Origin of the sequence: Microbacterium sp., from assembly GCF_040394595.1 — a bacterium.
Classification (GTDB): Bacteria; Actinomycetota; Actinomycetes; order Actinomycetales; family Microbacteriaceae; genus Microbacterium.
The window spans coordinates 221,534-335,337 of the sequence record NZ_JBEBSA010000003.1 but is presented as its reverse complement, the minus strand read 5'-3'; the positions used below and the strand labels follow the sequence as shown (position 1 = coordinate 335,337).

The 113,804-nt window shown below is 69.5% G+C and carries 108 protein-coding genes and 2 tRNA genes (2 of these 110 running past the window's edge); 31 read left to right on the top strand and 79 right to left on the bottom strand.

Going from position 1 to position 113,804, the window contains the following annotated elements; all coding sequences use genetic code 11:
* A protein-coding gene (locus ABWO84_RS06785) for a GmrSD restriction endonuclease domain-containing protein (protein ID WP_353113750.1) crosses the window boundary here: on the bottom strand, positions 1-1,328 show its 5' portion. Its footprint begins 673 nt before the window's first position; 1,328 of the gene's 2,001 nt are visible here — the first part of the coding sequence; the start codon lies at positions 1,326-1,328; its stop codon lies off the left edge, out of view.
* A 173-nt stretch (positions 1,329-1,501) separates the two neighbouring features.
* On the opposite strand from ABWO84_RS06785, the gene ABWO84_RS06780 reads away from it, so the two are divergent.
* Together ABWO84_RS06780 and ABWO84_RS06775 are read left to right on the top strand one after the other, a co-directional pair.
* Complete coding sequence (locus ABWO84_RS06780; RefSeq protein WP_353113749.1) at positions 1,502-2,275, top strand: hypothetical protein; 774 nt, start codon at positions 1,502-1,504, stop codon at positions 2,273-2,275.
* Positions 2,276-2,441: 166 nt separating this feature from the next.
* Positions 2,442-2,945: a DUF3145 domain-containing protein gene (locus ABWO84_RS06775; protein ID WP_353113748.1), complete on the top strand. Its 504-nt coding sequence runs from the start codon at positions 2,442-2,444 to the stop codon at positions 2,943-2,945.
* A 150-nt stretch (positions 2,946-3,095) separates the two neighbouring features.
* On the opposite strand, the gene ABWO84_RS06770 is transcribed toward ABWO84_RS06775, so the two are convergent.
* The 6 genes from ABWO84_RS06770 to aceE all read right to left on the bottom strand — a co-directional run bounded on the left by ABWO84_RS06770 (position 3,096) and on the right by aceE (position 10,700).
* Positions 3,096-4,331 carry a beta-ketoacyl-[acyl-carrier-protein] synthase family protein gene (locus ABWO84_RS06770; RefSeq protein ID WP_353113747.1) on the bottom strand — a complete coding sequence of 412 codons (1,236 nt, stop codon included), beginning with the start codon at positions 4,329-4,331 and terminating at the stop codon, positions 3,096-3,098.
* 77 nt (positions 4,332-4,408) lie between these two features.
* Entirely contained in the window at positions 4,409-4,657 is a 249-nt protein-coding gene (locus tag ABWO84_RS06765; RefSeq protein WP_353113746.1) for an acyl carrier protein, read from the bottom strand.
* A gap of 64 nt (positions 4,658-4,721) precedes the next feature.
* Positions 4,722-5,723, bottom strand: a complete 1,002-nt coding sequence (locus tag ABWO84_RS06760; protein WP_353113745.1) for a beta-ketoacyl-ACP synthase III — start codon at positions 5,721-5,723, stop codon at positions 4,722-4,724.
* Complete coding sequence (locus ABWO84_RS06755) at positions 5,720-6,640, bottom strand: ACP S-malonyltransferase (RefSeq protein WP_353113744.1); 921 nt, start codon at positions 6,638-6,640, stop codon at positions 5,720-5,722. The genes ABWO84_RS06760 and ABWO84_RS06755 overlap by 4 nt, the downstream gene beginning before the upstream one ends.
* A 99-nt stretch (positions 6,641-6,739) precedes the next feature.
* Complete coding sequence (locus tag ABWO84_RS06750) at positions 6,740-7,966, bottom strand: PucR family transcriptional regulator (protein ID WP_353113743.1); 1,227 nt, start codon at positions 7,964-7,966, stop codon at positions 6,740-6,742.
* A gap of 7 nt (positions 7,967-7,973) precedes the next feature.
* Positions 7,974-10,700: a pyruvate dehydrogenase (acetyl-transferring), homodimeric type gene (gene aceE / locus ABWO84_RS06745; RefSeq protein ID WP_353113742.1), complete on the bottom strand. Its 2,727-nt coding sequence runs from the start codon at positions 10,698-10,700 to the stop codon at positions 7,974-7,976.
* Between the two features lie 165 nt (positions 10,701-10,865).
* Here aceE and ABWO84_RS06740 point away from each other — a divergent pair.
* The 3 genes from ABWO84_RS06740 to ABWO84_RS06730 all read left to right on the top strand — a co-directional run bounded on the left by ABWO84_RS06740 (position 10,866) and on the right by ABWO84_RS06730 (position 12,122).
* A tRNA-Val gene (locus ABWO84_RS06740) sits at positions 10,866-10,939 on the top strand.
* Positions 10,940-10,960: 21 nt separating this feature from the next.
* On the top strand, positions 10,961-11,353 hold the full coding sequence (locus tag ABWO84_RS06735) for a YchJ family protein (protein ID WP_353113741.1): 393 nt from the start codon (positions 10,961-10,963) through the stop codon (positions 11,351-11,353).
* 34 nt (positions 11,354-11,387) lie between these two features.
* Positions 11,388-12,122 carry a zinc ribbon domain-containing protein gene (locus ABWO84_RS06730; protein WP_353113740.1) on the top strand — a complete coding sequence of 245 codons (735 nt, stop codon included), beginning with the start codon at positions 11,388-11,390 and terminating at the stop codon, positions 12,120-12,122.
* 21 nt (positions 12,123-12,143) lie between these two features.
* Here the strand turns inward: ABWO84_RS06730 and ABWO84_RS06725 are convergent, their stop codons facing one another.
* Positions 12,144-12,983 (bottom strand): aldo/keto reductase, encoded by an 840-nt coding sequence (locus ABWO84_RS06725; RefSeq protein ID WP_353113739.1) that lies wholly within the window; start codon positions 12,981-12,983, stop codon positions 12,144-12,146.
* Between the two features lie 77 nt (positions 12,984-13,060).
* On the opposite strand from ABWO84_RS06725, the gene ABWO84_RS06720 reads away from it, so the two are divergent.
* The 9 genes from ABWO84_RS06720 to lnt are packed head-to-tail and all read left to right on the top strand — an operon-like array spanning position 13,061 to position 22,756.
* Positions 13,061-13,747, top strand: coding sequence for an HAD family hydrolase (locus ABWO84_RS06720; protein ID WP_502915394.1), 687 nt, complete (start codon positions 13,061-13,063; stop codon positions 13,745-13,747).
* Positions 13,744-14,754: a tRNA (adenine-N1)-methyltransferase gene (locus ABWO84_RS06715; protein WP_353113737.1), complete on the top strand. Its 1,011-nt coding sequence runs from the start codon at positions 13,744-13,746 to the stop codon at positions 14,752-14,754. The genes ABWO84_RS06720 and ABWO84_RS06715 overlap by 4 nt, the downstream gene beginning before the upstream one ends.
* Before the next feature lie 10 nt (positions 14,755-14,764).
* Positions 14,765-15,676 (top strand): hypothetical protein, encoded by a 912-nt coding sequence (locus ABWO84_RS06710; protein WP_353113736.1) that lies wholly within the window; start codon positions 14,765-14,767, stop codon positions 15,674-15,676.
* The gene (locus tag ABWO84_RS06705) at positions 15,676-16,665 is read left to right on the top strand and encodes a helix-turn-helix transcriptional regulator (RefSeq protein ID WP_353113735.1); all 990 of its coding nucleotides are present in this window, start codon (positions 15,676-15,678) and stop codon (positions 16,663-16,665) included. Before ABWO84_RS06710 ends, ABWO84_RS06705 begins: the two co-directional genes overlap by 1 nt.
* Positions 16,662-17,651 (top strand): helix-turn-helix transcriptional regulator, encoded by a 990-nt coding sequence (locus ABWO84_RS06700; protein ID WP_353113734.1) that lies wholly within the window; start codon positions 16,662-16,664, stop codon positions 17,649-17,651. Before ABWO84_RS06705 ends, ABWO84_RS06700 begins: the two co-directional genes overlap by 4 nt.
* 36 nt (positions 17,652-17,687) lie before the next feature.
* On the top strand, positions 17,688-17,936 hold the full coding sequence (gene tatA / locus ABWO84_RS06695) for a twin-arginine translocase TatA/TatE family subunit (protein WP_353113733.1): 249 nt from the start codon (positions 17,688-17,690) through the stop codon (positions 17,934-17,936).
* A gap of 54 nt (positions 17,937-17,990) precedes the next feature.
* Positions 17,991-18,752 carry a twin-arginine translocase subunit TatC gene (tatC, locus tag ABWO84_RS06690; protein ID WP_353113771.1) on the top strand — a complete coding sequence of 254 codons (762 nt, stop codon included), beginning with the start codon at positions 17,991-17,993 and terminating at the stop codon, positions 18,750-18,752.
* Positions 18,749-21,223 carry a DEAD/DEAH box helicase gene (locus ABWO84_RS06685; protein WP_353113732.1) on the top strand — a complete coding sequence of 825 codons (2,475 nt, stop codon included), beginning with the start codon at positions 18,749-18,751 and terminating at the stop codon, positions 21,221-21,223. The genes tatC and ABWO84_RS06685 overlap by 4 nt, the downstream gene beginning before the upstream one ends.
* Positions 21,224-21,229: 6 nt before the next feature.
* Positions 21,230-22,756: an apolipoprotein N-acyltransferase gene (lnt, locus tag ABWO84_RS06680; protein WP_353113731.1), complete on the top strand. Its 1,527-nt coding sequence runs from the start codon at positions 21,230-21,232 to the stop codon at positions 22,754-22,756.
* On the opposite strand, the gene ABWO84_RS06675 is transcribed toward lnt, so the two are convergent.
* From ABWO84_RS06675 to ABWO84_RS06660, 4 genes are all read right to left on the bottom strand, one after another.
* A complete protein-coding gene (locus tag ABWO84_RS06675; RefSeq protein ID WP_353113730.1) occupies positions 22,757-23,140 on the bottom strand; it encodes an RNA polymerase-binding protein RbpA in 384 nt (127 codons plus the stop codon). It abuts the gene before it with no gap.
* Between the two features lie 104 nt (positions 23,141-23,244).
* Positions 23,245-24,021, bottom strand: coding sequence for a glycerophosphodiester phosphodiesterase family protein (locus ABWO84_RS06670; RefSeq protein WP_353113729.1), 777 nt, complete (start codon positions 24,019-24,021; stop codon positions 23,245-23,247).
* Positions 24,018-24,947, bottom strand: a complete 930-nt coding sequence (locus tag ABWO84_RS06665) for an SPFH domain-containing protein (RefSeq protein ID WP_353113728.1) — start codon at positions 24,945-24,947, stop codon at positions 24,018-24,020. The genes ABWO84_RS06670 and ABWO84_RS06665 overlap by 4 nt, the downstream gene beginning before the upstream one ends.
* 10 nt (positions 24,948-24,957) lie before the next feature.
* The gene (locus tag ABWO84_RS06660) at positions 24,958-25,431 is read right to left on the bottom strand and encodes an NfeD family protein (protein WP_353113727.1); all 474 of its coding nucleotides are present in this window, start codon (positions 25,429-25,431) and stop codon (positions 24,958-24,960) included.
* A gap of 112 nt (positions 25,432-25,543) precedes the next feature.
* Here ABWO84_RS06660 and ABWO84_RS06655 point away from each other — a divergent pair, with 112 nt between their 5' ends.
* Positions 25,544-26,308 (top strand): SDR family oxidoreductase, encoded by a 765-nt coding sequence (locus tag ABWO84_RS06655; RefSeq protein WP_353113726.1) that lies wholly within the window; start codon positions 25,544-25,546, stop codon positions 26,306-26,308.
* Between the two features lie 68 nt (positions 26,309-26,376).
* Here ABWO84_RS06655 and ABWO84_RS06650 read toward each other — a convergent pair whose 3' ends face one another.
* Positions 26,377-26,967, bottom strand: a complete 591-nt coding sequence (locus ABWO84_RS06650) for an HdeD family acid-resistance protein (RefSeq protein ID WP_353113725.1) — start codon at positions 26,965-26,967, stop codon at positions 26,377-26,379.
* Between the two features lie 111 nt (positions 26,968-27,078).
* Here ABWO84_RS06650 and ABWO84_RS06645 point away from each other — a divergent pair, with 111 nt between their 5' ends.
* The 9 genes from ABWO84_RS06645 to ABWO84_RS06605 all read left to right on the top strand — a co-directional run bounded on the left by ABWO84_RS06645 (position 27,079) and on the right by ABWO84_RS06605 (position 37,635).
* Entirely contained in the window at positions 27,079-27,525 is a 447-nt protein-coding gene (locus ABWO84_RS06645; protein WP_353113724.1) for a helix-turn-helix transcriptional regulator, read from the top strand.
* 4 nt (positions 27,526-27,529) lie between these two features.
* Positions 27,530-27,940: a VOC family protein gene (locus ABWO84_RS06640; protein ID WP_353113723.1), complete on the top strand. Its 411-nt coding sequence runs from the start codon at positions 27,530-27,532 to the stop codon at positions 27,938-27,940.
* A 36-nt stretch (positions 27,941-27,976) separates the two neighbouring features.
* Entirely contained in the window at positions 27,977-30,331 is a 2,355-nt protein-coding gene (locus ABWO84_RS06635; RefSeq protein WP_353113722.1) for an ATP-binding cassette domain-containing protein, read from the top strand.
* A 6-nt stretch (positions 30,332-30,337) separates the two neighbouring features.
* Complete coding sequence (locus ABWO84_RS06630) at positions 30,338-31,165, top strand: TrmH family RNA methyltransferase (RefSeq protein WP_353113721.1); 828 nt, start codon at positions 30,338-30,340, stop codon at positions 31,163-31,165.
* 9 nt (positions 31,166-31,174) lie between these two features.
* The gene (locus tag ABWO84_RS06625) at positions 31,175-31,975 is read left to right on the top strand and encodes a class I SAM-dependent methyltransferase (protein ID WP_353113720.1); all 801 of its coding nucleotides are present in this window, start codon (positions 31,175-31,177) and stop codon (positions 31,973-31,975) included.
* An 889-nt stretch (positions 31,976-32,864) separates the two neighbouring features.
* Positions 32,865-33,785, top strand: a complete 921-nt coding sequence (locus ABWO84_RS06620; RefSeq protein WP_353113719.1) for an efflux RND transporter permease subunit — start codon at positions 32,865-32,867, stop codon at positions 33,783-33,785.
* Positions 33,697-36,513, top strand: coding sequence for an efflux RND transporter permease subunit (locus ABWO84_RS06615; protein WP_353113718.1), 2,817 nt, complete (start codon positions 33,697-33,699; stop codon positions 36,511-36,513). Before ABWO84_RS06620 ends, ABWO84_RS06615 begins: the two co-directional genes overlap by 89 nt.
* A gap of 45 nt (positions 36,514-36,558) precedes the next feature.
* Positions 36,559-37,113: a GNAT family N-acetyltransferase gene (locus tag ABWO84_RS06610; RefSeq protein ID WP_353113717.1), complete on the top strand. Its 555-nt coding sequence runs from the start codon at positions 36,559-36,561 to the stop codon at positions 37,111-37,113.
* 99 nt (positions 37,114-37,212) lie between these two features.
* The gene (locus ABWO84_RS06605) at positions 37,213-37,635 is read left to right on the top strand and encodes a hypothetical protein (RefSeq protein ID WP_353113716.1); all 423 of its coding nucleotides are present in this window, start codon (positions 37,213-37,215) and stop codon (positions 37,633-37,635) included.
* 3 nt (positions 37,636-37,638) lie between these two features.
* On the opposite strand, the gene ABWO84_RS06600 is transcribed toward ABWO84_RS06605, so the two are convergent.
* The 4 genes from ABWO84_RS06600 to ABWO84_RS06585 are packed head-to-tail and all read right to left on the bottom strand — an operon-like array spanning position 37,639 to position 39,570.
* Positions 37,639-38,256 (bottom strand): DEAD/DEAH box helicase family protein, encoded by a 618-nt coding sequence (locus ABWO84_RS06600; protein ID WP_353113715.1) that lies wholly within the window; start codon positions 38,254-38,256, stop codon positions 37,639-37,641.
* A gap of 9 nt (positions 38,257-38,265) precedes the next feature.
* Positions 38,266-38,808: a GrpB family protein gene (locus ABWO84_RS06595; RefSeq protein WP_353113714.1), complete on the bottom strand. Its 543-nt coding sequence runs from the start codon at positions 38,806-38,808 to the stop codon at positions 38,266-38,268.
* Complete coding sequence (locus ABWO84_RS06590) at positions 38,805-39,299, bottom strand: GNAT family N-acetyltransferase (protein WP_353113713.1); 495 nt, start codon at positions 39,297-39,299, stop codon at positions 38,805-38,807. Before ABWO84_RS06590 ends, ABWO84_RS06595 begins: the two co-directional genes overlap by 4 nt.
* Positions 39,286-39,570, bottom strand: a complete 285-nt coding sequence (locus tag ABWO84_RS06585) for a hypothetical protein (protein WP_353113712.1) — start codon at positions 39,568-39,570, stop codon at positions 39,286-39,288. The genes ABWO84_RS06590 and ABWO84_RS06585 overlap by 14 nt, the downstream gene beginning before the upstream one ends.
* 52 nt (positions 39,571-39,622) lie before the next feature.
* Here ABWO84_RS06585 and ABWO84_RS06580 point away from each other — a divergent pair, with 52 nt between their 5' ends.
* The gene (locus tag ABWO84_RS06580) at positions 39,623-40,948 is read left to right on the top strand and encodes an MFS transporter (protein ID WP_353113711.1); all 1,326 of its coding nucleotides are present in this window, start codon (positions 39,623-39,625) and stop codon (positions 40,946-40,948) included.
* A gap of 8 nt (positions 40,949-40,956) precedes the next feature.
* Here the strand turns inward: ABWO84_RS06580 and ABWO84_RS06575 are convergent, their stop codons facing one another.
* Genes ABWO84_RS06575 through polA form a run of 6 tightly spaced genes read right to left on the bottom strand, consistent with a single transcriptional unit; the run spans position 40,957 to position 48,892 of the window.
* Positions 40,957-41,700, bottom strand: a complete 744-nt coding sequence (locus ABWO84_RS06575) for a formylglycine-generating enzyme family protein (RefSeq protein ID WP_353113770.1) — start codon at positions 41,698-41,700, stop codon at positions 40,957-40,959.
* Between the two features lie 2 nt (positions 41,701-41,702).
* Complete coding sequence (yczE, locus tag ABWO84_RS06570; protein ID WP_353113710.1) at positions 41,703-42,359, bottom strand: membrane protein YczE; 657 nt, start codon at positions 42,357-42,359, stop codon at positions 41,703-41,705.
* Positions 42,356-43,108, bottom strand: a complete 753-nt coding sequence (locus ABWO84_RS06565; protein ID WP_353113709.1) for an SGNH/GDSL hydrolase family protein — start codon at positions 43,106-43,108, stop codon at positions 42,356-42,358. Before ABWO84_RS06565 ends, yczE begins: the two co-directional genes overlap by 4 nt.
* A gap of 33 nt (positions 43,109-43,141) precedes the next feature.
* On the bottom strand, positions 43,142-44,494 hold the full coding sequence (locus ABWO84_RS06560) for an MFS transporter (protein ID WP_353113708.1): 1,353 nt from the start codon (positions 44,492-44,494) through the stop codon (positions 43,142-43,144).
* A 60-nt stretch (positions 44,495-44,554) separates the two neighbouring features.
* Positions 44,555-46,231 carry a DUF885 domain-containing protein gene (locus ABWO84_RS06555; RefSeq protein WP_353113707.1) on the bottom strand — a complete coding sequence of 559 codons (1,677 nt, stop codon included), beginning with the start codon at positions 46,229-46,231 and terminating at the stop codon, positions 44,555-44,557.
* Positions 46,232-46,261: 30 nt separating this feature from the next.
* Positions 46,262-48,892 carry a DNA polymerase I gene (gene polA / locus ABWO84_RS06550; RefSeq protein ID WP_353113706.1) on the bottom strand — a complete coding sequence of 877 codons (2,631 nt, stop codon included), beginning with the start codon at positions 48,890-48,892 and terminating at the stop codon, positions 46,262-46,264.
* A gap of 58 nt (positions 48,893-48,950) precedes the next feature.
* Between polA and ABWO84_RS06545 the strand changes: the two genes are divergently transcribed.
* Positions 48,951-49,391 carry a hotdog fold thioesterase gene (locus ABWO84_RS06545; RefSeq protein WP_353113705.1) on the top strand — a complete coding sequence of 147 codons (441 nt, stop codon included), beginning with the start codon at positions 48,951-48,953 and terminating at the stop codon, positions 49,389-49,391.
* Positions 49,392-49,413: 22 nt separating this feature from the next.
* Here ABWO84_RS06545 and ABWO84_RS06540 read toward each other — a convergent pair whose 3' ends face one another.
* From ABWO84_RS06540 to ABWO84_RS06385, 32 genes are all read right to left on the bottom strand, one after another.
* Positions 49,414-50,034 (bottom strand): ANTAR domain-containing response regulator, encoded by a 621-nt coding sequence (locus tag ABWO84_RS06540; RefSeq protein ID WP_353113704.1) that lies wholly within the window; start codon positions 50,032-50,034, stop codon positions 49,414-49,416.
* A 57-nt stretch (positions 50,035-50,091) separates the two neighbouring features.
* Positions 50,092-50,174, bottom strand: a tRNA-Leu gene (locus ABWO84_RS06535).
* Between the two features lie 62 nt (positions 50,175-50,236).
* Positions 50,237-51,685: a pyruvate kinase gene (gene pyk / locus ABWO84_RS06530; RefSeq protein WP_353113703.1), complete on the bottom strand. Its 1,449-nt coding sequence runs from the start codon at positions 51,683-51,685 to the stop codon at positions 50,237-50,239.
* Between the two features lie 55 nt (positions 51,686-51,740).
* Complete coding sequence (locus ABWO84_RS06525; protein WP_353113702.1) at positions 51,741-53,207, bottom strand: glutamate synthase subunit beta; 1,467 nt, start codon at positions 53,205-53,207, stop codon at positions 51,741-51,743.
* Positions 53,200-57,720, bottom strand: coding sequence for a glutamate synthase large subunit (gltB, locus tag ABWO84_RS06520; RefSeq protein WP_353113769.1), 4,521 nt, complete (start codon positions 57,718-57,720; stop codon positions 53,200-53,202). The genes ABWO84_RS06525 and gltB overlap by 8 nt, the downstream gene beginning before the upstream one ends.
* 151 nt (positions 57,721-57,871) lie before the next feature.
* Positions 57,872-58,870, bottom strand: a complete 999-nt coding sequence (lgt, locus tag ABWO84_RS06515) for a prolipoprotein diacylglyceryl transferase (protein WP_353113701.1) — start codon at positions 58,868-58,870, stop codon at positions 57,872-57,874.
* Between the two features lie 10 nt (positions 58,871-58,880).
* Positions 58,881-59,684, bottom strand: a complete 804-nt coding sequence (gene trpA / locus ABWO84_RS06510; RefSeq protein WP_353113700.1) for a tryptophan synthase subunit alpha — start codon at positions 59,682-59,684, stop codon at positions 58,881-58,883.
* The gene (gene trpB / locus ABWO84_RS06505) at positions 59,681-60,889 is read right to left on the bottom strand and encodes a tryptophan synthase subunit beta (protein ID WP_353113699.1); all 1,209 of its coding nucleotides are present in this window, start codon (positions 60,887-60,889) and stop codon (positions 59,681-59,683) included. The genes trpA and trpB overlap by 4 nt, the downstream gene beginning before the upstream one ends.
* Entirely contained in the window at positions 60,886-61,662 is a 777-nt protein-coding gene (gene trpC / locus ABWO84_RS06500) for an indole-3-glycerol phosphate synthase TrpC (RefSeq protein ID WP_353113698.1), read from the bottom strand. Before trpC ends, trpB begins: the two co-directional genes overlap by 4 nt.
* Entirely contained in the window at positions 61,662-61,892 is a 231-nt protein-coding gene (locus ABWO84_RS06495) for a DUF6704 family protein (RefSeq protein WP_353113697.1), read from the bottom strand. Before ABWO84_RS06495 ends, trpC begins: the two co-directional genes overlap by 1 nt.
* A 42-nt stretch (positions 61,893-61,934) precedes the next feature.
* Positions 61,935-62,525: a Trp biosynthesis-associated membrane protein gene (locus tag ABWO84_RS06490; RefSeq protein ID WP_353113696.1), complete on the bottom strand. Its 591-nt coding sequence runs from the start codon at positions 62,523-62,525 to the stop codon at positions 61,935-61,937.
* On the bottom strand, positions 62,522-62,878 hold the full coding sequence (gene hisI, locus ABWO84_RS06485; RefSeq protein ID WP_353113695.1) for a phosphoribosyl-AMP cyclohydrolase: 357 nt from the start codon (positions 62,876-62,878) through the stop codon (positions 62,522-62,524). The genes ABWO84_RS06490 and hisI overlap by 4 nt, the downstream gene beginning before the upstream one ends.
* Complete coding sequence (hisF, locus tag ABWO84_RS06480; protein WP_353113694.1) at positions 62,875-63,666, bottom strand: imidazole glycerol phosphate synthase subunit HisF; 792 nt, start codon at positions 63,664-63,666, stop codon at positions 62,875-62,877. Before hisF ends, hisI begins: the two co-directional genes overlap by 4 nt.
* Positions 63,666-64,505 carry an ATP phosphoribosyltransferase gene (hisG, locus tag ABWO84_RS06475; RefSeq protein WP_353113693.1) on the bottom strand — a complete coding sequence of 280 codons (840 nt, stop codon included), beginning with the start codon at positions 64,503-64,505 and terminating at the stop codon, positions 63,666-63,668. The genes hisF and hisG overlap by 1 nt, the downstream gene beginning before the upstream one ends.
* A 37-nt stretch (positions 64,506-64,542) precedes the next feature.
* Positions 64,543-64,806, bottom strand: coding sequence for a phosphoribosyl-ATP diphosphatase (locus ABWO84_RS06470; RefSeq protein WP_353113692.1), 264 nt, complete (start codon positions 64,804-64,806; stop codon positions 64,543-64,545).
* Positions 64,803-65,483 carry a ribulose-phosphate 3-epimerase gene (rpe, locus tag ABWO84_RS06465; protein ID WP_353113691.1) on the bottom strand — a complete coding sequence of 227 codons (681 nt, stop codon included), beginning with the start codon at positions 65,481-65,483 and terminating at the stop codon, positions 64,803-64,805. Before rpe ends, ABWO84_RS06470 begins: the two co-directional genes overlap by 4 nt.
* A 12-nt stretch (positions 65,484-65,495) precedes the next feature.
* Positions 65,496-66,845, bottom strand: a complete 1,350-nt coding sequence (locus ABWO84_RS06460; protein WP_353113690.1) for an RsmB/NOP family class I SAM-dependent RNA methyltransferase — start codon at positions 66,843-66,845, stop codon at positions 65,496-65,498.
* A gap of 86 nt (positions 66,846-66,931) precedes the next feature.
* Positions 66,932-67,849, bottom strand: coding sequence for a methionyl-tRNA formyltransferase (gene fmt / locus ABWO84_RS06455; protein WP_353113689.1), 918 nt, complete (start codon positions 67,847-67,849; stop codon positions 66,932-66,934).
* A gap of 34 nt (positions 67,850-67,883) precedes the next feature.
* Positions 67,884-69,824, bottom strand: a complete 1,941-nt coding sequence (locus ABWO84_RS06450; RefSeq protein ID WP_353113688.1) for a primosomal protein N' family DNA-binding protein — start codon at positions 69,822-69,824, stop codon at positions 67,884-67,886.
* The gene (metK, locus tag ABWO84_RS06445; protein WP_353113687.1) at positions 69,824-71,020 is read right to left on the bottom strand and encodes a methionine adenosyltransferase; all 1,197 of its coding nucleotides are present in this window, start codon (positions 71,018-71,020) and stop codon (positions 69,824-69,826) included. Before metK ends, ABWO84_RS06450 begins: the two co-directional genes overlap by 1 nt.
* Before the next feature lie 134 nt (positions 71,021-71,154).
* Positions 71,155-71,409, bottom strand: coding sequence for a DNA-directed RNA polymerase subunit omega (gene rpoZ, locus ABWO84_RS06440; protein WP_353113686.1), 255 nt, complete (start codon positions 71,407-71,409; stop codon positions 71,155-71,157).
* A 63-nt stretch (positions 71,410-71,472) separates the two neighbouring features.
* Entirely contained in the window at positions 71,473-72,381 is a 909-nt protein-coding gene (gene gmk / locus ABWO84_RS06435; protein ID WP_353113685.1) for a guanylate kinase, read from the bottom strand.
* The gene (gene pyrF, locus ABWO84_RS06430) at positions 72,374-73,237 is read right to left on the bottom strand and encodes an orotidine-5'-phosphate decarboxylase (protein ID WP_353113684.1); all 864 of its coding nucleotides are present in this window, start codon (positions 73,235-73,237) and stop codon (positions 72,374-72,376) included. The genes gmk and pyrF overlap by 8 nt, the downstream gene beginning before the upstream one ends.
* Positions 73,234-76,521 (bottom strand): carbamoyl-phosphate synthase large subunit, encoded by a 3,288-nt coding sequence (gene carB, locus ABWO84_RS06425; RefSeq protein WP_353113683.1) that lies wholly within the window; start codon positions 76,519-76,521, stop codon positions 73,234-73,236. Before carB ends, pyrF begins: the two co-directional genes overlap by 4 nt.
* Complete coding sequence (gene carA / locus ABWO84_RS06420) at positions 76,521-77,720, bottom strand: glutamine-hydrolyzing carbamoyl-phosphate synthase small subunit (RefSeq protein ID WP_353113682.1); 1,200 nt, start codon at positions 77,718-77,720, stop codon at positions 76,521-76,523. The genes carB and carA overlap by 1 nt, the downstream gene beginning before the upstream one ends.
* Complete coding sequence (locus ABWO84_RS06415; RefSeq protein WP_353113681.1) at positions 77,717-78,223, bottom strand: PH-like domain-containing protein; 507 nt, start codon at positions 78,221-78,223, stop codon at positions 77,717-77,719. The genes carA and ABWO84_RS06415 overlap by 4 nt, the downstream gene beginning before the upstream one ends.
* The gene (locus tag ABWO84_RS06410; protein WP_353113680.1) at positions 78,220-79,539 is read right to left on the bottom strand and encodes a dihydroorotase; all 1,320 of its coding nucleotides are present in this window, start codon (positions 79,537-79,539) and stop codon (positions 78,220-78,222) included. Before ABWO84_RS06410 ends, ABWO84_RS06415 begins: the two co-directional genes overlap by 4 nt.
* A complete protein-coding gene (locus tag ABWO84_RS06405) occupies positions 79,536-80,501 on the bottom strand; it encodes an aspartate carbamoyltransferase catalytic subunit (protein ID WP_353113679.1) in 966 nt (321 codons plus the stop codon). The genes ABWO84_RS06410 and ABWO84_RS06405 overlap by 4 nt, the downstream gene beginning before the upstream one ends.
* Positions 80,498-81,028, bottom strand: coding sequence for a bifunctional pyr operon transcriptional regulator/uracil phosphoribosyltransferase PyrR (gene pyrR / locus ABWO84_RS06400; RefSeq protein WP_353113678.1), 531 nt, complete (start codon positions 81,026-81,028; stop codon positions 80,498-80,500). The genes ABWO84_RS06405 and pyrR overlap by 4 nt, the downstream gene beginning before the upstream one ends.
* Positions 81,029-81,125: 97 nt before the next feature.
* Positions 81,126-81,656, bottom strand: a complete 531-nt coding sequence (locus tag ABWO84_RS06395) for a GNAT family N-acetyltransferase (protein WP_353113677.1) — start codon at positions 81,654-81,656, stop codon at positions 81,126-81,128.
* Complete coding sequence (locus ABWO84_RS06390; RefSeq protein WP_353113676.1) at positions 81,656-83,224, bottom strand: Rieske 2Fe-2S domain-containing protein; 1,569 nt, start codon at positions 83,222-83,224, stop codon at positions 81,656-81,658. The genes ABWO84_RS06395 and ABWO84_RS06390 overlap by 1 nt, the downstream gene beginning before the upstream one ends.
* Before the next feature lie 70 nt (positions 83,225-83,294).
* Positions 83,295-86,231, bottom strand: a complete 2,937-nt coding sequence (locus ABWO84_RS06385) for a DEAD/DEAH box helicase (RefSeq protein ID WP_353113675.1) — start codon at positions 86,229-86,231, stop codon at positions 83,295-83,297.
* 175 nt (positions 86,232-86,406) lie between these two features.
* Between ABWO84_RS06385 and ABWO84_RS06380 the strand changes: the two genes are divergently transcribed.
* A complete protein-coding gene (locus tag ABWO84_RS06380; protein ID WP_353113674.1) occupies positions 86,407-87,399 on the top strand; it encodes a DUF4349 domain-containing protein in 993 nt (330 codons plus the stop codon).
* 19 nt (positions 87,400-87,418) lie between these two features.
* Here ABWO84_RS06380 and nusB read toward each other — a convergent pair whose 3' ends face one another.
* Together nusB and efp are read right to left on the bottom strand one after the other, a co-directional pair.
* The gene (gene nusB / locus ABWO84_RS06375; protein ID WP_353113673.1) at positions 87,419-87,829 is read right to left on the bottom strand and encodes a transcription antitermination factor NusB; all 411 of its coding nucleotides are present in this window, start codon (positions 87,827-87,829) and stop codon (positions 87,419-87,421) included.
* A 2-nt stretch (positions 87,830-87,831) separates the two neighbouring features.
* Entirely contained in the window at positions 87,832-88,395 is a 564-nt protein-coding gene (gene efp, locus ABWO84_RS06370) for an elongation factor P (RefSeq protein ID WP_353113672.1), read from the bottom strand.
* Between the two features lie 100 nt (positions 88,396-88,495).
* Between efp and ABWO84_RS06365 the strand changes: the two genes are divergently transcribed.
* A complete protein-coding gene (locus tag ABWO84_RS06365) occupies positions 88,496-89,104 on the top strand; it encodes a GrpB family protein (protein WP_353113671.1) in 609 nt (202 codons plus the stop codon).
* A gap of 16 nt (positions 89,105-89,120) precedes the next feature.
* Here ABWO84_RS06365 and aroQ read toward each other — a convergent pair whose 3' ends face one another.
* The 13 genes from aroQ to ABWO84_RS06300 form a co-directional block, all read right to left on the bottom strand.
* A complete protein-coding gene (gene aroQ / locus ABWO84_RS06360) occupies positions 89,121-89,564 on the bottom strand; it encodes a type II 3-dehydroquinate dehydratase (RefSeq protein WP_353113670.1) in 444 nt (147 codons plus the stop codon).
* 12 nt (positions 89,565-89,576) lie between these two features.
* A complete protein-coding gene (locus tag ABWO84_RS06355) occupies positions 89,577-90,032 on the bottom strand; it encodes a hypothetical protein (protein ID WP_353113669.1) in 456 nt (151 codons plus the stop codon).
* 56 nt (positions 90,033-90,088) lie between these two features.
* Positions 90,089-91,168 carry a 3-dehydroquinate synthase gene (gene aroB / locus ABWO84_RS06350; RefSeq protein ID WP_353113668.1) on the bottom strand — a complete coding sequence of 360 codons (1,080 nt, stop codon included), beginning with the start codon at positions 91,166-91,168 and terminating at the stop codon, positions 90,089-90,091.
* Positions 91,165-91,686, bottom strand: a complete 522-nt coding sequence (locus tag ABWO84_RS06345) for a shikimate kinase (protein WP_353113667.1) — start codon at positions 91,684-91,686, stop codon at positions 91,165-91,167. The genes aroB and ABWO84_RS06345 overlap by 4 nt, the downstream gene beginning before the upstream one ends.
* Positions 91,670-92,899 carry a chorismate synthase gene (gene aroC / locus ABWO84_RS06340; RefSeq protein WP_353113665.1) on the bottom strand — a complete coding sequence of 410 codons (1,230 nt, stop codon included), beginning with the start codon at positions 92,897-92,899 and terminating at the stop codon, positions 91,670-91,672. Before aroC ends, ABWO84_RS06345 begins: the two co-directional genes overlap by 17 nt.
* 4 nt (positions 92,900-92,903) lie before the next feature.
* Entirely contained in the window at positions 92,904-93,773 is an 870-nt protein-coding gene (locus ABWO84_RS06335; protein WP_353113663.1) for a shikimate dehydrogenase family protein, read from the bottom strand.
* Positions 93,728-95,170 carry an endolytic transglycosylase MltG gene (gene mltG, locus ABWO84_RS06330; protein WP_353113661.1) on the bottom strand — a complete coding sequence of 481 codons (1,443 nt, stop codon included), beginning with the start codon at positions 95,168-95,170 and terminating at the stop codon, positions 93,728-93,730. Before mltG ends, ABWO84_RS06335 begins: the two co-directional genes overlap by 46 nt.
* A complete protein-coding gene (gene ruvX / locus ABWO84_RS06325; protein WP_353113659.1) occupies positions 95,163-95,645 on the bottom strand; it encodes a Holliday junction resolvase RuvX in 483 nt (160 codons plus the stop codon). Before ruvX ends, mltG begins: the two co-directional genes overlap by 8 nt.
* Positions 95,642-98,302: an alanine--tRNA ligase gene (gene alaS, locus ABWO84_RS06320; protein WP_353113657.1), complete on the bottom strand. Its 2,661-nt coding sequence runs from the start codon at positions 98,300-98,302 to the stop codon at positions 95,642-95,644. Before alaS ends, ruvX begins: the two co-directional genes overlap by 4 nt.
* A 64-nt stretch (positions 98,303-98,366) precedes the next feature.
* Complete coding sequence (locus ABWO84_RS06315) at positions 98,367-98,558, bottom strand: hypothetical protein (RefSeq protein ID WP_353113655.1); 192 nt, start codon at positions 98,556-98,558, stop codon at positions 98,367-98,369.
* A 120-nt stretch (positions 98,559-98,678) separates the two neighbouring features.
* Positions 98,679-99,308, bottom strand: coding sequence for a 30S ribosomal protein S4 (gene rpsD, locus ABWO84_RS06310; RefSeq protein WP_353113653.1), 630 nt, complete (start codon positions 99,306-99,308; stop codon positions 98,679-98,681).
* Between the two features lie 171 nt (positions 99,309-99,479).
* A complete protein-coding gene (locus tag ABWO84_RS06305; protein WP_353113651.1) occupies positions 99,480-100,778 on the bottom strand; it encodes an acyltransferase family protein in 1,299 nt (432 codons plus the stop codon).
* A 63-nt stretch (positions 100,779-100,841) separates the two neighbouring features.
* Entirely contained in the window at positions 100,842-102,173 is a 1,332-nt protein-coding gene (locus ABWO84_RS06300; protein WP_353113650.1) for a replication-associated recombination protein A, read from the bottom strand.
* An 80-nt stretch (positions 102,174-102,253) separates the two neighbouring features.
* Here ABWO84_RS06300 and ABWO84_RS06295 point away from each other — a divergent pair, with 80 nt between their 5' ends.
* The 3 genes from ABWO84_RS06295 to ABWO84_RS06285 all read left to right on the top strand — a co-directional run bounded on the left by ABWO84_RS06295 (position 102,254) and on the right by ABWO84_RS06285 (position 104,682).
* Complete coding sequence (locus ABWO84_RS06295) at positions 102,254-102,550, top strand: hypothetical protein (protein WP_353113648.1); 297 nt, start codon at positions 102,254-102,256, stop codon at positions 102,548-102,550.
* Positions 102,551-102,753: 203 nt separating this feature from the next.
* Positions 102,754-104,046, top strand: coding sequence for a DUF349 domain-containing protein (locus ABWO84_RS06290; protein WP_353113768.1), 1,293 nt, complete (start codon positions 102,754-102,756; stop codon positions 104,044-104,046).
* A 75-nt stretch (positions 104,047-104,121) separates the two neighbouring features.
* Entirely contained in the window at positions 104,122-104,682 is a 561-nt protein-coding gene (locus ABWO84_RS06285) for a type IV toxin-antitoxin system AbiEi family antitoxin (RefSeq protein WP_353113646.1), read from the top strand.
* Here ABWO84_RS06285 and ABWO84_RS06280 read toward each other — a convergent pair.
* From ABWO84_RS06280 to ABWO84_RS06240, 9 genes are all read right to left on the bottom strand, one after another.
* On the bottom strand, positions 104,661-106,910 hold the full coding sequence (locus ABWO84_RS06280) for a RelA/SpoT family protein (protein ID WP_353113645.1): 2,250 nt from the start codon (positions 106,908-106,910) through the stop codon (positions 104,661-104,663). The two genes, ABWO84_RS06285 and ABWO84_RS06280, sit on opposite strands and share 22 nt — an antisense overlap.
* A 69-nt stretch (positions 106,911-106,979) precedes the next feature.
* A complete protein-coding gene (gene secF, locus ABWO84_RS06275; protein WP_353113643.1) occupies positions 106,980-107,975 on the bottom strand; it encodes a protein translocase subunit SecF in 996 nt (331 codons plus the stop codon).
* Positions 107,975-109,714 carry a protein translocase subunit SecD gene (secD, locus tag ABWO84_RS06270; RefSeq protein WP_353113641.1) on the bottom strand — a complete coding sequence of 580 codons (1,740 nt, stop codon included), beginning with the start codon at positions 109,712-109,714 and terminating at the stop codon, positions 107,975-107,977. Before secD ends, secF begins: the two co-directional genes overlap by 1 nt.
* Positions 109,715-109,743: 29 nt before the next feature.
* Complete coding sequence (gene yajC / locus ABWO84_RS06265) at positions 109,744-110,163, bottom strand: preprotein translocase subunit YajC (protein WP_353113639.1); 420 nt, start codon at positions 110,161-110,163, stop codon at positions 109,744-109,746.
* Between the two features lie 71 nt (positions 110,164-110,234).
* Complete coding sequence (gene ruvB, locus ABWO84_RS06260; RefSeq protein ID WP_353113637.1) at positions 110,235-111,263, bottom strand: Holliday junction branch migration DNA helicase RuvB; 1,029 nt, start codon at positions 111,261-111,263, stop codon at positions 110,235-110,237.
* Positions 111,256-111,864 carry a Holliday junction branch migration protein RuvA gene (gene ruvA, locus ABWO84_RS06255; protein WP_353113635.1) on the bottom strand — a complete coding sequence of 203 codons (609 nt, stop codon included), beginning with the start codon at positions 111,862-111,864 and terminating at the stop codon, positions 111,256-111,258. Before ruvA ends, ruvB begins: the two co-directional genes overlap by 8 nt.
* 9 nt (positions 111,865-111,873) lie before the next feature.
* Positions 111,874-112,455 carry a crossover junction endodeoxyribonuclease RuvC gene (gene ruvC, locus ABWO84_RS06250; protein ID WP_353113634.1) on the bottom strand — a complete coding sequence of 194 codons (582 nt, stop codon included), beginning with the start codon at positions 112,453-112,455 and terminating at the stop codon, positions 111,874-111,876.
* Between the two features lie 28 nt (positions 112,456-112,483).
* A complete protein-coding gene (locus ABWO84_RS06245) occupies positions 112,484-113,095 on the bottom strand; it encodes a GrpB family protein (RefSeq protein ID WP_353113633.1) in 612 nt (203 codons plus the stop codon).
* Positions 113,095-113,804 carry the 3' portion of a YebC/PmpR family DNA-binding transcriptional regulator gene (locus ABWO84_RS06240; protein ID WP_353113632.1) on the bottom strand. Its footprint extends 49 nt past the window's final position, so only the last 710 of its 759 coding nucleotides appear in the window; its start codon lies beyond the right edge, outside the window — the gene reads right to left on this strand; it ends in the stop codon at positions 113,095-113,097. The genes ABWO84_RS06245 and ABWO84_RS06240 overlap by 1 nt, the downstream gene beginning before the upstream one ends.

Genomic DNA, 113,804 nt, shown 5'->3' with positions numbered 1-113,804 from the left:
CAGGTGTCGGACGGCACCGCAGGGGCGATGTGGTCCACGTCGAAGCCCGCCACGTCTTCGACGTCGAGGAGACGCCCGAGCACGTATGCGGCGTGCGGCAGCTCCACGTACTTCAGCACGGCGCTGACCCTCTCGTCCGAGGGGGTGATCCGCGCGATCGCGCGCATGAGCGCGTCGGTGCCGGTACGGCGCGCGCGGCAGAGCCGGGCGATGAGGCGTTCGGTCGGCAGGCCGACGACGGCGCGCCGGAGCAGCAGGGTCTGCACCCACTCGAGCGTGCGGATCAGCTCATCGCGCGAGATCGCGCCTCGACGGTGGTCGTGATATGCGCTCATCACCAGCGGGTAGGCGGCCCGTCCGAAGGTGTTGACGAACGCGAGCTGGCGGCGGATGCCGCCGTCCTCCTCGCGGGACGGGTCCAGCAGGGTGCCGTAGATCTCCGCGTACTCCCGCCAGAGCGCGGCATCGGCGGTCAGTCGCTCGGCGCCGACGCGCGGGAACGACTGGCGGAAGGCGGCGTAGACGCCGTGCTCACCGGCGGCCGCGATCTCCCGTCCGGTCGTCATCACCATGAAGTGACGCCAGAAGGCTCCGATGGTCTCGCCCGTGGCTCGCTCGATCGGCAGCCAGTACCGCTGCTCGATCTCTTCCTGCTGAGCATGGGAGAGGCCCATCAGGATGTAGTTGTGGATGAGCTCATGGTCACGCAGCGGCTCACCGGTGGAATTGAGGCTCTCGAAGATCTGCTGAGCGTTCGCGGCGGCGCCGAGGGTGATCGACACATGCTCCAGCCGCTTGAGGCCGGCCCAGATCCGGGCAGCTTCGTCGGCGTGGACCTGGCTGCGGAAGAACGCGTAGTTGTCGTCGAAACGCGACTCCCGGTCGGCGTCGTCGCGCCTGTCGAGCACGACCGACTCGAAGAGGTCCGCCCACGCGTCATGGGGGCGCAGCTTCGTGCGGTCGGGGTCGCCGGGGCGCACCAGGACCCGTGCCAGTTCGGCCGCCATCGCAGGGTCCAGGTCACGCACCGCATGGTGCAGCGCGGCGACGAGCAGCATCAGCGTGGTGATCCGCTGCTGGCCGTCGATCAGGATGAGATCGGCGTCGACGTCCGAGGAATCCTCCGCAGACAGGATCGACCCGATGAAGTGGCGGTGAGAGGAGTCCTCCTCGGCGACGGCGCGGATGTCGGCGAGAAGACGTTCGCACCCGCCGATGTCCCAGCGGTACTGCCGCTGATACACCGGGACGACGATGGTCGTCGCGGGAAGCGAGAGCCATTCGATCGTGTTGACTGCGGTCGCTTCGACGTTGGTAGCCGTGGCCATGACTGGGTGTTGCCTCCGAGACGGCGAGAAGACGTGCCTCGCCGCATCGAGTCTATCCGCGGGTGATTTTCCACGGCTGCGCTCCTCGGCATGTCCCGAATCGGCTGTTAGGCTTACCTAAGTAGGGCCTGTAAAAACTTCGCTGGCCCCTTACGAAAGGACATGACTCGATCATGGGATACATCAAGTCCGCCGCCCTCGAGGACAAGGGATTCGTCATCCTGGACAGCTACAACCAGGAGCTCGACCCCAAGGAGTGGCTCGACGTCGAGTACAACGACTGGAAGTCTTCCGGTGACACCCGCTTCGCGCCGCTCGCGAGCGCGAAGGGCGAGATCGAGTGCAACGGCTTCTGGAACCACAAGCCGCCGCGCACCGACAAGGACGGCGTCTGGATCGACTCGCAGGTCGCCAAGGCCCCGAACCTCGCTCGTCGGGCGCAGGAGCCGGGGGCGAACGTCGGCCGCTGCCGCATCATCGAGCTGCAGCCCACGCCGTACGGCGAGTGCCTCTACAACCTGCACCAGGACGACAACAACCGGCTGAACCCCGACGGCACCGGCTGGGTGGTCCGCGGGTTCTTCAACCTCACCGACGACAAGGACAGCTACTTCGTCCTGCGTGAGAACCGCACCGACCCGAGCATCGAGTACCGCATCGCCCTGCCGGCGGGCGCGCAGCTGATCGTCGACACGCAGCGCCTGTGGCATGCGACGACGCACAACGGCACCGAGCCCCGCTACTGCCTGATCACGTCGTGGACCTCGGGCCCGGAGCTCGACGCCTACATCGAGAAGTACCACGGCACCGACCAGCACACCCAGGTCGAGGTCGCGCAGGACGTGCTCGAGGCCGGCTACGCCGAGCAGGCTCGTCGTGACGCCGCCCGCGCGGCCTACTACGCCGCCAAGGGTCTCCAGGAGAAGCAGGTGATGAGCGAGGCCTGAGCCTCCTCTGTCCCTGAGGGAGCCCCGTTCCCCGGAACGGGGCTCCCTCGTATTACACGCTTGTCATTCCGTCCGTTCTGGGCGATAATCGCCGTATAACCGCATAGTTCGCCACATCCGTGGTTCAGGTCGTAGGGGAAGACGTACCTGATGAAACGGAGAGATCATGGCGACGGGATACGCACGCGGAGTGGTGTACATCCACTCCGCACCTCGCGCGCTCTGCCCGCACCTCGAATGGGCGGTGGGACGCGCTATCGGTCGTGCCGTCAGCTTCGACTGGGACGACCAGCCGGTGCAGCAGGGCACTCGCCGTGCGGAGTTCTACTGGGAGGGAGTCGCCGGGACGGGCGCCGCCCTCGCGACGGCGATCCGCGGCTGGGAGCACCTGCGCTTCGAGATCACCGAGGATCCCACTCCGCGCAGCGACGGCGGACGCTGGCTGCACACGCCCGATCTGGGTATCCACTACGCCCAGACGGACGCGGCCGGCAACATCGTCGTCGGCGAAGACCGGATCCGCTATGCGATGGAGATCGCGGCGGGGAGCATCGAGGAGCTTCAGCGCGAGCTGGACGTCGCACTCGGCGCCGCCTGGGACGAGGAGCTCGAACCGTTCCGTCACGCGAGCGACGACGCCCGCGTGGTGTGGCTGCACAAGGTCGGCTGAGCGCCGCGTCGGACCATCGACATGAAGACCTGCGAGAGAGGCGCGAGTACCGGACTCCGGTGAATCATCCCGGATGCCGAGAAGGCGAATCTCTCGCATACGACAGGAGCCCCCGCGGGGAAGCGGGGGCTCCGTCTCGTCTACGGGAGGTCAGGCGTCGCGGAAGGCCACGACGGCGTTGTGCCCGCCGAACCCGAACGAGTTGCTGATCGCGAGCTGGGGACCGTCGCCGAGCGGCTGAGGCTCGCCGGAGAGCTTGAACGGCACGGCCGGATCCTGCTCGGTCATGTTGATCGTGGGCGGTGCGATGCGATCGCGCAGCGCCAGGATCGTGAACACGGCCTCGAGCGCGCCGGTGCCGCCGAGCAGATGCCCGGTGGACGCCTTGGTGGCGGACACGGGGATGTCGTCAATCCTGTCGCCGAAGACGCGCTTGAGCGCCTCGTACTCATTGGGGTCCCCGACCGGCGTCGACGTGGCGTGGGCGTTGATGTGCGTGACGTCATCCGGCTCCGCGCCGGCCTGTGCCAGCGCCTGCTCGACGGCGCGCGCCGCACCGGCGCCCTCCGGGTCGTTGCCGGTGATGTGGTAAGAGTCCGCCGTGACACCGCCGCCGACGAGATACGCGTAGATCTTCGCCCCGCGGGCCTTGGCGTGCTCCTCGGTCTCGAGCACCAGCGCGGCGCCGCCCTCGCCCATGACGAACCCGTCGCGGTCGATCGCACCGGGCCGCGATGCGCCCTCGGGGTCGTCGTTGCGACGGGAGAGGGCCTGTGCGGACGCGAACGACGCCATGGTGATCGGGTGGATCGCGGACTCCGCGCCGCCGGCGATGACGACGTCGGCGAGGCCGTCCTGGAGGTGCTCGTAGGCGTTCGCGATGGACTCGGTGCTCGAGGCGCAGGCGCTGACGACCGTGCGGGCGAACGCCTTCGCGCCGAAGTGCAGCGACAGGTTGCCGGCGCCGGCGTTCGGCATCAGCATCGGCACGGTCAGGGGCATCACCCGCCGTGGGCCCTTCTCGCGCAGGGTGTCCCAGGCATCGAGGAGCGTCCACACGCCGCCGATCCCGGTCGCCCAGTCGATTCCGAGGCGCTCGGGGGCGACGTCGGGCGACCCCGCGTCCTCCCACGCCTCCCGCGCCGCGATGAGCGCGAACTGCGTCGAGGGGTCGAGGCGCTTCGCCTCGTGGCGCGGCAGTACCTCCTCGGGGCGGACGGATGCCTCGGCGGCGAACTTCACGGGGATCTGGTACGTCTCGATCCACTCGTGGGGCAGCGTGTGCGCGCCGGGCATCCCGGCGAGCAGGTTCGCCCAGTTCTCCGGGGCGGTGCCGCCGAGAGCGGACGTGGCGCCGATGCCGGTGACGACGATGCGCTTGGTCATGGGGTGGTTCCTCCGAGGGTGGTTTGAGGACAGAGGATGCCACGCCCCGCGGGCGCGGGGGTGGCATCCGCAGGTCTTTACTCCTGGCCGGCGACGATGAAGCTGACCGCGTCGCCGACGGTCTTGAGGTTCTTGACCTCGTCGTCAGGAATGGTGACGCCGAACTTCTCCTCGGCGTTGACGACGATCGTCATCATCGAGATCGAGTCGATGTCGAGGTCGTCGGTGAACGACTTCTCCAGCGCGACCTCGGACGCGTCGATGCCGGTCTCGTCGGTGATCAGCTCAGCAAGGCCGGCAAGGACCTCGTCGTTGGTGAGAGCCATTTCTTTCCTCTTTCTTCGGGTGGTTTGGGAACCGTGCAACAGTCTAGGGAACGGGATGCCGTTCTCAGGGGAGGACGACGACCTGTGCGGCGTAGACGAGCCCGGCGCCGAAGCCGATCTGCAGCGCGAGCCCGCCCGACAGCTCCGGGTGCTCTGCGAGAAGGCGGTGGGTGGCCAGGGGGACGGAGGCCGCCGAGGTGTTCCCGGTGGTCTCGATGTCCCGACCGATCACGGTCGTCTCGGGCAGGCCGAGCTGCTTCGCGAACTCGTCGATGATCCGCATGTTGGCCTGATGGGGCACGAAAGCGGCGAGGTCCGAGGCCTCGATCCCCGCGACCTCGAGGGCACGACGCGCGACCTTCGCCATCTCCCAGACGGCCCAGCGGAAGACCTTGGGGCCCTCCTGCCGCAGCGTCGGCCACGGCGCCTTGCCGTCGCGGAACTCCGTCAGCGTGTGGTTCATCCCGACGGCCTCGGCGTTGCTGCCGTCGGAGCCCCAGACCACCGGGGAGATCGCCGGGGTGTCGCTGGGGCCGATCACCGCGGCGCCCGCACCGTCGGCGAGGAGGAACGAGATGCTCCGATCCGTGGGGTCGACGATGTCGGAGAGCTTCTCCGCGCCGATGACCAGCGCGTAGTGGGCGGCCCCCGCGCGGATCAGCGCGTCGGCCTGCGCGACCGCATAGGCGAAACCGGCGCAGGCGGCGTTGGAGTCGTAGGCCGCGGCGGGGTTCGCGCCGACGCGGTCTGCGACGATCGCCGCAGCCGACGGCGTCTGCTTCGGATTGCTGATCGTCGCCACGATCACGAGGTCGATCTGCGACGGGTCGACGCCCGACTTCTCGATGGCCTCCTTGCCGGCGATTGTGGAGAGGTCGATGGCATCGGTCTCGGGCACGGCACGCGTGCGGGTGACGATCCCGGTGCGCTGGCGGATCCACTCGTCGCTCGAGTCGATCGGGCCGATGAGGTCGTCGTTCGGCACCGAGACCTCGCCGCGCGCTGCGCCGTATGCGTAGATGCGGGTGTACTCGGGGCCCTTCGCCTGCGCGAGGATGCCGGTCATGCTGCGTCTCCGTTCAGCAGCGCAACCGCCGCATCGAGGTCTTCGGGGGTCTTCACGGCGACCGTCGGCACTCCGCGCAGGCCGCGCTTGGCGAGCCCCGTCAATGCCCCGGCCGGGGTCAGCTCGATGAGGCCGGTGATGCCGGCGTCGGCGAAGGCGGTCATGCACAGGTCCCAGCGCACCGGCGACGAGACCTGGTCGACCAGGTAGTCGAGCGCCGTGACGCCGGACTCGACGACGGAGCCGTCGCGGTTGGTCCAGAGAGTGATCCGAGGGTCGGCCGACGGCACGCCGCCGACCGCGTCGCGGAGCTGAGCCACGGCAGGAGCCATGAACGAGGTGTGGAAGGCGCCGGCGACCTGCAGCGGGATCACGCGGGTGCCGCGCAGCGGCTCCTCGGCGAGGATCGCGAGAGCGGAGAGCTCCCCGGCCGCGACGATCTGCCCGCCGCCGTTGAAGTTCGCGGGGGAGAGGCCGAGCTCTGCCAGCCGGGCGAGGACGGCCTCCTCGTCACCCCCCAGGACAGCGCTCATGCCGGTCGGGGTCTGCGCCGCCGCGTCCGCCATCGCACGTCCACGGATGCCGACGAGGCGCATCGAGTCCTTCGCGCTCACGACGCCCGCACCCACCAGAGCAGCGAGCTCGCCCACCGAGTGCCCGGCGATGCCGTCGGGGAAACGTCCGGACCGTTCGCGGAGCAGCTTGCCCGCGATGAGCGACGCGGCGACGATCAGCGGCTGCGCGATCCGGGTGTCCCGGATGGCGTCGGCGTCGGACTCGGTGCCGTGCCGGACGAGGTCGACCTCCGCCGCCTCGGAGTAGACGGCCAGCTGCTCGGCGACACCGTCGAACTCGAGCCAGGGGGAGAGGAAGCCGGGGGTCTGGGAGCCCTGTCCAGGGCAGGCGACGACGATCACCTGACTAGTCTGCCAACGATCCGGCGCAATCGGTGGATGAACTCTCACAACAATCGGCGTTTTGCTTGTACGAGATGTGCAACGGCTCGCGGGTGGGACTTAGCGGGCGGTCTGCGTGCGGCGCCCGAGAGGGCGGCGACGCACCGGTTCCGCGTTCCCGATGGAGCCGAGGATGAGAGCCGTCTGCAGGATGAGCGCCTCGCGCGGGCCCGTCGCATCCCAGCCGATCACCTCGCTCACGCGTTTGAGGCGGTATCGCACCGTGTTCGGGTGCACGAACAGCTCCCGCGCGGTGGCTTCGAGGGAGCGTCCGTTGTCGAGATAGCTCCACAGCGTGGTGACGAGGTCGGGGGAGTGCGCCTGCAGCGGTCGGTAGATGCGCTCGATGAGGGTCTGCTTGGCGAGGCCGTCGCCTGCGAGGGCACGCTCGGGGAGCAGGTCGTCTGCCTCCACGGGACGGGGGGCGCCGCGCCAGGCCCGGGCGACGGCGAAGCCCGCCAGCGCCGCACGGGCGCTCTGCCCGGCATCGACCAGTGCGGCGACCGGAGGGCCGAGCACGACGTATCCCGGCCCGAAAGAGGGCTCGAGGCGCTGGGCGATCTCGTCGAAGGGAAGCTCGTCGTCGCTCTCCTCGCGTCCGGGGAGCCGTGCCCGCCCGACGACGAGCACGAGCCGCGACCCCTGCATACCGACGAGCACGTCGACCGCGAGCTTCCGCGCCGTGCGGCGCACCTGATCGACGTCGAACTGGGGAGGGGTGGTGCCGACGATCACGCAGACCTCGCCGTGCCCATGCCAGCCGAGCGCCGCGATCCTGCTCGGCAGCTCCTCGTCGGCCTCGCCCGTGAGGATCGAGTCGACCACGAGCGCCTCGAGTCGGGCGTCCCACAGTCCGCGCGACTCCGCGGCCCGCGCGTAGACGTCCGCGGCGGCGAAGGCCACGTCGCGCGAGTAGAGCAGGATCGCCTCGCGGAGGTCGTTGTTCTTCCCCGCGACGCGCTCTTCCGTGACGTCGACGGTCACGCGGATGAGCTGGAGCGTCTGCTGCAGGCTCACGCTGCGGAGCAGCTCGCGGGGCGCGGCGGCGAAGATGTCGGCGGCGATCCAGGGGGTCGAGGTCGGGTCGTCGAACCACTGGATGAAAGAGGTGATGCCGGCCTGCGCCACCAGCCCGACGGCGGAGCGTCGGGCCGGCGGCATGTCGGCGTACCAGGGCAGCGAGTCCTCGAGCCGCTTGATCGTGGCCGTCGCGAGGTCGCCCGAGATGCGACGCAGCCAGGCGAGCGTTGCGGCCTTGTCAGCCGGCGATTGAGGAGTCGCTGTCACGCGGGGCTCAGCTCTCGCCGCCCGCGTTCCCGCTGGTGCCGGCGTTCACGTCGTGCAGGCGGTACTTCTCGATCGCCTGGGCGATGAGCCCGCGGTCGATCCGTCCATCGTCTGCGAGCGCCTGGAGGGCGCGCACGACCATGGAGGGGCCGTCGATCTTGAAGAAACGCCGAGCCGCGGCGCGGGTGTCCGAGAAGCCGAAGCCGTCGGCGCCGAGCGTGTAGAAGCGGTTCGGCACCCACGGGCGGATCTGATCCTGCACGGCGTGCATGAAGTCGCTCACCGCCACGACGGGGCCTTCGGCGCCCTGCAGCTTCTGCGTGAGATAGGCGGTGCGCGGCTCGGCCTCCGGATGCAGGAAGTTGTGCTCGTCGGCGGCGAGGCCGTCGCGGCGCAGTTCTGTCCACGATGTGACCGACCACACGTCGGCGTTCACGCCCCAGTCGTCACGCAGCAGCTGCTGGGCCTCGAGCGCCCACGGCACGCCGACGCCCGACGCGAAGAGCTGTGCCTTCGGTCCGTCGCCGGTGCCCTCGGAGATCCGGTGCAGACCGCGGACGATGCCGTCCACGTCGACGCCCTCGGGCTCGGCGGGCTGGACGAGGGGCTCGTTGTACACCGTGAGGTAGTACATGACGTTCGGGTCCTCGTGCTCCCCGCCGTACATGCGGTCGAGTCCGTCGCGCACGATGTGCGCGATCTCGTAACCGTACGCCGGGTCGTAGGAGACGGTCGCCGGGTTCGTCGCCGACAGCAGGTGCGAGTGTCCGTCGGCGTGCTGCAGACCCTCACCGGTGAGCGTGGTGCGCCCCGCGGTGGCCCCGATGATGAAGCCGCGCGCCATCTGGTCCCCGGCTGCCCACTGGGCGTCACCGGTGCGCTGGAACCCGAACATCGAATAGAAGATGTAGATCGGGATCAGCGGCTCCCCATGCGTGGCGTACGAGGTGCCGGCAGCGGTGAACGCCGCGAGCGCTCCGGCCTCGTTGATGCCGACGTGGACGATCTGCCCCTGCGGGCTCTCCTTGTACGCCAGCAGCAGCTCGCGGTCGACCGAGGTGTAGTGCTGCCCGTTCGGGTTGTAGATCTTCGCCGTCGGGAAGTACGCGTCCATGCCGAACGTGCGCGCCTCGTCGGGGATGATCGGCACGATCCGGTTGCCGAAGTCCTTCGACCTCAGCAGGTCCTTGAGCAGGCGGACGAACGCCATGGTGGTGGCGACCTCCTGCGTGCCGGAGCCCTTCTTGGGCAGCGCGTATGCGGAGTCGTCCGGGAGGGAGATCGGCACGTGCGTGGTGCGGCGCTCGGGCAGGAAGCCGCCGAGCGAGCGACGGCGCTCGAGCATGTACTGGATCGTCTCGTCCTGGGCGCCCGGGTTGTAGTACGGCGGCAGGTAGGGGTTCTCCTCGAGCTGCGCGTCCGTGATCGGGATCTGCATCGTGTCGCGGAAGGTCTTGAGGTTCTCCAGCGTCATCTTCTTCATCTGGTGGGTCGCGTTGCGGCCCTCGAAGTGCGGTCCGAGCCCGTAGCCCTTGACCGTCTTCGCGAGGATCACGGTCGGCTGGCCCTTGTGCTCCATCGCCGCCTTGTATGCGGCGTAGACCTTGCGGTAGTCGTGCCCACCGCGGCGAAGGTGCCAGATCTGGTCGTCGGTGTAGTCCTTCACCAGGGCGGCGGCGCGCTCGTCGCGTCCGAAGAAGTTCTCCCGGATGTAGGCGCCCGACTCGGCCTTGTACGTCTGGTAGTCGCCGTCCGGCGTGACGTTCATGATGTTCAGCAGGGCGTTGTCGGAGTCCCGGGCGAGCAGGTCGTCCCACTCCCGACCCCAGACGACCTTGATGACGTTCCAGCCCGCGCCGCGGAAGAACGACTCGAGCTCCTGGATGATCTTGCCGTTGCCGCGCACCGGCCCGTCGAGACGCTGCAGGTTGCAGTTGATGACGAAGGTGAGGTTGTCGAGGCCCTCGTTCGCCGCCACCTGGAGCTGTCCGCGGCTCTCGATCTCATCCATCTCGCCGTCGCCCAGGAAGGCCCAGACGTGCGAGTCGGAGGTGTCCTTGATCCCACGGTTCGCGAGGTACTTGTTGGACATCGCCTGGTAGATCGCGTTGATCGGGCCGAGGCCCATCGACACGGTCGGGAACTGCCAGTACTCCGGCATCAGGCGGGGGTGCGGGTAGGAGGGCAGCGCGTGCGGCGCGTGCGACTTCTCCTGCCGGAAGCCGTCGAGGTCGTCCTCGCTCAGGCGTCCCTCGAGGAAGGAACGGGCGTAGATGCCGGGGGAGGCGTGGCCCTGGATGAAGACCTGGTCGCCGCCGGTCTCGTGGTCCTGGCCGCGGAAGAAGTGGTTGAAGCCCACCTCGTACAGGGACGCGGCAGAGGCGTAGGTGGAGATGTGCCCGCCGACGCCGATGCCCGGGCGCTGCGCGCGGTGCACCGTGACCGCGGCGTTCCAGCGGATCCAGTGCCGGTAGCGGCGCTCGACCTCTTCCTCTCCCGGGAACTCCGGCTCGTTCTCCGGAGCGATGGTGTTGATGTAGTCGGTGGTGGGCACCATCGGCACGCCGAGGTGCAGATCCTTCGAGCGCTTGAGCAGGCTGAGCATGATCTCCCGCCCGCGGCCGTGGCCCTTGGCCTCGACAAGCTCATCGAGCGACTGCTGCCACTCGCCGGTCTCTTCCGGGTCGCTGTCGAGCGGCCCCTGCGAGTACGGATCCTGATCGTGAACGGTCACGGGGAACCTTTCGTCGTGATGGCAGATCATGCCAAAGGATTCGGGATGCCGCGTCGGGAGCCTTGTCGGCCCTGCACAACACGCACTGTGCTCAGCCTATCCCTGTTCCTCCGGCCGGGCGCACGTCGGGACCTTGCGCGTCGGGTGGATAGACTGCACTGTCGCGGGCCTTTAGCTCAGTTGGTTAGAGCATCTGGTTTACACCCAGAGGGTCGGGGGTTCGAGTCCCTCAGGGCCCACCCCGAACGAGGAGCTGCACCGTGTCAACGCCCGCATCTTCCGCGCGCTGCCCCTGCGGGAGCGGCGAGGTCTTCGGCTCCTGCTGCGGTCCGCTGATCGGAGGAGGGGCCGCGCCGACGGCGGAGCGGCTGATGCGCTCCCGGTTCACCGCCTTCTCGATCGGCGACGCCGCCTATCTGCTGAGCTCCTGGCACCCGTCGACGCGTCCTGCCGCGCTCGAGCTCGAGGAGGACGTCCGCTGGCTGTGGCTCGAGGTGCGGGAGACGGTCGCTGGCGGCCCCTTCGACCGCGAGGGCGTCGTCGCCTTCACCGCCGTGTACCGCGACGCCGGCGGTCGCGGGGAGCTGCGGGAGCGCAGCCGGTTCGTCCGCGACGACCGCACCTGGGCGTACGTCGACGGAGAGATCGGCTGAGCGAGGCGCTCGGCGCTCGGCTAGGTTGGGAACCGTGAACGCCACTCCCGAAGACCAGCGCGCACTGCTCGACCTCGCCGACCTCGACCGGCGGATCGCGCGGGCCCAGCACGCCGCGAAGAATCCGCCGCAGGCCGCCCGCGTCATCGAGCTGACAGCGCAGCGTCAGGAACAGCTCCGCGAGCTGACCGAGCTTTCGGGAGTCCGCGATGACCGTGCCGCGGAGCTCTCCCGTATCGAGTCGGACGTCGTCCTCGCCGAGCAGCGTCGCGCCCGTGATGCGGACCGGCTCCAGACGGTGACCAGCCCCAAGGACGCCGTCGCCCTGGAACAGGAGATCGCCGCGCTCGGCCAGCGCCTGAGCGCTCTCGAGGACATGCAGCTCGAGGCGATGGGCGCCGTCGAGGACGCAGAGGCCTCGGTCGCGACGCAGCAGGCGCTGATCGATGCCACGACGTCGGAGGGCGCCGACCTCAGCCGTCACGCGAAGGAGCACATCGCGCAGTCGACCGCAGAGGCCGAGCAACTCGGCCGCGACCGTGCCGCCGTCGCCGCGCAGATCCCCGATGCCCTGGTCTCCGACTACGACAGGCGGGCCGTGCGGATCTTCCCGGCCGCCGCGCTTCTCCGCGCCGGCACCTGCGAGGGGTGCCGGATGGTGCTCTCCGGCACCGACCTCACCGAGATCCGTCGCCAGCCGGCCGACGCACTGGTCTCCTGCCCCGAATGCGGCGGGATCCTCGTCCGCACCGAGGAGTCCGGTCTCTGAGAGGGCACCGGACTCCGGGGCTCACATCTCCTCGTGCGTCGCGGGATCGGCGCCGAAGAGACGGCCGTCCTTCCGGCCCAGGCCGGTGATCCTCTCGACCTCCTCCTCGGACAGGCCGAGGTCGTTCGCCGCGAGGTTCTCGCGCTGATGGCCCGGATCCGCGGCCTTCGGGATGGCGACGACCCCTCGCGCACGGTGCCAGGCGAGCACGACCTGCACGGGAGAGGCGCCGTGCGCCGCGGCGATGTCGATGATCGCCGGCTCCGTGAGCACCGCCTGCGCGCGTCCGATCGGACTCCACGCCTCCGTGAGGATGCCCTGCTCGCGGTGATAGGCGAGCGCGTCGATCTGCGGGAAGTGCGGGTGGAGCTCGATCTGGTTGACGACGGGCCGCACGCCCGTGGCATCCTCGATGCGCTCCAGATGCTCCGGCAGGAAGTTCGAGACGCCGATCTGGCGGACGACTCCGCGCTCACGGGCGTCGACGAGAGCCCGCCAGGCCTCCACATACCGGTCCTCACCGGGGTTCGGCCAGTGGATCAGGACGAGGTCGATGGCCTCGACGCCGAGCCGGAAACGGCTCTCCTCGATGGCGGTGCGGGCGCGCTCGGCGGCGTGGTGCCGTCCGGCGAGCTTCGTGGTCACGATCAGCTCGGCGGGATCGATCGCGGCGCCCGCGACGCCCCAGCCCACCGCCCCCTCGTTCTCGTAGTTGAACGCGGTGTCGATCAGCCGGTAGCCCTGCTCGATTCCGCTGCGCACGGCGTCGGCTCCGGATTCCCCGCGCAGGTTGTAGGTGCCGAGTCCCTGAGGCGGCAGGGCGAACCCGTTGTGGGCGGTGAAAGCGGAAAGCTCGGTCATGGCGACTCCCTCCGAAGGCTTCCTCCAGGCTAGCCCCGACGGTGCCGGGCAGGGGTGGTCCATGACGCCCGACTACGATGGGTGCAGTGAGCAGCAAGCCCAGCGCAGTCCTGTGGGACATGGACGGAACCCTCGTCGACACCGAGCCGTATTGGATGGCGGCGGAGACCGAGCTCGTCGGCTCGTTCGGAGGCACGTGGACGCATGACGACGCCCTGAAGCTCGTCGGCAGCGGCCTCCTCGACAGCGCGGCGATCCTGCAGGAAGTCGGGGTCGACATGGAGCGCCAGGCGATCGTCGACCACCTCACGGATGAGGTCGCGGGCAGGCTGCGCACGCTCGGCGTCCCCTTCAGGCCGGGCGCTCGCGAGCTGCTGGCCGACCTGCGCGCCGCCGGGATCCCGACGGCGCTCGTCACGATGTCGCTCCGCAGGATGGCGCTCAGCGTCGTGGAGCTGATCGACTTCCCGGCATTCGACCTCGTGGTCGCGGGCGACGACGTGTCGAGGCCGAAGCCGCATCCCGAGCCGTACCTGCACGCCGCGGGCCTTCTCGAGATCGACATCGCCGACGCCGTCGTGATCGAGGACTCCCGCACGGGCGTCGCCGCCGGCGTGGCGTCCGGAGCGGTGACCCTCGGCGTTCCGCACATCATCCCGCTCGACGGCCAGGGAGCACACGAACTCTGGCCGACGCTCGAGGGACGCTCCGCCACGGACCTCGTCGAGCTCCACTCCCGTCACACCTCGGAGGCCGTCCGATGAACGCTCAGCGCCCCAGCGGTCCTTTCCGCGAGGGGGACCGCGTGCAGCTCACCGGTCCCAAGGGGAAGCTGCACACCACGACACTCCGCGCCGACGGCGAGCTGCACACCCACCACGGCGTGCTGCGGCACTCCGACCTCATCGGGCAGCCGGATGGATCGGTGGTCACCAACAGCGCCGGACATGAGTACCTCGCGCTGCGGCCGCTCCTGCGCGACTTCGCGATGTCGATGCCCCGAGGCGCCGCGATCGTGTACCCGAAGGACGCCGCGCAGATCGTGATGCAGGCCGACATCTTCCCCGGGGCCACCGTCGTCGAGGCTGGAGTGGGCTCCGGCGCGCTCTCGCTCGCGCTCCTCCGCGCGATCGGCCAGGACGGCTCGCTCGTCTCGTTCGAGAGGCGGGAGGACTTCGCAGAGGTCGCCCGCGCGAACGTCGCGACCTTCTTCGGCGCGACGCCGCCGAGCTGGAACGTGATCGTCGGCGATCTCGCAGAGGAGCTGCCCGCGGCGTTCGAGCCGGCCACGGTCGACCGCGTGGTGCTCGACATGCTGGCGCCGTGGGAGTGCATGGACGTCGTCGCCGAGGCGCTGACACCCGGGGGAGTCGTGATCTGCTACATCGCCACGGCGACGCAGCTCTCCCGGGTCGCCGAGTACATCCGCGCGACGGGACTGTTCACCGACCCCGAGGCGTCCGAGACGATGGTGCGCGGATGGCACGTGGAGGGCCTCGCAGTGCGCCCCGACCACCGGATGGTCGCGCACACCGGGTTCCTCCTCACGGCCCGACGGCTCGCACCGGGGGCCGTGCCTCCCGAGGTCCGTCGTCGCGCGTCGAAGAGCAGCTACACCGATGAAGACGTCGAGCTGTGGACCCCCGGCGCCGTCGGCGACCGCGAGATCACGGACAAGAACCTCCGCAAGCGGGTCCGCGACGCGCAGAAGGCTGCAGACGGCGCGCGACTGGCCGCGTCGTCGCGCGAAGCCGACGGGGCGAGTGAATAGACTGGAGCGCGTGCGTAAGACGTCCGCTGCCCTCGCTGCCCTCGCCCTCACCGCTGTCGTGCTGACCGGATGCTCGGCCGCGCCGACATTCGCGGGTGCCTCCTGCGATCGAACGGATGCCGCGAACGGCATCGACCAGGCGGTGACGGTCAAGGGCGATCTGGGCGCCAAGCTCGACGTCAAGGTCGATGCGCCGACGAAGTCCGACAAGGTCTCCTTCCATGACGCGATCGTCGGCAAGGGGACCGTGGTCACCGAACCGGGCCAGGTTCTGCGGGCCAATCTGTCGGTCTACAGCGGCAAGTCCGGGGAGTACGTCGGGAGCACCGGTGACCGCCTCTGGACCACCGCCCTCCTCGAGCAGTCGTTCCCCGGCATCAAGAAGGCCCTCGCCTGCGTCACCGGTGGCAGCCGGGTCGTCGGGGCCGTTCCGGGGAAGGATCTCGGCGCCGCGATCGCGCAGGTCGGGCTCACGGAAGACGACACGATGGTCTTCGTGGCCGACGTCACCGGCACGATGCTGCCGCACGCGGACGGCTCTCCGGTGTTCAACGACGCCCGCGGTGTGCCGACCGTGGTCCGCGGTGAGGGCGGCCGACCGGGGATCATCATCCCGGATGCCGAACAGCCGACCAAGGAAGTCGTCCAGACCCTCATCGATGGCTCCGGTCAGGCTGTAGGCAGCGAGATGCCGGTCTTCGCGTACACCGCGGTGAACTGGGACACGCCCCGGGACGTCGCATCGTCGACGTGGGACACCGCTCCCGAGACCGACCTCACGAAGGTGCCCGAGGACGTGGCCAAGGCGATCACCGGGGCCAAGGTCGGATCGCAGCTGCTCGTCGTCACGCCCGGCGCCAAGGACAAGAGCGCCGTGGCCTACGTCGTCGACATCCTCGGAACGGTGCCCTCGGGGAAGTGATGGCGGCGCGGATCCCGGCCGAGGAGCGCCTGACGAATCTCGTCGTGGCGCTGATGGCCACGCAGATCGGCCTGACCAAGCAGCAGATCCTCGACAGCGTCTCCGGTTACCGTCAGCGCGCCGATGCCGGTGTGAAGCCGGACGCTCTCGAGAAGATGTTCGAACGCGACAAGGACGATCTGCGCGCCCTCGGGGTGCCGATCGAGACGATCGGCGATGCAGCGGATCCCAACGACTTCCGCGAAGCCCGTTATCGCATCCCCCAGGCGGAGTACGACCTGCCGAACGACATCGAGTTCACGCCTGCCGAGCTCGCCGTGCTGCGGCTCGCGGGCAGCGTGTGGAGCGCCGAGTCCGTCTCGGCCGACGCGCAGGCGGGTGTGCGGAAGATCCGTGCCCTCGGCATCGACGGTGACGAGCCGATCATCGGATTCGCACCGCGGGCGACGGCGAGCGACGCCTCGTTCGGCCGGCTGCAGGAAGGGATCGAACGCAGCCGCGTGGTGACGTTCGACTACCTGAAGCCGGGGGAGGACACCCCGACCCATCGCCGGGTGCAGCCGCTCACCCTGATCGACTACGAGGCACGCTGGCACGTCTACGGGATCGACATCGATGCGGACGGAGCCCGCACCTTCCTGCTGAGCAGGATCGTGTCGGACGTCAAGGTCACGTCCCGTGCCTTCGACCCCGCGCTGCGCGAGGGCGCGGCGGAGAGCGCGGCGGCCGGGCTGGCGGCCGTCGCCGCCGAGCACGTCGCCCTGCTCGAGGTCACTCCCGGAACCGAGGCCGCTCTGCGTCTCGGTCGGCGGGCGGAGCCGGAGACGCAGGGGATCCGCGTCCACTACGTCGACCGTCACATCCTCGCCGACGAGCTGGCGTCGTACGGGCCCGAGGTCCGTGTCGTCGAACCGGCTGATCTGCGCGACGCCGTGATCGCGCGCCTGCGCGGCGTCGTCGAGGCGCACCCGGAGGAGGGGACGGGATGAGCACCGCTCCGAAGAAGCCCCTGCTCGCCGCCGATCGCGTGCGGCTCTATCTCACGCTCGTGCCGTACCTGCTCGAACGGGGGCAGGTGTCGCTCGCCGAGGCAGCGTCCGAGTTCGGCGTCGGCACCGCCGAGATGCGCTCGATGGTCGAGAAGCTCACCGTCATCGGCCTTCCGGGCGAGAACGGGTTCTGGCAGCAGCCGCAGGAGATGTTCGACATCGACTGGGATCTGCTCGACCAGCAGGACATCATCGAGATCACCAACGACGTGGCGCTCCGTCGTGTGCCGCGGTTCACGGCGCGTGAGGCGTCCGCGCTCCTCGCCGGTCTCCAGCTCGTCGCCGCGGTTCCCGCGGTGTCCGAGTCGGGGCTGGTCGCGGGGCTCATCGCCAAACTCTCCCGCGGGGCGGTCGACGCCCCCGCTGACGTCGTGATCGCACCGCGCGAGGTCGGTGAAGTGCAGTCGGTCGTGTCGCGGGCGCTGCAGGACGGCGTGGCGGTCTCGTTCACCTACCGTGCTCCGGACGCCGAGCCGACCGTCCGCACCGTCGACCCGATGCAGATCCTGATCACGAACGGCCAGTGGTACCTGCAGGGCTGGTGCCACCTGCGCGAGGCGATGCGCACGTTCCACCTCGACCGGGTCAGCGAGCCGGCGCTGACCGACATCCCCATCACCCATCGCGAGGAGCGGATGCCCGACACCCTGGGCAAGGAGTCTCCGTCGGGCGAGGTGCTGATCAGGGTTCCGGCGCGGCTGGTGCGCATGCTCGGCGGCTTCTCCGTCGAGGTGGTCGAGGAGACCGACGAGACGGTGACCCTGAGGCTGGGCATCGCCGACCCGCGAGGGGTCAAACGGGTCGCGGCCCGGTTCGGGGGCGCCGTGGAGGTGATGGATCCCGGGATCGCGCGTTCGACCACGCGGGCGTGGGCACAGGCCGGACTCGACCTGTATTGTGCCCCGGACGGCACTCCGCTCGGTTAGACTGACAACGAGACAACCCTTTGTGAGGAGCAATCCATGGGCAATCTGTTCGCAGGACCACACCTGTGGATCATTCTGATCATCATTCTTCTTCTCTTCGGCGCGGCGAAGCTGCCGGCGCTGGCGAAGAGCCTCGGCCAGTCCGCTCGTGCCTTCAAGGGTGAGATGAAAGCGATGAAGGAAGACGACGTGACCCCGGAGGAGACCCCGGGCGCCACCGGCACCACGACGTCGAGCACTGCGGCCCCGGCGACCGAGCAGGACACACCGCCGCGTAGTTCCTAAGCCGTGACCGAGCTGGATTCCGCTCCGCAGGCGATGAGCAAGCGCGAGCGGCGGATGTCGCTCGGTGCGCACCTCAAAGAGCTGCGCAATCGGTTCCTGATCGCTGTGATCGGAATCGTCATCGGCATGGTGATCGCGTTCCTCGTCACCGAGCCGATCATCCATTTCATCACCGAGCCGATCCGCATCATCGACAAGCAGCGCGGAGACGACTTCGCGAAGCTGGTCTTCTCGGGCATCGGCACCGCTTTCAACCTGAGGCTACGCATCGCGTTCGCGATCGGGTTGCTGCTGTCCGCGCCGATCTGGCTGTGGCAGATCTGGGCGTTCATCATGCCCGGTCTGACTCGCAAGGAGATCAAGTACACGATCGCCTTCGTGTCGGCTGCGGTGCCGCTGTTCTTCGCAGGCGCCTACGTCGCCATCCTGGTGGCGCCGCACGTCATCCAGGTCATGTCGAACTTCGTGCCCGAAGGCGGCGTGAACTTCTTCGATGCGTCGAGCTACTACGACTTCATCTTCAAGTTCGTCATCGTGATCGGCATCTCCTTCGTGCTCCCGGTCTTCATGGTCGCCCTCAACCTCGCGGGAGTGATCAGCGGCAAGGCGATCGTGAAGGGATGGCGGATCGCCGTCATCGTCTCGGCGGTCTTCGCCGCGATCGCGACGCCGGCTGCGGACATCTTCTCGATGTTCATGCTCGGCGGCATCCTGATCGTGCTCTACATGGCGGCGGGACTGCTCTCCATGCTGTTCGACCGGCGCAAGAGGAAGCGCCAGCTCGCCGACGGCACGCTGTTCGAAGAATCGCCATGACGTCACCCGCCGACCGTTACGCTGCGGCGCACGGCCGTCGGGATCACCCGCAGACGGCGGAGTTCGCCGCCAGGCAGCGGTTCGAACTCGATCCGTTCCAGCTCGAGGCCTGTGGTGCCGTGGAACGGGGCAGCAGTGTGCTCGTCGCGGCGCCCACCGGGGCGGGCAAGACCATCGTCGGCGAGTTCGCGATCCACATGGCGATGCGCACGGCGGGGGAGAAGGCGTTCTACACGACGCCGATGAAGGCCCTGTCGAACCAGAAGTACCGTGAGCTGGTCGACGTCTACGGGGCCGACCAGGTGGGGCTGCTCACCGGCGACACGAACATCAACGGCGACGCGCGCGTCGTCGTGATGACCACCGAGGTCCTGCGGAACATGCTCTACGCGGAGTCGGGCGCCCTCCGCGGGCTTCGCTACGTCGTGATGGACGAGGTGCACTACCTGGCCGACCGCTTCCGCGGCCCGGTCTGGGAGGAGGTCATCCTGCACCTCCCGCCGTCGGTGCGGCTCATCGCCCTCAGCGCGACGGTGTCGAACGCCGAGGAGTTCGGGGACTGGCTCGACACCGTCCGCGGCGACACAGAGGTGATCGTGTCGGAGACGCGGCCCGTCCCTCTCGAACAGCACGTCCTGGTGCGAGACGACCTGCTGCCGCTGTTCGACGACCGCGCGGGCATCGCCACGGCGCAGGTGAACCAGGAGCTCATGCGGATCCGCTCCTTCACGGGATCCCGGTACGACGACAACCGGCGCGTCCAGAGCTACCGCAGCGATCGGCACGCCGGGCGGGAGGCGAAGCGCCCGCAGCGCGGAGGGAGGCGCCCGGTGCGCTCCTCGAACGTCCGTCGCATCGAGCGGATGGACCGGCCCGATGTGATCCGGCTGCTGGAGCACGCGAACCTGCTCCCCGCGGTGTTCTTCATCTTCAGCCGGGTCGGCTGCGATGCGGCGGTGCAGCAGGTGAGGAGGTCGGGGCTGCGCTTGACCAGTTCGGAGGAGCGCGCGGAGATCCGTGCGACGGTGGATGAGCTCACCCGGTCGCTCCAGGACGAGGATCTGGACGTGCTCGGCTTCTGGCAGTGGCGCGACGATCTCGAACGCGGAGTGGCCTCCCACCACGCCGGTCTGCTCCCGGCTTTCAAAGAGGTCGTCGAGGAGCTGTTCCAGCGGAAGCTCCTCAAAGCGGTGTTCGCGACCGAGACGCTCGCTCTCGGGATCAACATGCCGGCACGAACTGTCGTGCTCGAGAAGCTGGAGAAGTTCAACGGCGAGGCACGCGTCGCGATCACGTCGGGGGAGTACACCCAGCTCACCGGCCGAGCCGGCCGGCGGGGGATCGACGTCGAAGGCCATGCCGTCGTCCAGTGGACGGAGGGCATGGACCCGCAGGCCGTCGCCGCCCTCGCGTCCCGGCGCACCTACCCGCTCAACTCGAGCTTCCGACCGACCTACAACATGGCGGTGAACCTGATCGACCGCTTCGGCCGGCACCGGGCGCGGGAGATCCTCGAATCGTCCTTCGCGCAGTTCCAGGCCGATCGTGCCGTCGTCGGCCTGGCGCGCAAGGTCCGCGAGGCGGAGGCGTCGCTCGACGGCTATCTCACGTCGATGACCTGCGAGCACGGCGATTTCGCAGAGTACGCGGGCATTCGCCGTGAGCTGAGCGATCTCGAGAAGAAGCACCGCCAAGACGGGAACGCGCCGCGGCAGGCACGGGACAAGAGACTGAAGAAGATCCAGAGTCTCCGCACCAGGATGCAGCGGCATCCCTGCCACAATTGCCCGGATCGCGAGGCGCACGCGCGCTGGGCCGAACGCTACTGGAAGCTCAAACGGGACACCGACCGCGTCCGCAGACAGATCGAGACCCGGACGGGCAGCGTGGCGCGGATGTTCGACCGCGTCCTTGAAGTGCTCGAGACGGTCGGGTACGTCACCGGGGAGGGCAGCGATCTCGCCCTGACCGATGCAGGCCGCACGATGCGGCGCATCTACGGAGAGCGGGATCTGCTCGTCGCCGAGTCCCTCAGGCACGGCCTCTGGACTCCGTTGGACGCTCCGTCGCTGGCAGCGATGGCCTGCTGCCTCGTCTACGAGCCCCGCCGTGATGAGCAGAACGCGGGGGAGCGGGGGCTGCCGCGGGGCGCCTTCCGCATCGCCTACGAGAAGACCGCACAGCTCTGGGCGGAGCTCGACGATCTTGAGCACGACCATGGGCTCCCCGGCACCGAGCCGCTGGCTCCGGGTCTGGGAGCGGCGATGCACGCCTGGGCCCGCGGAGGCTCTCTCGACCGGGTGCTGATCGAGGCGGACATGGCGGCCGGTGACTTCGTTCGCTGGGCGAAGCAGACGATCGACCTGCTCGACCAGCTGTCGGTCACATCCTCGGACCCGGCGCTGGCGCGGACCGCGAGGCGGGCTCTCGACGGTGTGCGGCGCGGCATCGTCGCGTACTCGGGCGTGTAGGACGTGATGACGGAGAAGAACGCGCGGATCCGCCCGCGCCCGTTGCTGCCCCTCTGGCTCGCGGTCGTCCTCGCCGCCGCCTCCGGCGGCCTCATGAGGCTCTCGTTCCCGGCGCCGGCCGTGTGGGTGCTCGTCTTCCCCGCCCTCGCGCTCCTCTTCGTCGCATTGATCGGACGCCGGGTCGGTGGCGCTCTGCTCGTGGGTCTGATCTACGGTGTGGTGTTCTTCGCGCTGCTCGTCGCCTGGACGGCGCGGTACCTCGGGCCGATCCCGTGGTCGGCGCTCTCCGCGCTCGAGGCGATGCTCACGGCGATCGCGCTGATCCCGATCGCCTTGGCCTACCGATGGATCCCGCGGGCGCTTCCACGGGCGCGGACCATCGTGCTTCCGCTGGTCGTCGGCGCCCTCTGGACCGGACAGGAGATCTTCCTCGGGTCATGGCCGTACGGGGGATTCCCCTGGGCGCGGCTGGGCATGACCCAGTCGGAGAGCCCGCTCGCTCCGGTCGCGTCGTGGACGGGCGTGAGCGGTCTGAGCTTCGTGATGGTCGTGTGCGTCGCACTCGTCATCGAGCTGGTGCGCGATCGTGCCTGGCGCCGGCCGCTCCGGATCGCTGCGCCGGTCGTGCTGATCGCGGCGATGCTCCTCCTGCCGCAGTTCCCCACTGCTGCGTCGGGGGAGATGCGGATCGGCGCCGTGCAGGGAAACGGGCCGACCGGATACTTCGACGAACGCAAGGAGTACGCCGTCATCGACGCGCAGCTCGAGGCGACGGCCCCCCTCGTCGACGATGATCTCGACCTCGTGGTCTGGCCGGAGGGCTCGGTCGACTACGATCCGTTCCAGGATGCGGCGACTGCACGAATGCTCACACGGGTCGTGAATCGCATCGGGGCGCCCCTGCTCCTGGACGCGGCCACCCAGCGCGGTGACGACATCTTCAACACCTCGATGCTCTGGACCGCGGAAGGCACAGCCGACCAGTTGCACGACAAGAGGCACCCCGTGCCGTTCGGAGAGTACGTTCCGGACCGCGCCTTCTACAATGCGATCGCGCCCGACCTCATCGGGCTGCTGCAGCGCGAGTACACCCCGGGCGCCAATCCGCCGTTGATGAAGGTCGGCGATGTGCGGATCGGTCTCGCGATCTGCTTCGACGTGATCTACGACGAAGTGCTCCGCGAGGGAGTCGCCGGCGGGGCACAGCTGCTGGTGTTCCAGACGAACAACGCCGACTTCCGGGGCACCGACGAGAACCTCCAGCAGCTCGCCTTCGCACGGATGCGGGCGATCGAGGCGGGGCGGAGCGTCGTCAACATCTCGACCGTCGGCACCAGCCAGATCATCCGCCCAGACGGGTCGACGCAGTCGTCGCTGAACGCAGATGAGGCCGGAGCGCTGCGCGACGATGTCGCACTGCGTTCCGGCCTCACGGCGGGGATCCTACTGGGCCCGTGGATCCAGCAGCTGCTGCTGTGGGGCGGGCTGGCGACGCTCGCGGTCAGCGGGCTGCGGACACGGCGTCGCCGCTGATCAGGCGCCGATCTTCTGGCGCGTGGGGTCGTCACCGGCGCCGCGGCGGGCCCGGACGTACGCGAGACGCTCCTCCAGGAGCTCCTCGAGCTCGGCGCGGCTGCGGCGCTCGAGCAGCATGTCCCAGTGCGTGCGCGCGGCCTTCTCGTCGTCGGCGTCCACCGAGACGGACTTGCCGTCGACCTGGAGCACGGCCTCTGCTCCGCAGGAGCGGCACTCCCAGGTCTGCGGCGGCTCGGCGTCGGCCGAGAACATGAGTGTGGTCTCGTGTCCGCATGCCGCGCACGCGTACGTGGTGGCACGGCGCTCCATGAAGACGACGCCCTCTTCGCTCTGCAGGCTCTGGGCGCCGAGTCGGATGCCGCGAAGGCTGCGATCTGCCATTGTGTGGTCCTCTCGTCGCTGTCAGGTATAACGTCGCAGCCTGTGCGCTTCATCCACAGAGCGGCGTTCTCCAAGGGATTCACAGTGGAATCCCAGCGGTTCCATCAGGAGGGCGAGAGGGCCCGGAGAGCGATGTCGCAGCGGTCGCTGACGATGCCGTCGGCCCCGCGGAAGACGAGCCGACGCATCTCCTCCGGCTCGTTGATCGTCCAGATGTGTATCTCCACGCCGTGACGATGGGCGGCGCGGAGAAGAGCGGGAGTGAAGACCGTCACCGCGCCGAGACGCTCCGGGATCTGGAGGGCGTCGATGTCGCGCAGCACGCGATCCGTCGGGAGGCGCAGGGCGGAGAGGGCGCGGAGAGCGGCGATCGTCGTCTGCCCGCCCGAGGCGGCGGGGCGGATCCGGGCTCCTGCAGCCAGCGCGGAGGCGATGGCCGTCCTGCGGCGGCGATCGGAGAAGCTCGTGAGCAGCACGCGGGGCGCGTGCCGGGAGACGATCCTGCCGAGGGGCTCCGCTGCCTTCTCCGACTTCACGTCGATGTTGAACCTCGTGTCGGGGAACGCGTCGAGCGCCTCCTCGACGGTGAGGAGCCCGCCATGGTCGGCGAAGAGGCGCACGAGCTCGGACGTCGGCACCGCTGCGACCGGGCGGGGATCCCCGGCGAGACGCTGGAGCGTCTCATCGTGGAACAGCACCACGTCTCCGTCCGCGGTGGTCCGGCAGTCGGTCTCGATGTACTCCGCCCCGGCGGCGTGCGCGGCGGCGAACGCCGCCGCGGTGTTGTCCCACACGGACGAATCCTCGCCCTCCGCGGGGATCAGACCGCGGTGGGCGAGGACTCGGGGGTGCCGGGTGCCGGCGAAGTACGGGTGCGTCACGCGCCCGGGGCCGGCGGAGTGGCGCCGCCGCCCGGCTTCGGCGTGAACGCGCTTCCGATGCCCTTGAGCGCTTCCGTCAGCTCGCTGGGGATGATCCAGAGCTTGCTCGACTGGCTCTCGCTGATCTTCGGGAGCATCTGCAGGTACTGGTAGGCGAGGAGCTTGTCATCGGGCTGACCCTGGTGGATCGCGTTGAAGACGTTCTGGATGGCCTCTGCCTCACCCTGGGCGCGGAGCACCGCAGCCTGTTTGTCACCCTCTGCTCGGAGGATCTCCGCCTGGCGGCGACCTTCAGCCTCGAGGATCTGGGACTGCTTGGAGCCCTCTGCGGTGAGGATCGCGGCGCGACGGTCACGCTCCGCACGCATCTGCTTCTCCATCGAGTCCTGGATGGAGACCGGCGGATCGATCGCCTTCAGCTCGACGCGCGAGACGCGGATGCCCCACTTGCCGGTCGCCTCGTCGAGGACCACGCGCAGCTGTCCGTTGATCTCGTCGCGGCTGGTCAGCGCCTCCTCGAGGTTCAGGCCGCCGACCACGTTGCGGAGCGTGGTGGTCGTCAGCTGCTCGACGGCACCGAGGTAGTTGGCGATCTCATACGTCGCGGCACGGGCGTCGGTGACCTGGAAGTAGACGACGGTGTCGATCGAGACGACCAGGTTGTCCTCGGTGATCACCGGCTGCGGCGGGAACGATACGACCTGCTCGCGCATGTCGATCAGCGGCCGGAGTCTGTCGATGAACGGCACCAGCAGGTTCAGCCCGGGGGAGAGCGTCTTGTGGTAGCGCCCGAGGCGCTCGACGATGCCGGCGGTGGCCTGGGGGATGATCCGGATGGACCGTGCGAGGGTCACCACCACGAAGATGATGACCGCTATCGCGAGGATCCATCCGATCGCGGTAGGGATGAACGAGGCGTCGTCCACGGGACTGCTCCTATTCGTTTGCGGTTCTGACCACGGCGGTGGCGCCGCTGATCTCGGTGACGGTGATCTTCGCACCCTGCGGGATCGGCGTGTCCGTCGCACTGCGGGCGGTCCAGGTGTCGCCGTTGCTGAGCTTCGCCTGACCGCTGATCCGCGTGATGTCGGACAGCGCCGTGCCCGGGAGGCCGAGCAGGGCATCGACGTTGGACTTCGTCGGGTCCTCACCGCGACGCAGCCGCCGCAGCAGCGGAGGACGGAGGAAGAGGATGAAGAGGGCGGCCGCCGCGGCGGCGATGATCACCTGCGCCCAGACGGGCAGGCCGACGAGATCGGCGATGAGCCCCACGCCGCTGCCGAAGGAGAGCATGAGGAAGGTGAAGTCGAGGGTGAGCATCTCGATGACGAGGAAGAGGGCGATCAGGATCAGCCAGCCGATCCACGCCCATTGCTCGATCATCTGGATCATCGTCGAGAAATCGCTCATAGCTCCTCCTGCGGTCAACCTATCATGGGCCGCTCACGTGCCGAGGGTCGCCCGCGATAGGGTGTCAGAGATCGCTCGAACGGCGATTTTCCGAGCATCACAAGGAGTCAGAGTGACCGACGTTCTCCCCACCGGATCCCTCGCAGGAAAGGTGGCGCTGGTCACCGGGTCCTCTCGCGGCATCGGCGCCGACACCGTGCGCTACTTCGCCGAGGCGGGTGCCGACGTCGTGATCAATTTCCGCAACAAGGCTCCGCGCGCCGAGAAGCTGGCGAACGAGCTCCGCGCTCTCGGACGTCGTGCGCTCGTCGTCGGCGCGGACCTGACCGACCCCGAGTCTGTGGCCGAGATGTTCGCCAAGGTGAAGGACGAGTTCGGGGGACTCGACATCCTCGTCCTCAATGCGTCGGGCGGCATGGAGTCCGGCATGGCGGAGGACTACGCCCTCACGCTCAACCGCGACGCCCAGCTCGACGTCCTGGCGCAGGCTCGTCCCCTTCTGAACCGGGCCTCTCGCGTCGTGTTCGTCACGAGCCACCAGGCGCACTTCATCCGCACCACCCCCACGATGCCCGAGTACGAGGCGGTCGCCACCTCCAAGCGCGCGGGGGAGGACGCCCTGCGCGAGCTGATCCCCGGCCTCGCCGCTGACGGCATCGGGTTCACCGTCGTCTCCGGCGACATGATCGAGGGCACCATCACCGCGACGCTGCTCGAGCGCGCGAACCCGGGCGCGATCGCGACCCGACGGGAGTCGGCGGGCAAGCTCTACAACGTCTCGGAGTTCGCCGCCGAGGTGGCCCGGGCGGCGCTGGACCCGGTGCCCGCGGACAACACCCGTCTGGTGGGGGACACCTCGGGCTTCGTCGCGGAGTGATCCGCCGCCTCAAAAGGTGAGGGCCCCCTCCGTTCGGAGGGGGCCCTCACCTTTTGAGGCGGCGGGGCTCAGGCCTCGCCGTTGATGACCGCGGAGACCTTCTTCGCACCCCGCGCGAAGGTGATCGCGCGAATGATCTGCACGACGCCCATCACGACGAGTGAGATCGCCAGGACAAGCCAGAAGATCGGCGCGGCGGCCAGTCCCATCGACAGCACCAGGATGCCGGCCACGATGCTGAGCAGCGCGTAGAGCAGGGACCACACGCGCGTCGCGTCCTGTCCGAGCAGCGTGAGCGAGACGACGCCTTCGAAGATCCACGAGACACCGATGAACACCACGGTGACGAGCGCGAACGCCGCGGTCGCCGCAGGCAGGTTCACGAAGGCGACGATGCCCGCGACGATGTAGAGAAGGCCGAGGAGGACGTGCCCGACCCGCGCCCAGCCGTTCTTCGCGGCGCCGAAGAGACCGATCGCGACGTAGAAGATGCCGCCGATGATGAGGTAGGTGGCGATGATCGCCGTCATCGCGAACGCGGCCTTGAGCGGCCAGATGAGCATCACCAGTCCGGCGAGGAGCGCCAGCACACCGGTGATCGCGAGGAAGATCCGCACGGAGCGGCCGAGGCTCTTGGCTTCGGAGATGACTTCGGACATGAGCGCATCCTTTCTGAAAAACTGCTGTGAGATGCCTATCAGAGTAGTCCTCGCCCCGCCGAATGGCACCGGCACATGGCGCGTGTCCGCTGTCCGTGCGACGATCTATGAGTGCACGCGCAGCCCCTCGACCAGAGCCGTCTGAGCGAGCTGGCCATCCTTCGGAGGGTGCGGGACCGCATCGATCGCGAATATGCGCAGCCGCTCGACGTCGAGGCCCTCGCGCGCGGAGTGCACATGTCGGCGGGGCACCTCAGCAGACGCTTCAAGCAGGTCTACGGCGAAGCGCCCTATTCCTATCTGATGACCCGCCGGATCGAGCGCGCCATGGCGTTGCTCCGCCGCGGCGACCTCAGCGTCACGGACGTCTGCTTCGCCGTGGGGTGCTCCTCCCTCGGCACCTTCAGCACCCGGTTCACCGAGCTGGTGGGCGTGCCCCCGAGCGTCTATCGGGAGCGTGCGGCCGACTCCTCCGGCATCCCGTCCTGCCACGCGAAGCAGGTCACGAGACCGATCAGGAATCAAGAAGCACCGCGTGCCGGGGCGCACCTAGCCTGAAGCCATGAACATCACCATCCATTACGCGTTCCTCCCTCACACCGATGCCGACGCGGCGCTCCGCTTCTATCGCGACGCACTCGGCTTCGAGGTGCGCAACGACGTCGGGTACGACGGCCTGCGCTGGCTCACGGTCGGCCCGGTCGGACAGCCGCAGACCTCGATCGTGCTCCATCCGCCGGCAACCGATCCCGGTATCACCGAGGCCGAGCGTCAGACGATCCTCGACCTGATCGCCAAGGGGAGCTACACAGCGATCACGCTGGCGTCGGACGACGTCGACACCCTGTTCGAACAGCTCGTCGCCGCCGGCGCCGAGGTCGTGCAGGAGCCCGCCGATCAGCCCTACGGCGTGCGGGACTGCGCCTTCCGCGATCCGGCGGGCAACCTCATCCGCATCAATCAGGCAGGCTGACGAACGACGTCGGCGAGCAGAGAGGAACCTTCGCAGGTGACAGAGCAGCATCAGGCGGACAGCCATGACCAGATCCGGGTCGAGGGCGCACGAGAGAACAACCTGAAGGACGTTAGCGTCGTCATCCCGAAGCGCCGGCTGTCCGTCTTCACTGGGGTCTCCGGGTCGGGGAAGAGCTCGCTCGTGTTCGACACGATCGCGGCCGAGTCGCGGCGCATGATCGACGAGACCTACAGCGCCTTCGTGCAGGGCTTCATGCCCTCCGTGCCGCGTCCCGACGTGGACGTGCTGGAAGGGCTCACCACAGCGATCATCGTCGACCAGGAACGGCTCGGCGCGAACCCGAGATCGACGGTCGGAACGGTCACCGACGCCAACGCGATGCTGCGGATCCTGTTCTCCAAGCTGGGCTCTCCGTACATCGGCGGGCCGACCGCCTTCTCGTTCAACATCCCCACCCAGAAGGCCAGCGGCGTGATGACGTCCGCCTCGGGGGAGAAGAAGATCGTCAAGGACGCCGTCTACCTCGGCGGGATGTGCCCGCGCTGTGAGGGCCGCGGCACGGTGTCCGACGTGGATCTGACGCAGGTCGTCGACGAGGCGCTTTCACTCAACGACGGCGCGATCCTCGTGCCGGGGTACACCGCCGACGGATGGATGGTGCGGGCGTTCGCGGAGTCGGGCTTCTATCCGGCGGACGTCCCGATCGCCTCGTTCTCCGAGAGGCAGCGCCACATGTTCCTCTACGGCGAGGTGACGAAGGTCAAGATCGGCGGCGTCAACATCACCTATGAGGGGCTGATCCCGAAGATCACCAAGTCGATGCTCTCGAAGGATCTCGACGCCCTGCAGCCGCACATCCGGCGGTTCGTCGAACGGGCCGCCGCGTTCACCGTGTGCCCGGAGTGCGAGGGGACCCGGCTGACGGAGGGAGCGCGCTCGTCGAAGATCGACGGCGTGAGCATCGCCGATGCCTGCCGGATGCAGGTCACGGACCTGGCCGCCTGGGTGGCGGGGCTCGACAAGCCCGGCGCGGGACCGCTGCTCGCGGCACTCGGCGCCAACCTGCAGGCGTTCGTCACGCTCGGGCTCGGCTATCTGAGCCTCGACCGCCCCAGCGGCACGCTGTCCGGGGGAGAGGCCCAGCGGATCAAGCTGCTCCGCCACCTCGGCTCGTCGCTCACCGATGTCACCTACGTCTTCGACGAACCGACGGTCGGGCTGCACCCCCATGACATCGAGCGGATGAACACCCTGCTCCTTCAGCTGCGGGACAAGGGCAACACGGTCCTGGTCGTCGAGCACAAGCCCGAGACGATCGCCATCGCCGACCATGTCGTCGACCTCGGTCCTGGCGCGGGCAGTGCCGGGGGACGGATCTGCTTCGAGGGGAGCGTGGAAGGCCTGCGCGCCAGCGGCACACTGACGGGTCGGCACCTCGACGATCGAGCCGCGGTGAAGCAGGACGTCCGCACCGGCGTCGGCGCGATCGAGGTCCGCGGTGCGGACGAGAACAACCTGCAGAACGTCGACGTCGACATCCCGCGCGGCGTGCTGACCGTGGTGACGGGCGTCGCCGGCTCGGGGAAGAGCTCGCTCATCCACGGGTCGGTCGTCGGTCGGGAGGGCGTCGTCTCCGTCGATCAGGGAGCGATCAAGGGCTCCCGGCGCAGCAACCCCGCGACCTACACGGGGATGCTGGAACCGATCCGCAAAGCCTTCGCGAAGGCGAACGGCGTGAAGCCTGCGCTGTTCAGCGCCAACTCCGAAGGCGCGTGCCCGTCGTGCAAGGGCTCCGGCGTCATCGTGACCGAGCTCGGCTTCATGGACACGGTCGAGACACCTTGCGAGGATTGCGGAGGAAAGCGCTTCCAGGCCGGCGTGCTGGAGTACAAGCTCGGCGGCAAGGACATCGTCGAGGTCTTCGAGATGCCTGTCTCGGAAGCCCGGACGTTCTTCGGCGAAGGGGAGGCCAAGATCCCGGCGGTGGTGACCGTGCTCGATCGTCTCGCCGACGTCGGCCTCGGGTATCTCGCGCTCGGGCAGCCGCTGTCCACCCTCTCGGGAGGCGAGCGGCAACGGATCAAGCTCGCCACGCAGATGGCCGACGGGGGAGAGGTGTACGTGCTCGACGAGCCCACGACCGGTCTCCATCTCGCGGACGTCGAGAACCTCCTCGGGCTGCTCGACAGGCTGGTCGACTCCGGCAAGACCGTCGTCGTGATCGAGCATCATCAGGCGGTCATGGCGCACGCCGACTGGATCGTCGATCTCGGCCCTGGCGCCGGGCACGATGGCGGAAGGGTCGTGTTCGAGGGCACGCCCCAGGCCCTGGTGGCGGAGCGCTTGACGCTCACCGGCCGGCATCTGGCCGACTACATCGGAGCGTGAGGACCCATGGCGTCTCTGAGGATCTCCGCGCGCAACGCGCGGTTCCAGCTCATCGAAGCGCTGGTGCACAACCGCAATCGCCGCCTGCGGGAGAGGCGTCTGGTCGTGCAGGGCGTCCGCCCGATCTCCCAGGCGATCGGGCACGGATGGAAGGTCGAGACGGCGATCTTCGACGCCGAGCGTCCTCTCTCGTCCTGGGCGAACGATGTCGTCCGGCAGGCTCCCGAGTCGATCGCGATGAGCCCGGAGCTGCTGGCTGAGATCTCCGGCAAGGAGGACGGCGTGGCGGAGGTCGTGGTGATCGTACGGATGCCGGAGGACGACTTCGCACGCATCCCGGTGCCCGACGACTTCCTCGGCGTCGTCTTCGACCGTCCGACGCAGCCCGGCAACGTCGGTGCGATCCTCCGCTCGCTCGATGCGTTCGGGGGAGACGGGCTGGTCGTCACCGGCCATGCCGCCGATGCCTATGATCCGAAGTCGGTGCGCGCCTCGACGGGCTCTCTGTTCGCCGTGCCTCTGGTGCGCGCCGCCTCGCAGCGGCCGGTGCTGGACTGGGTGGAGCGGGTGCGGTCCGGCGGGCATCCGATGACGATCGTCGCGACCGACGAACACGGGGATGTCGACGTGTGGGACCACGACTTCACTGCGCCGTCCCTCATCCTCATCGGCAACGAGACGGCCGGGCTCACGAAAGGGTGGCGCGATGCGGCCGACGTCACGGTGAGAGTGCCGATGCGGGGATCGGCGAGCTCGCTCAACGCCTCGAACGCCGCCGTGCTGATGCTGTACGAGGCAGCGCGTCAGCGCGCCATGGGCGAGGCCGCCCAGTAGCATCACGTCATGCCGCCACGCGATCAGCAGGACATCGACGCCGGGATCCAGAGGTATTACGGCGACGTGTTCGACGAGAGCGCGAGGCTGACCACGAGGTCGGCGCAGGGACCGCTCGAGTTCCTCCGTACCCAGGAGATCATCCGAGCGCACATCCCCGCCGGTCGGATCGCGGACATCGGCGGCGGCACCGGTGTCCATGCGGCGGCGCTCTCGAGGGACGGTTATGGGGTCGAGCTCGTCGAGCCGGTCCCGCGCCACGTCGAGGCTGCACGAGCCGCAGGGGTTTCCGCACGTCTCGGCGACGCGCGGAAACTGCCGTTCGCGGATACGTCCTTCGACGGCGCGCTCCTGCTCGGCCCGCTCTACCATCTGACGTCTGCAGAGGATCGGCTGCTCGCGCTCCGTGAGGCCTTTCGGATCCTGCATCCGGGAGGAGTCGTGCTCGCCGCCGGACTCTCGCGATATATCGCGTTTGGCGCGATGTCCTTGGGGGAGAGCATCCCTGATCCGCTGCCACCCGAGTGGGGAGAGTTGATCTCCACGGGGACTCCGACCGGCACGCTGAGGTTCCCGGCGGGGCATTTCCACACTGCGGAAGAGCTCGGCGAGGAGCTGGAGCGCGCGGGGTTCGAACTGCTGGAGGTCGCCGGCGTCGAAGGGCCGGCGGGACTGTTCCTGGAGACCGCCGCGGACCTCGACGTCGATCTGAGGGATGCGGCGCTCATGCTCGCGCGTGCAGCGTCATGCGTTCCCGGCATCAGAGATCAGAGTGCGCATCTCGTCGCGATCGGGCGCCGTCCCGCCTGAACCGGCATGAGTACGGGATAACCGATAATGCACATTATGTCAGATCATGTGAGCACCATACGCATGACCTGCAGATAGTCCTCCCCGATACGGCGACGCCGTGATGGAGCCGGTTTGTTCGCAAGCGGTCGAGCCCGCTCGACGGCTGGGGGCAGGACGCCGACGGCGACGAGACACCCACCGACGGTGGTGATCATCCGGGCGAATAGTCCTCAACTTTGATACGCCGAATATGCCGTCGAAGATGGCCGGTTCTCGTTGGATGCGAATGCGACACCGGGCACGACTCCCCTGGTTCGGGCCGGAACAGCTCGGAACCGGGACCTCTCCCCTGCCCAGTTCTCGCAGGTCTCGGCTGCGTCTGGATAATGCCCGGACGACGGTAGGTGTCCACCGCCCCTTCGCGCCCCGCCAGAGGGCACGTCATCCCGGGACCGTCACCATGGAGCGTCGAGGGTGAGGACGTCGCCGGAGCGAGGTGAGTCCGGGGTGAACTTGCTTCCCCTGTTCACGGGGGTGCAATACCGTTCACCAGGGCGTCCGACCAAGGCGTCCGAATACACCTGAAAACGACCTTCTCGGTCGAGAAGATAAATGAAAGGAGATGTCAATGAAGAGGTTCACGAAGTCCATCAAGGGGCGCGTCATTCTCGTTGCATCCGGGGCGGCGACGCTTGCTGCCTCGCTGACCGGCTGCGGCATCAGCGGCGGCGTCACCTGGTGAATCCATGTCAGCGAGGCGGCGTGATTCCGGCACTGTGACGTCCGCAGTATTTCTGCCATAACGCGGTCTCCTGACAAAGGGTGTGCGGTCGGGCCAGCCGATCGCACACCCGGTGATACACGCGGCTTCGCGCGTGAAATGAATGTCGAAGGCGGAGGAAGAAGAATGCGACCGCTCATCAAGGCGAGTGTCGACAGTCGTGCACTCGTCGCATTGATCACGATCATCGTCGGAGTTTTCGGCGGAGTCGCGCTCGGTGCTCTTCCCCGTGAGCTGCTGCCGCCGGTCGAATCACCTGAGGTCGCCGTGATCACCGAATACGACGGTGCATCTCCCGACGTCGTCGACAAGGATGTCTCGGCCGTGATGGAGAAGGCGGTCCGAGCGGTACCCGGCGTCACCTCCACAACGACCACCAGCGCGTCGGGGCTCTCTGTGGTCTTTGTCTCATTCGCCACGGGAACGGACACCTCGTCCGCCGTACAGCAGGTCCAGCGCGAGGTCGACTCCACGCGCAAAGCGTTGCCTGAGTCGTCCAAGTCCCGTGTCCGCGCAGGCTCGATCGACGACCTCCCCGTCGTACAGGCGGCAGTGACGTCGATGTCCGACGCGCAACCGTCGGCCGGCGTCCGGGCGGCGATGATCGCCGAAGTGAACAAGGTCGACGGCGTTCGGAGCGCTTCCTTCATCGGCGGGGTCTCAGAGGAGATCCGTCTCGTTCCGCGGCCCAACGACATGAGGCGGCAGGGCGTCACCGCGGCGACGATCGCTGCGGCTCTTCGCACTGCTGGAAAGACATCCTCCACCGGAGAGATGCGCTCGGACGGCAAGGAGATGCCCATTGAAGCCGGGCGCGTATTCGCTTCGCCCGAGGACGTCGCAGCCGTCCCCCTGCTGAACGCGAGCGGTAGGACGATCAAGATCGCCGACGTGGCGGCTGTGAGCATCGCCGACGCCCCCCCAGCGAACGTTCGCGAGGGTCGACGGCAAGCCTGCGTTGCTCCTCTCGGTCGAGAAGACCCCGGAGGCCAACACCGTCCAGGTCGCCGAAGCCGTCCAGTCTCGGCTGGAAGAGCTACAGGGTGATCGCACCGCGAAGTCGACCGTGACCTTCACCCAGGCGCCGGCGATCGAGCACGCCGTCGGATCGACCACCACCGAAGGCCTGATCGGGCTCCTCTGCGCCGCCGGCGTCGTCTTCGTGTTCCTGCTCTCCGTGCGTATGACCTTGATCGCGCTCGTCTCCATCCCCCTGTCGTTGCTCGCCGCGGCGTTGACGATGCACGGGCTCGGCTACTCCCTGAATCTGCTCACACTCGGTGCGTTGACACTGGCGATCGGGCGCCTCGTCGACGACTCCATCGTCGTCGTCGAGAGTGTGGAGCGGTCGCTTCGCGTCGTCGCCGATCGCCGGAAGGCCGCGGTCGAGGGGACCGCGAAGGTCGCGAAGGCCGTGTTGACGTCCACTTTGACGACCGTCGCCGTGTTCCTTCCGCTGCTCTTCGTCGGAGGCGCGACAGGCGCGCTGTTCCGCCCTTTCGCGGTGACCGCGTCTATCGCACTCCTCGCATCGTTGCTCGTGAGCCTGACCATCGTGCCGGTGCTCGCCTTCTGGTTCCTCCGCCCCTCCCCCGTGTCCGCAGCCCCGCAGCGAGGCCTCTCCTCCGCGGCCGAACGCCTGCGCGTCGTCTTGGAGAGCCGGTACAGGCCGATCGCGCAGTTCTCGGTGAGGCGCGCACGGCTCGTCGTCGCGATCGGAGCGGTCGCCGTCGTCGCAACACTGCTGCTCATACCGGGCATGCCCACCTCGTACTTCACGGGCATCGGACAGTCATATGTCATGGTGGTGCAGCAGGAGCGCCCGGACATCGCGACCGATGCGCAGGCCGGCCACGTCGACGCCGTCGAGGACATCCTCGCCGAGGTGCACGGCGTCACGCGGGTGCGCGCCACCATCGGCACCTCGGGGAATGTGCTCAAAGATGCGTCGCTCGGAGGCGGGTCGGGTGTCGTCAGCTACTCGCTGACACTCTCCGAAGGCGCGGACCCGGGCGCCGTATCCGCCGCCGTCCAGAAGAAGCTCGACAGCCAGAAGGGATTCGGCACCTTCAGTACGTCGATCGCCCAGGAGGTGGGCTTCGCTTCCGACATCGAGGTGAAAGTGGCCGCCCTCGACGACGATGCCCTCAAGACGTCGATGACGGCGATCGCGAAGGCGATCAGGAAGCAGGGAGATGTGCGCTCTGTCACAGACACCGCAGCGCCGAGCGTCGAGAGCGTGGATGTCGTCGTCAACCGCGCCGCAGCGCGGAAGGAGAGACTCACGGAGTCGGACATCACCGCATTCCTCGAATCGAGCATCGCTCGTCGCGAAGTCGCGACCGCGGTGGTGGGATCCACGGTAGTCCCGATCGTTCTCGAGGGCGGCACGAAGGTCTCCTCGATCGCGGACATCGGCGCACTGAAGATCAACGGGTGGACGGGGGTGATTCCGCTCTCCTCGGTCGCCAAGGTCGTACAGAAGAGCTCATCGCTCGTGCTCCAGCGTGCGAATTCGCTCCCCTCCGGCAGCGTCTTCGTCACGCTGAAGGGCGATGACGTCGGAGGCGGCAGCGAAGGGATCGCACAGACTCTGGAAGATCTGGAGCTCCCCGACGGCACGACCTTCGAGGTCGCAGGGGTGACGAAGGATCAAGGCGCAGCATTCGTCCAACTCCTGCTGGCTTTCGGTGCCTCCATCCTCATCGTCTACGTCATCCTCGTCGCCGCCTTCCGTTCACTCCTCCAGCCGCTCGTGCTGCTGATCTCGGTGCCGTTCGCCGTGACGGGGGTCATCGTCACACAGCGCCTCTCGGGAGGCCCTCTGGGCGTCTCCTCGCTCATCGGAGCTCTCATGCTGGTCGGGATCGCGGTGACCAATGCGATCGTGCTGGTCGATCGGGTCAATCAGCTGCGCGCCGAGGGAATGCCCCTCGCCGATGCCACCGTGGAAGGAGCCGCCGTCCGGCTGCGTCCTGTGCTGATGACGGCTGCGGCCACTGTGCTGGCGCTCGTGCCGATGGCTTTCGGGTTCACCGGACAGGGTGGCCTCGTCGCTCAGCCGCTTGCGATCGTCGTCATCGGAGGCATGGTGTCGTCGACGCTTCTCACTCTCGTCGTGCTCCCCGCCGCGCTCAGTCTCTCCGGACGGACCCAGCGATCGGAGGCACGGGTCCGTTCACGCCGCGGGCGCGTGCTGTTCGCAGCCCGTCATGAGATCGAGCCGATGCTGGTCCAGCGCGGAGGAGAGCTCTTCCCCGGCACCGGACGATATCGCTGGGTGCTTCGCTCAGCCGACGGCGATCTGCCGCTGTTGCTCGTCAAGGGAGACTTCCACGCACTGGCGGGTGTCGGAGTTGCGCTCGGAGCACGCGCGACCCGACGAATCTTCGGTGCGCAAGGGCGCGCGGTCGCAGCCCTCGTCCACGATCCCGACCGTTCGGCGCTCCAGCAGCTCGCGGCGCAGACGGTGGCTTGCGAGCTGACCCGGAGCGGAACGGCCTCCCGGCTTCTGCAAGACATCGACGGCGAGGCCGGCGAGTCGGTCACCGAGCGGATCGTCGATGTCCTCAGAAGGACGAAGGCCGCGTCGGCCAGTGCGCCGATCACGGAGTTCGTCGCTCTCCGCGACGGCGATGCCGTCTGGGCGGTGTATCCGCGGTCCGTCTCTCCGGACGGTGATGCAGCCGACATCCCCGCGTACTCCCCGGACATCGTTCCGGAGCGACGCACAGCGCGGGAGACGGTCCTTCTGCACTCGATCGGGCGACGATAGCGTCAGGGCGTTGCCGCGCCGCAGTCCTTCCAGGAGGATGGTCGAGTGATTGCGGATGGTCCGAATGCCGTGGGCGTAGAGCGCGTTCCGGTCGAAGCCGGCCTGGAACGGCTCGACGGCGAGGCGGCGGCGGACCGCGCGAACGCCATATGGGACTGCTATCGCGCGATCTTCCCCGGCTTCGCCGACGTCGCCGCCTGGCGCACGGAGATGTTCGATCGGCATCGCCGGCGAGAACGCCTCCGTGTGATCGTGGCGACGATCGCCGAAGAGGTCGTCGGCTTCAGCTGGGGCTATGTCGGGCGACGCGGCCAGTACTGGTCCGACCTCGCATACGCGGCTCTGCCGCGTCCGATCGCCGACGAGTGGATCGGCGGACACTTCGAGTTCGTCGAGCTCGGTGTCCTCCCCGCGCAGCGGAGGCACGGGCTCGGCCGACGACTGCACGATGCGCTCCTGGCGGACGTGCACGGCCGTTGTGTGCTCAGCACCGCCGACGACGACGCCGATCCCGCTGTCCTCCTGTATCGGAGCGTGGGATGGCGGCGGCTCGGGGTGCTGTCCCCCGGAACGCAGGTGATGGCACTCGAACGGTCCTGAGCTCCGCCGATCGGGCGACGCGCGCGGATGATCGGATCGACCGCGGAAAGCGTTTCCGTAGAATGTCTTACTCATTCGATCGAGACCAGGGAGATGATGATGGGGCTGTTCGGCCGCAAGAAGTCAGAGGACGCAACCGAGAAGGCGATGCAACAGGCCGAGGACATCGCCGCCGGGCGAGGTCTCACGGGCAAACTCATGAAGGGCTTCATGGGCGCCGACAACGCCGCTCAGCTCGGCGCGGCGATGGACACCGCTCGTCAGGCCCAGGCCACCGCGGCGATGCAGGCGCAGGGACTGCCCACGGTCGAGGCCGTGGTCGTCTCTCTGGCGGACACCGGCCAGCTGATCAACTTCGATCCCGTCATCGACCTGACGGCGACCCTCGACGGCGGTGAGCAGGTGCAGCTGCAGACCCTCGTGTCGAAGCTGCAGATCCCCCGCCCCGGCGACCGCGTCCTGCTGATGAAGCACCCGCAGCTGCCGGGACAGTATGTCTACGGAGGGCTCGCGCCGCAGTAGTGATCACGGCGCGGCGGGTCGCGGTACGCCTCTGTCCCGATGCGTGAGGGCCGACAACGCCCACTCCGTGACCCGCTGCGCGACCTCGGCGGGAGTCAGCTGATCGGTGACGATCGTCTCCGCCGCCCAGCGAGGATCGCCCTTCTGCCACCGCCCCCATCGTTCCCACCGCATCGTCGCGCTCGAGTCGAGCCGCACGACCTCGGGACGGAAGCTCGGATCGGCCATGTGCCCCCGGAACCACTCGCCGAAGGCGACGTGGTGAGGTATCGCCTCTGCCGGGTCGCCGCGTCCGCGGAGCCGCTGCTCGCGGACGGTCGGCGAACAGTCCAGCATGCATACGGCGATGTCGTCGATGAGTTCCGCGAACGGCGCGGCGAGCAGCTCGCCGAGCGGCACCTGACCGCACAGCACCAGATGCTCCCCCGCCGCCTGTGCGTCGAGAGCTCGCCGGGCCCAGGACTCTATGGCACCGTGACGCCATACCGTGTCCGCATCGGGCGGCACGCCGATCGAGTCGAACTCCGCGCATCGCACGCGAGAAGGCCACTCCACCCGTTCGAGGGTCGGCAGCACCATCGACTTGCCGGCGCCGCTCGCGCCGGTGACCAGCAGCAGCATCTCCGTCTCCTATCCGCCGGTGTTGAGCCGGTAGATCTCATCTTTTTCCGCCTCGGTGAGATCGGACGCGGCGAGGACCTCCTGCAGCACGTCGGACTTGCCTGCGAGGTACGAGTCGATGTCCATTCCGGGGTCCGCGGCGAGGGCCGTCTTGATCGCACCGTAGCGATCACGGAGCGAGGTGTCCCGGCGGAGGGCATCGCGCACGGCGAGGTGGTTGCGCACATGAAGGGTGCCCGCGACGCAGACGTACACGTGACGAGGAATGCCGTCGTCCGGTGCGTGCAGGGCCTCCCGGCCGTCGAGACCGAGGGAGCCCCGATGCCGGTACCCGATGCCCTCCAGCGCTGAGATGACGGGTCGTGTTCCATCGCCGGGCACGATCACATCGATGTCGAGGATCGGCTTCGCGGCGAGACCGGGCACCGCGGTCGAGCCGACGTGTTCGATCGCCTCGACGGCGAGGCCCGTCAGCGCGTCACTCAGCTGGGCCTCGACGATCCGGAATCTTCCCTCCCATTCCGCGGAATACGGGACGACCTCGATGCTCACCGATCGTCCCTCGTCATGCGCGCCTCGACGATCGAGGGAGTCGCCGCGTCGGTGTGCTCGGCTCCGTCGAAGGAGAAGCCGTTCCGCCGGTAGAAGGCGATCGCGCGGTCGTTCCCCCTCGCCACCCAGAGGACGGCCGGGCGCACCCCCAGGACGCCCTCCAACAGGGCTTGCCCGGCGCCGCTCCCATGATGGTCCGTCCGCACGTACAGGTTGTAGAGCTGCACGGTGCTCTCGGGCAGGCCGGAGGAGGGAGCCGCCGGGCCCGAGGTCGCGAATCCGATCAGCTCGTGGTCCGCCTCCGCCACCCGGACGTCCCAGGCCGGATCGGCTGCCGACAGCGCATCCCGCCATTGACGACGTCTCGACTCGCGGTGGTCGAGATCGAAGAAGCCGTCCGGCAGTGATGCTCCGTAGGTCTCCTGCCACGTCAGCACGTGCAGCGCGGCGATCGCATCGGCATCGGCGATCGTCGCGCTACGGACGCGCATCCGCCCACCTCTGTCCTGCCCGCCGCGCCGCGCCGATGATCAGCTCTGTGATCTCCGGCGACTCGCGCACGGGGAAGGACACATAGGTCCCGCGGCCGCCGTCGACCGGTCGGCCGTAGGCCTTGGCCGCGAACGTCCCGTCGGGGAGAAGCCGCACGGTCAGCGACTGCAGCTCGAAGGCGACGCCACGTCTCTCATCCCGCCAGCGGAGCTCCGTGGGGATCCCGACGTTCAGCGCCAGCGCGTTCACCTCGATCTCTTCGGACGACATCGCTCCACACTAGTGCGCCTGTGTGCGCGACGGCTGGCGCTAACGTTGATTCGTGAGTACCTCCACGATCCGCACGTCGCCGGACTGGCGCGCTTGGCTGATCTGGTCGGTGGGCGTCGCCGCCTACGTCCTGGCGATCACGAATCGCACTTCGCTCAGCGCGGTCGGCGTCGACGCCGCGGACAGGTTCGGCGCGGATGCGGCGACGCTGTCGCTCTTCGCCGTGATGCAGCTCGCGGTGTACGGAGGGATGCAGATCCCCGTCGGCATCCTCCTCGACCGGTTCGGCGCCCGCCCGATCATCGCGATCGGGATGATCGTGATGGCACTGGGTCAGTTCGTCATGGCGGTCTCTCCCAGCATCGGCGTCGCGATCCTCGCGCGGATGCTCATCGGCGCCGGTGATGCGGCGGTCTTCCCCGCCGTACTACGACTCGTGGCGACCTGGTTCCCCGCGCAGCGCGGCCCGATCATGGTGCAGCTCACCGGGCTCGTCGGGCAGTGCGGCCAGCTCCTCGCGCTCATCCCGCTCGCCGCCTTCCTCCATGCGACGACGTGGACGATCACCTTCGGGAGCATCGCCGGGCTCGGTGTGCTGTTCGCGATCCTGGTGTGGGCCATCATCCGCAACCGCCCGCCCGAGCACGACGTGGACGTGACGGTGAACACCGAGACCGGCGTCGTGCGTGTCGTGACATCGGCCATCGACACCGGCGTGGGCATCCGCGGCGCCTGGGCACATCCCGGAACGCGTCTCGCCTTCTGGTCGCACTTCACGACGCCCTTCGCCGGCACCGCGTTCCTGCTGCTCTGGGGCATGCCGTTCCTCACCGCGGGCGAAGGCCTCTCCCCCGCCGCCGCCGCGGGTCTGCTCTCCCTCAATGTCGTCGTGGCGATGGTGCTCGGTCCCATCCTCGGTGAGCTCTCGCGACGCATCCCTACTCGACGTTCCCTGGCGCTCGTCCTCCCGAGCGTGCTCGTCCAGGCCGCAGCCTGGATCGCCGTGATCTGCTGGCCGGGGCCGGCACCGATCTGGATGCTGATCCTGCTCGTGGTCGCACTGGCCGCGGGAGGCCCGGCGTCGATGATCGCCTTCGACCATGCGCGCACCCACAACCCCGCCCACCGGCTCAGCAGCGCCACCGGCGTGACCAACTCCGGCGGATTCCTCGCCGCGCTGCTGGCGATCCTCCTGATCGGCCTCACACTCGATCTGCAGGGGGCAGGAACCCCCGCGACATACACGCTCGACGCTTTCCGTCTCGCGTTCCTCACCCAGGTGCCGCTGTGGCTCCTCGGCGCGACCTTCATCGTGATCGAGCGCAAGCGCACCCGGATCCGCATGGGACTGGACTCAGACCGGCGCCGTCGCGGCTGAACGCGCCCTCACCCGCGACGGGTCCACCCCAGGGGTCGCGGGCCCCCGCGTCCGCCGCGCTCCGCATCCGCCCAGGCCGACCAGCCCTGCGCCGCATCCTCCGCGTCGAAGCCGCCTCGTGCCAGCCGCATGCCGACATCGGCGTGATGCATCCTCGGAGCGCCGCCGCGCCGTACCGACGCGCGCACGCTCCACGCCTCGTCCGCGAACCCGCCGCCGCGGAAGACCCGGTAGTCGTCGTAGCGAGCGGGATCGAGCAGATCCCAGCACCACTCCCAGACGTTGCCGAGTGTGTCGAACAGGCCGTTCAGGTTCGGCAGACGGCCTCCCACCTCCTGCGGCGCATCGAGGCGATCCGCCGCAGTCCAGGCGATCTCGTCGAGCGGTCCGTACTGCGGGCCGACAGAACCCGCACGGCAGGCGAACTCCCATTCCGCCTCGGTGGGCAGGCGGTAGCCGTCGCTGTCCACGTGCCACCGTACGTCCTCTCCGTCGAAGGAGTACGCCGGATCGAGCCCCTCCCACTCGGAGGCCGCATTGCAGAAGCGGATCGCCCGCAGCCAGCTGAGATCCGCCGCAGGGCGGCGGGGATGCGGCGCGGGGATGCCGAGCACGTCGGCGAACTGCTCCTGCGTGACCGCGAAGACACTGATCTCGAAGGTCTCGAGATCGACCGTGCGACGCTCGTCTCGGCGGGCGTCGTGCAGCGTCATGCGACCGCCGTCGATCCGGCGCATCTCCCAGGGCTCCATGGTCACCTGCCGAGCGGGACCTCACCGGTGCCGACGGAGACCGACGACGCGGCGCTGTCGGGAAGGCGGACATCGAACACCCGGAGGAAGAACTGGCAGAGCGGGCCGACGAGCAGGGCGAAAGCGAGCGTGCCGATGCCGACGTTGCCGCCCAGCAGCCATCCGACGGCGACGACCGTCACCTCGAGGGCGGTCCGCACGAGCCAGATCGGCCAGCCGAGCCGGTCGTGGAGTCCGGTCATCAGCCCGTCGCGAGGTCCGGGACCGAAGCGGCCGCCGATGTAGAGACCGGTCGCACCCGCGAGCACGATCAGCCCCACCACGAAGTAGACGATGCGAAGCCACAGCTCCTCACTCTCAGGGACGAGCAGGAATCCGACGTCAGCCGACGGGCCGACGAGAAGCGCGTTGACCACCGTTCCGATCCCGAGCCGCTGACGTATCGGGATCCAGAGCAGCAGCACCACGATGCTGACCAGCACGGTGATGACGCCGAAGCTCAGCGGCACGTGGTTCGCGATCCCCTGCGTGAGCACATCCCAGGGCGCGGCGCCGATCTGTCCGCGCACGATGAACGAGATGCCGATGCCATAAAGGAAGACGCCGACGATCAACTGGACGATCCGTCGCGGCAGGCGCCTTCCGTCGCCGCGGCTCACTTCGGCGTCCGAGGGGACCAGACCGGATACTTGGCGGCCCGGCCATCGCCCGAGGAGGTTCCGGTGAGCCGGCGCCGCACCCATGGACCGACGAACTGCCGATAGTACTCCAGCCCCTGCGGTCCGCCACCGCGGACCTGCGACGGCGCCCACCATCCGGCCGGCGGCTCGTACCCGAGCGCGTGCAGCACCCGGGCGGCGACACGGTGATGACCCGCGGCGTTCATGTGCAGGCGGTCCTCCGACCAGTAGCGCGGCGCCGACAGCTCGGCATCCGGCCAGTTGAGGGCGCGGATCACATCGGGCCGGTCCTCGATCCGCCGCAGGACGGCCGCGGAGAGCTCATCCCCGCGACGCTGGATGAGGGTTCCCAGCGGCAACTGGCTGCTCGGATTCGCGCCGGAGAGCACGATGAGCCGCACACCCTCCTCGTCGCAGCGCCTCAGGACGCGGCTGAACGAGTCCGCGATGTGCTCGATGTCCGCCGAGGGGCGGAGCATGTCGTTGCCGCCCGCGTTGAACGACAGATGCGTCGGCCGGAGGGCGAGGGCGGGCTCCAGCTGCTGTTCGACGATGGGCCAGGCGAGCTTCCCGCGAATGGCGAGGTTCGCGTACTCGACGGTCTCGCCGGACGCATCCGCCCAGCCTTGCGCCGCGATGTCGGCCCACCCGCGGACCTGCCCGTCGGGGAGCTCGTCCCCGACCCCCTCGGTGAAGGAATCCCCGATCGCCACGTACCGCACAGACATGCATCCAGCCTATTCCGTGCCGCAGACACCGGATCATCGGTCGTCGAGGCTGAGTCCTCTTCGATCGACGAGCCCCCAGACCGCGACCGTCGCGACCGCGAAAAACACGGAGAGCACGACGAAGGCGAGCGGTGCCCCTCCGGCCTGGAACAGTACCGGCACCACGAGCGGCGCGACGATCGACGCGATCCTTCCCGCACCGGCGGCCCACCCGGACCCGGTGCCCCGGAGCGACGTCGGATAGATCTCGGGGGTCACCGCATAGAGCGCTCCCCAGGCCCCGAGGTTGAAGAACGACAGCGCCATCCCCGCGGCGATGAGCGACGCCTCGGAGGTCGCGGCCCCGAACAGCACCGCGGACACCGCCGAGCCGGCGAGGAACACCGAGAGGGTGATCCTCCGCCCCCACACCTCGATGAGCCAGGCCGCCACCGCATAGCCCGGGAGCTGCGCGAGCGTGATGATCAGCGTGAACCGGAAGGAGGTCACCAGGTCGTGGCCGCTGCTCACGAGGAACGTCGGTATCCAGATGAATGCCCCGTAATAGGCGAAGTTCACGCAGAACCAGACGATCCAGGCACTCGCCGTGCGCAGCCGGAACTCCGGCGCCCACAGCGTGCTGAGACGCGCCGAGGCCGTGACGGCGATGGCCCGCGTGGCCGGCTCCTTGTTGATCGCCGGCTCCTGAGTGATCCCCGCCTCCGCCTCGAAGGTCTCGACGATCCGCTCGGCCTTGGTGATCCGTCCCCGGGAGGCGAGCCAGCGCGGCGACTCGGGCAGCGCCCATCGCACGATCAGCGCGTACACCGCCGGCACCGCCCCGAAGGCGAACGCCCACCGCCAGCCGTCCTCGGAGGCGGGGATGACGAAGAACCCGATCAGGGCGGCCGCCGTCCACCCGACGGCCCAGAACGCCTCGAGGATCACGATGAGACGTCCGCGGATCCGTGCCGGGGCGAACTCGCTGACGTACGTCGAGGCCACCGGAAGCTCCGCACCCAGTCCCAGGCCCACGAAGAACCGGAGCACCATCAGCAGCGCGAGCCCTCCGGCCAGCGCACTCGCTCCCGTCGCGATGCCGTAGATCAGCAGGGTGAGCGCGAACACCTGGCGACGCCCGAGCCGGTCGGCGAGCAGCCCGCCCACGCTCGCCCCGATCGCCATGCCGATGAACCCGACCGAGGCGAGCCATCCGGTCTGTGTGCTGTTCAGCGACCACTGCTTGGCGAGGACGGCGATGATGAACGAGATGAGGCCGACATCCATCGCGTCCAAGGCCCAGCCGACGCCAGAGCCGGTCAGGATCCGCAGGTGCCGTCGCGTGAACGGCAGGGCGTCGAGCCGGTCCGCGAGGGACTGCCGGCTGGGCAGCGACGTTGCAGGCATTCTCACATCGTAGAGCCGCAACGCCGCCGCCTCAGCCGAGCGCGACGCGTCGGTCGCGGATCAGGAGGGAAGCAGCACCGTACGCAGCGTGTCGAGTCCGACCCCGCCGATGTCCAGCGCGCGCTTGTGGAAGTCCTTGAACGAGAAGGCCTCGCCCTCCGACTCCTTGACCGCGTCGCGCACCTGCTCCCAGATGCGCTGACCCACCTTGTAGGACGGTGCCTGTCCAGGCCATCCGAGGTAGCGGTTGACCTCGAACTGGCGGAATTCGTCGGACATATTCACGTTGCGGCGCATCATCTCGAGCGCGTAGTCGTGGTCCCAGATCCCTTCGCCATCCAGACGCGGCTTGCGAAGATGTACGCCGATGTCGAGCACGACGCGCAGGGCGCGCATGCGCTGGCCGTCGAGCATCCCCAGACGGTCTGCGGGATCGTCGAGGTAGCCCAGCTGCTCCATGAGGCGCTCCGCGTAGAGCGCCCAGCCCTCGGCGTGCCCCGAGGTACCGGCGAGCACGCGGCGCCAGGTGTTCAGCTCCGCGCGGTTGTAGGTCGCCTGAGCGATCTGCAGGTGGTGGCCGGGGACGCCCTCGTGATAGACGGTGGTGAGCTCCCGCCAGGTGTCGAACTCGGTGACGCCCTCCGGAACCGACCACCACATCCGACCGGGACGGGAGAAGTCGTCCGTGGGGCCGGTGTAGTAGATCCCGCCCTCCTGCGTCGGAGCGATCATGCACTCGAGCGCGCGGATCTTCTCGGGGATGTCGAAGTGCGAACCCGCCAGGTCGGCGATCGCGCGATCGCTCGTCTCCTGCATCCACTTCTGCAGGGCGTCCGTGCCGTGCAGCTTGCGAGCCGGATCGCTCTCGAGATGGGCGACGGCCTCATCGACGGTCGCGCCGGGGAGGATCTCGTTCGCGATCGCCTCCTGCTCGGCGATCATGCGAGCGAGCTCGTCGCGACCCCACTCATAGGTCTCGTCGAGGTCGATCGTCGCCCCCAGGAACCTGCGCGAGTTGAGCGCATACAGCTCCCGGCCGACCGCGTCCTCCTCGCCGGCGACCGGCGCGAGCTCGGTCGTCAGGAAGGCGCGCAGGGTGTCGTAGGCGACGCGCGCGGCTCCGGCGTTGTCTGCGAGGTCGCGGGCGAGCGACGCCGGCAGCTGACCGCCTTCGGGGGCGGCGCCGGCGACGAAGGCGGCGAAGAACCCGTCATCGGCGCTGTAGCGGGCGATCTGCGTCGCGACCTCGACGACCTGTCTGCGGGCGGGGACGACGCCGCGTCGGATGCCCTCGCGCAGAGTGTCCGTGTATCCCTTGAGCGCCTGGGGCACGGCCGCCAGTCGCTCGGCGACCACCGCCCAGTCGTCCGCGGTGTCGGTGGGCATCAGATCGAACGCCTGGCGGAAGTCCTGCGCCGCGGACGCGATCACATTGAGATCGCGCAGGTGCCAGCCGGCCTCGTGGAGCTCCAGCTCGAGCCTGAGCTCACTGCCCAGATCGGTCTTGGTCACAGTGTCGATCGCGTCGACGGGGTCGAGGGCGTCGAGGGAAGCGAGCGCATCCCGGGTGGCCTGAACGGCCCGTTCATGGCCTTCCGGGCTGAGGTCGTCCAGCCGTCCGTTCGCCTCGTTGCGTCCGATGTACGTCGCCAGCACCGGCGACAGGTCGACGAGTGTGTCGACCCACCTCTCGGCGACCTGATCGATCGCGGAGGGCGTGCGTGGTTCGTCAGTCATGCGTCCGAGCCTATCCGTCGGCGCACCCGATCAGTGGGCGGCTTCGTTCCAGTCCTGACCGCGTCCCACCTGCACGTCGAGCGGGACGGACAGTTCCGCGGCGGAGCCCATGCGCGCGCGCACGACCCGCTCGACCGCGTCCCACTCGCCCTCGGCGACCTCGACCACGAGTTCGTCGTGGATCTGCAGCAGCACGCGCGAGGAATGGCCTGCCGTCTGGAGGTCGTCGTGGATCCGGAAGAGCGCGATCTTCATGATGTCGGCGGCGCTCCCCTGGATCGGGGCGTTGAGCGCGGCGCGCTCGGCGTTCTCGCGGAGCACCCGATTGGGGCTGTAGAGGTCGGGGAACGGACGTCGGCGTCCGAAGATCGTCTCGGTGTAGCCGACCTCCTTCGCCGCGAGCACGGAGGCGCGCAGGTAGTCGCGCACGGCGCCGAAGCGGGCGAAGTACTCCATCATCAGTTGCTTCGCCTCGGACTGCTCGATGCGCAGCTGCTTCGACAGCCCGAAGGCCGACAAGCCGTAGACGAGGCCGTAGGACATCGCCTTGACCTTGGTGCGCATCGCCGAGGTCACCTCGGCGGGATCGACGCCGAACACCCGAGCGCCGACGAAGCGATGCAGGTCCTCCCCCGTGTTGAACGCCTCGATCAGGCCTTCGTCGCCCGAGAGGTGCGCCATGATCCGCATCTCGATCTGCGAGTAGTCCGCTGTGAGCAGCGTCTCGTATCCTTCACCCACCTGGAAGGCGCTCCGGATGCGTCGGGACTCCTCGGTGCGCACCGGGATGTTCTGCAGGTTCGGATCGGTGCTCGAGAGCCGGCCGGTCTGGCTGCCGGTCTGCACGTACGTCGTGTGGATGCGGTGGTCGGCGCCGATCGCCGTGTCGAGCGACTCGATGATCTGGCGCAGCTTGGTCGCCTCGCGATGCTGGGACAGCTGCTCGAGGAAGGGATGCGGTGCGCTCTCCTGGAGGTCGGCGAGTGCGGCCGCGTCCGTCGAGTACCCCGTCTTGGTCTTGCGGGTCTTCGGCAGCTGGAGCTCCTCGAAGAGTACCTCCTGGAGCTGCTTCGGCGACCCGAGGTTCACCTCGCGCCCGATCGTCGCGAACGCCTCCTGCGCGATGCCGTCGGCCCGGGTACCGAGTTCCGACGAGAACGAGGAGAGCACCTCGTGCGACACCGCGACCCCCGCGACCTCCATGTCGGCGAGCGTGAGGAGCGTGGGCAGTTCGATCTCGGAGAGCACAGCCGCGACGGTCTCCGGCAGCTCATCGCGCAGGGCGTTCGTCGTGCGGAGCGTGAACCAGGCCTCCTGCGACGGCGTCGCGCCCTCCGTCTCCGGCACGAGCTGGGACGGGTCGGATTCGGGGAGCTTCTCCCCCAGGTACCGCTCGACCAGATCTCCGAGCGACTTGTCGGGGAAGCTCGGACGCAGCAGCCAGCCGGCGAGGCTGGTGTCGTAACTGAGGCCGCCGAGACGTAGCCCGGCCCGCAGCAGCGCCTTCACCTGCGGCTTGGCATCGTGGAGCGCCTTCGCGCTGCTCCCCTCGATCCAGCCGCGCAGTGCGGAGATCGCCTGCTCGTTCCAGTCCCCCTCCCGCAGCTCGGCCTCTGTGGCGACGCCGATGCGGGTCGGCGCGCCCGCCGGGCTCAGCGTGAGCGCGACCTCGCTCTCCTGCGCTCCGAGCCACGCCGCGATCTCGGCCGCGGAGGACTCGACCGGTGCGGGGACCTCGGTCGCCGCGACCGCATCGCTCCCGTCGTCGGTCGCTCCCACGGCGTCGAACACTCGCGGGAGCAGCGTGCGGAACTCGAGACGCGCGAAGATGTCGCGCACCGCCTGGGCGTCGATCGGCGCCACGGCCAGGTCGGCCGGGGCCACGGGCAGCTCGACATCGCGCAGCAGGCGGTTCAGCTTGCGGTTGCGGCGCACATCGTCGATGTGGTCGCGGAGATTGCCGCCGACCACGCCCTTGATCTCGCCGGATCGCTCCAGCAGCTCGTCGAGCGACCCGAACTGCGTCAGCCACTTGACGGCCGTCTTCTCCCCGACCTTGGGCACGCCGGGAAGGTTGTCACTCGTCTCCCCCACCAGCGCCGCGATGTCGGGATACTGCTCGGGGCGGACCCCGTAGCGCTCCTCGACCGCCGCCGGGTCGTACCGCTTGAGCTGGGAGACACCCTGCACGTTCGGGTAGAGGAGCGTGATCTCGTCGGTGACGAGCTGGATCGTGTCGCGGTCACCGGACACCACGAGGACGTCGAAGCCCTGCTCCGCGCCCTGCGTGGAGAGTGTCGCCAGGATGTCGTCGGCCTCGATGCCCTCCTTGGTCAGCACCGGGATCGACATCGCGGCCAGGCAGTCCTGCAGCAGAGGGATCTGCCCGCGGAACTCCTGCGGCGTCTCCGACCTGGTCGCCTTGTATTCGGGGTACTCGTCGGTGCGGAAGGAGTGCCTCGACGTGTCGAAGGCGATCGCAAGATGCGTCGGCTGCTCGGCCTTGATGAGGTTGACCAGCATGGACAGGAAACCGTAGATGGCGTTCGTGTGCTGGTTGTCGCGTGTCGTGAAGTTCTCGACCGGCAGGGCGAAGAACGCCCGGTACGCGAGCGAATGGCCGTCGACGACCATGAGGGTAGGCTTTGCGGAGTCCGTCACCCTGTCAGCCTAACGAGGACGACGGACACTCGCCGAGGAGAGAGTGGAGCCCGAGAGCATGAGCCCCGAAGACACCGACCTGAGCGCCGCCCCGACGTCCCCCGGACTGCAGTGGGCGACCTCGCGCGGCATGGGCGCGCTGGCCGAGAAGATGGGCATCCGTTTCACGGAGTTCTCCATCGAGCGCAGCGTGGCGACAATGCCGGTCGAGGGGAATACGCAGCCGGTCGGCCTGGTCCACGGTGGCGCCTATGTGGTGCTCGGCGAGTCGCTCGGATCGATGGCGGCGAACCTCCACGCCGGGCCCGGCCGGCTCGCCGTCGGCGTCGACATCAACGCGACGCACACGCGATCGGCGACGTCGGGGACCGTGACCGGCGTCTGCACGCCGATCCATCTCGGCCGCAGCATCACCGTGCACGAGATCGTCGTCTCCGACGATCAGGGACGACGCTGCTCCACGATCCGCATCACGAACATGATCAAGGAGGCGGGCTGACCCGCCGGAGCGGGTCTCCCCGTCACTTCTTGGGAGCGAGCTGCTCGATGATCGCCTTTGCGACGTCCTGCATCGTCAGACGACGGTCCATCGAGGCCTTCTGGATCCACCGGAACGCCTCCGGCTCGCTGAGGCCCATCTTCTCGTTGAGCAGGCCCTTCGCCCGGTCGACGAGCTTGCGGGTCTCGAAGCGCTCGACCATGTCGGCGACCTCGGCCTCGAGCGTGATGATCTGCTCGTGGCGGGCGAGAGCGATCTCGATCGCCGGGAGAAGGTCGTTCGGGGTGAACGGCTTCACGACGTAGGCGAGCGCGCCGGCTTCGCTCGCGCGCTCGACGAGCTCCTTCTGGCTGAACGCGGTCAGCAGCACCACCGGGGCGATGTTGTTCTTGTGGAGCTTCTCCGCCGCGCTGATGCCGTCCAGCTGAGGCATCTTCACGTCCATCACCACGAGGTCGGGGCGCAGCTCCGTGGCGAGGGCGACCGCGGTCTCCCCGTCGCCGGCCTCTCCCACCACGTCGAAGCCGTTGTCGCGGAGGATCTCGACGATGTCGAGACGGATCAGCGACTCGTCCTCGGCGACGACGACGCGTCGCGGTGCGGATGCCGTGGGCTGCTCAGGCTGCTGCTCTTGCTCGGTCACCGTTCAATCCTATCGTTGCGGACCGCGGTCGGCTGGTGCCGCCCCGGGTCCGGGGAGTGCCGGCGGTGGGACTCGAACCCACACGCCCTTTCGGACAAAGCATTTTGAGTGCTCCGCGTCTGCCATTCCGCCACGCCGGCCCGCATCGACTGTAGCGCACGCGAAAGGGGCGGAGCCGCAGCTCCGCCCCTTCACGATCCGATCAGGCCTTGGCCTTGTAGATCGGCGCTGCTCCGCCGACGGCGTCCCCGACCTTGTGGACGCGGATGTCGTTGGTGGAGCCCACGATCCCGGGAGGCGATCCGGAGATGACGACCACCGGGTCGCCCTCGGAGGCGAGCCCCTGGCCGAGCAGGTACTCGTCGACCTGGTGGAACATCAGGTCGGTGTGCTCGACGAGGTCGACCAGCGCCGTGCGGATGCCCCAGGTCATCGCCAGGCGACGGCGGATGTGCGGGTCCGGGGTGAAGGCGATCATGGGGATGCGGGGGCGCAGGCGGGACATGCGGCGCGCCGAGTCGCCCGACTGCGTGAAGACGCAGATGAACTTCGCGCCGACGAACTCCGCGACCTCTTCGCCCGCGAGCGTGATGATGCCGCCCTGGGTGCGCGGACGGTTGGTGAGCGGGTGGATCCGCTCCAGCCCGTGCTCCTCGGTGGACTCGATGATCCGCGCCATGGTCTCGACGACGATCACGGGGTACTCTCCCACGCTCGTCTCACCCGAGAGCATCACCGCGTCGGCGCCGTCGAGCACGGCGTTCGCGACGTCGGAGGTCTCGGCGCGCGTCGGCACCGGGCTCGAGATCATCGACTCGAGCATCTGCGTCGCCACGATCACGGGCTTGGCGTTCTGCCGGGCGAGTTCGACCGCGCGCTTCTGAACGATCGGCACGGCCTCGAGGGGCAGCTCGACGCCGAGGTCTCCGCGGGCGACCATGATCCCGTCGAATGCGGCGACGATCTCGTCGAGTGCGTCGACCGCCTGGGGCTTCTCGACCTTCGCGATCACGGGGATGCGGACGCCCTCCTCCGCCATGATCTCGTGGACGCGGGTGACGTCCTCCGCGTTGCGGACGAACGACAGCGCGATGATGTCGGCGCCGATGCGCAGCCCCCATCGCAGGTCCGACTCGTCCTTCTCACTGAGCGCGGGCACGCTCACGGCGACGCCGGGCAGGTTGATGCCCTTGTTGTTCGAGACGGCGCCCGCGACCACTACGCGGGTGGTCACGACGGTGCCGTCGGTGTCGACGACCTCGACGCGCACCTTGCCGTCGTCGATCAGCAGGAAGTCGCCCGGCTTCACGTCCTGCGGGAGGCCCTTGAACGTGGTGCCGCAGATCTCCTTGTTGCCGAGGATGTCCTCGGTGGTGATCTTGAAGATGTCGCCGACGGCGAGCTCGTAGGGGCCGGCCTCGAACTTGCCGAGCCGGATCTTCGGGCCCTGCAGATCGACCAGGACCGCGACGGCCCGCCCGGCGTCCTCGGCGGCGCGGCGCACGTTCGCATAGTTCGCGTCGTGCACGCTGTAGTCGCCGTGGCTGAGGTTCAGGCGGGCGACGTCCACGCCGGCGTCGATCAGTGCACGCACCGTCTCGTACGTCGAAGTGGCAGGGCCCAGTGTGGCGACGATTTTCGCGCGTCTCAAAGCTTCTCCAGGGGATATGGGGTATTCACGATTCGGCGACGTTGCCGCCGCCAGCCTACGCGGGCTGCAGGCCGAGCGCGACATCCGATGGCTTGACCGGCGCCGGAAGCACCGTGGTCCCCATCAGATGGCGATCGATGCCCGCGGCGGCGGCGCGGCCCTCGGCGATCGCCCAGACGATCAACGACTGACCGCGGCCGGCATCGCCGGCGACGAACACCCCCGGGACCGTGGTCTGGTAGTCGTCGCCACGGCGGAGGTTGGCGCGTTCGGTCAGCTCCGGGGCGTCACCGTCGCGGAACATCGCGGTCTCCGGCCCGGTGAAGCCCATCGCGATCAGCACGAGATCGGCGGGGATCTCCCGCTCGGTCCCGCTCTTGGGCACTCGACGGCCGTCGATGTACTCGGTCTCCGCCACGCGGAGCGCGCGGACCCGGCCGTCGTCGTCCGAGAGGAACTCGACGGTCGAGGCGAGGTAGACCCTCTCTCCGCCCTCCTCGTGCGCGGACTGCACCTCGAAGACGTTCGGCATCATCGGCCACGGCTGGTGGTCCGGTCGGGTCGGGGTCGGCTGCTTCCCGATCGCGAGGTTCGTCACGCTCAGTGCACCCTGGCGGTGCGCGGTGCCGATGCAGTCGGCCCCGGTGTCGCCGCCGCCGATCACGATGACGTGCTTGCCCTCGGCGGTCACCTGGCCGATGACCTCGTCCCCGGCGACCGCATGGTTCGAGGGGACGAGATAGTCCATCGCGAAGTGGATGCCGTCGAGGTCGCGTCCCGGGATCGGGAGATCGCGAGGAACCGTCGAGCCGGTCGCGACGAGCACCGCGTCATAGCGGGCCCGGAGCTCGTCCCAGCCGATGTCCCTGCCGATCTCGACACCGGTGCGGAAGCGGGTGCCCTCGTCCTGCATCTGCGTGATGCGGGCGTCGATGTGCTGCTTCTCCATCTTGAAGTCGGGGATGCCGTAGCGCAGCAGACCGCCGATGCGGTCGTCGCGCTCGAACACCGCGACCGTGTGGCCGGCGCGTGTGAGCTGCTGCGCAGCCGCCAGCCCCGCAGGGCCTGAGCCCACCACCGCGACGGTCTTGCCCGTGAGGCGCTCCGGCGGCTGCGGCTGCACCCAGTCGTGCGCGAACGCCTCGTCGATGATCGACACCTCGATCTGCTTGATCGTCACCGCGGGCTGGTTGATCCCCAGCACGCACGCGCTCTCGCAGGGCGCGGGGCACAGCCTCCCCGTGAATTCCGGGAAGTTGTTGGTGGCGTGGAGCCTCTCGATCGCCGAGCGGTCCTCGCCGCGCCAGGTGAGGTCGTTCCACTCCGGGATGAGGTTCCCCAGCGGGCATCCCGCATGGCAGAAGGGCACGCCGCAGTCCATGCAGCGGCCTGCCTGCCGGCGCAGCACGGCGGTGTCGCCGGGCTCGTAGACCTCTTTCCAGTCCATGATCCGCACCGGCACCGGCCGGCGCGCCGGGAGCTCGCGCTCCGTGTTCTTCAGAAAGCCCTTGGGGTCAGCCACCGGTCACCTCCAGGATCCGGTGCCAGACGGCGTCGCCGTCGGGGTCCATGCCCGCCTGCTCCGCCTCCTGACGCATGTTCTGCACCGCGGCGAAGTCCCGCGGCAGCACCTTCGTGAATGTGTCGGCCACGGTCTCGAAGTCCTCGAGCAGGGCCTGGGCGAGCGGCGAGCCGGTGCGTTCGACGTGTTCGACGAGCAGACCACGCAGCAGCTCGAGATCGGCACGGTCGAGAGGCTCGAGGCGCAACTCCCCCGAGGCGATGGCCTGGGGGTTCACCCGTGCGAGGTCGAGGTCCCGCACGTAGGCGGTGCCGCCCGACATCCCCGCTCCGAGGTTGCGGCCCGTGGGGCCGAGGATCACGGCGAGGCCGCCGGTCATGTACTCCAGCGCATGGTCGCCCACGCCCTCCACGACCGCGGTCGCACCGGAGTTGCGGACGAGGAACCGCTCCCCCACCACTCCGGAGATGAACAGCGTCCCCGCCGTCGCCCCGTAGCCGATGACGTTGCCTGCGATCACGTTGTCCTGCGGTGCGAAGGTCGCCTCCCTCGGCGGACGGATCGTGATGTCGCCGCCCGACAGCCCCTTCCCGACGTAGTCGTTGGCGTCGCCTTCGAGACGGAGCGCGATGCCCGACGGGAGGAAGGCTCCGAGGGACTGACCGGCAGTGCCGTGCAGCGTCACGTCGATCGTCTCGCGCGCCAGGCCCTCGGCGCCGAAGCGCGCGGTGACCTCATGGCCGAGCATCGTGCCGACGGCGCGCTCGGTGTTGCGGATCGGCAGCTCGATGAGCACCGGCGCCCGCTCGTCGAGGGCCTCCTGCGACATGCGGATGAGCTCCACGTCGAAGTGCCCGTCGAGCTCGTGGTCCTGTGCACGGCCGCTGCGCCGCGGCTCGTCGGCCGGGAAGGCCGGGCCCTCGAGCACCGGGGACAGGTCGAGACCGTCCGTCTTCCAATGCCTGATCGCGGCGTCGGTGCGGAGCAGGTCGGTGCGTCCGACGATCTCGTCCAGGCGCCGGAATCCGAGGGACGCGAGCAGCTCGCGCACCTCCTCGGCGATGAACTCCATGAAGTTCACGACGAACTCCGGCTTGCCGGTGAAGCGCTCGCGCAGCACGGGGTTCTGCGTCGCGACCCCCACTGGGCAGGTGTCGAGATGGCAGACGCGCATCATGATGCATCCGCTCACCACGAGCGGCGCGGTCGCGAAGCCGAACTCCTCGGCGCCGAGCAGCGCGCCGATGACGACATCGCGCCCGGTCTTCAGCTGGCCGTCGACCTGCACCACGACGCGGTCGCGCATGCCGTTGAGCATGAGCGTCTGCTGGGTCTCGGCCAGTCCGAGCTCCCACGGGGTACCGGCGTGCTTGAGGGAGTTCAGTGGACTCGCGCCCGTCCCGCCGTCGTGGCCGGAGACGAGGACGACGTCGCTCAGAGCCTTCGCGACGCCCGCGGCGACCGCGCCGATGCCGGACTGGCTCACGAGCTTGGTGTGGATCCGCGCCTGCGGGTTGGCCCTCTTCAGATCGAAGATGAGCTGCTTGAGGTCCTCGATCGAGTAGATGTCGTGGTGCGGAGGCGGCGAGATCAGCCCGACGCCGGGTGTGGCATGTCGCGTCCGGGCGACCCAGGGGTAGACCTTCTGCGGAGGCAGCTGACCGCCCTCGCCGGGCTTCGCGCCCTGGGCGAGCTTGATCTGGATGTCGTCCGCCTCGGTGAGGTAGTGGCTCGTGACGCCGAATCGTGCCGACGCCACCTGCTTGATGGCGCTGCGCCTCTCGGGGTCGACCAGCCGCTCGGGATCCTCTCCCCCCTCGCCGGTGTTCGACTTCGCGCCGATACGGTTCATCGCGATCGCGAGTGTCTCGTGCGCCTCCTGCGAGATCGAGCCGTAGCTCATGGCACCCGTGGAGAACCGCTTGACGATCTCCGACACCGGTTCGACCTCGTCGATCGGCACGGGAGTACGATCCCCCGTGCGCAGCTCGAAGAGCCCGCGGAGGGTCTTCAGCTCACGAGCCTGATCGTCGACGAGCTGCGTGTACTCGCGGAACACGTCGTAGCGCCGCGTGCGGGTGGAGTGCTGCAGCCGGAAGACCGTCTCGGGGTTGAAGAGATGCGGCGATCCGTCTCGGCGCCACTGGTACTCGCCGCCGGTCCACAGCCTCTCGTGGGCGCGCGCTGCGGCGTCCTCGGGGTAGGCGAAGTCGTGCCTCGCCTGGTTCTCGGCGAACACCTCCTCGATCCCGATGCCGCCCAGGCGCGTCGTCGTCCCGGTGAAGTAGGCGTCGATCAGCTCCTGGCTGAGTCCGATCGCCTCGAAGACCTGCGCGCCCGCGTAGGACGACACGGTGGAGATGCCCATCTTCGACATGATCTTCAGCACGCCCTTGCCGAGCGCATGGATCACGTTGTGCACGGCCGCGTCGGGGCTGATGCCCGTGATGAAGCCGGTGCGCACCAGGTGCTCGACAGTCTCCATCGCGAGGTAGGGGTTGATCGCCGAGGCGCCGTATCCGATCAGCGTCGCGACGTGGTGCACCTCGCGCACGTCACCGGCCTCGACCACCAGGCCGACCTTCATGCGGGTCTGGTTGCGGATGAGGTGATGGTGCACCGCGGCGACCATGAGCAGCGACGGGATCGGGACGAGGTCCTTGTTGGAATCGCGGTCCGAGAGGATCAGGAACTCCGCGCCGCGGGCGATCGCGGCATCGGCCTCTGCGCACATCTCCTCGAGCCGCTCCGCCATCGTGTGCGAGCCGGCGTCGAAGTGGTAGAGGCCCTTGATCGTCGCGCTGGCCTTACCCGGCAGCGTCCGGTCGATGTGGCGGATCTTGGCGAGCTCGTCGTTGTCGATCACCGGGAAGTCGAGCGTCACGGTCTCGGCGTGCTCCGGCCCCCAGGACAGCAGATTGCGTTCCGGGCCGAGGCCGAGGCGGAGGCTGGTGACGACTTCCTCGCGGATCGCGTCCAGTGGCGGGTTCGTCACCTGGGCGAACTGCTGCACGAAGTAGTCGAAGAGCAGCCGCGGCCGGTCGCTGAGCACGGCGATCGGCGTGTCCGACCCCATCGCACCGAGCGGTTCCGCGCCGTTCTGGCCCATCGGGGTCAGGAGGATGCGCACCTCCTCCTCCGTGTAGCCGAAGGTGCGCTGGCGGCGCGTGATCGACGCCGCCGGGTGCACGATGTGCTCCCGCTCCGGCAGGTCGCCGAGCCGCACGGCCCCGGCGTCGAGCCACTCCCGCCAGGGGTGCAGCGAGGCGAGCTCGTGCTTGATCTCATCGTCCTCGACGATGCGGCCCTGTGCGGTGTCCACGAGGAACATCCGGCCGGGACGCAGACGACCGCGCCTCTTGATGCGCGCGGGCTCGAACTCCAGCACGCCCGTCTCCGAGCCGATGACGACCAGGCCATCGGTCGTCTCCGTCCAACGGCCTGGCCGGAGTCCGTTGCGGTCGAGCGTCGCGCCGACCAGCGTGCCGTCCGTGAAGATCAGCGCCGCCGGACCGTCCCAGGGCTCCATCTGGTTCGCGTGGTACTCGTAGAAGGCCCTCAGCTCGGGGTCGAGTCCGGTCTGCTTCTCCCAGGCCTCCGGCACCATCATCATGATGGCGTGCGGAAGGCTGCGCCCCGTGAGGGTCAGCAGCTCGAGCACCTCGTCGAACGAGGCGGAGTCGCTCGCCCCGTCGGTGCAGATCGGCAGGAGCGGAGCGAGGTCACCGAGGAGCTCCGACTCCAGCTGCGACTGCCGGGCGCGCATCCAGTTGCGGTTGCCGCCCACCGTGTTGATCTCCCCGTTGTGGGCGAGCATACGCAGCGGCTGGGCGAGGGGCCACGAGGGGAACGTGTTCGTGGAGTACCGGGAGTGCACGACGGCGAGCTCGGAGGCGAACCGCTCGTCCTGGAGGTCCGGGTAGAAGGGCTCCAGCTGGAGCGTGGTGACCATGCCCTTGTAACCCAACGTGCGGGCGGACAGGGAGACGAAGTAGGCGTCGAGCTCGTGTCCGGCGCGCTTGCGCAGCCGGTAGGCGATGCGGTCGAGCGCGAGTCCGGAGGAGGCGCCGTCTCCTCCCGCGCCGGGGCGGGAGACGAAGAGCTGCTCGAAGGCCGGGCGGGCCTCGTCGGCGAGCTTGCCGAGGTTCTCATTGGCCGTGGGGACCATGCGCCAACCGAGGACCGTCAGGCCCTCCTCTGCGGCGATGCGCTCGATGCCGGCCTTCTGCTCGCGGCGGGCGCTCGACTCCCGAGGGAGGAACGCCAGGCCTGCGGCGTACTCGCCGACCGGAGGAAGCTCGAACTCCGTGACGGAACGGAGGAACGCGTCCGGCATCTGGGTGAGGATCCCGGCCCCGTCGCCGGTCCCCGCGTCGGAGCCGATCGCGCCGCGATGCTCCAGGTTGCGCAGCGCCTCGAGCGCCAGCGCGATGATGTCGTGCCCGGCCTCGCCGCGCAACGTCGCGACCATTGCCAGGCCGCAGGCGTCCTTCTCGAACGCCGGGTCGTACATCCCCTGCTTCGGGGGGTAGGCGCCGGAGGCGCCATAGGGAGGCTGGAAGTACACCAGTCACCGTCCTCAGATCTCAGATGACACCGGGGACGACGTTGGCCCGCTTGTGCGATGGAATCCCCTCGGAGAGAGAGGACGGCGGGGGCTGTCCTCAGCTCGTAGGAGCGGTGCTCGTGGCGGTGGCTCCGGTGATCTGCTCGTCGACCGGAGGCTCGCTCACGTCGACGAAGTCGTCGGGGTTGTCCGATTGTACCTCAGCCGCGGGGATCCGCCCCGGCTGGTAGGGAGACGGCTCGATGCCGGGGTGCCGGTGCGTCTGGACGATGAGGATCACGATGCCGACCACGACGCCGATGATCGCCGCCCAGACGTTGCTGCGCAGGCCCAGGTAGATCTCGCTCGGATCGATGCGGATCGACTCCCAGACGATGCGGCCGGCGCTGTACCAGATGAGGTAGCAGGCGAAGAGCTTGCCCCACTGCAGGCGCAGCCGTCGGCCCGCCCAGAGCAGGAAGAGCACGCCCAGCCCGTTCCAGATGACCTCGTAGAGGAACGTGGGGTGGAACAGGGTCCCCTCGGGGAGACCCGGGGGGAAGGCGATGTTGGACTTCTCGATCTCCAGCCCCCAGGGCAGATCGGTCGGCAGGCCGAAGAGCTCGTGGTTGAACCAGTTGCCGAAGCGTCCCATGGCCTGGGCGAGCAGCAGTCCGGGGGCGAGCGCATCGGCGAACGACCAGAACCGGATGCCGGTCCAGCGGCAGCCCAGCCACGCGCCGACGGCGCCGCCGATGAGGGCGCCGAAGATGGCGATGCCGCCCTCCCAAATCGCCCAGACCGAGCCGGGCTCGAAGGGGTTCCAGGTGTTCTTGCCCGGGCCGAAGTAGAAGTTCGGGTGGGTGAGCACGTGGAAGATCCGCGCACCGATGATCGCGAGGGGGACCGCGATGATCGCGATGTCGATCACGACCCACCGCTCCGCACCCCTCTTGGTGAGGCGGTGGTTCGTCAGGAAGACAGCGACGATGATGCCCGCGATGATGCACAGCGCGTAGTAGTGGATCGTCAGCCCGAAGATCGGGAAGCTGCGGGACGGCGGGCTCGGGATGCTGGCGAGCACGCCGGCGAGGCTGCTGTGGAGCGCGAGGGACATGAGAGAGATTCTAGTCGGCGAGGTGGAAACGCGCGGACGGCGTGCCCGCGACCAGCGAACGGGTGGTCTCCGCGAGGCCGTCGAGACCGCCGTCGCGGAGGGCGCGGACCAGCGCCGTGCCCACGATCGCGCCGTCGGCGTAGCCGGTCACGCCCGCAACCTGCTCGGCGGTGGAGATGCCGATGCCGACACAGGCACGGCTCGCACCGCGCGACCTCAGGCGCTCGACGAGCGTCCGTGCGGCCCGGTCGAGCTCGGCGCGCTCCCCCGTAATGCCCATCGTCGACACGGTGTAGACGAATCCGGTCGAGGAGGACACCACCAGGTCGAGGCGCTCGTCCGTCGAGGTCGGAGCGGCGAGGAAGATCCGGTCGAGTCCGGTCCGCTCGCTCGCCGCGATCCACTCCCCCGCGGCCTCGGGCGTGATGTCGGGGGTGACCAGGCCTGCGCCGCCTGCAGCGAGCAGGTCGTCGGCGTAGCGGTCGACGCCGTACTGGATCACGGGATTCCAATAGGTCATCACGACGACGGGGACATCCGTCGCCGCGGTGATGGCCTTCACCGCTGTGAAGAGATCTCGCATGCGGAAGCCGCCGGCGAGGGCCTTCTGCGTCGCCTCCTGGATGATCGCGCCGTCCATCACCGGATCGGAATACGGCGGGCCGAGCTCGATCACGTCGGCGCCGTTCTCCGCCAACGTGATCGCCGCCCGGATGCTGGTGTCCAGATCGGGGAAGCCCACCGGGAGATAGCCGACGAACGCTCCGCGGCCCTCGTCGTGCGCCTTTTGGATCGCAGCCTCGACGCGGCTCATCCTGCGTTCTCCTCGTCGTACAGCTCGAAGTACCGCGCCGCGGTGTCCATGTCCTTGTCTCCGCGGCCGGAGAGGCAGACGGCGATGATGCCGTCAGGTCCGAGGTCGCGTCCGATGCGCAGAGCGCCGGCCAGGGCGTGTGCGGACTCGACGGCGGGGATGATCCCCTCCGTGCGGCTCAGCAGACGAAGGGCCTGCATCGCCTCATCGTCGGTCGCGGGGATGTAGGAGGCGCGACCGATGTCGGCGAGCCAGGAGTGCTCGGGTCCGACCCCCGGGTAGTCCAGGCCGGCCGAGATCGAGTGCGACTCGATCGTCTGTCCGTCCTCGTCCTGCAGCACGTACGTCCGGGCTCCGTGCAGCACGCCGGGGCGTCCGCGCTCGATCGACGCCGCGTGCTTCTCGGTGTCGACGCCGTCTCCCGCCGCCTCGACGCCGTAGAGGGCGACGCCCTCGTCGTCGAGGAACGCGTCGAACATGCCGATCGCGTTCGACCCGCCGCCGACGCAGGCGACGACGGCGTCGGGAAGGCGCCCGGCCTCGGTCAGCAGCTGCTCGCGGGCCTCCTCGCCGATGATCTTCTGGAAGTCGCGAACCATGGCCGGGAACGGATGCGGGCCCGCCGCCGTTCCGAAGATGTAGTTGGTGGTCTCGACCGACGCGACCCAATCGCGGTAGGCGTCGTTGATCGCGTCCTTGAGCGTGCGCGAGCCGGTCGTGACGGGCACGACCTCGGCGCCGAGGAGACGCATACGGGCGACGTTGAGCGCCTGGCGCTCGGTGTCGACCTCGCCCATGTAGATCGTGCACTCCATGCCGAAGAGCGCCGCCGCCGTCGCCGTGGCGACGCCGTGCTGCCCGGCGCCGGTCTCGGCGATCACACGCGTCTTGCCCAGCCGCCTGGTGAGCAGGGCCTGCCCCAGCACGTTGTTGATCTTGTGCGAACCGGTGTGATTGAGGTCCTCCCGCTTCAAGAAGACCCGCGCCCCGCCGGCGTGCTCCGCGAAGCGGGGCGCCTCGGTGAGCGCGGACGGCCTGCCCGCATAGGAGGAGAGCAGCCGTGCGAGCTCGTCACGGAACGCCGGATCGATCATCGCCGACTCATAGGCCGCCGTCAGCTCGTCGATGGCCGCGATCAGCGACTCGGGCATGTAGCGCCCACCGTAGGCGCCGAAGAACGGGCCGTGCTGGTCGCGGAGACTCATCCCACCTCCAGGAAGCTGTGCAGGGTGGCGACGGGGTCGCCGGTGACGAGCGCCTCGCCGATGAGTACGACGTCCGCGCCGGCCTGCCGATAGTGCGCGACGTCCGCTGGGGAGAGCACCGCCGACTCGGCGATCTTCACCGCTCCGGCGGGGATGCGGTCGACGAGCCGGCCGAAGAGGTCGCGGTCGAGCTCGAGCGTCTTGAGGTCGCGGGCGTTCACTCCGATGAGCTCGGCGCCCAGATCGATCGCGACCTCGAGCTCCTCGGCCGAGTGCGTCTCGACCAACGGGGTCATGCCGAGCTCCCGGATGAGACCGTACAGTTCGGTGAGGACCGGGACGCTGAGCCCGGCGACGATCAGCAGAGCGAGGTCGGCACCCGCCGCGCGGGCCTCGAACACCTGATAGGGCGTCGCGATGAAGTCCTTGCGCAGCACCGGCAGGGAGACGCGCGACGTCACCGCCTCGAGATCGGCGAGGGAGCCGCCGAAGCGGCGCTCCTCGGTGAGGACGCTGATCGCCGAAGCACCGCCCTGCTCGTAGAGCGATGCCTGGAAGGCGGGGTCAGGGATGTCGGCGAGGGAGCCGCGAGACGGGCTGGCGCGCTTGACCTCGGCGATGATCTTCACGCGATCCGCGGGAGCGAGGGCCGCCAGCGCATCCCGGGCAGCGGGTCGCGCCAGCGCCTCGCGCTCCACCTGGGAGAGAGGCCGGGTCAGGGCGCGCCTTTCGGCGTCTTCCACAGCGCCGGCCGTGAGGTCGGCGAGGACCATCAGTGCGCCTTCGGCGTGTACTTGGGGCCGTTCACCCCGTAGCCGGCCCGGGCCATGATCCAGCCCACGATCGGACCGACGAGGATGAGGACGGCCGAGGCCCACACCATCGGCGCGAGCTCGAGGCAGAAGAACACGGTGCCGATCGTGAAGCCGAGCAGCATGATCACGACGGCGGTCCACGCGGCAGGCGAGTGTCCGTGTCCGGGGTCTGCGATCGAGTTGGTCATGTTCTCCTCCGGGAAGGTCGGCGTGGGTTCAGTCTATCGGGCTCAGCGCGTCGGATCGGTGCCATGGGACAGGTCGTCCCATGATTCGACGGCGTCGAGCGGCCCGTCTGCGACTCCGTGCGCGGAGTCCGCGGTGCGGTAGCGGCGCCCTCCCGCCTTCCAGCGCCGGGCGCTGACCATGACGAAGAGCGAGGCGAGCAGAAGCAGGATCCAGCAGGCGAAGGCGATCCCGGGCCAGACACTCGGCGCGATGCTCCCGACGACATCGTGCAACGCGGCCTCTCCGGCGAGTCCGGTCGCCTCGGTCACCGAGGAGGCGACGGCGGAGAGGGGCGGGTCGACGACCAGGGGGAGGGTCATGATGCCGAGCGCGACCGCGGCCAGGGCGGCGAGCACCCCGAAGACGTAGCGCAGCACCGGGCCGACGATCGACAGCGCGGCGCCGAGAGCCAGCACGGCCAGCGTCAGGGGCGCCAGCAGGGGCAGCGCATGCGCACCGCTGACGAGCAGGGGCTCGGCACCGTCGGCGCGGTGCACCTCGAGCCAGGTCTGGGTCGAGGAGATCACGCCGATGCCGCCCGCCGCGATGAAGGCCAGCACAGAGGTGCTGCGTCCGCGTTCGAACAGGCTCATGCCCGTGCCCCGTCGCCGGCCGGCAGGTCCCTGCCGTCGAAGCAGGTCCGTGTGCCCGTGTGACAGGCGGCGCCCGTCTGGTCGACCTGCAGCAGGATCGTGTCGCCGTCGCAGTCGAGCTGCGCAGAGTGGAGCATCTGGATGTTGCCGGAGGTGTCGCCCTTGCGCCAGTACTCCTGTCGGGAGCGCGACCAGTAGGTGACGCGCCCCGAGGTCAGCGTGCGCCGCAACGACTCTTCGTCCATCCAGGCGAGCATCAGCACCTCGCGGGTGTCCCACTGCTGCACGATCGCCGGCGCCAGACCGTCGGCGTTCCATGCGACGCCCGCGATGCGCTCGTCGAGATCGCTCATGCGGACCGATCCTCTCCGGACGCCGTGTTCCGGACCACCACTCCGGCGCCGCGGAGGGCATCCTTCACGTCGCCGATCGAGAGCTGGCCGCCGTGGAAGACGCTCGCGGCGAGCACCGCGTCGGCGCCGGCGGCGATCGCGGGCGGGAAATCCGCCGCCGATCCCGCACCGCCCGAGGCGATGACCGGGACGGGTGCGATCTCGCGCATCAGGCGGACGAGCTCGAGATCGAAGCCGTCCTTCGTACCGTCCGCATCGATCGAGTTCACGAGCAGCTCCCCCGCACCGCGCTCCGTGGCCTCCCGGGCCCAGTCCGCGGCGTCCAGCGTCGTCTCGGTCCGGCCGCCGTGGGTGGTCACCACGAATCCGGATCGCGTGCCTGCCGCGCGCTTGACGTCGAGCGAGAGCACGAGCACCTGTGCGCCGAACCGGTCGGCGATCTCGTCGATGAGCTCCGGGCGGGCGATCGCTGCGGAGTTCACACCGACCTTGTCGGCGCCGACCGAGAGCAGACGCGCCACGTCCTCGACGCTGCGCACTCCCCCGCCGACGGTCAGCGGCACGAAGACCTGTTCCGCGGTGCGCTGCACCACGTCGTAGGTCGTCGCGCGTCCGTCGACGGTCGCCGTCACATCGAGGAAGGTGATCTCGTCGGCGCCCTGGGACGCATAGTGCGCCGCCAACTCGACCGGATCGCCCATATCGCGGAGGTTCTGGAAGTTGACCCCCTTCACGACGCGCCCGGCGGACACGTCGAGGCACGGGATCACGCGGGCCGCGAGCGTCATCACAGCCTCGCCGCGTGGATCGCGGTGACCAGGATCGCGCGCGCGCCGAGGGCGTAGAGGGCGTCCATCACCTGGTTCACCCCGCGACGCGGGATCATCACGCGCACCGCCACCCACTCGGGATCGCGGAGCGAGGAGATCGTCGGCGACTCCCGACCCGGCGCGATCGCCACGGCCTGGTCGACGAGGGCGACCGGGAGATCGTAGTCGAGCAGCACATACTGCCGCGCGACCATCACGCCCCGAAGGCGACGGAGCAGGGTGTCGGTGCCCTCCGCCTCGCCGGGGCGGCTGATGAGCACGGCCTCGGACTGGATGATCACCGGCCCGAAGATCTCGAGTCCCGCCTGACGCAGCGTCGTGCCGGTCTCGACCACGTCGGCGATCACGTCGGCGACGCCGAGCCGCACGGCGGACTCCACCGCGCCGTCCAGCGGGACGAGCTCCGCCTCCACTCCGTGCTCGCGGAGGAAGGCGTCGACGAGACCCGGGTACGCCGATGCGACCCGGACGCCGGCGAGCTCCTCGATCGACGAGTAGCGTCCGGGAGGTCCGGCGAACCGGAACGTCGACTTCGCGAAGCCGAGGGCTTCGATCTCGCGGGCCTGCTGCGGGACGTCGCGCAGCAGGTCGCGGCCGGTGATCCCGACGTCGAGAGCCCCGGAGGCCACATAGGTCGCGATGTCACGGGGGCGGAGGAAGAAGAACTCGACGTCGTTCTCGGCGTCGATCACGTGCAGTGTCTTGGGGTCGCGGCGACCGGCGTACCCGGCCTCCGCGAGCATCTCGGCGGCGGTCTCGGAGAGCGAGCCCTTGTTCGGAACGGCGATGCGGAGCATGGATGTCTTTCGTGTCGAAGGGAGGGAGCGGAGCGGCTCAGAGATGTCGGTAGACGTCCTCGAGCTCCAGGCCCTTCGCGATCATCATCACCTGCAGGTGGTAGAGCAGCTGCGAGATCTCCTCGGCGGCTTCATCCTTCGACTCGTACTCGGCGGCCATCCAGACCTCGGCCGCCTCCTCGACGATCTTCTTGCCGATCGCATGCACGCCGCGGTCGAGCTGAGCGACCGTCCCCGATCCCTCGGGACGGCTCTCCGCCGTCTGGCGCAGCTGGGCGAACAGCTCGTCGAAAGTCTTCACGCTTCCAGGCTAGCGGCTCGCGCACGCTCCCGGAGCCCCGTGACGGCCGCCTCGACGTCGTCCGCGCCATAGACCGCCGAGCCCGCGACGAACGTGTCCGCGCCGGCCTCTGCCGCCTGCGCGATCGTGTCGAAGGAGATCCCGCCGTCGACCTGGAACCACACGTCCGCATGACGGCGGCGAGCCTCCTTCCGGAGCGCTCGGAGCTTCGGCATGGTCTCCGCCATGAACCCCTGGCCGCCGAATCCCGGCTCGACGGTCATCACGAGGATCTGATCGAACTCGTCGAGCACGTCGTAGAGGGCCTCCCCCGCCGTCCCCGGCTTGATCGCGATGCCCGCACGCGCGCCGATCCCGCGGAGTCGCCGGGCGAGTCCGACCGGATCCGCCGCCGCTTCGAGATGGAAGGTCACGCTCGCGGCGCCGAGCTCGGCGTACCCGGGCGCCCAGCGATCGGGATCGCTGATCATGAGGTGCACGTCGAGCGGAATCGGGCTCGTCTGCTGGATCCGCTCGACCATCTGCGGTCCGAAGCTGAGGTTGGGCACGAAGTGGTTGTCCATCACGTCGACGTGCACGAAGTCCGCGGACGCGATCCGCGCCAGCTCGGACTGCATGTTGACGAAGTCGGCGGCGAGGATGCTCGGGTTGATGCGCGGGGCGTCGGGAAGGTGCATGGTGCTGCTCTCCTATCGTGAGCGCTGCAGCAGCGCGAGGAACATGGCGTCGGTGCCGTGGCGATGCGGCCAGAGCTGCACCCTGCCGGAGCCGTCGCCGGCGAGGTCGATCGGCGTGCGGACCACGCTCTCCAGCACTGCGCGCGCGTCGAGCTCGACGAGGTCGTCACGCCCGCGCAGGATCTCGGAGACCACGCCCGTCGTCTCCGCGAGGTGCGGTGAGCAGGTGGCATAGGCGACGATCCCGCCGGGAGCCAGCGCATCGACCGCGGCGGACAGCAGCTGCACCTGCAGCGCGACGAGCTCGGCGACATCGGCGGGGCTCTTCCGCCAGCGCGCCTCCGGGCGACGACGCAGCGCTCCAAGCCCGGTGCACGGGGCGTCGACGAGGATTCGGTCGAACGCTCCCGGGCGGGAGCGGGCGAGGTCCCGCCCGTCCTCCTCGTGCACGACGACGTCGCCGGGCACGCCCCGGAGGGCGTTCCGCACCAGACGGGCCCGTGTGGGGACCACCTCGTTCGCCTCGAGGGAGATGTCGTGCTGCCGGGCGATCGCAGCGAGGAGGGCGGTCTTCCCGCCCGGCCCGGCGCACAGATCGAGCCACTTCTCTCCGGCGCGCAACGGAGCGGCTGCCGCGAGGGCGAGCGCGACGAGCTGGGAGCCCTCGTCCTGCACGCGGATCGTCCCCGCGGCCTGCTCGACGATCCGGTGCGGGTCCCCTCCGGGCGAGCCGAAGGCCGTCTGGGCGAACGGACGGCGGGGCTCCCCCGGCTCGGCGAGCCCCGGGAGTGCGACGAGTGTGACCTCGGGCGAGCGGTTGTCCGCGTCGAGCAGCGCCTCCAGCTCACCCGCGCGCCCCTCCGCCGCCAGCGCACGGCGCAGGGCCCTGATGACCCAGACCGGATGCGCCGCACGCAGGGCGAGCCTCTCGTCGTCGGAGCGCGCCTGATCCTCGATCGCGGTCTGCCATGCCTCCGGAGACTCTCGGGTGATCCTCCGCAGCACCGCGTTCGCGAACCCGGAAGCCCCCCGCCCCTGCACGGCGGCGACGAGGTTCACGGTCTCGTTGACCGCTGCGTGGTCGGCCACGCGCGTCGAGAGCAGCTGATGCACGCCGAGCCGGAGCGCGTCGAGGACCGGGGGGTCGATACCGTCGATCGGTCGTCCGGCGGCCGCGGCGATGATCGCGTCATAGGTGCCACGACGACGCAGCGTCCCGTAGGCGAGCTCGGTGGCGAGCCCGGCGTCCTTCTGGTCGAGGCCCGCCTCGGCGATGGCCGACGGGAGCAGGAGGTTCGCGTAGGCGTCGGACTCGGAGACCGCGCGGAGCACGTCGAACGCGACGCGACGCGCCGGCTGCACGCTCCGTTTCCTTCCGGCGCGGGTGTCCTCGGCGCCCGGCGGTCGCGGACGTCCTCCGTGCAGCCCGCGGCGGCCGCCGTCGCGGCTCATGAGCCCGCTCGCAATCCCTCGGACCGTTGTCCGCGCCACCAGTCGGCCGCCGCCATGACGCCCTTGCCCGCGGGCTGCACACGGCTGACGGCGAGCGGCCGGCTGCCTGTGCCGATCAGGATCCGGGTCTTCTCCCCGGCGATCTCGCCCGGGGCGAGCGGCGCCGCGTCCAGCGCCGGCGCTGCGGACAGCACCTTGAGACGCTCGCCGCCGACCGTGGTGTGTGCCCCGGGCTCGGGGGTCACACCACGGAAGCGGGAGAACACGGACTCCAGCGGCGCCGACCAGTCGAGCATGCCGTCATCGATCCCCATCTTGGGCGCGAAGGTCGGCTCACCGGACTGCGCCTCCGCACGTGCGGTCCCCTCCGCGATCCCGGCGACGACATCGAGCGTGAGCGCGGCACCGTCCGCGGCGAGCACCTCCAGCGCGTCGCCCGCGGTGGTCTCCGGGGCGAGGGCGACGGCGCGCATGCCGAACACATCGCCGGCGTCGAGCTCGGGGACGAGCTGGAACACGCTCACCCCGACCTCGGGGTCGCCGGCGATCAGCGCCCGCTGGACCGGCGCCGCGCCGCGCCAGCGCGGGAGCAGCGAGAAGTGCAGATTGATCCATCCGTGCACGGGGGCGGACAGGAGGGGTTCGCGCACCAGGCCGCCGTAGGCGACGATCACCCCGAGCTCCGGCTGAAGCGCCGCGATCTCCTCAGTGACCCGCTCATCGAGCCGGGCCGCCTTGAGCACAGGCAGATCCAGGTCCGCCGCCGCCCGCGCCACCGGCGACGGAGTCAGCACGCGCTTGCGACCGAGAGGAGCATCGGGGCGCGTCACCACGGCGACGATCTCGTGCCGCGCGGCGAGGGCGCGGAGGGTCGGTATGGCCGGCTCGGGGGTGCCGGCGAAGACGAGACGCATGAAAGGTACTCCGGATGGTTCGAGAGCGCGGGGCTCAGATGTCTGGTTCGAGGATATCGAGGTGCAGGCTCAGCCCGGCTCGCCCTCTCGCCCTCCGATGACGGGAGGCGTCGGAGACGACGGCGGCGCGCAGAGCGGATGCCACCGCCGCGCCGGCGCCGTACCCGAAGCGGACGAGGGCCCGGACCTTGCCGTCGCCCCCCTCCAGGGGGACGGGACCGAGCACCGCCTCGGCGGGGATGCCCAGCTCGCGCACGGAGTCCAGCGCCGTTCGCACGACGGCGGGCAGTCCGTCGAGCTGGGCGACCCGGGTCACCGGCGGCATGTGCAGCGGCGCCCGGGCCTCCAGCTCCGCCGCCGCATAACCGTTCTGGGTCCAGGTCGCGAGGGCGCGCGCCACCGGGCCGTCGACGCCCACGAGATGCACCGGGGCGCCCGGCGCCGCCAGCGCGGCCGCGTTGGACCACCACCGCAGACACGACTCCCCGATCCTCAGATCGGGGGCCTGGAGCATCCGCGCGCCGTCGAGCAGGACGACCGCCCGGTATCCGCCGTCGGCCAGCGGCTCCGCGCCCCGGGTGGCGATCACCAGCGCGGGCTTCGGACCGACCTGCTCGACGATGTGAGTGCCGTCCGAGACGATCACCGGGACCCCGGGGAACGCCCGCCCCAGCTCGTCGGCGGTGCGCTCGCTGCCCGATGAGGCCAGCCGCACCTGCGGTGACTCGCAGACGGGGCAGTGCCAGGCGTTCGCCGAACGGCCGCACCAGGCGCACACCGGGACCGCCCCCCGGCGTCGCGCGCCGAGGGGGCCGCCGCAGTGGGCGCAGCGCGCAGGGGCACGGCAAGACGCGCACACGAGGGAAGGCGCGAAGCCGGGGCGGGACACCTGCACGAGGACGGGTCCGGTCGCCACGGCGTCCCTCGCGGCCGCGAAGGCGCTCGACGGCATGCGCTGTGCCAGCCTCTCCAGCTCCTGCGGCGTGCTGAGCACCACCTTCGGGGTCGCGCGGCGAAGGGCGCGCACGTCGCGGAACCAGCCCCCGCGCACCAGGCGCTCCACATCGGTCGTCCGCGTGTGACCGACGAAGAGCAGTGCACTGCCCTCCAGCTCCTGGCGCAGCTGCGCCGCGTCGCGCACGTGCACGTACGGGGTGAGCGGTTCGGCGAGAAGGGGGTCGCCGTCGTCCCACACCGCGATGAGGCCGGCGACGACGGGCGCATACACCGCAGAGCGGTTGCCGACGACGACGCACGGCGCCTCGCTCAGAGTGCGGAGGAAGGCGCGATAGCGGTCGGGGTTCGTCTGGCGGGCATCGTGCCGCACGATCGCCTCATCGGGAAGGAGGGCGCCGAGTGCGGTGAGCAGCCGATCCTCGTCACGCTTGTCCGGCACCACGAGCACCGTCGAACGCCCGGAGGCGAGGGTGCGCGCAGCGGCCGCCGCGAGCATCCGCATCGCGTGCGGCAGCCCCTCCTCCATCTCGGGGATAGCCTCCACCGCTGCCCGTGCGCCCTCGTCCAGCACGTCGACGAGCCCCGCATAGCGGGCGAGCGTCCGCTCCGCCTCCGCCAGGCTCTCCGAAGCGGCCTGAGGCGCATCGGACACGGGGCTCCAGGCCTTCTCCGCTCTGACCTGCCGCTTCGGGATCGCGAGGCGCAGCACATCGGCCGCCGATCCGGCAGCCCGGTCGGCAGCGCGACGGGCGAGGCGGTACAGCCGGTCGGGCAGCACGACGACCGGCGACACGATCGACTCCACGACGGAGAGCGCACGGGACGCATCGTCCTCCGTGGCGACCTCCACGACGTAGCCGTCGATCACGCGTCCCGCGGTTCGCAGCGGCACCTTGACACGGACGCCGCACTCCACCTCTCCGAGCTCATCGGGGAGGGCGTAGTCGAACAGCCGATCGAGCTGAGGCAACGGCGAGTCGATCAGCACCCGCGCGATGCGCCGCGACCCGGCCGCCATCAGATCCCGGCGGCGCGCCGGAGTTCGTCGGCCCGGGTGGTGTGCTCCCAGGTGAACTCCGGCAGCTCTCGTCCGAAGTGGCCGTAGGCCGCCGTCCTCGCGTAGATCGGGCGCAGCAGGTCGAGCTCTTCGATGATGGCCTGCGGGCGGAGATCGAAGACCTCGGTGATCGCCCGGGTGATCACCTCGTCCGCCACCTTGCCGGTGCCGAAGGTCTCGACGTACAGGCCGACCGGGTGCGCGACGCCGATCGCGTACGCGACCTGCACCTCGAGCCGATCGGCGAGCCCTGCGGCCACCGCGTTCTTCGCGACCCAGCGCATCGCGTAGGCGCCGGAACGGTCGACCTTGGACGGGTCCTTGCCGCTGAAGGCGCCGCCGCCGTGACGCGCCGCGCCGCCGTAGGTGTCGATGATGATCTTCCGGCCGGTGAGCCCGGCGTCCCCCTTGGGGCCGCCGATCACGAACGGGCCGGCGGGATTGATGTAGTAGCTCAGCTCGGAGGAGAGGTCGAGCCCGGTCTGCGCGAGCACGGGGTCGATCACGAGCTCCCGCACCTGGGCGCGGAGATCCTCCAGCGGCACGTCCGGGTGGTGCTGGGTCGACAGCACGACCGCGTCCACCGTCTTCGGCGTCGCCCCCTCGTAACCGAGGGTCACCTGGGTCTTCCCATCGGGCCGGAGATACGGGAGCAGGCCGGAGCGGCGCACCTCCGTGAGACGCTCAGCGATGCGGTGTGCCGTCCACGCTGCCATCGGCATGAGCTGCGGCGTCTCGTTGGTCGCGTAGCCGAACATGATCCCCTGATCGCCCGCGCCGAGGGCGTCGCGCGGGTCGACAGAACCGCCGTCGCGCTGCTCGGAGGCGTTGTCGACGCCGTGCGCGATGTCGGTGGACTGCTCCCCCACCGAGACGCTCACACCGCAGGACGAGCCGTCGAAACCGTACTCGCTCGAGGTGTAGCCGATGCCGTTGACCACGTCACGGACGATCGTGGGGATGTCGACATAGGCCTCGGTGCGGATCTCACCCGCCACGTGCACCAGCCCCGTGGTCACCAGCGTCTCGACGGCGACCCGCGAGGAGGTGTCCTTGGCGATCAGCCCGTCCAGGATGCTGTCCGAGATCTGGTCGCAGATCTTGTCGGGGTGTCCTTCGGTCACGGACTCGGACGTGAACAGGCGCAGGGCGCTCATCGGTGCTCCATCGGTTGCGGGCGTGATGCTCCGCACGCGGGTGTGACGCGCACGGAGAGGCGGGGATGGTCCCAGTATGGACGGAGCCGCCGACATCCTGCTTCAGGATGACGACGGCTCCGAGAGGGCTGCTCTCACTCCGCGTGGCGGATGCGGAGCTTGTCCTCGTTGATCTCGTGCAGGGCGATCGTCAGCGGCTTGTCCTCGACCGAGGAGTCGACCAGCGGGCCGACGTTGTCGAAGAGGTTGCCCTCGTGCAGATCCGAGTAGTAGTCGTTGATCTGGCGCGCGCGCTTGGACGCGTAGATGACGAGCTCGTACTTGGAGTCGACGCGCTCCAGCAGATTGTCGATGGGGGGATCGATGATTCCCTGGTTGCTACCGGCCACAGTGGGACCTCCTGATCGGGCGACGGGTTGTCGCGAAGTCGGTTCGGCGGGCGCGCGAGACCCTCAGCGCGCCACGCCCTGAGCCAATTCTACGACCTCCCGGGCCGCAGTGGCGACGTCCTCGTTCACTACACGGTGATCGAACTCGTTCTGGGCGGCCAGCTCGACCTTCGCGGTGCGCAGCCGGCGGGTCCGCTCCTCGGCGTCCTCGGTGCCCCTCCCGATGAGACGGTGCACCAGCTCGTCCCACGATGGAGGGAGAAGGAACACCAGTGTGGCGGACGGCTCGGCGGCGCGTACCTGGCGGGCGCCCTGCAGATCGATCTCGAGCAGCACGGTCTTGCCTCCGGCGAGGGCGGCGTCGACCGGGCCCCGCGGTGTGCCGTAGCGGTGCTTGTTGTGCACGACGGCGTATTCGAGCAGCTCGCCGTCCGCGATCAGGCGGTCGAATTCGGCGTCGTCCACGAAGAAGTAGTGCACGCCGTCGATCTCGCCCGGGCGCGGTGCGCGTGTCGTGGCGGAGACGGACAGGTGGATCTCGGGATGCTGCTCGCGGATGCGCGCGGCGACCGTCCCCTTGCCCACGGCCGTCGGGCCCGCGAGCACGAGCAGACGGCTGCGCCCCGAGCGCGGAGCCGTGACCGGGAAGCGGTCGTCGAGCCAGGCGGAGAGACCGGCGACCTGGCGGACGCCGAGCCCGCCGAGCCTCTTCACCGGCGCGATGTGCAGCTCCTGGAGGACGCGGTCCCTCTTCCCCGCGCCGATCGCCGGCAGCGCCATGAGGAAGTCCGTGACGCGCATCGACCCCGCCACGGAGTCGGCCTCGGCGACGGCGGTCCCCAGCACGTCCTGCGGCGTGACGACCCGGGTCGCGATGTCCCTCTTCAGGGACGCCCGGGCACGCCGTCGCTCCACCGCGCGCCGTGCGGCCGCTGCTCGGTCGACGTCGGGGACGGAGCGTCGTTCACCCACCCAGTACCTCCTGATAGAGCGCTGCGCGCTCGATGATCGTGTCGGCGATCCGGTCCGGACCGGCGCCGAGGATGCTGCGGCTCTCACTGGCCAGCACGTTCCCTGCAAGCGTACCGAAACGCGTGAGGAGATCACCCGGAGAGGCGCCCTGTGCGCCGAAGCCCGGGGCGAGGATCGGCGTGCCCGCGAGCACCTCGTCGTCCAGCCCCCGTTCTCCGAGGTCGACCGTGGCCCCGATCACGAGGCCGATCGGCCCGAGCCCTCCGCCGAAGACGGTGGATCGGTTCGCCCAGGTGACGTCGCGCGCCACCCGGTGCGCCACCGACTGGTCCTCCGCCGCCTCGACGTCGATCGTGCGCGCGGTCTGCAGCGCCGCGGCCTCGGGGTTGCTCGTCGCCGCCAGGACGAACAGACCCTTGTCGGCGCGCACGGCCGCGCCGATGGTCTCGCGCAGAGAGTCCGGACCGAGGTACGGGCTCACGGTCAGCGCATCCGCCTCGAGCGGCGAGTCCGGTTCGAGCCACGCGGAGACGTAACCCGCCATCGTCGTGCCGATGTCGCCGCGCTTCGCATCCGCGACCACGAGAAGGCCCGCTCCGCGGGCCGCGGAGAGCACGTCCTCGAGCGCGGCGAAGCCGCGGGATCCGAAGCGCTCGAAGAACGAGACCTGCGGCTTGATCGCCGCGACCCGTCCCGCGGACGCCTCGACCACCGCCAGGCCGAAGGTGCGGACGCCCTCGGCGTCCTGACCCAGGCCCCAGCTCTCCAGGAGCGCGGCGTGCGGGTCGATCCCGACGCACAGCGGACCGTGCGCGTCGAGGGCGGCCCTCAGCCGCACACCGAAGGATGCGGTCACGCCGACGCCTTCCGGTCGGCCTCGTACTCCTGCAGGCTGCGCACCTCGAAGCCCTTGCCCGCGGCGTCCATCCCGCTCACGGCAGCGCCGAGCGTGGCGATGGTGGTGAAGAGGGCCTTGTCCGCGGCCACCGCCGCCGCCCGGATCTCGTAGCCGTCCGCGCGCGCCGCTCCCCCGCTCGGGGTGTTCACGACGATGTCGATCGCCCCGTCGTTGATCAGGTCGACGATGTTCTTCGCCCCGGTCTCCTGGGTCGCGCTGAACTTCTCCACGACGGACACGGCGATGCCGTTGCGCGAGAGGATCTCGGCGGTGCCCTCGGTGGCGACGATCGTGAAGCCGAGCTGCTGCAGGCGATGGGCCGGCAGGATCACCGCGCGCTTGTCCGCGTCCGCGACCGAGATGAACACCGTCCCCTCGGTCGGCGCGCCGCCGTACGCCGCCGCCTGGCTCTTCGCGAAGGCCGTCGGGAAGTCGCGGTCGATGCCCATCACCTCACCGGTCGAGCGCATCTCCGGGCCGAGCACGGAGTCGACCGTCTTGCCGTCGCGGGTGCGGAAGCGCTTGAACGGCAGGACGGCCTCCTTGACGGCCACCGGAGCGTCGAGCGGGATGCGCGAGCCGTCCAGCTCGGGCAGGAGGCCCTCCTCGCGCAGCTCGGCGATCGTCGCGCCCGCCATGATGCGGCTCGCGGCCTTCGCCAGCGCGATGCCCAGCGCCTTCGACACGAACGGCACGGTGCGGCTCGCCCGAGGGTTCGCCTCGATCACGTAGAGCACGCCCGCGCTCACCGCGAACTGCACGTTCAGCAGTCCTCGCACGCCCACGCCCTCCGCGATCGCGAGCGTCGCGGCGCGCACCCGGTCGATCTCGGTGCGGCCGAGGGAGACCGGGGGCAGCGTGCAGCTCGAGTCGCCGGAATGGATGCCGGCCTCCTCGAGGTGCTCCATGATCCCGCCGATGAACAGGTCGGTGCCGTCGTAGAGCGCGTCCACGTCGATCTCGATCGCATCGTCGAGGAACCGGTCGACGAGCAGGGGCTTGCCCTCCTCGATGATGACCTCGCCGGCGGTGCGCACGAAGTAGTCGCGCAGCGACGCGGTGTCGTAGACGATCTCCATCCCGCGTCCGCCGAGCACGAAGCTGGGTCGCACGAGCACCGGGTAGCCGATCTCCTCGGCCACCCGCACGGCGCCCTCGACATCGATCGCGGTGCCGTTGCGCGGGGCGGTGAGACCCGCCTCGTCGAGCAGGCGGGAGAACAGCTCGCGCTCCTCCGCCAGGTCGATGGCCTCGGGGCTGGTGCCGAGCACGCGGTACCCGGCGGCCTCGATGCCCTTGGCGAGGCCCAGCGGCGTCTGACCGCCGAGCTGGCAGACCACGCCGAGGATCGTGCCGCTCGCGGCCTCCGCGTCGAGCACCTCGAGGACGTCTTCGAGGGTCAGCGGCTCGAAGTACAGGCGGTCAGAGGTGTCGTAGTCGGTCGACACGGTCTCGGGGTTGCAGTTCACCATCACCGTCTCGAAGCCGGCGGCGGAGAGGGCGAAGGAGGCGTGCACGCAGGAGTAGTCGAACTCGACGCCCTGGCCGATGCGGTTCGGTCCGGATCCGATGATGACGACCTTGGTGCGGTCGGACGGCGCGACCTCGGTCTCGAAGTCGTAGCTCGAGTAGTGGTAGGGGGTCAGCGCGGGGAACTCCCCCGCGCAGGTGTCCACGGTCTTGAAGACCGGGCGGACGCCCAGACCGTGCCGGATGCCCCGCACCTCCTGCTCGGGGATGCCACGGAGCTCGGCGACCTGCGCATCCGAGAAACCGTGCTCCTTCGCGTACCGGATCGTCTCCGCGTCGAGCTCGGCCGCCTGCGCGACGAAGTCCGCCACCTCGTTGATGAGGACGATCTGGTCGAGGAACCAGGGGTCGATCGCCGTGGCCTCGAAGGCCTGCTCGATCGTCGCACCCTTGCGCAGCGCCTGCTGCAGCACGACGATCCGACCGTCGGTGGGCGTCTTCGAGATCTCGAGCAGCTCCTCGACCGAACGGGGCTCGTCACCCCAGTGGAAGCTCGATCCGCGCTTCTCGAGCGAGCGCAGCGCCTTCTGCAGTGCGGTCGCGTAGTTGCGGCCGATCGCCATGGCCTCGCCCACCGACTTCATGGTGGTCGTGAGAGTCGGGTCCGCCGCCGGGAACTTCTCGAACGCGAACCGCGGCACCTTCACGACGACGTAGTCGAGCGTGGGCTCGAAGCTCGCCGGTGTGACGCCCGTGATGTCGTTCGGGATCTCGTCGAGCCGGTAGCCGAGCGCGAGCTTCGCGGCGAGCTTGGCGATCGGGAACCCGGTCGCCTTCGAGGCCAGCGCGCTCGACCGCGACACGCGCGGGTTCATCTCGATGACGATGATGCGACCGTTCTCCGGGTTGACCGCGAACTGGATGTTGCAGCCGCCGGTGTCCACCCCGACCGCGCGGATGATGTCGATCCCGATGTCCCGCAGTCGCTGGTACTCGCGGTCGGTGAGGGTGAGGGCCGGCGCCACCGTGATCGAGTCGCCGGTGTGGACCCCGACCGGGTCGACGTTCTCGATCGAGCACACCACGACCGTGTTGTCCGCGGTGTCGCGCATGAGCTCGAGCTCGTACTCCTTCCAGCCGAGGATCGACTCCTCGAGGAGCACCTCGTTGGTCGGCGAGTCGTGCAGGCCCGCGCCGCCGATGCGGCGGAGGTCCTGCTCGTCGTAGGCGAAGCCCGAGCCCAGTCCGCCCATGGTGAAGGACGGACGGACGACCAGCGGATAGCCGAGCTTCTCGGCTCCGGCGAGGAGCTCGTCCATCGAGTGGCAGATCACCGAGTCGGCCACGTCGGCGCCCGCCTCGATCACGAGCTCCTTGAAGATCTGGCGGTCCTCGCCCTTCTTGATGGCATCGACCTTGGCCCCGATGAGCTCGACGTCGTACTTCTCGAGGATCCCGCGCTCGTGCAGCGCCATGGCCGCGTTCAGCGCGGTCTGCCCGCCGAGGGTCGGGAGGATCGCGTCGGGCTTCTCCTTCGCGATGATCGTCTCGATGACCTCGGGGGTGATCGGCTCGATGTAGGTCGCGTCCGCGAAGTCCGGGTCGGTCATGATCGTCGCCGGGTTGGAGTTGACGAGGATGACGCGCACGCCCTCCTCGCGGAGCACACGGCACGCCTGGGTGCCCGAGTAGTCGAACTCGCAGGCCTGGCCGATGACGATCGGGCCGGAGCCGATGACGAGGACGGAGCGGATGTCGTCGCGCTTGGGCATTACTTGGTTCCGTTCTGGTTCGCGTCGGCGCTGGGCTTCGACTCGCTGTGCTCGCCCGACCTGCCCCGCAGGTCCTGGCGGACCAGCTCTGCGAACCGGTCGAAGAGATAGTTGGCGTCGTGCGGGCCGGCGGCCGCCTCAGGGTGGTACTGCACCGAGAAGGCGGGGATATCGAACGCGCGGAGCCCTTCGACCACCTGATCGTTGAGGCCGACGTGGCTCACCTCGACCTTGCCGTAGCCGTTCGGGCTGTCGAAGGAGCCCTCCAGGGGCGCCTCGACCGCGAAGCCGTGGTTGTGCGCGGTGATCTCCACGCGGCCCGTGGCCCGGTCGAGCACCGGCTGGTTGATCCCGCGGTGGCCGAAGGTGAGCTTGTACGTGCCGAGCCCGAGCGCACGTCCGAAGAGCTGGTTGCCGAAGCAGATCCCGAAATAGGGCAGCCTGGCGTCGAGCACCTCCCGCAGCACCGCGACCTGTGCGTCGGAGGCCGACGGGTCTCCGGGGCCGTTGGAGTAGAAGACCGCGACCGGGTCGATCGCCGTGATGTCGGCGAAGGTCGACGACTGCGGCAGCACGTGCACCTCGAAGCCTCGTGCGGCGAGGTTGTCGAGCGTCGCCTGCTTGACCCCGAGGTCGAGCACGGCGAGGTTGCCGATGCGCTCCCCCACCGCCGGCGTCACGGCGGCCTCGGAGACCGAGACCTGCGCCGAGAGGTTCTGGCCCGCCATCTCGGGCGCATCCGTGATGCGGCGGAGCTGCTCACGGGCGTCGAGGTGCGCCTCCTCGCCCGAGAAGATGCCGCCCCTCATCGAGCCCGCGGAACGGATGTGGCGGGTGATCGCGCGCGTGTCGACGCCGCTGATCCCCACGATGCCGTCACGCACGAGCGCGTCGTCGAGGGATTCGTCGGCGCGCCAGTTCGAGACGACCCGCGAGGGGTCGCGCACGATGTAGCCGGCGACCCAGATGCGGCGGGACTCCGGGTCCTCGTCGTTCATGCCGGTGTTGCCGATGTGCGGTGCGGTCTGGAGCACGATCTGCCCCGCGTACGAGGGGTCGGTCAGTGTCTCCTGATACCCGGACATCCCGGTGGCGAAGACGACCTCGCCGAGGGTGACCCCGGTCGCACCGTAGGCGCGGCCGGGATAGCGGGATCCGTCCTCGAGGACGAGCACGGCGGGTTCGGGGATGCGGGTCATGCGGATGCTCCAGACTCCGGTGCGGCGCAGAGGCGCTGCAGGGCGGCGAGGACGGTGTGCGGGCCGCCATCGGCGACGCGCAGATAGGAATCGACGAGCGTCCCATCGGCGATGCGCCAGACGATGCGGACGAGGCCGTTGGGCTCGACGACGCGGTCGATGGTGACGGTGGCCAGGTCGGCCGAGACGAGGCGGTCCGAGGCGAGGAACACGGTCGGCGCCCCGTCGAGGCTCAGCGCCGCGCCGCGATCGGTGAGCACCAGCTCACCGCGGGCGCGGTAGACGAGCGGCTTCACGGCGATGCGTTCGAGCGGCTGCTCGTGACGTGTGGTGGCGACATAGAGGACCTCGGCGCGGCCGGTGACGTCGGCGTGCTCCGGGACTCCGAGGGGTGCCGTCAGGCCCGAGTCCCTCCGCAGGCGCGCGCGCCAGGCGAAGAGCATCGCCGCGATCACGAGAAGGGCGGCGACGATCATGACGGTGATCGCGAGTTCGCGGCTCACTTCCGGTCCCTCCCGCCGTCGTCGAGGCCTTCGACGAGCACCCCGTCGGCGACCGTGACGACCCCGCCGTGCAGCGTCCACTGCACGCGGCCGGGCAGGTCGCGACCGAGATACGGGGAGTTGCGGCTGCGTCCGTGCAGATCGGCCTCGGTGAAGACGCCCTCGGCGCTCGCGTCGTAGAGCGTGATGTGCGCCGGACGCCCGACGGCGATCTCACCGAAGCCGTCGAGGCGGCCGATGCCCGCGGGAGCCGCGCTCATGACACGGGCGACGTCGGCCCAGCCGAGCAGTCCGGTCTGCACCATCGACTGGTGCACCACGCGCAGAGCGCTCTCGAGGCCGACCATGCCGTTCGCGGCGGCCTGCCACTCGCAGGCCTTGTGCTCGGACGGGTGCGGCGCGTGATCGGTGGCGACGATGTCGATCGTGCCGTCGGCGAGGCCTTCGCGCACGGCCAGCACGTCCTCCTCGCGGCGCAGCGGGGGGTTCACCTTGTACCGGGCGTCGTAGCCGCGCACCAGCTCGTCGGTCAGCAGCAGGTGGTGCGGTGTGACCTCGGCGGTCACAGCGACGCCGCGCTTCTTCGCCCATCGGATCAGGTCCACGGACCCCGCGGTGGACAGGTGGCAGACGTGCAGTCGCGAGCCGACGTGCTCGGCGAGCAGCACATCGCGCGCGATGATCGACTCCTCGGCGACGGCGGGCCACCCCGCCAGGCCGAGCTCGGCGGAGACCGAGCCCTCGTTCATCTGGGCGCCCTCCGTGAGGCGGGGATCCTGCGCGTGCTGGGCGATCACGCCATCGAAGGCCTTCACGTACTCCAGCGCACGCCGCATGATCAGCGGATCCCACACGCAGAAGCCGTCGTCGCTGAACACCCGTACCTTCGCACGGGAGGAGGCCATCGCGCCGAGCTCTGCGAGGCGCTCGCCCTTCTGTCCCACCGTGACCGCGCCGATCGGCTGCACGGTGGCGTATCCCGCTGCCTCGCCGAGCGCGAGCTCCTGCTCCACCACGCCGGCGGTATCGGCGACCGGCGAGGTGTTCGGCATGGCGAACACCGCCGCGAAACCTCCGGCCGCCGCCGCACGGGTACCGGTGAGCACGGTCTCGGATGCCTCGTACCCGGGTTCGCGCAGATGCGTGTGCAGGTCGACCAGTCCGGGAAGGGCGACGAGCCCGGCGGCGTCGATCACGCGCGCACCCGATCGGCTGAGCCCCGCGCCGATCTCGGCGACGACTCCGTCCTCCACCACGATGTCGGTCGCGTCCGCGCCGTTCACTGCGGCGCCGGTGATGACGAGCGTCTCGCTCATTGCGCTCCCTCTCGATCGTCGTTGCGCTCCCCCGCCAGCAGCAGGTAGAGCACGGCCATTCGCACCGACACTCCGTTGGCGACCTGCTCGAGCACGGTCGCACTGGCGGAGTCGGCGGCTTCGCTGGAGATCTCCAGGCCACGGTTCATCGGGCCCGGGTGCATCACGATACTCGTCCCGGGCAGCCCCGCCGTGCGCACGGCGTCGAGGCCCCAGAGGCGGGCGTACTCCCGCTCGGTCGGGAAGAACGCGGCGTTCATCCGTTCGAGCTGGATGCGCAGCATCATCACGGCGTCCGGACCGGTCGCGAGCGCCTCATCCAGGTCGTAGCGCACCGTGACGGGCCACAGCGATACGTTCTGCGGGACGAGCGTGGGCGGCGTCACCAGCGTGACCTCCGCGCCGAGCGTCGTCAGCAGCCACACGTTGGAGCGGGCGACACGGGAATGCAGCACGTCCCCGACGATCGCGATGCGGAGACCGGCGAGATCGCGGCCACGGCTGTCGAGGCCGTAGCGGCGCTTGCGGATCGTGAAGGCGTCCAGCAGCGCCTGCGTGGGATGCTCGTGCGTCCCGTCGCCGGCGTTGACCACGCCCGCCGAGATCCAGCCGCTCGTCGCGAGCGTCTGCGGAGCCCCGGAGGCGGAGTGCCGCACGACCACGGCGTCGGCACCCATGGCCTGCAGCGTCTGCGCGGTGTCCTTGAGGCTCTCGCCCTTGGAGACGCTGGAGCCCTTGGCGGCGAAGTTGATGACGTCCGCGGACAGCCGTTTGGCGGCGGCCTCGAAGGAGATGCGGGTGCGGGTCGAGTCCTCGAAGAACAGGTTGACGACGGTCTTCCCGAGCAGCGTCGGGAGCTTCTTCACCTGGCGGGACTGCGTGTCGGCCATGTCCTCGGCGACGTCGAGGATCCGCAACGCGGTCTCCCGGTCGAGGGTGCGGGTGTCGAGCAGGTGTCTCATGCCTCGATCGTCACCCCATCGATGCCGTCGAGCTCCGTCAGCCGCACGTTCACGCGCTCCTGCCGGGATGACGGGATGTTCTTGCCGACGAAGTCGGGGCGGATCGGCAGCTCGCGGTGGCCGCGGTCGACCAGTATCGCGAGACGGACGGCAGCGGGTCGGCCGATCGAGCCGAGCGCGTCGAGCGCGGCGCGGATGCTCCGCCCCGAGAAGAGGACGTCGTCGACGAGGACGACGGTCCTGCCGTCGATCCCGCCGTCGGGGATCTCGGTGCGCTTCGGACTGCGGGTCGGATGCTGCGCGAGGTCGTCACGGAACAGCGTGACGTCCAGCGACCCGACCGGGATGTGCGTCTCGGCGATGTCGGAGATGAGCTGACCGAGCCGCTCGGCGAGGGTCACACCCCGGGTGGGGATCCCCAGCAGCACGATTCCGTCCGCTCCGCGGTTCGATTCCAGGATCTCGTGCGCGATGCGCGTCAGAGCGCGCGCGATGTCGGCTTCCTGCAGCACTGTCCGTGCGGCCATACGCCACTCCCTTCTCCGCCTCACAGGACGGGGTTAAAGGTTCGTGATGCCTTCAGTCTACCGAGTCGCCCGGCGCTCCGATGACCGTCCGCGCGTCTCAGGGCATCGCGGGATTGAGGCGCTGGAACAGGATGTGGTCGCGCCAGGCGCCGTTGATCCGCAGATATTCGGGAGCCAGTCCGTAGCGCTCGAATCCGTTGCGCCGGAGAACCGCTTGGGAGCCGGTGTTCTCGGGCAGCGTTCCCGCGGCGACGCGGTGGAGCGCCAGGTCAGAGAAGGCGTGCTCGACCGCGAGTCCTACCGCGTCGGAGGCATGTCCCCGCCTCAGCCTGTCGCTCCGCACGAAGTAGCCGAGGTTCGCCGAGTGGAACGCGCCGCGGATGATGCCGCTCAGGGTGATCCTTCCGACGATCTCATCGTGCTCGTCGACGATCGCGAAAGGGACGCCGGCTCCCGCGTCGAAGGCCGCGAGCTGCGGCTCCAAGGCCGCGCGCTGTCCGTCCTCGGTGAACCACGACGGGTCGCGGGACGGATCCCACGGAGTGAGATGCGCGACGTTCTCGCGTGCGATCGCCGCGAGCTCCGCCGCGTCGTCGAGTGTCAGCACGCGGAGGCGCGTGACGGCCATCAGATCGCCGGGCGCAGGGCCTCTTCCGTCACCGGGCAGTGCTCGGCACGGATCGGGTGGCCGCTCGAGGAGAGGCACTTGCCCGTCTTGAGGTCCCACTTCCAGTCGTGCATGCTGCAGGTCAGCACACCGTCTTCGATCTTCCCCGTGCGGGTGAGGTCGGCGCGGAGGTGCGGGCAGCGGCGCTGCACCAGCCAGTCGCCGATCTGGGCGTCCTCGGTCTGGTCGGTCTGCTCCTGGTACCAGTTCTCGACGTACTCGATGCGATCGTTCGAGAGGCACTTGAGGAACGTGGTCAGGAACTCGTTGAACTTGCCGCTGCGACCGACCGAGAACTGCATCGACAGGAAGATCGAGTTGGACCAGTCGATCTCGTGGTCGCGGATGTTCGTCGAGACGAGGTCGGCGGGGATCGTGTACCAGTAGATGCACTCCTCCCCCGCGTACTCGCGGACCTTCGCCCGAGGGAAGTCGACGACCATGTCCAGGTCGCCGATCCGGAAGCGGACGTTCCCGCCGACGCCGTTGCGGATGGTGCGCGACTTCTTGAGCAGCGGCTCCCACCACGCCTTGATCTCGGCGAGCATCTCCTCGGCGGGGAGGACCGGGGCGCGGGTCGCCTCCTCATCGCGGATCTCCTGCTGGCGTGCCGCGCGCTGCTCCTCCAGGTACTCCCACTTCTCGTCGAAGATGTGGTCGATCTCGGCCTGGCTGTAGAGCGACTGGGTCACGGTCATCTCGCCGTGGTTCATCTCCACAACCGTGCCGGGGATGAACAGCCGTCCGTCGTACTGCGGCGCGAGCTCCTTCAGGTGCGCGAGGAACTCCTTCTGATCGGTGAAGATCGACTCGCCGTTGCGGCCGGTGCCGTTGAAGTCGAAGAGGTCGTCGCGGAGGAACATCGGCGGTCCGGCCATCGGAAAGACGTGCGGCGCGTCGACCTTCTCGATGTAGTACATCGCACGCTTGTTCTGCGCCTCACGCTTGAGCCGGGCGAAGTTCTGCTTGGCGTCCATCGGCAGGTCGTAGACCATCGGCCACCAGATCGCGCCGGACACCTGGGTGAAGTAGGCCTCGGGCTTGCCGAAGCTCAGCAGCTTCTCGAGGTCGAGGGGGTGCGAGTCGTTCTGGTTGAGGATCGATGCGGTGCCGTCGTCCACGCTGAGCGAGGAGTCGCCGATGGGGCCGTCGCTGGGCGCGCGCAGCGGTGTGATCATGATCTTCAGGTCGCCGCGCTCGATCACGCCGCCGGCCGGCGCATAGGTAATGTTCTCGTAGCCGAGCCGGCGGATGTCCGTCTCGAGATCGTCGGTGACGTACTCCGGCAGCAGCACCTCGATGTCCTTCGGGACGTACTTCTCGAGCAGCCGGGGGTCGAAGTGATCGCGGTGACGGTGCGAGATGTACAGGAAGTCGGCCTTGCCGATCTTCTCCCATTCAAGGCCCCGGTTGTCGGGGAACGGGAACCAGGAGCCGTAGAACGAGGGCCCCAGGACGGGGTCGCAGAGGATGGAACCGCCCACCGTCTCGATGAGCATTCCGGCGTGGCCGAGTCCCGTGATCCGCATGTCTCTCCTCCTGTACGAACCCGTAGAGTCTACCGGCGGCCCTCTGTGAGAGCCGTGCGCCCGGCCGTGACTATGGATCGAACAGCGCCCGGATGTCGTCGGCCGTCAGGGTCTGGGCGAAGAGGTCCTCATCATCCATGACGGCCGTGAAGAGGCGCGCCTTGCGCTGCTGCAGTGCGAGGACCTTCTCCTCGATCGTGCCGGTCGCGATGAGGCGGTAGACGAAGACCTGGTCCTCCTGACCGATCCGGTGGGTGCGGTCGACGGCCTGCGTCTCGGCCGCGGGGTTCCACCACGGATCGAGAAGGAAGACGTAGTCCGCCTCGGTGAGCGTGAGGCCGAATCCCCCCGCCTTGAGGCTGATCAGGAAGACCGGGTCGTCCCCCTGCCGGAACTCCTCGATCACCTTCGAACGCCGTCTCGTGGAGCCGTCGAGCCGGCGGAACGTGATCCCGGCCTTCGCGAGCCGCTCCTCGGCCAGGTCGAGGTACGACGTGAACTGGCTGAACACCAGGGCACGGTGTCCCTCCGCTCTGAGCTCGGTGAGCCGTTCGATCAGGACGTCGAGCTTCCGGGATCCGAGCCCCGCGTCCTCGGCGTCGATCAGACCGGGCGCGAGACTCAGCATGCGCAGGAGCGTGAGCGAACGGAAGACGATGAACCGGTTGCGGTCGAGGTCTTCGAGCAGGCCGAGCACCTTCTGCCGTTCTCGCTGCAGCACCGTGTCGTAGAGCGCCCGGTGACCGTGGCCCAGCTCGACGTGCAGCACCTGCTCCTGCTTCGGTGGGAGGTCGGCCGCGACGACATCCTTGGTCCGCCGCAGCATGAGGGGACGCACACGCCGCCGCAGCCGCGCGATGCGAGCGGCGCGGAATCCGCTCCCCTCCGCGTTCTCCGGCACCTTCCCCTGCTCGATCGGATGGATGTACTCCTGCCGGAACCGCCGGGCGGAGGGGAACAGCCCGGGCGAGGTCAGCTGCAGCAGCGCCCAGAGGTCGGCGAGCGAGTTCTCCAACGGCGTGCCCGTCACGGCGAACGTCACCTCGGCGGGGACGCCGGCGACCGCGCGATGCTGGAGCGAGGCAGGGTTCTTCACGAACTGCGCCTCGTCGAGGATGAGGACCGCCCAGTCCTCGCCGGCGAAGTCCTCGGCGGCCAGCCGCATCACGGTGTAGGAGACGATCACCAGGTCGGCGCGATCCGCGGCCCCGCGCACGGCTCCGCGTCGGGCCTTCTCGACGATCTCGGCCGTGAGCGATGGCGCGAACTCCTGCGCCTGCTCGCGCCAGGCGCCGAGCACCGAGGTCGGGGCGACCACCAGGAACGGCCTCTCCTCGCCCCGCTCGCGGGCGTCGAGCATCATCGCGAGCACCTGCACCGTCTTGCCGAGGCCCATGTCGTCGGCGAGGATCCCGCCGAGCCGATGCTCCCGCAGGAAGGACAGCCACTCGTAGCCCGCCTGCTGATAGGGGCGCAGCCGGGCTTGGAGGCGCACCGGCGCCGGTCGCTCCGGAACGTGCTCGGTCGATCTCAGGGCGTCGACCGCCGCACGCCAGGTGACCGCCGGCACGGCTTCGTCGGCGAGGTCCTCGAAATCCTCCCACAGCGCCAACTGGTCGCGCGCGATCTTCGGCCCGGTCTCCCACTCCGCCAGAGACGCCGCCTCGTCGATCAGCTCTCGCAGCCGATCCAGTGCCGGATGTGCCAGCGAGAACCATCCTCCGTCGGCGAGCAGCATCTTCTTCCGGCGCTGCGACAACGCCGAGAACAATGGCTGGAACGGAATGCTCCGTCCGTCGATGCGCACGAGGAAGCCGAGGTCGAACCAGTCGGGGTCGGTGCTCTCGACGGTGGAGACGGTGATCTCGGGATCGCCGGTGAGCTGCTCGTAGTCGCGGACCGTCCCGGTGACGACCACCTCGACCCCGAGACCCTCCATCGCGGGGACGACGCGGGTCATGAACTCGGCGGCGTCGGCTTCGCGGAGGACCCCGGCCGGCGCGAACGGGACCACGTCGCATGCGGCCCAGGTGCGCTCGAACCGCGCCCGCACCGCGCTCTCGGCCTCCGCATCCCTCACCGCGTCGTCGGTCGGCGCCAGCGGGAAGCGTCCGAGACCGGGATACTCCCATCCCCAGCGGAAGTCGAGCACGTCCTCCTCGCGGAAGGAGACGGACAGCAGCGCCTCCGGGGTGACCCTGCGCGGCAGCGTCACGCCCGTACCCGCCAGGACCTCCTGCTGCCGGGCGAGCCGCGGATAGGTCAGGGCGAAGAAGCCTTCCTCGTCCTCGGCCGGAATCCTCACCGCACCGCCCTCGGCGATCACGGCCCGGCTCGCCGGCGTGAGAGCGACCTCGCCCAGCACGACCCTCAGCCGCTGCCCCACGAGCGCCCAGGAGTAGACGCCCGACTGTCCGATCGGCCCGCAGTGCTCCACGCGCTCCCCGTCGACGATCACGCGCGCCTCGACCCGGATCCCGTGATCGTCGCGCACCAGCTCGAGGCCTGCCGCGGCTTCAGCGGCGATCGCGAGGTCCGTGTGCGTCCGCGTGGCGACGAGCGGGATGCCGAGAGCCTGCGCCCTCCGCAGGTGCGGGAAGAAGAGGTCCGACTCCACGTGGTCGAGGGGAAGCCAGTCCCCCGCGGTTCCGGAGAGCAGCGAATCGCGGGACAGCGCCAGGAGGTCGGAGAACCACCGTCGCTGGGCGGGCGCGAACCGGAAGACCTCGCTCCGGATCCCGTCCCAGCCGACACCGCTCTGCACCCAGGCTCCGGTGCGGTCGCTGCGCACGAGGGGGCGCACCGCGAGAAGCGTCTCCGCCGGACCCGAGGCGAGACGGCGGGGCTCCGCGGCGACGGCCCGGCGCGCCGCCCACGGGTTCGGATCCGGCTCTCGGACGCGCAGCTCCACGCCCAGCGCCAGCGCCGTCGACCCTTCGGACGCCGGTCTCGTCGCCCCGAGGATCCGCCGCCAGTCCTGCCGGCCGGCGTCGCCGGACGGCGTCATGCGGTCGCCCCTGCCGCACGGCGCGGCGCCGGAGCGGCGTGAGAGCGGGGGAAGGCCATGGATGCCATCCTGCCAGCCGCCTCGGACACGACCCTCCGCGGCCGTTGCCTGGTCGTTACCCAACCCTTCCCGGATCGTGACCCCGCGATCCGGGAACCCCGCTTAGCCTTTCGCTATGCACAGGATGCGAAGGGGACTGTCGACCGTGGCGGTCGCGGCGGCGATCGTCCTCGGCCTCGCGGGCTGCGCGATGCCCGGCGTGCAGGACAGCGGGTCGCAGGGGGACAGCGCGCAGTCCGCAGGCGGCGGCGGGCCGGTGGAGGGCGCGGTACCGGAGAAGTCCTCCGATACCGCCGTCGTCACGACCGGACGGATGCTGATCTCCGTCGACGATCCCCTGGTCGCCGCGGACAAGGCCGGCACGATCGCGCTCGACGCCGGCGGGCGGATCGACGGCCGCCGGGAGCGCGCCGGGGATCGCTCCGGCGGGACGGCGCGTGCCGAGCTGGTGCTGAGGATCCCCGCCGACGGACTCGACAAGGCGCGGACCGCGCTGGCGGAGCTCGGCACGCGCACCGAGACGTCGTTCGAGGCCGAGGACGTGAGCTCCTCCCGTCGCGATCTCGATGCGCGCATCAAGACCCTGCAGACGTCGATCGCCCGGTACACGGGGTGGCTGGCGACCGCGCAGAAGACCTCGGACCTCCTCGAGCTGGAGAAGGCGATCTCCGAGCGTCAGACCGAGCTCGAGAAGCTGGAGGCCGAGCAGCGCGCACTCGACGACAGGGTGTCCATGGCGACGGTGACCGTGGTGCTCTTCTCCGACGAGACTCCGGTGACCGCCTCTCCGCGCAGCTTCGGCGAGTCCCTCGCCGCTGGGTGGACGGTGTTCGCCGGCTTCTGGGCGTCGACGGGGCTGGCCGTGGCGTTCGCGCTGCCCTGGCTCATCGTGATCGCGTTGATCACGGGCGTCGCGGTGTGGCTCGTGCGCCGTCGGCGCCGCCGCGGGGCAGAAGGAGCGACGGGGCGGGCCCCGATGCCTCCGGCGCCGCGGGCGATGGTTCCCGGGCCCGCTCAGGACCCGTCGACGCGTTCCGCCGTGACAGTGACGCCGGTGTCCGGAGAGACCACGGGCGGAGAGGCGCCGCCGCACGACGCGCCTCGCTGATCCGCGGAGCGCGGCGGGGTCAGTTCGCGCGTGCGAGTCGCGCCAGCACCCCGTGGACGAACGCGCCCGACTCGTCGGTGGAGAGCTCCTTGGCCAGCTCCACCGCCTCGTCGATCGCGACCGCCGTCGGCACGCCGTCGTTGTGCAGGATCTCCCACGCGCCGATTCGCAGGACGGCGCGGTCGACGGCGGGCATCCGCTCGAGCTTCCAGTCGCGGCTGTGCGTGGTGATCTGCTCGTCGATCTCGTCGCGGTGATCGATGATCCCGTCGACGATCTCGCGGGCGTAGAGCCACGACGCCTCGCGCGCGGGCTCGTTCGCCGCGCGCTTCGCCTCGGCGGCGAGGGTGACGGCGAGGTCGTCACCGCGGACGTCGGACGAGAAGAGGATGTCGAGCGCGCGTTTGCGCGCCTTGGTGCGGGCGCTCAAGATCAGTCGTTGACGCGGCCGAGGTAGTCGCCCGTGCGGGTGTCGACCTTGACCTTCGTACCGGTCTCGAGGAACAGCGGCACCTGGATCTCGTAGCCCGTCTCGACGGTCGCGGACTTGGTGCCCGCCGACGAACGGTCGCCCTGCAGGCCCGGCTCGGTGTAGGTGATCTCCAGCACCACGGAGGCGGGGAGATCGATGTACAGCGGGTTGCCGTTGTTGAGCGCGATCGTGACCTGCTGGTTCTCGAGCAGGAAGTTCTTCGCGTCGCCCACCGTGGCGGCGCCGACCGTCAGCTGGTCGTAGTCCTCGACGTCCATGAAGACGAAGCCGTCTCCATCGGTGTAGAGGTAGGTGAAGTCACGGCGGTCGACGTTCTCGATCTCGATCTTCGCGCCGGCGTTGTAGGTGCGGTCGACCGTCTTGCCCGTGACGACGTTCTTCAGCTTGGTGCGGACGAACGCCCCGCCCTTGCCCGGCTTGACGTGCTGGAACTCCACGACGCTCCAGAGCTGTCCGTCGATGCTGAGGACGACGCCGTTCTTGATGTCTGCGGTGGATGCCATGCGGAAGTGTCCGTTCGTGTTGGAAGATCATGTGGCCGCCGATCCGCAAGGAACACGGCCGACAGTAGATTCTACGGGATCGGCGCCTAGCATCGAGAGCATGCCCACCGTCGACGACCTGCGGACCTTCTCCGATCCCCCCGCGCCGGAGGGGGTGTCCCCGTATCTCGTGCCTCAGTCCCGGGCTCCGATCGCCGTCGTGCCCTACGACCCGGGATGGCCGGACGTCTACCGGCGGATCGCCGACGGCATCCGCGAGGTGCTGGGCGCGCGGGTGCTCCGGATCGATCACATCGGATCGACCTCCGTGCCCGGGCTCGCCGCCAAGCCGATCATCGACATCGACCTCACGGTGGCGGACCCGGACGACGAGGCGGGATATGTGCGGCCGCTCGTCGCCGCCGGCTGGGAGCACACCGTACGGGAGCCCTGGTGGCACGGGCACCGCATGCTGCGCCGCGCCGAGCCGCGGGTCAACCTGCACGTGTTCGGCACGGACTCCCCCGAGACCTGGCGTCACCTCATCCTCCGGGACCACCTCCGCAGGGACGCCGGCGACCGTCGTCGCTACGCGGCGATCAAGCAGGAGGCCGCGGCGCTCGCCACCGCCTCGGCGGAGACCGTCTCGCAGTACAACGCGCGCAAGGAGGTCGTGCTGCGCGAGATCGTGGTGACCGCGCTCCGCGCCGCGGGCGTGCGGGAGCCGTGAGACCCGGCGCGAGCGCCTAGGGCCGGAGCCCGTCGATCAGCGCGCGCACCGCTTCTGCGTAGCCGGCGACGCCGTGCCCGACCACCCGCACCGCGGCGATGTCGTGCAGGTAGGAGAAGTGCCGGAACTCCTCGCGGGCGTAGACGTCGGAGATGTGCACCTCGGCGAAGGGCAGTGCGACGCCGGTGAGCGCGTCCCGCAGCGTCACCGAGGTGTGGGTGAGGCCGCCGGGGTTGATCACGATGCCCGCGCAGTCCTCGCGGGCGGCATGGATCGCGTCGATCAGCACGCCCTCGTGGTTGCTCTGCACCGTGCGGGTCTCATAGCCCCGCTCGGCCGCCGCCTCCGCGGTGATCCGCTCCACGTCGGCGAGCGTCTCCGTGCCGTACACGTCGGGCTCCCGCGTGCCGAGCAGGTTGAGGTTGGGGCCGTTGACCAGCAGGATGCGCGGTGTCGTCACTCCTGCACGCTATCAGCGCGTGTGGGCCGAGGTCAGTACGACGACGCCCGACTCCCCCGCCTCGCAGAAGCCTCCGAACGCACCGAAGTAGGAGTCCGCGTCGTCGCCGTCAGGGAGGTCGGCGAGGGCGATCCGTGCCCCGGTGCCGACGACGGACGCGCCGTCGCCGATCGTCTGTCCGGAATCCGTCACCACACGATCCGCGTCCTGCTTCCAGCCGCGCGGCCAGACGACCCACGCGCCGTCGGCTCCGTCGTCGGACGACCAGCGGAAGCACCCGTTCCCGCCGACCACGAGGGATCCTTCGAGGTCGGCCGCCGTCGCGCCCGCCGCGCGGAGGGCGTCCCCCGCCGCGTCTGCCGCGAGGGTCGGCAGACCGAAGCCCCCTTCGTCCGAGACGCTGCAGGAGCAGAGCAGCAGCGCGGCCGCGACGGCGGTCAGGACACCGAGCGTCTTCGTCGAGCGCATGCCGGCATGCTACCGACCGATGGCCGCCCCGCGGAAGGGCCGTTCCCGACCCGTGATCAGGCGGCGATCTCCTGGTAGGCGGCGAAGAGGAGCGACTCGTCCGGCGCCTGCAGCACGGTCGGCCGTGCGATGTCGTCCAGGACGATGAAGCGCAGCATCCCTCCGCGGCTCTTCTTGTCGCGCTGCATGGTCGAGAGCAGCTGAGCCCACGCACCGCCGCGGTAGGTCGTCGGTAGACCGAGCGACTCGAGGATGCGTCGATGGCGCTCCACCGCCGCATCCGGGAGGCGCCCGGCGAGACGGGAGAGCTCGGCCGCGTACATCATGCCGATGGAGATCGCCGCGCCGTGCCGCCACTGATAGCGCTCGGCGTGCTCGATCGCATGTCCGAGGGTGTGGCCGTAGTTGAGGATCTCGCGCTGTCCCGCCTCACGGAAGTCCTCCGACACGACGCGGGCCTTCATGTCGATCGCGAGCTCGACCGTCCGGCGGAACTCGGCCGTCGTCGGATCGATCGCCCGCTGCGGGTCGGTCTCTATGATGTCGAGGATCTCCGGAGCCCAGATGAATCCGGCCTTGACCACCTCCGCGTAGCCGGCCGTCGCCTCATTCGCGCTGAGAGTGGTCAGCTCGTCGAGGTCGCCGATCACGGCCCGCGGCGCCCAGAAGGCTCCCACCATGTTCTTGCCCTCGGCCGTGTTGACGCCCGTCTTGCCGCCCACGGCCGCGTCCACGAGGCCCAGCACGGTGGTCGGCACCTGGACGACCTGCACGCCCCGGAGCCAGGTCGCGGCGACGAAGCCGGCGAGATCTGTCACGGCGCCTCCGCCGTAACCGACGACCGCATCGGTGCGCGTGAAGTCCGACTGCCCCATGACCTGCCAGCAGAAGGCCGCGACCTCGATGCGCTTGCCCTGCTCGGCATCCGGCACCTCCGCGAGGAGCACCTCGCGCGTCCCGTCCGACATCAGCCGTTCGCGCAGCTCCGCCGCACGGGCCGCGAGCGTGGGCGGATGCACGACCAGCACCTTCCGCACGGCGGGGTCGAGCGCGACGGCGACCTGGTCGAGGATGCCCCGCCCCACCGTGATGTCGTACTGCTCGCGTCCCGTGACGCTGATGGTGTTCGTCGTCATCCTCGTTCCTTCCTCCAGACGGCGATCTCCTCTGCGATCGTCCGCATCGGCCGCCGTGACGTGTCGACCGTGAGGTCGGCGACCTCCTCGTACCAGCCGCGCCGGGCGGCGAAGATCTCCTTCCACCGCGCGACCGGGTCCTCTCCGGCCAGCAGGGGGCGCCCGCCTCCGCCGATCCGACGCGCGACGGCCTCCGGCGAGACCGTGAGGTAGACGACCGGATGCTCCGCGAGCAGCGCCCTGGTGGCGGCGTCGGTCACTGCTCCGCCACCCAGGGAGACCGCGCCGCCCTCGGCGAGGGCGGCCGCCACCGCCGCGCGCTCCAGCTCCCGGAAGTGCTTTTCGCCGTGCTCCGCGAACAGGGCCGGGATCGGCCCGTGCTCCGCGGCGATCCTCTTGTCGGTGTCGACGAAGGGGACCTCGAGCGCGCGTGCGACCCGTCGGCCGACGCTGGTCTTGCCCGCCGCCATCGGGCCGACGAAGACGGTGGTGAGAGGCCGGTCAGCCGAGTTCGTCATGGGCGATGAGCGCCGCCTCGGATGCCGGAGCCGTGCGCAGCGCCTCGGGGATCGCCGCGAGGTAGCCCTCGAGGTTCCGCCGGGTCTCCCCCACACTGTCGCCGCCGAACTTCTCGAGCATCGCGTTCGCGAGCTCGATCGCGACCATCGCCTCGGCGACGACGCCGGCTGCAGGGACCGCGCACACGTCGGACCGCTGATGGTGGGCGCTCGCCGTCTCCCCCGTCGCGACGTCGATCGTGCGCAGCGCGTGCGGCACCGTGGCGATCGGTTTCATCCCGGCGCGCACGCGCAGCACGGTGCCCGTGCTCATGCCGCCCTCGGTCCCACCGGCACGGTCCGAGCCCCGGGCGATGCCATCGTCCGAGACGAACAGCTCGTCGTGGGCGGCGGAACCGCGACGTCGCGTGGTCTCGAAGCCGTCGCCGACCTCCACGCCCTTGATGGCCTGGATGCTCATGAGGGCCTGGGCGAGGCGGCCGTCGAGGCGGCGGTCCCAGTGCACATGAGATCCGAGCCCCGGCGGGAGCCCGTAGGCCAGCACCTCGACGATCCCGCCGAGGGTGTCGCCGTCCTTCTTCGCGGCGTCGACCTCGGCGATCATGAGAGCGGAGGTCGCGGCGTCGAAGCAGCGCAGGGGGTCGGCGTCCAGGAGCGCCACGTCGCCGGGGCCCGGGAGCGGCGAGCCGTCGGGGACCCGCACCGGTCCGATCGACAGGGTGTGGCTCACCAGGCGGATGCCCAGCTCGGACAGGAACGCCCGGGCGACCGCGCCCAGGGCGACGCGGGCCGCGGTCTCCCGGGCGCTCGCGCGCTCGAGGATGGGACGGGCCTCGTCGAAGTCGTACTTCTGCATGCCGACGAGGTCGGCGTGTCCGGGGCGGGGCCTGGTGAGAGAGGCGCCGCGCCCGCGGGACTTCTCGGTCAACTCGACGGGGGCCGGGCTCATCACCTCGGTCCACTTCGGCCACTCGGTGTTGCCGATCCGCATCGCGATCGGGCTGCCCAGGGACAGGCCATGACGCACACCGCCGGAGATCGACAGCTCGTCCTGCTCGAACTTCATCCGCGAACCGCGTCCATAGCCGAGCTTGCGGCGCTGCAAGTCTGCCTGCACGCCCTCGGCGGTGATCGGGACGCCGGAAGGCAGACCCTCCATGACGGCGATGAGTTCTGGGCCGTGCGATTCGCCGGCCGTGAGCACACGGAGCATTGCTCTAGTCTCCCATGACGGCGGAGCGCATTACGGACACGAGGCCGTCCTCGTCGGGAAGCGGGACGCTCTGATCCCCGTGCCGGAAGATGCGGATCTGCCGCACCGCCTGGTGGAGGAGCATCTCCAGCCCGGAGAGGACCACGGAGTGGCTCCAGACGGCGGCGAGGGCGGACGGCCAGGGCGCGTAGGCGGCGTCCAGGAGCGCCCCGCCGTCCGACGCCAGGGCGGTCGCGATGTCGTGGTCGAGAGCCGTCCCGCTCGGCAGCGTCGCGATGGTGAGGTCCGTCGGCTTCGCGGCTTCGTCGAACGCCCGCACCTCGACATCGACACCGATGCGCACGCCGAGAGCGACGAGAGTCTCCGCGGCGGATCGGCGACGCGCGCGCAGATCGACCCGACGGGCGCCGAGCTCCGCGACGGCGACGAGGGCGGACGCCGCCGTCGCCCCGGCCCCGAGGATGCGCACCCCGTCCACCGCATCCACGCCCGCGGCTGCGAACGCATCCACGAGTCCGCCGACATCGGTGTTGAACCCCCGCCTCCCGTGCCCGTCGAGGAGGAGGGTGTTCACGGCGCCCGTCAGCTCGGCGTGCCGGTCGAGGGAGTCCGCCGCGCGGAAGGCCGGCTCTTTGAGGGGCATCGTCAGTGAGAGTCCCCGCCAGCTGTCGTCGAGCCCCTCGAGAGCCGTCGGAAAGGCGTCGGCGTCGACGCGACGGCGACCGTAGGTCCAGTCCAGTCCCAGCATCCGGTAGGCCGCGCCGTGCAGCTGGGGTGATCGGCTGTGGGCGATCGGGTCGCCCCAGACGGCGAGGCGCGTGCGGCCGCTCAGCCCGCGCACCCGTTGCTCGGGTTGCCGTTCGCCTTGCACCATGCCGCCCACTTCTTGATCGCCGCCTGATGTTCCTCGTAGGTCACCGAGAACACCGTGTCCCCCGTCTGCGGGTTGATCGTGACGAAGTAGAACCAGGGCCCGTCGGCGGGATGCATCGCCGCGGCGATCGCGGCGTCGCTGGGGCTGGCGATCGGGGTCGCCGGAAGTCCCTCGTGCACGTAGGTGTTCCAGGGGTTCGGATCGTGCTGCGCCTCGGCGGAGGTGCTGACCTTCCCCGCGTGGAGCTCGCCGAATCCGTACTGCGCCGTCGAGTCCATCTGCAGCTTCATGCCGTCGTCGAGACGGTTCTGGATCACGCGGGACACCTTCGCGAAGTCGGCCACCCGTCCCTCGCGCTGGATGATCGAGGCGATCGTCAGCACGCGCTGCGCCTCGGCCTCGGGCACGCTGGCCGCCGCGAGGGACTCACGGGTGCGGGCGACCATCTTCGCGATGACGTCCTTCGCGGTCACCCCGGGGTCGAAGGTGTAGATCGCGGGGAACAGCCAGCCCTCGAGGGTCTTGGCCTTCACCCCGTAGACGGCCGGGTTCGCGACCGCCGCCTTGAAATCGTCCAGCGGAAGGTCGAGGCTGGCGGCGATGTTCGGGAGCATCTGGTCGATCGTGCTGCCCTCCCCCACCGACGCGGTGTTCTCCATCCGGTTCTTCTTGTCGTCCAGAGCCGCGAGCGCCGCCTCGGCGGTCATCCCCTTCTGCAGCTTGTAGACCCCCGGATAGAACGTCACCGCGAGGTTCTTGGCGACGATCGTGTCGTAGAAGACCGAGGACGTCTTCGTCACGCCGGCGGCGTGGAGCGCCTTCGAGATGGACGACCCGTTGTCGCCCTCCTTGATCGTGACGAGCACTTCGCCGTGCGCCTGGCCGGCGGAATAGTCCTTCGGCTCGCCCCAGCCCATCACGTCGCTGATCTTGTCGCCGTAGGTGTTCCACACCCAGGTGACGCCGACCGCGATGCCCCCGCCCAGCACGAGCACGATGAGGAGCGCGATCAGGCACCCCTTGCCCCGCTTCTTGGGCTGCTCCCGGTGGGCCTCGGGAGCGAAGAGGTCGTGCAGTCCTCCCCCGTCGTCGCCGGAAGACGGGGTGGGGGCCGGGATCTCCGAGGGTGCCGCAGCGGCGACCGCCGGCAGCACGGACGTCGCGGGGGAAGGCTCGGATGCGTCCTCCCGCGGCTGCGGGTCGAACGGGAGGATCGACGGCTCCGCGGCGCTGGTCGGCCCGTCGCCCCCGGTCCGTCGCGCCTCGCGGGCCGCCCTCCGCGAACCGGCGGCCGGCTCGGCGGCCGCCTCCGGCAGCTGCGGCGCCGCGGTCGGGAGGTCGTCGAACAGATCGCCCAGGTCGTTCCGGGACTCGTTCGGGAGATCGGGTTCAGGCATTTCGGGGAGTCTCCTCGTGGGGGTCGAGCAGCTCACCGGTCGGGGCGCCGGTGCTCTTCTCGGTGTCGACCGCGTGCTGCAACAGCACCACGGCGGCGACCTGATCCACAATGCTACGAGACTTCTTCTGAGATCGTCCCGAAGACCGCAGAGCGGCGTGTGCCGTCACCGTGCTCAGCCTCTCGTCGACCAGGCGCACCGCCCGCCCCGTCCTGCTGCGCACCTCGGCGGCGAACTCCCTCGCGTCGGTCGTCGACGGCGTCTCCTCGCCGCGGAGATTGACCGGCAGGCCGACGACGACCTCCAGCGGGTCCCAGTCCGCGCAGAGCTCTGCCACGCGGTCGATCGAACGCTCGTCGCGCGGAACGGTCTCGACCGGGACGGCGAGCATCCCGTCGGGATCGCATCGCGCGACCCCGACCCTCGCCTTCCCGACGTCGATGCCGAGCCGGACTCCGCGACGGAACCCGCTCACGCGCTCCGGAGCTCCTCGACCACACCGCGCAGAGCGGCGTCGAGCGCCGACGGATCGGTGCCGCCGCCCTGCGCGACATCGTCCTTCCCGCCTCCCCCGCCGCCGAGCACTCCGGCTGCGAGCCGCACGAGCGCACCCGCCTTCGCGCCCGCCGCACGGGCCGCGTCGTTCGTCGCGACCACGACGATCGGGCGTCCGCCCGCGACGCCGCCGAGAGCGACGACCGCGGCCCCGGCGCCGAGGCGCTCACGCACGCTGAGAGCGAGGGTGCGGACGTCGTCGGCTGCGCCGACCTCGCCGAGGGAGGCCGAGACGACCGTGAGGCCGCCGACGGCCTGCGCCCCCTCGACGAGCGCCGGAACGCGTCCCTCGCGCTCCTTCGCCTCGAACTGCGCGATCCGCTTCTCCGCCGCCTTCAGACTGGCGGAGAGCTCTTCGATCCGCGCGGGGAGCTGCTCGCGCGGCGTCTTCAGGGCGGAGGTGAGCTGTGAAACGATCGTGCGCTCCGCCGCGAGCTCGCGGAAGGCGTCCTGGCCGACGAGGGCCTCGATCCGGCGGTTCGAGGCGCCGACCGACGACTCGCCGACGACGCTGACGAGACCGATCTCGGCGCTCGACGAGACATGGGTGCCCGCGCAGAGCTCACGCGACCAGGGACCGCCGATGTCGACCATGCGCACCACGGAGCCGTACTTCTCGCCGAACAGCGCCATCGCCCCCGCGGCCTTCGCCTCGTCGAGCGAGACGACGCGCGTGGTCACCTCGAGGGCGTCCTGCACGGCGCGGTTGGTGATCTCCTCGATCTCCGATCGCGTGTCAGACGACAGCGGCTGCGACCACGCGAAGTCGAACCGCATGTATCCGGCGCGGTTGAGCGAACCGGCCTGCGTCGCCGTCGGGCCGAGCGTGTCGCGCAGCGCGGCGTGCACGAGATGGGTCGCCGAGTGGGCCTGGCGGGCGGCACGGCGGTTCGCCGCGTCCACCACGGTCGTCGCGGCATCCCCGACGGCGACCATGCCGCTGGCGACCTGGACGGTGTGGCTGATGAGTCCCGGCACGGGACGCTGCACGTCGAGCACGTCGAGCTCGAACCCCGCACCGACGATGGCTCCCCTGTCCGCCACCTGGCCACCGGACTCGGCGTACAGGGTGGTCTCGGCGAGCACGACCTCGGCGACATCGCCCTCGGACGCGGTCTGAGCCGGCTTGCCGTCGACGAGGAGGCCGAGGACCCGAGAACCCGTCTCGAGCTGCTCGTATCCGAGGAACGCGGTCTCGCCCTGGGAGCGGAGGTCGCTGTAGACGGAGATGTCGGCCACCTGGCGCCGACGGTTCTTGGCGTCGGCCTTGGCCCGGGAGCGCTGCTCCTGCATCAGGGTGTCGAAGGCGGGGCGATCGACGTCGAGCCCGGCCTCCTCAGCGATCTCGAGGGTGAGGTCGATCGGGAAGCCGTAGGTGTCGTGCAGCAGGAACGCCTTGTCGCCGGCGAGGGTCTTCCCGCCCTGCTTCTTCGTGTCTCCGAGGGCGAGATCGAGGATGCTCGACCCCGACGCCAGCGTGCGGAGGAAGGTCTCCTCCTCGGCGTCGGCGAGGCCCGACAGCCGTGACCACTCGGTCTCCAGCACCGGGTACGCCGATTTCATGGCGTCGCGAGAGGCGGCGAAGAGCTCGGGGAACGTCGGGGCGTCGACACCCAGCAGCCGCATGGCACGGATCGTTCGGCGCATCAGACGGCGGAGGATGTAGCCGCGGCCCTCGTTCGACGGGCGGACGCCGTCGGAGAGCAGCATGAGCGAGGAGCGCACGTGATCCGCGATGACGCGGAAACGCACGTCGTCCTGCGGGTCGGCACCGTAGCGGCGACCCGAGATCTCCATCGCACGGTCGAGCACCGGACGGACCTGGTCGGTCTCGTACATGTTCTCGACGCCCTGCTTGAACATCGCGACGCGCTCGAGGCCCATGCCCGTGTCGATGTTCTTCTTGGGCAGCGGACCGGCGATGTCGAAGTCGACCTTCGACCTGACCTCGCTCAGCATCTCCTGCATGAACACGAGGTTCCAGATCTCGGTGAAGCGGTTGTCGTCGACGATCGGGCCGCCGTCCCGGCCGTAGGCCGGCCCACGGTCGATGTAGATCTCCGAGCAGGGGCCGCCGGGCCCCGGCTGGCCGGTGTGCCAGTAGTTGTCCTCCTTGCCCATGCGCTGGATGCGCTCGGCGGGGAGGCCGGCGATCTTCCGCCACAGGGCGGCGGCCTCGTCGTCGTCCTCGTAGACGGTGACCCAGATGTCGCGCTCCGCGAAGCCGAGTCCGCCATCGCCCTCCGACGCCGTCAGCAGCTCCCAGGCGTACTCGATGGCACCCTCTTTGAAATAGTCCCCGAAGGACCAGTTGCCGAGCATCTGGAAGAAGGTTCCGTGGCGGGCGGTCTTGCCCACCTCTTCGATGTCGTTGGTGCGGATGCACTTCTGCAGATCGGCGGCGCGGGAGAACGGCGCAGGGACCACGCCGGTCAGATAGGGCACGAACGGCACCATGCCCGCGATCGTGAACATCACGGTCGGGTTGTCGCTGACCAGCGAGGCCGACGGCACGATGGTGTGGTCGTTCTTCTCGAAGAACGAGAGGTAGCGCTGCGCGATGTCCGCAGTTTTCATAGGGGTCGTGAGTGTCCTTGCGTGAGAAAGCGGCGCGACGGTCGCGCGCCGTACGGTCCGATGCTCAGTCTTCGGCGCCGGGATCGGTCAGCCGCGCGTCCTCGGCACGATAGGCGTCGCCGACGAGCGAGGTGAACTCGGTGATCCGCGAATCGATGTCGGCGAGCAGCTCGTGACCGCGGGGATCCTTGTTCAGGAAGTGGGCGGCGACGAACCCGCCGATCACTCCGACCAGGAACCACAGCACGTTCTTCATGTCGTCATCCTTGCGCTCGGGCCGCGTGAGCGCGGCGTGTCCATCGTATGCGGTATCGCATCCGGATACGACGAGAGGCGCCGGGAACCCCCGACGCCTCTCGCAGCGTGAGCAGTCGGCTCAGCGAGCCGCGTAGTACTCGACGACCAGCTGCACCTCACAGGTCACGGGGACCTCGGCGCGCTTCGGACGACGGACCAGGCGGGCCTGCAGCTTGTCGAGCTCGACCTCGATGTAGCCCGGAACCGGGGGCAGGACCTCGGCGTGACCGCCGGCCGCTGCGACCTGGAAGGGCTCGAGCGCCTCGGTCTTGGCCTTGACGTGGATGAGCTGACCCGGCTTCACGCGGAACGACGGGCGGTCGACGATCTTGCCGTCGACGAGGATGTGGCGGTGCACGACCATCTGGCGGGCCTGCGCGGTGGTGCGGGCGAAGCCGGCGCGCAGCACGAGGGCGTCGAGACGCATCTCGAGCAGCTCGACCAGGTTCTCACCGGTCAGGCCGTCCTTGCGGCGGGCCTCGTTGAACGCGATGCGCAGCTGCTTCTCGCGGATGCCGTACTGCTCGCGCAGACGCTGCTTCTCACGCAGACGGACGGCGTAGTCGCTGTCGGCCTTGCGCTTCGTGCGGCCGTGCTCGCCCGGAGCGTAGGGACGCTTCTCGAGGTAGCGGGCGGCCTTCGGGGTGAGCGCCACGCCGAGGGCGCGGCTGAGACGGACCTTGCGGCGGTCCTGGGACTTCGTGACCACGAAGCATTCCTTCCATGACGCGGCCGTGTCTTTCACGGCTCGCGGGCGTATCTCCTCGACTCCCCCTCACCGATGCGCACGCCGGGGCGCGACGGAGAGGGATGCAGGAACGGAGGGATGCCCGAAAACTCAGTTTCGAGCCGATCCATGCTATCAGACCGGGCCGGCCGCTCAGTCGCGGGGGACACCGACCTTCTGCGCCTGCTCGTAGCCGCCGGCCCGCTCGTCCGGGCGAGAGGGGCCGCCGGCCGTCAGCCAGGCGATCGCCGCGGCGAGCAGGAGCACCGCCAGGGCCGTTCCCGGGGCGAGATACCCCTGGGTGAGCACCCATCCGACGCTCACCACGACGAGCGCGGTCGCGACGATCGCCGCCCACAGCGGCATCGCACGGTCGCGCTCCGCGGGCCATCTCCGCTCGACACGGGGCACGATCGCACAGAACACCGCGACGACGGCGGCGATGGCGAGCAGCCAGGGGATGCGCGTCCACCACCATTCGGGTGACAGCACGGGCGGGAAAGGCAGCCCGAAAGCGAGCTGCGCACCCACGACGACGGCCATCGCGACGGTGTGCCAGAGGTAGATCACCATCCCGAACATCCCCAGAGCGCCGATGACCACCAGGATCCCCCGCCGCTTCATCATCGCCCGGATCGCCGGCTGCAGGAGTGTGAACAGGTAGACCTGCGCGAGCCCGAGCAGCAGCAGGAGGACCGTCGGCGGGTTGAGGTTCACCAGCATGTCCGGGTCGTACCCCATCACGAAGACCGCGAAGAGCATCAGCGCGTAGGCGGCGATCGCGAGCAGGGCGAGCAGCCATCGCGGGCGGCGGCTGTACCACTGGTCGCGTACGCCGAAACCCAGCTGCTGCACGAAGAGCCAGACGAACAGCCAGTTCAGGGCGCCGATCGGGACGCGCGCGTAGCGGTCGAGCAGGTCGACCGCCACCGCGCAGCCCGCGAGCCCGAGGTAGGTCGGCCACGGCGCGCGACGGTGCAGCCATGCCGTCAGCGGCACGAACGAGGTGCAGATCGCATACACCGCGATGAACCAGAGCGGTTCGGCGAGACGGAACGCGAAGGTGCGGAGGAACTCCCGGTCGGCGCCGCACAGCGCCATCACGCCCAGGACGACGAGCACGCCGAGCATCGCCAGCAGCACCGGGCGCGCCAGCCGCAGGGCGCGGATTCGGATGTACTGCCCCGGTGTCTCTCCGCGCTGCCGGAGTCGCCGCCACGTCGTGATCCCCGCGAACCCGCCCGCGATGAAGAACGTCGGCATGATCATCCCGATCCAGGTGATCCACACCAGCGGCGACCAGTGCAGCAGTGCGTTGAACGCCCGTGGCGGGTCTCCGGCGATGCCCATCTGCAGCGCGTGCAGCAGCACGACGAGGGGCAGGCAGATCGCGCGCACGAAGTCGATCGACAGATCGCGATCGGCGGGGATGCGCGGCAGTTGTCGGCTCACGGGATCACTGTAGAGGGCGGACGCCGTCCGATCCGGTATTCCCTCGTCCGTCCTGCCCGGCGCTCAGCGGTCGCCGAGGATGCGCCGGATGCGCTCCAGACGCGCCGCCACGTCGCGCTCCGCGCCGAGCTGCTTCGGCTCGTAGTAGCGCCGCCCGTCGAGCTCGTCGGGAAGGTACTGCTGGGGCAGCACGCCGGCGTCGGTGTCGTGGGGGTAGCGATAGCCCTTGCCGTGCGCGAGCCTCTTCGCTCCCGGATAATGGGCGTCGCGGAGGTGGAGGGGGACGCGTCCGAACCCGCCGGCCCGGACATCGGCGATCGCCCGGTCGATCCCCAGATAGGCCGCGTTGGACTTGGCCGTCGTCGCCAGGTAGACCGTCGCCTCGGCCAGGGGGATGCGCCCCTCGGGCATGCCGATGAAGGCCACCGCGTCGGCGGCGGCGGTCGCGATGACCAGGCCCTGGGGGTCGGCCAGCCCGACATCCTCGGCGGCCGAGATCACGAGTCGTCGTGCGATGAAACGCGGGTCCTCCCCCGCCTCGATCATCCGCGCGAGATAGTGCAGCGCGGCGTCGGGATCCGAGCCGCGGATCGACTTGATGAACGCGCTGATGACGTCGTAGTGCTCGTCGCCCTGCCGGTCGTAGCGCAGCAGCGCACGGTCGACGGCCTGCGCGACGTCGTCCGCCGACACCGCCGGCGCCTCCTCGTCCTCCGCTGAAGAGAGCGCGACGGCCGCCGAGGCCTCGAGCCCGGTCAGGGCGCGACGACCGTCGCCCGAGGCCAGGCGGATGAGCGCGGCCCGCGCGGCGTCGTCCAGCACCACTGCGCCGGCCAGGCCGCGGGCATCCGTCACGGCACGGTCGATGAGCACGCCGATGTCGTCGTCGGTGAGCGGCTGCAGGGTGAGCAGCAGGGACCGGGAGAGCAGCGGCGAGATGACCGAGAAGGAGGGGTTCTCCGTGGTCGCGGCGATGAGGATCACCCAGCCGTTCTCCACGCCGGGCAGCAGCGCGTCCTGCTGCGCCTTGGTGAAGCGGTGGATCTCATCGAGGAACAGGATCGTCGTCTGTCCGTAGAGGTCGCGCTGGTTCACCGCTTCGGTCATCACCTCGCGGACGTCCTTCACACCCGCCGTGATCGCCGAGAGCTCGACGAAACGCCGCCCCGACGACCGAGCGATCGCCTGGGCGAGCGTGGTCTTCCCCGTACCCGGAGGCCCCCAGAGGATGATGGACACGGCGCCGGGCGCGGCCGCATCGGGATCTGCGAGCGCGACGATCGGGGATCCGGGCCGGAGGAGATGCTGCTGCCCCGCGACCTCGTCGAGCGACACCGGGCGCATCCGCACCGCCAGCGGCGTCTGGCCGGACATCAAGGGGGCGGACGAGGTCATGCATCCAGGCTAGTGCGGGCCGCGGACATCACCGGCGGTAGGCTCGCATGCGACACCGCCGATCGAAGGGACGGACCACGATGGCCTCACGCGGTTCCCAGAGCGCGCAGCGCGCCCGCATCGAAGCGGACCGCGCACGGAAGTACGCGGCTCGGACCGCCTGGCACGAGGGCCGCATCAAGCGGCGGGTCCGCGACAACGTCATCGCCGGTGTCGTCGGCGGTCTTCTCATCGTCGCCGCCGTGGTCAGCCAGGTCCTGCACGCGCAGTCGACGCAGCCGAAGCCGCTCCCCAGCCCCAGCGCGACCATGATGCGCGAGACGCCGGCCCCCAGCCCGACCTCCTCTCCCGACCCGAGCCCTTCGACCGCGCCGTAGAAGCCCACGCCCGTCCGCCCGAGCTCCGCGGGGTGTCGCCTTCTGCGCGCACCGCCCGAACCCCGCCGGTTGTAACCTTCTGCGCGCACTATAGGCTTGGGGGACGTCCTTTCCGCCTCCCGCGGTCCGTCCGCGCAAGGAGTTTCACCGTGTCCGAGCCTTCGAAGCCGACTCCCCCCGTTCCCGCACCCCCGCGCATCCCGATGCCGCCCAAGCTCACGGCGCAGCCCACGGCTCCGGCGGCCCCGGCCGTCGCGCCGGTGTCCTCCGACGCCGCCGAGTGGGGCCGCGTCGCCGAAGACGGCACCGTCGAGGTCCGCGAGGGCGAGGCCTGGCGCGCCGTCGGACAGTACCCGGACGGCACCCCGGAGGAGGCCCTCGCCTATTTCGCCCGCAAGTACGACGACCTCGCACTCCGCGCAGGCACCCTCGAGACCCGCGCACAGGGTGGCGGCGCTTCCGCGGCGGACCTGTCCAAGCAGGCCCGTCAGCTGATCACCGAGGCGACCGACGCCGCCGCGGTCGGCGACCTCGTCGGGCTCCGCACGCGCCTGGAGGACCTCGTCTCATCGCTGGCCGAGGCCACTGCGGCCGAGGCCCAGGCCGCGAAGGCGGCGGTCGACGCCGCGATCGCCGAGCGCACGCAGATCGTCGAGCAGGCCGAGCAGGTCGCCGCCCGCGATCTCGGCAAGGTGCAGTGGAAGCAGGTCACCGCTGAGATGACCGAGCTCTTCGACCGCTGGCAGGCGCATCAGCAGACCGGTCCGCGTCTGCCGAAGGGCGCGGCCCAGCAGCTCTGGAAGCGCTTCCGCGATGCGCGGTCGACGGTCGACAAGGCTCGTCGCGCCTTCTTCTCCGAGCTGGACGACACGCATCGCGCCGCCCGAGACGCGAAGGCCCGTCTCGTCGAGCGCGCCGAGGCACTCGCCCCGCGCGGTGTCGACGGCATCCCCGCCTACCGCAACCTCCTCGACGAGTGGAAGTCCGCGGGACGCGCCGGCCGGAAGGCGGACGACGCCCTGTGGGCCAAGTTCAAGGCCGCGGGCGATGCTCTCTACGCCGCGCGCGCCGAGCAGGCCGCCGCCGACGAGGCCGACTCCGCACCCAAGATCGAGGCCCGCGAGGCGCTGCTGGTCGAGGCGAAGGCCGTCGCCGACGAGGCCGACCTCAAGCGCGCCCGTGCTCTGCTCACGCGGATCCAGCGGCAGTGGGACGAGGTCGGTCGCATCTTCCCCCGCGACAAGGAGCGTGCTCTCGACGATCGTCTCCGCGCGATCGAGCAGGGACTCAAGTCCCGCGAGGATGTGGACTGGAAGCGCAACAACCCCGAGACCAAGGCGCGCGCCAACGACATGAGCTCGCAGCTGCTCGACGCGATCGAGAAGCTCGAGGCGGAGCTCGCCGCCGCGGAGAAGTCGGGCGATGCACGGGCCGTGAAGAAGGCCGCGGAGGCCCTCGAGGCCCGGCGCGCCTGGCTCAGCGCCCTCGGCGGCTGAGGCCTCCTCCCCGGTTATCCACAGTGTGCGGCCGGTGCTCCTCCTGAACGGGGCGCCGGCCGCACACTTGTCTCCATGCACCCCGCGCTGATCTACGCTCCCGGCCACCGCCTCTCCCTCACCGAGCTGAGCGCCGCGCGCCTCGATGGCCACGTGGTCGAGGTCGGCGAGGCCTACATGCCGGCCGACACCGTAGAAGGCGCGGACGCGCGCGCGTCATCTGTCGCACACCTGCTGTCCGCGGGCTCGGCGCTCTGCGGACCCTCGGCGGCGTGGATCCACGGAGCGGGTGACCGCCCTCCGGTGAGGCACCACCTGCGGCGGTGCGGCGCGAAGGGTCCCCGTCCCCGGCCCGGCGACCGCGTGATCGTGCACGAGCCCGGGTTCGCCGATGCCGATGTTCTCGACCTCGACGGCGTGCCCGTCGGCACGCGCGAGGCGACCGCGATCGAACTCGCACTCGCCGCACACCGCGACGCGGAGAGCGAGCACTGGCTGAAAGGCCTTCTCCTCGTCTCCCCCGGGCTCGCCTCGCGCACGGCGGAGGTCATCTCCGCACGCGGCCGCGTTCCGGGCAAGCGCCATGCGATGCTGCTGCTCGGCGAACTCGCCGCTCAGGAGGTCGTGACGCGGTAGACGTCGTAGACGGCGTCGATCCGCCGCACCGCGTTGAGCACCCGATCGAGATGCACGGCATCGCCCATCTCGAACACGAAGCGGCTGAGGGCCAAGCGCTCGTCGGTCGTGGAAACCGTGGCGGAGAGGATGTTCACGTGGTGCTCGCTGAGCACCCGGGTCACGTCGGAGAGCAGCCCCGAACGGTCGAGCGCCTCCACCTGGATCTGCACCCGGAACACACTCTTGGTCGTTGGCGCCCACTCGACCTCGACGAAACGGTCGGGGTCGGAGCCGAGGGCCTTCACGTTCACACAGTCGGAACGGTGCACGGAGACGCCGCTCCCCCGCGTCACGAAACCCACGATCGGATCGCCCGGCACCGGCGTGCAGCAGCGTGCGAGCTTCACCAGGATGTCGGCCGCGCCGCGCACCAGCACACCCGAGTCGCCCGCCCGGGCTTCGCGGGCCGGCGCGTGCCCGGGAAGGTCGATCGCCCCGGTGTTCGTGTCGTCGGCTGCGACGAGCGCGGTGACCTTCTCCAGCACCGACTGGGTCGAGATGTGCCCCTCGCCCACCGCGGCGTACAGCGCGGACACGTCCTCGTACCGCAGCTGCTGCGCGACCTGGGAGAACGAGTCCTGGCTCATCAAGCGCTGGAGGGGCAGGTTCTGGCGGCGCATGGCCCGCGCAATGGCCTCCTTGCCCTGCTCGATCGCCTCTTCGCGTCGTTCCTTGGTGAACCACCCGCGGATCTTGTTGCGCGCACGCGTGCTCTTCACGAACGAGAGCCAGTCCTGGCTGGGGCCCGCATCCGGGTTCTTCGAGGTGAACACCTCGACGACGTCGCCACTGCGCAGCTCGGTCTCGAGCGGCACGAGGCGGCCGTTCACCTTCGCCCCCATGGTGCGGTGGCCGATCTCGGTGTGCACCGCGTAGGCGAAGTCGACTGGCGTCGCGCCCGTCGGAAGCCCGATCACGCGCCCCTTCGGCGTGAAGACGTAGACCTCCTTCGCGCCGATCTCGAACCGCAGCGAGTCGAGGAACTCGCTCGGGTCGGCGGTCTCCGCCTGCCAGTCGGAGATGTGAGCGAGCCAGGCCATGTCCGTGTCGACCGGCTTCACGTCGGCCTTGCCGCCGTTCATCCGCTCCTTGTACATCCAGTGCGCCGCCACCCCGAACTCGGCCTGCTGGTGCATCTCGTGCGTGCGGATCTGGATCTCCACGGTGCGTCCGCCCGGGCCGATCACGGTCGTGTGCAGCGACTGGTACAGGTTGAACTTCGGCGTCGCGATGTAGTCCTTGAAGCGGCCGGGCAACGGCGTCCATCGTGCGTGGATGGCGCCCAGCACCGCGTAGCAGTCGCGCACGGAGCCGACCAGCACGCGGATGCCGATCAGGTCGTAGATGTCGTCGAACTCGCGACCGCGGACCACCATCTTCTGGTACACGGAGTACAGCTGCTTCGGACGCCCGACGACCTTGCCCCGGATGCGGAGGTCTCGCAGATCCTCGTCGATCGCCTCGACCACCTGCTGCAGGTACTTCTCGCGCTGCGGCGTGCGCTGCGCGATGAGGCTCGAGATCTCGGCGTAGATCTTCGGGTGCAGCACCGCGAAGGAGAGGTCCTCCAGCTCGCTCTTGATCGTCTGGATCCCGAGCCGATGCGCGAGGGGCGCGTAGATCTCGAGGGTCTCCTTCGCCTTGCGGGACGCCTTCTCCGGCGGCACGAAGCCCCAGGTGCGGGCGTTGTGCAGCCGGTCGGCGAGCTTGATGAGCAGCACGCGGATGTCCTTCGACATCGCGACGATCATCTTGCGCACCGTCTCGGCCTGGGCGCTCTCGCCGTACTTCACCTTGTCGAGCTTGGTGACGCCGTCGACCAGCATGGCCACTTCGTCTCCGAAGGTGTCCTGGAGCTCGCTCAGCGCATAGCCGGTGTCCTCCACGGTGTCGTGGAGCAGCGCGGCCGCGATCGCCCGGGGACCGAGACCCAGCTCGGCGAGGATCTGCGCCACGGCCAGGGGGTGCGTGATGTAGGGCTCGCCGCTCTGACGGAACTGCCCCTCGTGCTTCTCCTTCGCCACGGCGTAGGCGCGCTCGATGATGGGCAGGTCACCGCGCGGATGGTTCACCCGTACCGTGCGGATCAGGTTGTCGAGGTCGTTGACCCGTGGCGCGCGCGAGAAGATCCGGGGCACCAGCCAGCGCAGACTGGAACCCTGCGATGTCGCCTGCGGCTCCGCCATGCGTTCACACCTCCGAGTCTCACCATCTTACGCGCGGGAACCGCGGCAGCAGGCCGCGGAGGCCGGCTGTCAGACGGTGGTGACGGCGCGCTCGCGCGCCTGACGCACCTTGGCGTCGTGCGCGCGGATCGCCGGCTCCGACTCCCGGAAGAACGCGTACAGCGGTGCCGCGACGAACAGCGTCGAGTAGGTCGCGACGAGGATGCCCACGAAGATCGACAGCGAGATGTCACTGAGGGTCTCCGCGCCGAGCCAGAACGCACCGATGAAGAGGATCGCCCCCACCGGGAGCGCCGCCACGATCGACGTGTTGATCGACCGCACCAGCGTCTGGTTCACCGCGAGGTTCACCGATTCGCCGAAGGTCCGTGTCGATTGGGCGCCGTCCTCCGTCGTGTTCTCCCTGATCTTGTCGAACACGACGGTGGTGTCGTACAGCGAATAGGCCAGGATCGTCAGGAAGCCGATCACCGCCGCCGGTGACACCTCGAAGCCGGCGAGGCCGTAGACGCCGATCGTGATGACCAGCACGTCCAGAAGACCGATGATCGCCGCGGCCGACATCTTCCAGGTGCGGAAGTAGATCGCGAGGATGAGGAATGTCAGCGCCAGGAAGATCGCGAGACCCCAGAGCGACTGCTTGGTCACGTTCTCGCCCCAGGCGGGACCGATGAACGAGGACGTCACGCCCTTGTCCTTGTCCACCTTGTAGGCGTCGGCCAGAGCCGCGGCGACGTCCTGGGTCTCGGTCGGGCTCATCTGGTCGGTCTGGACGCGGACGTCCTTCCCGTTGACGATGACCACCTTGGTGGTCGCGCCCGGGACGACCGACCGCACGGCGTCGGTGGCGATCTTCTGATCGGTGCTGGCGGGCGCCTGCACCATGAACTGCGATCCGCCGGTGAACTCGATCGAGAACTGGATGGGACGGAGCACCGTCGGGACCAGCACCGAGCCGACGACCAGCAGGATCGCGATCACGAACCAGAGCCGGCGCTTGCCGACGAAGGGGAAGGAGATCTTCCCCGAGTACAGCTTGTTGCCGAAGTCATTCATCGAGGCCATCAGGCGTCCCCGTCCTTTCCGGCATCCGCCTGGCTGTCTCTGCCGGGCGCGGTCAGGGCCTCGGCCCTCTTGCGTTCCGCGATCGTCTGGCGGCGCTCCGCCTCGCTGCGGGAGCCCTTGTTGCGGGCGGCCTGACCCGAGGAACCGGTCGAGACCTCCCGGAACTGGGCACGTCCGTGGTAGACCGCGCCGAGCGACTGCGGGTCCAGCCCGGAGAGCTTGTGGCCGCCGCCGAAGAACCGTGTGCGGGCGAGCAGCTGCATGACCGGGTGCGTGAAGATCACGAAGATGAACACGTCGATGAGGGTCGTGAGGCCGAGCGTGAACGCGAAGCCCTTCACCGTGGCGTCGGCGAGGATGTACAGCACGACGGCCGCGAGGATGTTGATCGACTTCGAGATGTAGATCGTCCTCTTGGCGCGGCCCCAGCCGTCCTCGACGGCGCCGATGATCGACTTGCCGTCGCGGAGCTCATCACGGATGCGTTCGAAGTACACGATGAACGAGTCGGCCGTGAAGCCGATCGACACGATCAGACCCGCGACGCCGGCGAGCGAGAGGCGGAAACCCATCCGCCAGGCGAGGATGCAGATGATGATGTAGGTCAGCACGCCCATGACGCCGATCGACGCCATGATCACCCAGCCGAGCGCACGATAGCTGAGCAGCGAGTACACCGCGACCAGCGCGAGGCCGATGAGACCGGCGATGAGGCCGATCCGCAGCTGCTGCGAGCCGAGCGTCGCCGAGATCGTGTCGGAGCTCTCCACGTTGAAGCTCAGGGGCAGAGCGCCGTACCGCAGCTGGTCGGCGAGAGCCTTCGCGCTCTCCTGCGTGAAGCTGCCCGAGATCGAGGGCTTGCCGTTGAGGATGAGCCCCTGCATCGCGGGGGCCGAGATGACGCGGCCGTCCAGCACGAAGGCGAACTGGTCACGCGGCGACTGGTTCGCGATCTTGAGCTGGTACAGGCGCTGGCTGACCTTGCCGAACTCCTCGGTGCCCTTGGCGTTCATCGTCAGGTTGACGGTCCAAGCGCCGGAGGTCTGCTCGCGGCCCGCCTGGGCGTCGGTGATGACCGTTCCGTCGAGCTCCACCGGGCCGAGCAGGTACTTGACCTGGTTCGCCGGGTCGCACGCGACGATCGGCTGGTCCTTGGGCTGCTTGGCGGCGTCGTTCTGCTTCGCCGCGCAGTCATAGCTGAGGAACTGGGCCTGCAGCTTCTCGGTGATCCAGTTGGGATCGCTGTCGTCGGTCGGCTTCGCCGTCGGCGTCGCGTTCATCGTCGCGTCCGGCGTGGGGTACTTCGTCGACTTCCCGTCCTCGCCCACGAACTCCGTCGCCGCGCCGGTCTGCGCGAGCACCGCGCGGAACTCCAGCTGTGCGCTGGCCTGGATCCGCTCCCTCGTCTCTGCGTCCGCCGGACCGGGGATCTGCACGACGATGTTGCGCCCGCCCTCGGTGGTGATGTCCGCCTCGGAGACGCCGGAGGCGTCCACGCGCTGGCGGATGATCGCCGCGGCCTGGTCGAGCTGATCCTGCGTCGGGTTCTTCCCGTCGGCGGTCTGCGCCGAGAGGATGATCTGCGTGCCGCCCTGGAGGTCCAGCGCCAGTTCAGGGGTCCAGGAGCTCTTCTTGACCGCGTACACGCCGAGCGCGTTGATGCCGAAGAGCACCGCGGTGACGATGAGCAGACCGAGGAGGACCCGCCAGGCGTGACGGGTCGGTGAGGTGGATGCCACGAATTGCCGCTTTCTGGTGGGGCGAGGAGTTACTTGTCGGCGTCGCGGTCGAGACGCCGCTTGGTCTCCTCGGGCGACTCGATGTGCGGGGCATCCGACGCCTCGCTGAGCTCGGCCGCGTTGTCGGGGATGGTGATGTCCTCGGGGAGCTCGGTGTCATCGAGCTCCGGCTCGGTCGGCTCGACGAGACGCAGGATCGCCTGGCTGTGCACCTCGATGACGACGCCGGGGGCGACCTCCACCTCGGCGGGCTTGTCCAGGTCGACCGGGTCGTAGGAGACGATCGTGCCGTAGATGCCGCCCTGCAGCAGCACCTTGGCGCCGGGGACGGTCTTCGTCGCCTTCTCCTCCTGCTGCGCCTTCATCTGCTTCTGACGCTTGCGGGTGTTGAAGAACATGAACACGAGCATGACGACGAGCAGCGGCAGCAGGATGAGGGAGATGTCCATGGAAGGGCCTTTCCTTTTCGCGCATGCCGGCGGCGGGACGCGCATCAGGGGTCGGGGGAAGTCTTCAGTGATTATAGGTCATCGAACAATGCGCCCCCGCCCGGCGCCGCCACGCCGAGGTGCGCATAGGCCTCCGGCATCGCGATCCGCCCGCGAGGCGTACGGCCGAGGAAACCGATGCGCACGAGGTAGGGCTCGACGACGCTCTCCACCGTCTCCGCCTCCTCCCCGACCGCGACGGCGAGGGTGCTGAGGCCGACCGGGCCTCCCCCGAAGCGCCGCACCAGTGCATCGAGCACTGCACGGTCGAGACGGTCGAGGCCGATGCCGTCGACGTCGTAGAGGTCGAGCGCGGCGCGCACGTCGCCGAGCGTGGCGCTTCCGCCTGCGCCGTGCACCAGCGCGTAGTCGCGCACGCGGCGGAGCAGGCGGTTCGCGATCCGGGGCGTGCCCCGCGATCGGCGGGCGATCTCGGAGAGCGCGTCCTCCGGCAACGAGACCCCCAGCACCGAGGAGGAACGGGCGATCACGCGCTCGAGATCGTCCTCGCCGTAGTACTCCAGGTGGCCCGTGAAGCCGAACCGGTCGCGGAGCGGATTGGGCAGCAGCCCGCTCCGCGTCGTGGCGCCCACCAGCGTGAAGGGGGCGAGATCGAGGGGGATGCTCGTGGCACCGGCGCCCTTGCCGACCATGATGTCGATCCGGAAGTCCTCCATCGCCAGATAGAGCATCTCCTCGGCGGAGCGCGCCATCCGGTGGATCTCGTCGATGAACAGCACCTCGCCGGGCGTCAGGCTGGAGAGCAGCGCGGCGAGATCGCCGGCGTGCTGGATCGCCGGGCCGCTGGAGAGCCGTAGCGGCCGTTCGCTCTCGTGCGCGACGATCATCGCGAGCGTGGTCTTGCCGAGACCGGGCGGGCCCGCGAGCAGGATGTGGTCGGCGGGGCGCTCCTGGATGCGTGCCGCCTGCAGGAGAAGCTGCAGCTGACCGCGCACCTTGGGCTGGCCGACGAACTCGCCGAGACTCGCCGGGCGCAGCGCCCCCTCGATCGCCAGCTCGGTCTCATCGACCGCCTCGGCGGCGTCGCGGGGCTCAGCCACGGCCGGCCCCCGGTCCGAGCGCGGCGAGGGTGCGCCGCAACAGCGCGGACACGGAGGCCCGCTCGGCGTCCGAGGCGTCGGCGGCGCTCTGCGCGGCGGCCTCCGCCGCGACCTTCTCCGTCCACCCCAGCCCGACGAGCGCGGCGGTCACCTGATCGGCCACCGCCGTCGCGGCCGCGGACACGGGAGTCGCCGCGATCCGCGGCTGCACCTTGCCCGCCAGCTGCACGACGATCAGCTTGGCGGTCTTGGGCCCGATCCCGGAGACGCGACGGAAGGGGGCGTCGTCCTCCGCGCCCACGGCCTCGGCGATCTGGTCGACAGTCAGGTGCGAGAGGACGCCCAGCGCCGACTTCGGCCCGACGCCCGTCACGCTGAGCAGCTGCCCGAAGATCTCCAGCTCGTCGCGATCGGCGAACCCGTAGAGCGAGAGCGCGTCCTCCCGGACGATCAGGCTCGTGTGCAGCAGCAGCCTCTCGCCCGCCGTCGCGGTGTGCGCGACGTCTGCCGGCACGAACACCTGGAAGCCCACACCGCCGGTCTCCACGACGACGTGGTCGGAGGCCGTGTGCAGGACGACGCCGTGCAGAGAGGAGATCATCCCCCCAGCCTACCGAGGGGATCGTACATACGTTCGAGCGACACGCTCCGCGTCCGCCCATGCGCGCTGCGCCGGGGTGAGGCCGCCACCGGCCGTGGGAGAGGCGGCGTCGCGGCGCCAGGCGTGACAGAGCGCGATCGCCAGCGCGTCGGCGGCGTCCGCCGGCTGCGGCAGTTCGTCGAGCCGCAGAATCCGGGCGATCATCGACTGCACCTGTCGCTTGTCCGCCGAGCCGTACCCGGTCACCGCGGCCTTGACCTCGCTCGGGGTGTGGGTCGCCGCCGGCAGGCCCGCCTCCGCGGCGATGAGCAGCGCGACGCCCGAGGCCTGGGCCGTGCCCATGACCGTCTGCCGGTTCTGCTGTGCGAACACGCGTTCAACGGCCACCGCCTGCGGCCGGTGCTCCTCGATCACCGCACGGATGCCGGCGGCGATGCCGGCCAACCGCTCCGCGATGTCGGCGTCTGGCGGGGTGCGGACCACTCCGACGTGCACGAGCGTCCCCCGTCGGGCCCGATCCACGTCGACGACGCCGACGCCGCACCGGGTGAGGCCGGGGTCGATGCCGAGGACGCGCAGCGAGGAGGTCACTCCCCCAGCGTAAGTCGGCGCCGATCAGCTACGGCCTGCGGCGCGCGGTCTCCCCGTCCATCGCCGCCTGGGCGCGGTCCATGAAGGCGGTCTTCGCGCGGGTGTAGTCGTCGTAGTCGGCGGCCGAGGCGTACTCTTCGGCCAGCTCCCGCTTCAACGCCTCGTACTCCGCCCGGGCTTCGTGATCCCCGCGAAGCCAGTCGCGGAACGAGAGCACGAAGGCGGCGAACGCCGACTCGCGCAGTCTCACATGCACGATGACGCCTTCTACTGCCGCGTCCGCCGCGGGCTCCTCCCCGACGAAGAGGAGCTTCTCGTGGAATCGAGGATCGCTGCCCGGACGAGGGATGTCGAAGGAGACGCCGGGGGAATCGGGGCGCGAGCCCCGGGCGCGGGCGAGACCGAGCGGCGCCCAGGCCGCCGTGAGCGTCGCCTCCGCGGGAAGCGCGTCCACGGTCACCTGCAGATCGAGGAACGGCTTCGCGGCGAGGCCAGGCACCGCCGTCGAACCGACGTGTACGCACTCCGCACGTCCGGCTCCCGCGCTCTCGGGGAACGCGTCGATCAGCCGGCGGGACCAGATCTCGGCCGACGCGGGCCAGCGCTCGTCGTATTCGACGATGCGCGGCCCGCCGCCCATCAGTCGTCCGCTTCCAGCTCGGCCTGCACCTCGGCGGAGAGGTCGAAGTTGCTGAAGACGTTCTGCACGTCGTCGCTGTCCTCGAGGGCGTCGATCAGACGGAAGATCTTGCGGGCCGTGTCGGCGTCGATCTCGACCTTGAGGTTCGGGACGAACTCCACGTCGGCCGACTCGTACTCGATGCCGGCCTCCTGCAGCGCGCTGCGCACCGAGACCAGATCGGTGGCCTCGGTGATGACCTCGAAGCCCTGCGCGTGCGGCTCGACCTCCTCCGCGCCCGCTTCGAGCACCGTCATCAGCACGTCGTCCTCGCTGGTGCCCTCGGACCCCACCACGATGACGCCCTTGCGGGTGAAGTTGTACGCGACGCTGCCCGGATCGGCGAGCGTGCCGCCGTTGCGGGTGAGCGCGGTGCGCACCTCCGCGGCCGCACGGTTCTTGTTGTCGGTGAGGCACTCGATCATCAGCGCCACCCCGTTGGGGCCGTAGCCCTCATACATGATCGAGGTGTACTCGACGGACTCGCCGCCGATGCCCGCCCCGCGCTTGATCGCGCGGTCGATGTTGTCCTTGGGCACCGAGGTCTTCTTCGCCTTCAGCACCGCGTCGAACAGGGTCGGGTTGCCCGCCTGATCGGGGCCGCCCAGCTTCGCGGCGACCTCGATGTTCTTGATGAGCTTGGCCCACGACTTCGCACGGCGCGCGTCGA

Bases quoted from the DNA above. Each gene is read 5' to 3' on its own strand.
- ABWO84_RS06650 (WP_353113725.1), bottom strand. From the start codon at position 26,967: ATGTCCGAAGTCATCTCCGAAGCCAAGAGCCTCGGCCGCTCCGTGCGG.
- tatC (WP_353113771.1), top strand. From the start codon at position 17,991: ATGTCGCTCGGTGCGCACCTCAAAGAGCTGCGCAATCGGTTCCTGATC.
- ABWO84_RS06545 (WP_353113705.1), top strand. From the start codon at position 48,951: ATGAGCCCCGAAGACACCGACCTGAGCGCCGCCCCGACGTCCCCCGGA.
- aroB (WP_353113668.1), bottom strand. From the start codon at position 91,168: ATGACGACGAACACCATCAGCGTCACGGGACGCGAGCAGTACGACATC.
- ABWO84_RS06675 (WP_353113730.1), bottom strand. From the start codon at position 23,140: ATGGCAGATCGCAGCCTTCGCGGCATCCGACTCGGCGCCCAGAGCCTG.
- ABWO84_RS06660 (WP_353113727.1), bottom strand. From the start codon at position 25,431: ATGAGCGATTTCTCGACGATGATCCAGATGATCGAGCAATGGGCGTGG.
- ABWO84_RS06620 (WP_353113719.1), top strand. From the start codon at position 32,865: ATGCGACCGCTCATCAAGGCGAGTGTCGACAGTCGTGCACTCGTCGCA.
- ABWO84_RS06385 (WP_353113675.1), bottom strand. From the start codon at position 86,231: ATGACGCCGTCCGGCGACGCCGGCCGGCAGGACTGGCGGCGGATCCTC.
- ABWO84_RS06395 (WP_353113677.1), bottom strand. From the start codon at position 81,656: ATGGCCGTCACGCGCCTCCGCGTGCTGACACTCGACGACGCGGCGGAG.
- secF (WP_353113643.1), bottom strand. From the start codon at position 107,975: ATGGCCTCGATGAATGACTTCGGCAACAAGCTGTACTCGGGGAAGATC.
- ABWO84_RS06565 (WP_353113709.1), bottom strand. From the start codon at position 43,108: ATGTCTGTGCGGTACGTGGCGATCGGGGATTCCTTCACCGAGGGGGTC.
- ABWO84_RS06295 (WP_353113648.1), top strand. From the start codon at position 102,254: ATGGCCTCACGCGGTTCCCAGAGCGCGCAGCGCGCCCGCATCGAAGCG.
- hisI (WP_353113695.1), bottom strand. From the start codon at position 62,878: ATGAGCGATCTCGACGAGCGCATCGCGGGCGTCGCATGGAACGCCGAC.
- mltG (WP_353113661.1), bottom strand. From the start codon at position 95,170: ATGCCTGAACCCGATCTCCCGAACGAGTCCCGGAACGACCTGGGCGAT.
- ABWO84_RS06720 (WP_502915394.1), top strand. From the start codon at position 13,061: ATGGGTGCAGTGAGCAGCAAGCCCAGCGCAGTCCTGTGGGACATGGAC.
- trpA (WP_353113700.1), bottom strand. From the start codon at position 59,684: ATGAGCCGCGTCGAGGCTGCGATCCAAAAGGCGCACGACGAGGGCCGC.
- ABWO84_RS06560 (WP_353113708.1), bottom strand. From the start codon at position 44,494: ATGCCTGCAACGTCGCTGCCCAGCCGGCAGTCCCTCGCGGACCGGCTC.
- ABWO84_RS06390 (WP_353113676.1), bottom strand. From the start codon at position 83,224: ATGCGGATCACGGGACTCGGCCACGCCGGAATGCTCATCGAGACGGTG.
- ABWO84_RS06715 (WP_353113737.1), top strand. From the start codon at position 13,744: ATGAACGCTCAGCGCCCCAGCGGTCCTTTCCGCGAGGGGGACCGCGTG.
- pyrR (WP_353113678.1), bottom strand. From the start codon at position 81,028: ATGGCCGCACGGACAGTGCTGCAGGAAGCCGACATCGCGCGCGCTCTG.
- carA (WP_353113682.1), bottom strand. From the start codon at position 77,720: ATGACCCGCATCCCCGAACCCGCCGTGCTCGTCCTCGAGGACGGATCC.
- ABWO84_RS06290 (WP_353113768.1), top strand. From the start codon at position 102,754: ATGCCGCCCAAGCTCACGGCGCAGCCCACGGCTCCGGCGGCCCCGGCC.
- ABWO84_RS06245 (WP_353113633.1), bottom strand. From the start codon at position 113,095: ATGGGCGGCGGGCCGCGCATCGTCGAATACGACGAGCGCTGGCCCGCG.
- ABWO84_RS06300 (WP_353113650.1), bottom strand. From the start codon at position 102,173: ATGACCTCGTCCGCCCCCTTGATGTCCGGCCAGACGCCGCTGGCGGTG.
- ABWO84_RS06575 (WP_353113770.1), bottom strand. From the start codon at position 41,700: ATGGAGCCCTGGGAGATGCGCCGGATCGACGGCGGTCGCATGACGCTG.
- ABWO84_RS06410 (WP_353113680.1), bottom strand. From the start codon at position 79,539: ATGAGCGAGACGCTCGTCATCACCGGCGCCGCAGTGAACGGCGCGGAC.
- ABWO84_RS06285 (WP_353113646.1), top strand. From the start codon at position 104,122: ATGCACCCCGCGCTGATCTACGCTCCCGGCCACCGCCTCTCCCTCACC.
- efp (WP_353113672.1), bottom strand. From the start codon at position 88,395: ATGGCATCCACCGCAGACATCAAGAACGGCGTCGTCCTCAGCATCGAC.
- metK (WP_353113687.1), bottom strand. From the start codon at position 71,020: ATGAGCGCCCTGCGCCTGTTCACGTCCGAGTCCGTGACCGAAGGACAC.
- ABWO84_RS06355 (WP_353113669.1), bottom strand. From the start codon at position 90,032: ATGCGCTCGACGAAGACGCTCGGTGTCCTGACCGCCGTCGCGGCCGCG.
- ABWO84_RS06555 (WP_353113707.1), bottom strand. From the start codon at position 46,231: ATGACTGACGAACCACGCACGCCCTCCGCGATCGATCAGGTCGCCGAG.
- ABWO84_RS06590 (WP_353113713.1), bottom strand. From the start codon at position 39,299: ATGCGCGTCCGTAGCGCGACGATCGCCGATGCCGATGCGATCGCCGCG.
- trpB (WP_353113699.1), bottom strand. From the start codon at position 60,889: ATGAGTCTCCGCGACCAGCACGGCCCGTTCTTCGGCGCCTACGGTGGG.
- ABWO84_RS06725 (WP_353113739.1), bottom strand. From the start codon at position 12,983: ATGACCGAGCTTTCCGCTTTCACCGCCCACAACGGGTTCGCCCTGCCG.
- lnt (WP_353113731.1), top strand. From the start codon at position 21,230: ATGACGGAGAAGAACGCGCGGATCCGCCCGCGCCCGTTGCTGCCCCTC.
- aroC (WP_353113665.1), bottom strand. From the start codon at position 92,899: ATGCTCCGTGTGCTCACGGCCGGCGAATCGCACGGCCCAGAACTCATC.
- ABWO84_RS06775 (WP_353113748.1), top strand. From the start codon at position 2,442: ATGGCGACGGGATACGCACGCGGAGTGGTGTACATCCACTCCGCACCT.
- rpe (WP_353113691.1), bottom strand. From the start codon at position 65,483: ATGCACCTTCCCGACGCCCCGCGCATCAACCCGAGCATCCTCGCCGCC.
- ABWO84_RS06630 (WP_353113721.1), top strand. From the start codon at position 30,338: ATGGCGTCTCTGAGGATCTCCGCGCGCAACGCGCGGTTCCAGCTCATC.
- ABWO84_RS06640 (WP_353113723.1), top strand. From the start codon at position 27,530: ATGAACATCACCATCCATTACGCGTTCCTCCCTCACACCGATGCCGAC.
- yajC (WP_353113639.1), bottom strand. From the start codon at position 110,163: ATGGACATCTCCCTCATCCTGCTGCCGCTGCTCGTCGTCATGCTCGTG.
- ABWO84_RS06765 (WP_353113746.1), bottom strand. From the start codon at position 4,657: ATGGCTCTCACCAACGACGAGGTCCTTGCCGGCCTTGCTGAGCTGATC.
- trpC (WP_353113698.1), bottom strand. From the start codon at position 61,662: ATGGTCCTCGCCGACCTCACGGCCGGCGCTGTGGAAGACGCCGAAAGG.
- ABWO84_RS06450 (WP_353113688.1), bottom strand. From the start codon at position 69,824: ATGGCGGCCGGGTCGCGGCGCATCGCGCGGGTGCTGATCGACTCGCCG.
- hisG (WP_353113693.1), bottom strand. From the start codon at position 64,505: ATGCTCCGCATCGCCGTTCCGAACAAGGGCTCGCTCTCCGAGACCGCC.
- ABWO84_RS06770 (WP_353113747.1), bottom strand. From the start codon at position 4,331: ATGACCAAGCGCATCGTCGTCACCGGCATCGGCGCCACGTCCGCTCTC.
- ABWO84_RS06585 (WP_353113712.1), bottom strand. From the start codon at position 39,570: ATGTCGTCCGAAGAGATCGAGGTGAACGCGCTGGCGCTGAACGTCGGG.
- ABWO84_RS06705 (WP_353113735.1), top strand. From the start codon at position 15,676: ATGGCGGCGCGGATCCCGGCCGAGGAGCGCCTGACGAATCTCGTCGTG.
- tatA (WP_353113733.1), top strand. From the start codon at position 17,688: ATGGGCAATCTGTTCGCAGGACCACACCTGTGGATCATTCTGATCATC.
- ABWO84_RS06495 (WP_353113697.1), bottom strand. From the start codon at position 61,892: ATGACCAACTCGATCGCAGACCCCGGACACGGACACTCGCCTGCCGCG.
- ABWO84_RS06345 (WP_353113667.1), bottom strand. From the start codon at position 91,686: ATGACGAACTCGGCTGACCGGCCTCTCACCACCGTCTTCGTCGGCCCG.
- ABWO84_RS06760 (WP_353113745.1), bottom strand. From the start codon at position 5,723: ATGACCGGCATCCTCGCGCAGGCGAAGGGCCCCGAGTACACCCGCATC.
- ABWO84_RS06380 (WP_353113674.1), top strand. From the start codon at position 86,407: ATGCACAGGATGCGAAGGGGACTGTCGACCGTGGCGGTCGCGGCGGCG.
- ABWO84_RS06280 (WP_353113645.1), bottom strand. From the start codon at position 106,910: ATGGCGGAGCCGCAGGCGACATCGCAGGGTTCCAGTCTGCGCTGGCTG.
- ABWO84_RS06780 (WP_353113749.1), top strand. From the start codon at position 1,502: ATGGGATACATCAAGTCCGCCGCCCTCGAGGACAAGGGATTCGTCATC.
- carB (WP_353113683.1), bottom strand. From the start codon at position 76,521: ATGCCCAAGCGCGACGACATCCGCTCCGTCCTCGTCATCGGCTCCGGC.
- ABWO84_RS06365 (WP_353113671.1), top strand. From the start codon at position 88,496: ATGCCCACCGTCGACGACCTGCGGACCTTCTCCGATCCCCCCGCGCCG.
- hisF (WP_353113694.1), bottom strand. From the start codon at position 63,666: ATGACGCTCGCGGCCCGCGTGATCCCGTGCCTCGACGTGTCCGCCGGG.
- ABWO84_RS06685 (WP_353113732.1), top strand. From the start codon at position 18,749: ATGACGTCACCCGCCGACCGTTACGCTGCGGCGCACGGCCGTCGGGAT.
- ABWO84_RS06405 (WP_353113679.1), bottom strand. From the start codon at position 80,501: ATGAGACACCTGCTCGACACCCGCACCCTCGACCGGGAGACCGCGTTG.
- ABWO84_RS06315 (WP_353113655.1), bottom strand. From the start codon at position 98,558: ATGAAGAACGTGCTGTGGTTCCTGGTCGGAGTGATCGGCGGGTTCGTC.
- ABWO84_RS06700 (WP_353113734.1), top strand. From the start codon at position 16,662: ATGAGCACCGCTCCGAAGAAGCCCCTGCTCGCCGCCGATCGCGTGCGG.
- fmt (WP_353113689.1), bottom strand. From the start codon at position 67,849: ATGCGTCTCGTCTTCGCCGGCACCCCCGAGCCGGCCATACCGACCCTC.
- lgt (WP_353113701.1), bottom strand. From the start codon at position 58,870: ATGTCCCTCGCGCTCCACAGCAGCCTCGCCGGCGTGCTCGCCAGCATC.
- ABWO84_RS06490 (WP_353113696.1), bottom strand. From the start codon at position 62,525: ATGAGCCTGTTCGAACGCGGACGCAGCACCTCTGTGCTGGCCTTCATC.
- ABWO84_RS06600 (WP_353113715.1), bottom strand. From the start codon at position 38,256: ATGCTGCTGCTGGTCACCGGCGCGAGCGGCGCCGGCAAGTCGATGGTG.
- ruvA (WP_353113635.1), bottom strand. From the start codon at position 111,864: ATGATCTCCTCTCTGCACGGCGTCGTCCTGCACACGGCCTCCGACCAC.
- ABWO84_RS06605 (WP_353113716.1), top strand. From the start codon at position 37,213: ATGGGGCTGTTCGGCCGCAAGAAGTCAGAGGACGCAACCGAGAAGGCG.
- ABWO84_RS06625 (WP_353113720.1), top strand. From the start codon at position 31,175: ATGCCGCCACGCGATCAGCAGGACATCGACGCCGGGATCCAGAGGTAT.
- ABWO84_RS06335 (WP_353113663.1), bottom strand. From the start codon at position 93,773: ATGGTGCAAGGCGAACGGCAACCCGAGCAACGGGTGCGCGGGCTGAGC.
- alaS (WP_353113657.1), bottom strand. From the start codon at position 98,302: ATGAAAACTGCGGACATCGCGCAGCGCTACCTCTCGTTCTTCGAGAAG.
- gltB (WP_353113769.1), bottom strand. From the start codon at position 57,720: ATGTACGACCCGGCGTTCGAGAAGGACGCCTGCGGCCTGGCAATGGTC.